General features: G+C 71.0%; 115 protein-coding genes (2 of these 115 only partly in view). 45 read left to right on the forward strand and 70 right to left on the reverse strand.

The features are described from left to right. The 3 genes in view from AC4BGC_RS13240 to AC4BGC_RS13250 are tightly spaced (at most 6 nt apart) and all read left to right on the forward strand, a layout consistent with a single transcriptional unit that may run on beyond the window. Window positions 1-3,466, forward strand: the 3' portion of a protein-coding gene (locus tag AC4BGC_RS13240) for a multifunctional oxoglutarate decarboxylase/oxoglutarate dehydrogenase thiamine pyrophosphate-binding subunit/dihydrolipoyllysine-residue succinyltransferase subunit (protein WP_490556203.1). 416 nt of this gene lie to the left of the window's left edge; only the last 3,466 of its 3,882 coding nucleotides appear in the window; the start codon falls outside the window, past its left edge; its stop codon occupies window positions 3,464-3,466. A gap of 6 nt (window positions 3,467-3,472) precedes the next feature. Next, window positions 3,473-3,652 carry a DUF6104 family protein gene (locus AC4BGC_RS13245; protein ID WP_490547953.1) on the forward strand — a complete coding sequence of 60 codons (180 nt, stop codon included), beginning with the start codon at window positions 3,473-3,475 and terminating at the stop codon, window positions 3,650-3,652. Window positions 3,653-3,656: 4 nt separating this feature from the next. Continuing rightward, window positions 3,657-4,394 (forward strand): AAA family ATPase, encoded by a 738-nt coding sequence (locus tag AC4BGC_RS13250; protein ID WP_490556204.1) that lies wholly within the window; start codon window positions 3,657-3,659, stop codon window positions 4,392-4,394. Here the strand turns inward: AC4BGC_RS13250 and AC4BGC_RS13255 are convergent, their stop codons facing one another. From AC4BGC_RS13255 to AC4BGC_RS13275, 5 genes are all read right to left on the reverse strand, one after another. After that, window positions 4,395-6,152: an IucA/IucC family protein gene (locus tag AC4BGC_RS13255; RefSeq protein WP_490556205.1), complete on the reverse strand. Its 1,758-nt coding sequence runs from the start codon at window positions 6,150-6,152 to the stop codon at window positions 4,395-4,397. Continuing rightward, a complete protein-coding gene (locus AC4BGC_RS13260; RefSeq protein WP_490556206.1) occupies window positions 6,149-6,724 on the reverse strand; it encodes a GNAT family N-acetyltransferase in 576 nt (191 codons plus the stop codon). Before AC4BGC_RS13260 ends, AC4BGC_RS13255 begins: the two co-directional genes overlap by 4 nt. Continuing rightward, complete coding sequence (locus AC4BGC_RS13265; protein ID WP_490556207.1) at window positions 6,721-8,031, reverse strand: lysine N(6)-hydroxylase/L-ornithine N(5)-oxygenase family protein; 1,311 nt, start codon at window positions 8,029-8,031, stop codon at window positions 6,721-6,723. Before AC4BGC_RS13265 ends, AC4BGC_RS13260 begins: the two co-directional genes overlap by 4 nt. Further along, window positions 8,031-9,527 carry a pyridoxal phosphate-dependent decarboxylase family protein gene (locus AC4BGC_RS13270; RefSeq protein ID WP_490556208.1) on the reverse strand — a complete coding sequence of 499 codons (1,497 nt, stop codon included), beginning with the start codon at window positions 9,525-9,527 and terminating at the stop codon, window positions 8,031-8,033. Before AC4BGC_RS13270 ends, AC4BGC_RS13265 begins: the two co-directional genes overlap by 1 nt. A gap of 80 nt (window positions 9,528-9,607) precedes the next feature. After that, window positions 9,608-9,796: a hypothetical protein gene (locus AC4BGC_RS13275; RefSeq protein WP_490547947.1), complete on the reverse strand. Its 189-nt coding sequence runs from the start codon at window positions 9,794-9,796 to the stop codon at window positions 9,608-9,610. 94 nt (window positions 9,797-9,890) lie between these two features. Here AC4BGC_RS13275 and AC4BGC_RS13280 point away from each other — a divergent pair, with 94 nt between their 5' ends. Both AC4BGC_RS13280 and AC4BGC_RS13285 read left to right on the forward strand, forming a co-directional pair. Beyond that, on the forward strand, window positions 9,891-10,859 hold the full coding sequence (locus AC4BGC_RS13280; protein WP_490556209.1) for a helix-turn-helix domain-containing protein: 969 nt from the start codon (window positions 9,891-9,893) through the stop codon (window positions 10,857-10,859). A 25-nt stretch (window positions 10,860-10,884) separates the two neighbouring features. Continuing rightward, window positions 10,885-11,490, forward strand: a complete 606-nt coding sequence (locus AC4BGC_RS13285; protein ID WP_490547944.1) for an acetoacetate decarboxylase family protein — start codon at window positions 10,885-10,887, stop codon at window positions 11,488-11,490. Here AC4BGC_RS13285 and AC4BGC_RS13290 read toward each other — a convergent pair. From AC4BGC_RS13290 to AC4BGC_RS13300, 3 genes are read right to left on the reverse strand one after another with little or no spacing between them, the layout of a single operon-like run. Further along, complete coding sequence (locus tag AC4BGC_RS13290; RefSeq protein WP_490547943.1) at window positions 11,472-11,765, reverse strand: hypothetical protein; 294 nt, start codon at window positions 11,763-11,765, stop codon at window positions 11,472-11,474. The two genes, AC4BGC_RS13285 and AC4BGC_RS13290, sit on opposite strands and share 19 nt — an antisense overlap. Before the next feature lie 25 nt (window positions 11,766-11,790). Further along, window positions 11,791-12,930, reverse strand: a complete 1,140-nt coding sequence (locus tag AC4BGC_RS13295; RefSeq protein ID WP_490556210.1) for a fatty acid desaturase family protein — start codon at window positions 12,928-12,930, stop codon at window positions 11,791-11,793. Between the two features lie 32 nt (window positions 12,931-12,962). Continuing rightward, a complete protein-coding gene (locus AC4BGC_RS13300; protein WP_490556211.1) occupies window positions 12,963-14,072 on the reverse strand; it encodes a ferredoxin reductase in 1,110 nt (369 codons plus the stop codon). A gap of 174 nt (window positions 14,073-14,246) precedes the next feature. Between AC4BGC_RS13300 and AC4BGC_RS13305 the strand changes: the two genes are divergently transcribed. Beyond that, window positions 14,247-14,882: a TetR family transcriptional regulator gene (locus tag AC4BGC_RS13305; protein ID WP_490556212.1), complete on the forward strand. Its 636-nt coding sequence runs from the start codon at window positions 14,247-14,249 to the stop codon at window positions 14,880-14,882. A gap of 27 nt (window positions 14,883-14,909) precedes the next feature. On the opposite strand, the gene AC4BGC_RS13310 is transcribed toward AC4BGC_RS13305, so the two are convergent. From AC4BGC_RS13310 to AC4BGC_RS13325, 4 genes are all read right to left on the reverse strand, one after another. Beyond that, a complete protein-coding gene (locus AC4BGC_RS13310) occupies window positions 14,910-15,587 on the reverse strand; it encodes an SDR family oxidoreductase (protein WP_490556213.1) in 678 nt (225 codons plus the stop codon). Beyond that, window positions 15,587-16,555 carry a zinc-binding dehydrogenase gene (locus tag AC4BGC_RS13315; protein ID WP_490547937.1) on the reverse strand — a complete coding sequence of 323 codons (969 nt, stop codon included), beginning with the start codon at window positions 16,553-16,555 and terminating at the stop codon, window positions 15,587-15,589. Before AC4BGC_RS13315 ends, AC4BGC_RS13310 begins: the two co-directional genes overlap by 1 nt. Before the next feature lie 23 nt (window positions 16,556-16,578). After that, window positions 16,579-17,775 carry an NAD(P)-dependent malic enzyme gene (locus AC4BGC_RS13320; protein WP_490556214.1) on the reverse strand — a complete coding sequence of 399 codons (1,197 nt, stop codon included), beginning with the start codon at window positions 17,773-17,775 and terminating at the stop codon, window positions 16,579-16,581. Window positions 17,776-17,892: 117 nt separating this feature from the next. Beyond that, window positions 17,893-18,264, reverse strand: coding sequence for a S24 family peptidase (locus AC4BGC_RS13325; RefSeq protein ID WP_490557185.1), 372 nt, complete (start codon window positions 18,262-18,264; stop codon window positions 17,893-17,895). A gap of 136 nt (window positions 18,265-18,400) precedes the next feature. On the opposite strand from AC4BGC_RS13325, the gene sodN reads away from it, so the two are divergent. From sodN to AC4BGC_RS13360, 7 genes are all read left to right on the forward strand, one after another. Then, window positions 18,401-18,805, forward strand: a complete 405-nt coding sequence (sodN, locus tag AC4BGC_RS13330; protein ID WP_490556215.1) for a superoxide dismutase, Ni — start codon at window positions 18,401-18,403, stop codon at window positions 18,803-18,805. A gap of 339 nt (window positions 18,806-19,144) precedes the next feature. Further along, on the forward strand, window positions 19,145-20,203 hold the full coding sequence (locus AC4BGC_RS13335; RefSeq protein ID WP_490556216.1) for a glycosyltransferase: 1,059 nt from the start codon (window positions 19,145-19,147) through the stop codon (window positions 20,201-20,203). Then, a complete protein-coding gene (locus AC4BGC_RS13340; protein WP_490556217.1) occupies window positions 20,200-21,279 on the forward strand; it encodes a glycosyltransferase in 1,080 nt (359 codons plus the stop codon). The genes AC4BGC_RS13335 and AC4BGC_RS13340 overlap by 4 nt, the downstream gene beginning before the upstream one ends. Continuing rightward, window positions 21,276-22,301, forward strand: a complete 1,026-nt coding sequence (locus tag AC4BGC_RS13345; protein ID WP_490556218.1) for a glycosyltransferase family protein — start codon at window positions 21,276-21,278, stop codon at window positions 22,299-22,301. The genes AC4BGC_RS13340 and AC4BGC_RS13345 overlap by 4 nt, the downstream gene beginning before the upstream one ends. Continuing rightward, window positions 22,298-23,284: a glycosyltransferase family 2 protein gene (locus tag AC4BGC_RS13350; protein WP_490556219.1), complete on the forward strand. Its 987-nt coding sequence runs from the start codon at window positions 22,298-22,300 to the stop codon at window positions 23,282-23,284. Before AC4BGC_RS13345 ends, AC4BGC_RS13350 begins: the two co-directional genes overlap by 4 nt. Further along, window positions 23,281-23,661 carry an ATP-binding protein gene (locus tag AC4BGC_RS13355; protein ID WP_490547929.1) on the forward strand — a complete coding sequence of 127 codons (381 nt, stop codon included), beginning with the start codon at window positions 23,281-23,283 and terminating at the stop codon, window positions 23,659-23,661. The genes AC4BGC_RS13350 and AC4BGC_RS13355 overlap by 4 nt, the downstream gene beginning before the upstream one ends. Before the next feature lie 2 nt (window positions 23,662-23,663). After that, window positions 23,664-24,521: an RNA polymerase sigma factor SigF gene (locus AC4BGC_RS13360; RefSeq protein WP_490547928.1), complete on the forward strand. Its 858-nt coding sequence runs from the start codon at window positions 23,664-23,666 to the stop codon at window positions 24,519-24,521. On the opposite strand, the gene AC4BGC_RS13365 is transcribed toward AC4BGC_RS13360, so the two are convergent. Further along, window positions 24,514-24,873 carry a hypothetical protein gene (locus AC4BGC_RS13365; RefSeq protein WP_490556220.1) on the reverse strand — a complete coding sequence of 120 codons (360 nt, stop codon included), beginning with the start codon at window positions 24,871-24,873 and terminating at the stop codon, window positions 24,514-24,516. The genes AC4BGC_RS13360 and AC4BGC_RS13365 overlap by 8 nt on opposite strands. A gap of 307 nt (window positions 24,874-25,180) precedes the next feature. Between AC4BGC_RS13365 and AC4BGC_RS13370 the strand changes: the two genes are divergently transcribed. Continuing rightward, on the forward strand, window positions 25,181-25,432 hold the full coding sequence (locus AC4BGC_RS13370) for a WhiB family transcriptional regulator (protein ID WP_027863177.1): 252 nt from the start codon (window positions 25,181-25,183) through the stop codon (window positions 25,430-25,432). Window positions 25,433-25,474: 42 nt separating this feature from the next. Here the strand turns inward: AC4BGC_RS13370 and AC4BGC_RS13375 are convergent, their stop codons facing one another. Next, complete coding sequence (locus AC4BGC_RS13375; RefSeq protein WP_490547926.1) at window positions 25,475-26,953, reverse strand: sensor histidine kinase; 1,479 nt, start codon at window positions 26,951-26,953, stop codon at window positions 25,475-25,477. Between the two features lie 67 nt (window positions 26,954-27,020). Here AC4BGC_RS13375 and AC4BGC_RS13380 point away from each other — a divergent pair, with 67 nt between their 5' ends. Further along, on the forward strand, window positions 27,021-28,724 hold the full coding sequence (locus tag AC4BGC_RS13380; protein WP_490556221.1) for an acetolactate synthase: 1,704 nt from the start codon (window positions 27,021-27,023) through the stop codon (window positions 28,722-28,724). Window positions 28,725-28,738: 14 nt separating this feature from the next. After that, entirely contained in the window at window positions 28,739-29,230 is a 492-nt protein-coding gene (locus AC4BGC_RS13385) for a GNAT family N-acetyltransferase (RefSeq protein WP_490556222.1), read from the forward strand. A gap of 6 nt (window positions 29,231-29,236) precedes the next feature. Here AC4BGC_RS13385 and AC4BGC_RS13390 read toward each other — a convergent pair whose 3' ends face one another. The 7 genes from AC4BGC_RS13390 to AC4BGC_RS13420 all read right to left on the reverse strand — a co-directional run bounded on the left by AC4BGC_RS13390 (window position 29,237) and on the right by AC4BGC_RS13420 (window position 32,842). Continuing rightward, window positions 29,237-29,641 carry a thioesterase family protein gene (locus AC4BGC_RS13390; protein WP_490556223.1) on the reverse strand — a complete coding sequence of 135 codons (405 nt, stop codon included), beginning with the start codon at window positions 29,639-29,641 and terminating at the stop codon, window positions 29,237-29,239. Continuing rightward, complete coding sequence (locus AC4BGC_RS13395) at window positions 29,638-30,126, reverse strand: DUF6882 domain-containing protein (protein ID WP_490547922.1); 489 nt, start codon at window positions 30,124-30,126, stop codon at window positions 29,638-29,640. The genes AC4BGC_RS13390 and AC4BGC_RS13395 overlap by 4 nt, the downstream gene beginning before the upstream one ends. 78 nt (window positions 30,127-30,204) lie before the next feature. Next, entirely contained in the window at window positions 30,205-30,279 is a 75-nt protein-coding gene (locus AC4BGC_RS13400) for a 50S ribosomal protein bL37 (RefSeq protein ID WP_371863162.1), read from the reverse strand. Window positions 30,280-30,379: 100 nt separating this feature from the next. Next, window positions 30,380-30,685 (reverse strand): mycothiol system anti-sigma-R factor, encoded by a 306-nt coding sequence (gene rsrA, locus AC4BGC_RS13405; RefSeq protein ID WP_490556224.1) that lies wholly within the window; start codon window positions 30,683-30,685, stop codon window positions 30,380-30,382. Then, on the reverse strand, window positions 30,682-31,338 hold the full coding sequence (locus AC4BGC_RS13410; RefSeq protein ID WP_490547920.1) for a sigma-70 family RNA polymerase sigma factor: 657 nt from the start codon (window positions 31,336-31,338) through the stop codon (window positions 30,682-30,684). The genes rsrA and AC4BGC_RS13410 overlap by 4 nt, the downstream gene beginning before the upstream one ends. A gap of 98 nt (window positions 31,339-31,436) precedes the next feature. Next, the gene (locus AC4BGC_RS13415; RefSeq protein WP_490556225.1) at window positions 31,437-32,081 is read right to left on the reverse strand and encodes an alpha/beta hydrolase family protein; all 645 of its coding nucleotides are present in this window, start codon (window positions 32,079-32,081) and stop codon (window positions 31,437-31,439) included. Further along, window positions 32,081-32,842: an SOS response-associated peptidase gene (locus AC4BGC_RS13420; RefSeq protein ID WP_490547918.1), complete on the reverse strand. Its 762-nt coding sequence runs from the start codon at window positions 32,840-32,842 to the stop codon at window positions 32,081-32,083. Before AC4BGC_RS13420 ends, AC4BGC_RS13415 begins: the two co-directional genes overlap by 1 nt. Window positions 32,843-32,945: 103 nt before the next feature. Between AC4BGC_RS13420 and AC4BGC_RS13425 the strand changes: the two genes are divergently transcribed. The 3 genes from AC4BGC_RS13425 to rsgA are packed head-to-tail and all read left to right on the forward strand — an operon-like array spanning window position 32,946 to window position 35,770. Next, entirely contained in the window at window positions 32,946-33,479 is a 534-nt protein-coding gene (locus tag AC4BGC_RS13425) for a DoxX family membrane protein (RefSeq protein ID WP_490547917.1), read from the forward strand. Window positions 33,480-33,488: 9 nt separating this feature from the next. Next, the gene (aroA, locus tag AC4BGC_RS13430) at window positions 33,489-34,781 is read left to right on the forward strand and encodes a 3-phosphoshikimate 1-carboxyvinyltransferase (protein WP_490556226.1); all 1,293 of its coding nucleotides are present in this window, start codon (window positions 33,489-33,491) and stop codon (window positions 34,779-34,781) included. Beyond that, a complete protein-coding gene (gene rsgA / locus AC4BGC_RS13435) occupies window positions 34,778-35,770 on the forward strand; it encodes a ribosome small subunit-dependent GTPase A (protein ID WP_490547915.1) in 993 nt (330 codons plus the stop codon). Before aroA ends, rsgA begins: the two co-directional genes overlap by 4 nt. 17 nt (window positions 35,771-35,787) lie before the next feature. Here rsgA and AC4BGC_RS13440 read toward each other — a convergent pair whose 3' ends face one another. Then, window positions 35,788-36,258 (reverse strand): DUF2231 domain-containing protein, encoded by a 471-nt coding sequence (locus AC4BGC_RS13440; protein WP_490556227.1) that lies wholly within the window; start codon window positions 36,256-36,258, stop codon window positions 35,788-35,790. A gap of 52 nt (window positions 36,259-36,310) precedes the next feature. Between AC4BGC_RS13440 and hisN the strand changes: the two genes are divergently transcribed. The 3 genes from hisN (at window position 36,311) to AC4BGC_RS13455 (ending at window position 38,127) form a co-directional block, all read left to right on the forward strand. Beyond that, window positions 36,311-37,180, forward strand: coding sequence for a histidinol-phosphatase (gene hisN, locus AC4BGC_RS13445; RefSeq protein ID WP_490547913.1), 870 nt, complete (start codon window positions 36,311-36,313; stop codon window positions 37,178-37,180). A gap of 61 nt (window positions 37,181-37,241) precedes the next feature. After that, window positions 37,242-37,697: a CBS domain-containing protein gene (locus AC4BGC_RS13450; protein ID WP_490556228.1), complete on the forward strand. Its 456-nt coding sequence runs from the start codon at window positions 37,242-37,244 to the stop codon at window positions 37,695-37,697. A gap of 55 nt (window positions 37,698-37,752) precedes the next feature. After that, window positions 37,753-38,127, forward strand: coding sequence for an FKBP-type peptidyl-prolyl cis-trans isomerase (locus AC4BGC_RS13455; RefSeq protein ID WP_490547907.1), 375 nt, complete (start codon window positions 37,753-37,755; stop codon window positions 38,125-38,127). 41 nt (window positions 38,128-38,168) lie between these two features. Here the strand turns inward: AC4BGC_RS13455 and AC4BGC_RS13460 are convergent, their stop codons facing one another. Together AC4BGC_RS13460 and AC4BGC_RS13465 are read right to left on the reverse strand one after the other, a co-directional pair. After that, window positions 38,169-38,396, reverse strand: coding sequence for an RNA-binding S4 domain-containing protein (locus tag AC4BGC_RS13460; RefSeq protein ID WP_490556229.1), 228 nt, complete (start codon window positions 38,394-38,396; stop codon window positions 38,169-38,171). Next, entirely contained in the window at window positions 38,396-39,655 is a 1,260-nt protein-coding gene (locus tag AC4BGC_RS13465) for a DUF445 domain-containing protein (RefSeq protein WP_490556230.1), read from the reverse strand. Before AC4BGC_RS13465 ends, AC4BGC_RS13460 begins: the two co-directional genes overlap by 1 nt. Before the next feature lie 57 nt (window positions 39,656-39,712). Between AC4BGC_RS13465 and AC4BGC_RS13470 the strand changes: the two genes are divergently transcribed. The 4 genes from AC4BGC_RS13470 to AC4BGC_RS13485 all read left to right on the forward strand — a co-directional run bounded on the left by AC4BGC_RS13470 (window position 39,713) and on the right by AC4BGC_RS13485 (window position 44,315). Continuing rightward, on the forward strand, window positions 39,713-41,377 hold the full coding sequence (locus AC4BGC_RS13470; protein WP_490556231.1) for an MXAN_6640 family putative metalloprotease: 1,665 nt from the start codon (window positions 39,713-39,715) through the stop codon (window positions 41,375-41,377). Between the two features lie 92 nt (window positions 41,378-41,469). Next, window positions 41,470-41,952 (forward strand): glutathione peroxidase, encoded by a 483-nt coding sequence (locus AC4BGC_RS13475; protein WP_490556232.1) that lies wholly within the window; start codon window positions 41,470-41,472, stop codon window positions 41,950-41,952. A gap of 91 nt (window positions 41,953-42,043) precedes the next feature. After that, on the forward strand, window positions 42,044-43,204 hold the full coding sequence (locus AC4BGC_RS13480) for an acyl-CoA dehydrogenase family protein (protein WP_490556233.1): 1,161 nt from the start codon (window positions 42,044-42,046) through the stop codon (window positions 43,202-43,204). 13 nt (window positions 43,205-43,217) lie between these two features. Next, window positions 43,218-44,315, forward strand: a complete 1,098-nt coding sequence (locus AC4BGC_RS13485; RefSeq protein ID WP_490556234.1) for an acyl-CoA dehydrogenase family protein — start codon at window positions 43,218-43,220, stop codon at window positions 44,313-44,315. A 13-nt stretch (window positions 44,316-44,328) separates the two neighbouring features. Here AC4BGC_RS13485 and AC4BGC_RS13490 read toward each other — a convergent pair whose 3' ends face one another. Continuing rightward, window positions 44,329-44,976: a TetR/AcrR family transcriptional regulator gene (locus tag AC4BGC_RS13490; protein ID WP_490556235.1), complete on the reverse strand. Its 648-nt coding sequence runs from the start codon at window positions 44,974-44,976 to the stop codon at window positions 44,329-44,331. A gap of 128 nt (window positions 44,977-45,104) precedes the next feature. On the opposite strand from AC4BGC_RS13490, the gene AC4BGC_RS13495 reads away from it, so the two are divergent. The 4 genes from AC4BGC_RS13495 to AC4BGC_RS13510 are packed head-to-tail and all read left to right on the forward strand — an operon-like array spanning window position 45,105 to window position 47,055. Then, window positions 45,105-45,548: a VOC family protein gene (locus AC4BGC_RS13495; RefSeq protein ID WP_490556236.1), complete on the forward strand. Its 444-nt coding sequence runs from the start codon at window positions 45,105-45,107 to the stop codon at window positions 45,546-45,548. Between the two features lies 1 nt (window position 45,549). Next, complete coding sequence (locus AC4BGC_RS13500; RefSeq protein WP_490547897.1) at window positions 45,550-46,038, forward strand: luciferase domain-containing protein; 489 nt, start codon at window positions 45,550-45,552, stop codon at window positions 46,036-46,038. A 5-nt stretch (window positions 46,039-46,043) separates the two neighbouring features. Beyond that, on the forward strand, window positions 46,044-46,235 hold the full coding sequence (locus AC4BGC_RS13505; protein ID WP_490556237.1) for a hypothetical protein: 192 nt from the start codon (window positions 46,044-46,046) through the stop codon (window positions 46,233-46,235). Window positions 46,236-46,251: 16 nt separating this feature from the next. Continuing rightward, window positions 46,252-47,055 carry an MBL fold metallo-hydrolase gene (locus AC4BGC_RS13510; protein WP_490556238.1) on the forward strand — a complete coding sequence of 268 codons (804 nt, stop codon included), beginning with the start codon at window positions 46,252-46,254 and terminating at the stop codon, window positions 47,053-47,055. Window positions 47,056-47,094: 39 nt separating this feature from the next. Here AC4BGC_RS13510 and AC4BGC_RS13515 read toward each other — a convergent pair whose 3' ends face one another. Then, entirely contained in the window at window positions 47,095-49,128 is a 2,034-nt protein-coding gene (locus AC4BGC_RS13515; protein WP_490556239.1) for a vWA domain-containing protein, read from the reverse strand. Continuing rightward, the gene (locus tag AC4BGC_RS13520) at window positions 49,121-50,512 is read right to left on the reverse strand and encodes a magnesium chelatase (RefSeq protein ID WP_490556240.1); all 1,392 of its coding nucleotides are present in this window, start codon (window positions 50,510-50,512) and stop codon (window positions 49,121-49,123) included. The genes AC4BGC_RS13515 and AC4BGC_RS13520 overlap by 8 nt, the downstream gene beginning before the upstream one ends. Window positions 50,513-50,754: 242 nt before the next feature. Here AC4BGC_RS13520 and AC4BGC_RS13525 point away from each other — a divergent pair, with 242 nt between their 5' ends. Continuing rightward, window positions 50,755-51,138 carry a YchJ family protein gene (locus tag AC4BGC_RS13525; protein ID WP_490556241.1) on the forward strand — a complete coding sequence of 128 codons (384 nt, stop codon included), beginning with the start codon at window positions 50,755-50,757 and terminating at the stop codon, window positions 51,136-51,138. 348 nt (window positions 51,139-51,486) lie between these two features. Here AC4BGC_RS13525 and AC4BGC_RS13530 read toward each other — a convergent pair whose 3' ends face one another. Beyond that, entirely contained in the window at window positions 51,487-52,692 is a 1,206-nt protein-coding gene (locus AC4BGC_RS13530; RefSeq protein ID WP_490556242.1) for a lipid-transfer protein, read from the reverse strand. After that, window positions 52,689-53,165, reverse strand: coding sequence for a Zn-ribbon domain-containing OB-fold protein (locus tag AC4BGC_RS13535; RefSeq protein WP_490556243.1), 477 nt, complete (start codon window positions 53,163-53,165; stop codon window positions 52,689-52,691). Before AC4BGC_RS13535 ends, AC4BGC_RS13530 begins: the two co-directional genes overlap by 4 nt. 108 nt (window positions 53,166-53,273) lie before the next feature. Between AC4BGC_RS13535 and AC4BGC_RS13540 the strand changes: the two genes are divergently transcribed. Further along, complete coding sequence (locus AC4BGC_RS13540) at window positions 53,274-54,104, forward strand: adenylate/guanylate cyclase domain-containing protein (RefSeq protein WP_490556244.1); 831 nt, start codon at window positions 53,274-53,276, stop codon at window positions 54,102-54,104. Between the two features lie 23 nt (window positions 54,105-54,127). Here the strand turns inward: AC4BGC_RS13540 and AC4BGC_RS13545 are convergent, their stop codons facing one another. Further along, window positions 54,128-54,658, reverse strand: coding sequence for a DUF4383 domain-containing protein (locus AC4BGC_RS13545; RefSeq protein WP_490556245.1), 531 nt, complete (start codon window positions 54,656-54,658; stop codon window positions 54,128-54,130). A 101-nt stretch (window positions 54,659-54,759) separates the two neighbouring features. Between AC4BGC_RS13545 and AC4BGC_RS13550 the strand changes: the two genes are divergently transcribed. Continuing rightward, window positions 54,760-55,134: an NYN domain-containing protein gene (locus tag AC4BGC_RS13550; RefSeq protein ID WP_490556246.1), complete on the forward strand. Its 375-nt coding sequence runs from the start codon at window positions 54,760-54,762 to the stop codon at window positions 55,132-55,134. Window positions 55,135-55,141: 7 nt separating this feature from the next. Here AC4BGC_RS13550 and AC4BGC_RS13555 read toward each other — a convergent pair whose 3' ends face one another. From AC4BGC_RS13555 to AC4BGC_RS13565, 3 genes are all read right to left on the reverse strand, one after another. Beyond that, window positions 55,142-55,738, reverse strand: coding sequence for a dual specificity protein phosphatase family protein (locus AC4BGC_RS13555; RefSeq protein WP_490556247.1), 597 nt, complete (start codon window positions 55,736-55,738; stop codon window positions 55,142-55,144). Window positions 55,739-55,785: 47 nt separating this feature from the next. After that, on the reverse strand, window positions 55,786-57,189 hold the full coding sequence (locus AC4BGC_RS13560) for an FAD-dependent oxidoreductase (protein WP_490547884.1): 1,404 nt from the start codon (window positions 57,187-57,189) through the stop codon (window positions 55,786-55,788). 91 nt (window positions 57,190-57,280) lie between these two features. Continuing rightward, entirely contained in the window at window positions 57,281-57,757 is a 477-nt protein-coding gene (locus AC4BGC_RS13565; RefSeq protein WP_490547883.1) for a hypothetical protein, read from the reverse strand. A gap of 180 nt (window positions 57,758-57,937) precedes the next feature. On the opposite strand from AC4BGC_RS13565, the gene AC4BGC_RS13570 reads away from it, so the two are divergent. Continuing rightward, entirely contained in the window at window positions 57,938-58,777 is an 840-nt protein-coding gene (locus AC4BGC_RS13570) for a glycoside hydrolase family 16 protein (protein ID WP_490556248.1), read from the forward strand. Here the strand turns inward: AC4BGC_RS13570 and AC4BGC_RS13575 are convergent, their stop codons facing one another. Genes AC4BGC_RS13575 through AC4BGC_RS13585 form a run of 3 tightly spaced genes read right to left on the reverse strand, consistent with a single transcriptional unit; the run spans window position 58,778 to window position 59,935 of the window. Further along, entirely contained in the window at window positions 58,778-59,203 is a 426-nt protein-coding gene (locus tag AC4BGC_RS13575; RefSeq protein WP_490556249.1) for a PaaI family thioesterase, read from the reverse strand. It lies immediately after the preceding gene. 8 nt (window positions 59,204-59,211) lie between these two features. Beyond that, a complete protein-coding gene (bfr, locus tag AC4BGC_RS13580; RefSeq protein WP_490547879.1) occupies window positions 59,212-59,736 on the reverse strand; it encodes a bacterioferritin in 525 nt (174 codons plus the stop codon). Then, window positions 59,687-59,935: a (2Fe-2S)-binding protein gene (locus tag AC4BGC_RS13585; RefSeq protein ID WP_490556250.1), complete on the reverse strand. Its 249-nt coding sequence runs from the start codon at window positions 59,933-59,935 to the stop codon at window positions 59,687-59,689. Before AC4BGC_RS13585 ends, bfr begins: the two co-directional genes overlap by 50 nt. A gap of 145 nt (window positions 59,936-60,080) precedes the next feature. Between AC4BGC_RS13585 and AC4BGC_RS13590 the strand changes: the two genes are divergently transcribed. The 4 genes from AC4BGC_RS13590 (at window position 60,081) to AC4BGC_RS13605 (ending at window position 62,641) form a co-directional block, all read left to right on the forward strand. Next, entirely contained in the window at window positions 60,081-60,620 is a 540-nt protein-coding gene (locus AC4BGC_RS13590; protein ID WP_490556251.1) for a TetR/AcrR family transcriptional regulator, read from the forward strand. Then, on the forward strand, window positions 60,620-60,970 hold the full coding sequence (locus tag AC4BGC_RS13595) for a DMT family transporter (RefSeq protein WP_490547876.1): 351 nt from the start codon (window positions 60,620-60,622) through the stop codon (window positions 60,968-60,970). The genes AC4BGC_RS13590 and AC4BGC_RS13595 overlap by 1 nt, the downstream gene beginning before the upstream one ends. Continuing rightward, on the forward strand, window positions 60,967-61,290 hold the full coding sequence (locus AC4BGC_RS13600) for a DMT family transporter (protein ID WP_490556252.1): 324 nt from the start codon (window positions 60,967-60,969) through the stop codon (window positions 61,288-61,290). Before AC4BGC_RS13595 ends, AC4BGC_RS13600 begins: the two co-directional genes overlap by 4 nt. Window positions 61,291-61,375: 85 nt before the next feature. Further along, the gene (locus AC4BGC_RS13605) at window positions 61,376-62,641 is read left to right on the forward strand and encodes an Nramp family divalent metal transporter (protein WP_490556253.1); all 1,266 of its coding nucleotides are present in this window, start codon (window positions 61,376-61,378) and stop codon (window positions 62,639-62,641) included. Window positions 62,642-63,292: 651 nt separating this feature from the next. Here AC4BGC_RS13605 and AC4BGC_RS13610 read toward each other — a convergent pair. The 6 genes from AC4BGC_RS13610 to AC4BGC_RS13635 all read right to left on the reverse strand — a co-directional run bounded on the left by AC4BGC_RS13610 (window position 63,293) and on the right by AC4BGC_RS13635 (window position 71,890). Further along, window positions 63,293-64,687, reverse strand: a complete 1,395-nt coding sequence (locus tag AC4BGC_RS13610; RefSeq protein WP_490556254.1) for a 13E12 repeat family protein — start codon at window positions 64,685-64,687, stop codon at window positions 63,293-63,295. A 527-nt stretch (window positions 64,688-65,214) separates the two neighbouring features. Beyond that, window positions 65,215-65,817: a LutC/YkgG family protein gene (locus AC4BGC_RS13615; protein WP_490556255.1), complete on the reverse strand. Its 603-nt coding sequence runs from the start codon at window positions 65,815-65,817 to the stop codon at window positions 65,215-65,217. Further along, complete coding sequence (locus AC4BGC_RS13620; RefSeq protein ID WP_490556256.1) at window positions 65,810-67,246, reverse strand: lactate utilization protein B; 1,437 nt, start codon at window positions 67,244-67,246, stop codon at window positions 65,810-65,812. The genes AC4BGC_RS13615 and AC4BGC_RS13620 overlap by 8 nt, the downstream gene beginning before the upstream one ends. Continuing rightward, entirely contained in the window at window positions 67,246-67,983 is a 738-nt protein-coding gene (locus AC4BGC_RS13625; RefSeq protein ID WP_490547870.1) for a (Fe-S)-binding protein, read from the reverse strand. The genes AC4BGC_RS13620 and AC4BGC_RS13625 overlap by 1 nt, the downstream gene beginning before the upstream one ends. 91 nt (window positions 67,984-68,074) lie before the next feature. Beyond that, window positions 68,075-71,278 carry a response regulator gene (locus AC4BGC_RS13630; protein WP_490556257.1) on the reverse strand — a complete coding sequence of 1,068 codons (3,204 nt, stop codon included), beginning with the start codon at window positions 71,276-71,278 and terminating at the stop codon, window positions 68,075-68,077. 111 nt (window positions 71,279-71,389) lie between these two features. Continuing rightward, a complete protein-coding gene (locus AC4BGC_RS13635) occupies window positions 71,390-71,890 on the reverse strand; it encodes a pyridoxamine 5'-phosphate oxidase family protein (RefSeq protein WP_490556258.1) in 501 nt (166 codons plus the stop codon). A 188-nt stretch (window positions 71,891-72,078) separates the two neighbouring features. Between AC4BGC_RS13635 and AC4BGC_RS13640 the strand changes: the two genes are divergently transcribed. The 3 genes from AC4BGC_RS13640 to AC4BGC_RS13650 all read left to right on the forward strand — a co-directional run bounded on the left by AC4BGC_RS13640 (window position 72,079) and on the right by AC4BGC_RS13650 (window position 74,443). Then, entirely contained in the window at window positions 72,079-72,942 is an 864-nt protein-coding gene (locus AC4BGC_RS13640; protein ID WP_490556259.1) for an aldo/keto reductase, read from the forward strand. Continuing rightward, window positions 72,942-73,913: an aldo/keto reductase gene (locus AC4BGC_RS13645; protein ID WP_490556260.1), complete on the forward strand. Its 972-nt coding sequence runs from the start codon at window positions 72,942-72,944 to the stop codon at window positions 73,911-73,913. The genes AC4BGC_RS13640 and AC4BGC_RS13645 overlap by 1 nt, the downstream gene beginning before the upstream one ends. Window positions 73,914-74,023: 110 nt before the next feature. Next, window positions 74,024-74,443 carry a BLUF domain-containing protein gene (locus AC4BGC_RS13650; RefSeq protein WP_490556261.1) on the forward strand — a complete coding sequence of 140 codons (420 nt, stop codon included), beginning with the start codon at window positions 74,024-74,026 and terminating at the stop codon, window positions 74,441-74,443. 109 nt (window positions 74,444-74,552) lie between these two features. On the opposite strand, the gene AC4BGC_RS13655 is transcribed toward AC4BGC_RS13650, so the two are convergent. The 6 genes from AC4BGC_RS13655 to AC4BGC_RS13680 all read right to left on the reverse strand — a co-directional run bounded on the left by AC4BGC_RS13655 (window position 74,553) and on the right by AC4BGC_RS13680 (window position 83,184). Beyond that, window positions 74,553-76,301 (reverse strand): L-lactate permease, encoded by a 1,749-nt coding sequence (locus tag AC4BGC_RS13655; protein WP_490556262.1) that lies wholly within the window; start codon window positions 76,299-76,301, stop codon window positions 74,553-74,555. 70 nt (window positions 76,302-76,371) lie between these two features. Next, window positions 76,372-77,772 (reverse strand): glycolate oxidase subunit GlcF, encoded by a 1,401-nt coding sequence (glcF, locus tag AC4BGC_RS13660; protein WP_490547863.1) that lies wholly within the window; start codon window positions 77,770-77,772, stop codon window positions 76,372-76,374. 1 nt (window position 77,773) lies between these two features. Continuing rightward, window positions 77,774-79,033, reverse strand: coding sequence for an FAD-binding oxidoreductase (locus AC4BGC_RS13665; protein WP_490556263.1), 1,260 nt, complete (start codon window positions 79,031-79,033; stop codon window positions 77,774-77,776). Beyond that, a complete protein-coding gene (locus AC4BGC_RS13670; protein ID WP_490556264.1) occupies window positions 79,033-80,556 on the reverse strand; it encodes an FAD-linked oxidase C-terminal domain-containing protein in 1,524 nt (507 codons plus the stop codon). Before AC4BGC_RS13670 ends, AC4BGC_RS13665 begins: the two co-directional genes overlap by 1 nt. Window positions 80,557-80,566: 10 nt before the next feature. Then, window positions 80,567-80,998, reverse strand: coding sequence for a GlcG/HbpS family heme-binding protein (locus AC4BGC_RS13675; RefSeq protein WP_490547860.1), 432 nt, complete (start codon window positions 80,996-80,998; stop codon window positions 80,567-80,569). After that, complete coding sequence (locus AC4BGC_RS13680) at window positions 80,995-83,184, reverse strand: malate synthase G (RefSeq protein ID WP_490556265.1); 2,190 nt, start codon at window positions 83,182-83,184, stop codon at window positions 80,995-80,997. The genes AC4BGC_RS13675 and AC4BGC_RS13680 overlap by 4 nt, the downstream gene beginning before the upstream one ends. A 136-nt stretch (window positions 83,185-83,320) precedes the next feature. Here AC4BGC_RS13680 and AC4BGC_RS13685 point away from each other — a divergent pair, with 136 nt between their 5' ends. Together AC4BGC_RS13685 and AC4BGC_RS13690 are read left to right on the forward strand one after the other, a co-directional pair. Beyond that, complete coding sequence (locus AC4BGC_RS13685) at window positions 83,321-84,127, forward strand: IclR family transcriptional regulator (protein ID WP_490556266.1); 807 nt, start codon at window positions 83,321-83,323, stop codon at window positions 84,125-84,127. A gap of 106 nt (window positions 84,128-84,233) precedes the next feature. After that, window positions 84,234-85,406 (forward strand): PAS domain-containing sensor histidine kinase, encoded by a 1,173-nt coding sequence (locus AC4BGC_RS13690; protein WP_490556267.1) that lies wholly within the window; start codon window positions 84,234-84,236, stop codon window positions 85,404-85,406. A gap of 8 nt (window positions 85,407-85,414) precedes the next feature. Here AC4BGC_RS13690 and AC4BGC_RS13695 read toward each other — a convergent pair whose 3' ends face one another. The 10 genes from AC4BGC_RS13695 to AC4BGC_RS13740 form a co-directional block, all read right to left on the reverse strand. Then, window positions 85,415-87,604 carry a DEAD/DEAH box helicase gene (locus AC4BGC_RS13695; RefSeq protein ID WP_490547855.1) on the reverse strand — a complete coding sequence of 730 codons (2,190 nt, stop codon included), beginning with the start codon at window positions 87,602-87,604 and terminating at the stop codon, window positions 85,415-85,417. A 251-nt stretch (window positions 87,605-87,855) separates the two neighbouring features. Further along, a complete protein-coding gene (locus AC4BGC_RS13700; RefSeq protein ID WP_490556268.1) occupies window positions 87,856-88,764 on the reverse strand; it encodes an SDR family NAD(P)-dependent oxidoreductase in 909 nt (302 codons plus the stop codon). 151 nt (window positions 88,765-88,915) lie between these two features. Then, on the reverse strand, window positions 88,916-89,284 hold the full coding sequence (mnhG, locus tag AC4BGC_RS13705; RefSeq protein ID WP_490556269.1) for a monovalent cation/H(+) antiporter subunit G: 369 nt from the start codon (window positions 89,282-89,284) through the stop codon (window positions 88,916-88,918). Then, window positions 89,281-89,559 (reverse strand): monovalent cation/H+ antiporter complex subunit F, encoded by a 279-nt coding sequence (locus AC4BGC_RS13710; protein WP_490547852.1) that lies wholly within the window; start codon window positions 89,557-89,559, stop codon window positions 89,281-89,283. The genes mnhG and AC4BGC_RS13710 overlap by 4 nt, the downstream gene beginning before the upstream one ends. After that, window positions 89,556-90,146, reverse strand: a complete 591-nt coding sequence (locus tag AC4BGC_RS13715; protein WP_490547851.1) for a Na+/H+ antiporter subunit E — start codon at window positions 90,144-90,146, stop codon at window positions 89,556-89,558. The genes AC4BGC_RS13710 and AC4BGC_RS13715 overlap by 4 nt, the downstream gene beginning before the upstream one ends. Beyond that, entirely contained in the window at window positions 90,143-91,837 is a 1,695-nt protein-coding gene (locus AC4BGC_RS13720) for a Na+/H+ antiporter subunit D (RefSeq protein ID WP_490556270.1), read from the reverse strand. Before AC4BGC_RS13720 ends, AC4BGC_RS13715 begins: the two co-directional genes overlap by 4 nt. Beyond that, window positions 91,834-92,265 carry a Na(+)/H(+) antiporter subunit C gene (locus tag AC4BGC_RS13725; protein WP_490547849.1) on the reverse strand — a complete coding sequence of 144 codons (432 nt, stop codon included), beginning with the start codon at window positions 92,263-92,265 and terminating at the stop codon, window positions 91,834-91,836. Before AC4BGC_RS13725 ends, AC4BGC_RS13720 begins: the two co-directional genes overlap by 4 nt. Then, window positions 92,262-95,144, reverse strand: a complete 2,883-nt coding sequence (locus AC4BGC_RS13730) for a Na+/H+ antiporter subunit A (RefSeq protein ID WP_490556271.1) — start codon at window positions 95,142-95,144, stop codon at window positions 92,262-92,264. Before AC4BGC_RS13730 ends, AC4BGC_RS13725 begins: the two co-directional genes overlap by 4 nt. Before the next feature lie 73 nt (window positions 95,145-95,217). Then, entirely contained in the window at window positions 95,218-95,826 is a 609-nt protein-coding gene (locus AC4BGC_RS13735) for a class I SAM-dependent methyltransferase (protein WP_490547847.1), read from the reverse strand. Window positions 95,827-95,836: 10 nt separating this feature from the next. Beyond that, a complete protein-coding gene (locus AC4BGC_RS13740; RefSeq protein ID WP_490556272.1) occupies window positions 95,837-96,313 on the reverse strand; it encodes a CAP domain-containing protein in 477 nt (158 codons plus the stop codon). Between the two features lie 191 nt (window positions 96,314-96,504). Between AC4BGC_RS13740 and AC4BGC_RS13745 the strand changes: the two genes are divergently transcribed. After that, a complete protein-coding gene (locus AC4BGC_RS13745; RefSeq protein WP_490556273.1) occupies window positions 96,505-97,278 on the forward strand; it encodes a DeoR/GlpR family DNA-binding transcription regulator in 774 nt (257 codons plus the stop codon). A 29-nt stretch (window positions 97,279-97,307) separates the two neighbouring features. Here AC4BGC_RS13745 and AC4BGC_RS13750 read toward each other — a convergent pair whose 3' ends face one another. The 10 genes from AC4BGC_RS13750 to AC4BGC_RS13795 form a co-directional block, all read right to left on the reverse strand. After that, window positions 97,308-97,448: a hypothetical protein gene (locus AC4BGC_RS13750; RefSeq protein ID WP_490556274.1), complete on the reverse strand. Its 141-nt coding sequence runs from the start codon at window positions 97,446-97,448 to the stop codon at window positions 97,308-97,310. Then, entirely contained in the window at window positions 97,445-97,921 is a 477-nt protein-coding gene (locus AC4BGC_RS13755; protein ID WP_490556275.1) for a DUF4396 domain-containing protein, read from the reverse strand. Before AC4BGC_RS13755 ends, AC4BGC_RS13750 begins: the two co-directional genes overlap by 4 nt. A 14-nt stretch (window positions 97,922-97,935) precedes the next feature. Further along, the gene (locus AC4BGC_RS13760; protein ID WP_490556276.1) at window positions 97,936-98,286 is read right to left on the reverse strand and encodes a metal-sensitive transcriptional regulator; all 351 of its coding nucleotides are present in this window, start codon (window positions 98,284-98,286) and stop codon (window positions 97,936-97,938) included. A 4-nt stretch (window positions 98,287-98,290) separates the two neighbouring features. Next, entirely contained in the window at window positions 98,291-100,588 is a 2,298-nt protein-coding gene (locus AC4BGC_RS13765) for a heavy metal translocating P-type ATPase (protein ID WP_490556277.1), read from the reverse strand. Window positions 100,589-100,622: 34 nt separating this feature from the next. After that, the gene (locus AC4BGC_RS13770; protein WP_490556278.1) at window positions 100,623-101,618 is read right to left on the reverse strand and encodes a DUF8832 domain-containing protein; all 996 of its coding nucleotides are present in this window, start codon (window positions 101,616-101,618) and stop codon (window positions 100,623-100,625) included. Beyond that, complete coding sequence (locus AC4BGC_RS13775) at window positions 101,615-101,827, reverse strand: heavy-metal-associated domain-containing protein (protein WP_490547839.1); 213 nt, start codon at window positions 101,825-101,827, stop codon at window positions 101,615-101,617. Before AC4BGC_RS13775 ends, AC4BGC_RS13770 begins: the two co-directional genes overlap by 4 nt. Window positions 101,828-101,933: 106 nt before the next feature. Continuing rightward, window positions 101,934-103,139, reverse strand: coding sequence for an acyl-CoA dehydrogenase family protein (locus tag AC4BGC_RS13780; RefSeq protein ID WP_490547838.1), 1,206 nt, complete (start codon window positions 103,137-103,139; stop codon window positions 101,934-101,936). Window positions 103,140-103,184: 45 nt separating this feature from the next. Then, window positions 103,185-104,225, reverse strand: a complete 1,041-nt coding sequence (locus AC4BGC_RS13785) for a phosphotransferase family protein (RefSeq protein WP_490556279.1) — start codon at window positions 104,223-104,225, stop codon at window positions 103,185-103,187. Then, window positions 104,222-105,403, reverse strand: a complete 1,182-nt coding sequence (locus tag AC4BGC_RS13790; RefSeq protein ID WP_490556280.1) for an acyl-CoA dehydrogenase family protein — start codon at window positions 105,401-105,403, stop codon at window positions 104,222-104,224. The genes AC4BGC_RS13785 and AC4BGC_RS13790 overlap by 4 nt, the downstream gene beginning before the upstream one ends. Window positions 105,404-105,425: 22 nt before the next feature. Further along, window positions 105,426-106,616 carry a thiolase family protein gene (locus tag AC4BGC_RS13795; protein ID WP_490556281.1) on the reverse strand — a complete coding sequence of 397 codons (1,191 nt, stop codon included), beginning with the start codon at window positions 106,614-106,616 and terminating at the stop codon, window positions 105,426-105,428. A gap of 94 nt (window positions 106,617-106,710) precedes the next feature. Between AC4BGC_RS13795 and AC4BGC_RS13800 the strand changes: the two genes are divergently transcribed. Then, window positions 106,711-107,481: an SDR family NAD(P)-dependent oxidoreductase gene (locus AC4BGC_RS13800; protein ID WP_490556282.1), complete on the forward strand. Its 771-nt coding sequence runs from the start codon at window positions 106,711-106,713 to the stop codon at window positions 107,479-107,481. On the opposite strand, the gene AC4BGC_RS13805 is transcribed toward AC4BGC_RS13800, so the two are convergent. Further along, window positions 107,478-108,395: a ketopantoate reductase family protein gene (locus AC4BGC_RS13805; RefSeq protein WP_490556283.1), complete on the reverse strand. Its 918-nt coding sequence runs from the start codon at window positions 108,393-108,395 to the stop codon at window positions 107,478-107,480. The two genes, AC4BGC_RS13800 and AC4BGC_RS13805, sit on opposite strands and share 4 nt — an antisense overlap. 9 nt (window positions 108,396-108,404) lie before the next feature. Next, window positions 108,405-109,167, reverse strand: the 3' portion of a protein-coding gene (locus AC4BGC_RS13810) for an enolase C-terminal domain-like protein (protein WP_490556284.1). Its footprint extends 404 nt past the window's final position; the window shows 763 of its 1,167 coding nt (coding positions 405-1,167); its start codon lies beyond the right edge, outside the window; it ends in the stop codon at window positions 108,405-108,407.

The following is a 109,167-nucleotide window of genomic DNA, read 5'->3' on the forward strand; positions in this document are numbered from 1 at the left end:
GAACAGCAGCAAGGGCGCCACCAAGAGCGCCGCCACCAGCAACGACAAGTCGCCCTCCAAGAGCACGGAGCAGGCTGAGTCCGAGGCGAAGGCCGAGCCGACGTACACCGTCCTGAAGGGCGCACCGGCACGCACCGTCGCGAACATGGACATGAGCCTCACGGTGCCCACGGCGACCAGCGTGCGCTCGGTCCCGGTCAAGCTGCTGTGGGACAACCGCATCGTGATCAACAACCACCTCGCCCGTGCTCGCGGCGGCAAGGTGTCCTTCACGCACCTGATCGGCTACGCCCTGGTGCGCGCACTCAAGACGATGCCCTCGATGAACGTCGGGTACGACGAGATCGACGGCAAGCCCAACCTGATCACCCCGGCCCACGTGAACCTCGGCCTGGCGATCGACATGAAGAAGGACGACGGTTCCCGCACGCTCCTGGTGCCCAGCATCAAGGCCGCGGAGAACATGGACTTCGCCCACTTCTGGACCGCCTACGAGGACATCGTCCGCAAGGCGCGCAACGGCAAGCTCCAGGTCTCCGACTTCCAGGGCACCACGATCAGCCTGACCAACCCCGGCACGATCGGCACCAACCACTCCGTGCCCCGGCTGATGAAGGGGCAGGGCGCGATCATCGGCGTCGGCTCCATGGAGTACCCGCCGGAGTTCCAGGGCGCCTCCGAGGAGACGCTCACCCGCAACGCGATCAGCAAGATCATGACGCTGACCTCGACCTACGACCACCGCGTGATCCAGGGCGCCCAGAGCGGCGACTTCCTGCGGATCGTGCACGGCCTGCTGCTCGGCGAGGATAACTTCTACGACGACATCTTCCGCTCGCTGCGGATCCCCTACGAGCCGATCCGCTGGTCGAAGGACATCTCGACCAACCACGACGACGAGATCAGCAAGCAGGCCCGGATCCTCGAGCTGATCCACGCCTACCGGGTGCGCGGGCACATGATGGCCGACACCGACCCGCTCGAGTACAAGCAGCGCAGCCACCCCGACCTCGAGGTGGAGACGCACGGGCTGACCCTGTGGGACCTCGACCGCGAGTTCGCCACCGGCTCCTTCGGCGGCGAGCGCCGGTTCATGAAGATGCGCTCCATCCTCGGCATCCTGCGTGACTCCTACTGCCGCACCGTCGGCATCGAGTACATGCACATCCAGGACCCCGAGCAGCGCCGCTGGATCCAGGAGCGCGTGGAGCAGCCGCACCAGAAGCCCCCGCGCGAGGAGCAGCTGCGGATCCTGCTCAAGCTCAACCAGGCCGAGGCGTTCGAGACCTTCCTGCAGACGAAGTTCGTCGGCCAGAAGCGGTTCAGCCTCGAGGGCGGCGAGACCACGATCCCGCTGATCGACGAGATCTGCGAGGCCGCGGCCGAGGCCGGGCTCGACGAGGTCACGATGGGCATGGCCCACCGCGGCCGCCTCAACGTGCTGGCCAACATCGTCGGCAAGAGCTACAGCCAGATCTTCCGCGAGTTCGAGGGCAACATCGACCCCCGCACAGTGCAGGGATCCGGCGACGTGAAGTACCACCTCGGCGCCGAGGGCGAGTTCCTCTCCGACAAGGGCGACAAGATCAAGGTCTCCGTCGCGGCGAACCCCTCGCACCTCGAGGCGGTCGACCCCGTGCTGGAGGGCATCGCCCGCGCCAAGCAGGACATGCTCAACCAGGGCGAGGCGTTCCCGGTGCTGCCGCTGCTGGTGCACGGCGACGCGGCCTTCGCCGGCCAGGGCGTGGTGGCGGAGACGCTGAACCTCTCCCAGCTGCGCGGCTACCGGACCGGCGGCACCATCCACGTGGTCGTCAACAACCAGGTCGGGTTCACCACCTCCCCCGCGGCGTCGCGCTCCTCGCTCTACAGCACCGACGTCGCCCGGATGGTGCAGGCACCGATCTTCCACGTGAACGGTGACGACCCCGAGGCGTGCATCCGCGTCGCCCGGCTCGCCTTCGAGTACCGCCAGGCGTTCAACAAGGACGTCGTGGTCGACCTGGTCTGCTACCGCCGCCGCGGTCACAACGAGGGCGACGACCCGTCGTACACCCAGCCGCTGATGTACGACCTGATCGAGCAGAAGCGTTCGGTGCGCAAGCTCTACACCGAGTCGCTGATCGGGCGTGGCGACATCACGCTGGAGGAGGCCGAGCAGGTCCTCAAGGACTACCAGCAGCAGCTCGAGCGCGTCTTCACCGAGGTCCGCGAGGCCACCGGCGCTCCCGAGAGCTGGACCACGGTCCCGGACTACCCGGAGAAGAGCCACGAGGAGTTCACGACCGCGATCTCCAAGGAGACCCTCAAGCGGATCTCCGACGCCTACGTGAGCGCTCCCGACGGCTTCACCGTGCACCCGAAGGTGCTCCCGCAGCTGCAGCGCCGTGCCGCGGCGATGACCAGCGGGCCCATCGACTGGGGCGCAGGCGAGATCCTCGCCCTCGGGTCGCTGCTGATGGACGGCCGGCCGGTGCGCCTCTCCGGCCAGGACTCGCGCCGCGGCACCTTCGCGAGCCGGTTCGCCACGATCATCGACCGCCACAACGCGAGCGAGTGGACCCCGCTGGCGAACCTCACCGAGGACCAGGCGAGCTTCTACGTCTACGACTCGCTGCTCTCCGAGTACGCCGCGCTCGGCTTCGAGTACGGCTACTCGGTCGCCCGTCCCGACGCCCTGGTGGCGTGGGAGGCGCAGTTCGGTGACTTCGTCAACGGCGCCCAGACGGTGATCGACGAGTTCATCACCGCGAGCAGCACCAAGTGGGGCCAGCAGTCCGGCGTGGTCCTGCTGCTGCCGCACGGCTACGAGGGCCAGGGACCCGACCACTCGTCGGCCCGCATCGAGCGGTTCCTGCAGATGGCCGCCGACGAGGCGTTCGTGGTCGCACAGCCCTCGACTCCGGCGAGCTACTTCCACCTGCTCCGCAGGCACGCTCTCGGCGACACCCACCGCCCGATGATCGTGTTCACGCCGAAGTCGATGCTGCGCCGCAAGGAGGCTGCCTCGCAGCCCGACGACTTCACCCAGGGCACCTTCCGCCCGCTGATCGGGGACGCCGTCACCGACCCCGAGAAGGTCGACACGCTGCTCCTGTGCAGCGGCCGGATCACCTGGGACCTGATGGTCGAGCGGGGCAAGCAGCAGGGCGACTCGCCCACGACCGCGATCGCTCGCGTGGAGCAGCTCTACCCGGAGCCGGTCTCGGAGCTGAAGGCCGAGGTCGAGCGCTACCCGAACCTCAAGGAGATCCGCTGGGTGCAGGACGAGCCCGCCAACATGGGCCCGTCGCCGCACTTCCGGCTCGGGATGTTCAACGAGCTCGACCACAAGGTCAAGGTCATCTCCCGGCCCGCGTCCAGCTCGCCCTCGGTGGGTCAGCACTCGCGGCACGTCGAGGAGCTCAAGGGCCTGATGAGCTCGGCGTTCGCACCGGTCGAGGGCTCGGCCGAGGCCAGCTACTAGGCCGCGATGTACTTCACCGACCGCGGGATCGAGGAGCTCACCAAGCGACGGGGCGGCGAGGAGGTGACCCTCGACTGGCTCGCAGAGCGGTTGCAGGAGTTCACCGACCTCAACCCCGACTTCGAGACCGCGGTCGAGCGGTTCGCCACCTGGCTGGCCCGGCTCGACGACCCCGAGGACGACTGACCCGGTGGGCGCCAGGCGCGCCCGCGGGTCCTTCGACTCGCGGCCGGTGCGCCGGTTCGTCCCCAACGGGACCGCGACCGGGCAGTGGCCGGTCGGCGTGGCCGCTGTCGACCAGGTGCTCCGCGAGGGCTTCGAGGTGACCCCCGGGGTCACCTTGCTGTACGGCGAGAACGGGGCCGGCAAGTCGACCCTGGTCGAGGCGTTCGCGATGACGTTCGGCCTCTCCAGCGAGGGCGGCACGCCGTACGCCCAGCACAGCACCCGCCCCTCGGAGTCGCCGCTGCACGAGTGGCTCTCGATGGAGCGCTCGGCCGGCGGCAGCAAGTGGGGGTTCTTCCTGCGCGCCGAGTCGATGCACGGGCTCTACACCTACCTCGAGGACCACGGCGGCGGGGACCTGCACGCGATGAGCCACGGCGAGTCGTTCCTGACGCTGCTCCGTACCCGGTTCGACTCCCCCGGCTTCTACTGCCTCGACGAGCCCGAGGCCGCGCTCTCGTTCAGCGGCCAGATGGCGCTGTTGGGCACGATGCACGACCTGGCGGCCGCAGGAGCACAGCTCGTCTGCGCGACCCACTCGCCGCTGCTCGCCTCCCTTCCCGGGGCGCGGCTGCTCGAGGTGGGCGACTGGGGCATCCGCGAGACGACGTACGACGACCTCGAGCTGGTCGCGCACTGGCGCGACTACCTCGCCGAGCCGGGGCGCTATCTGCGCCACGTGCTCGCGGCCCCGGACGACTGACTAGCTCCTCGCCGCGGGGTTCCGCAACATCCCCGCGTGGACCAGCGACTCCGCCGGTCCGGCGAGGTCGACCATCTCCAGGGTGTTGCGCAGCTGCAGCCGGTTCAGGCAGCTGTGCTGGAACTCCGGGCGCAGCAGGTCGTAGCGTGCCACCGCCTCGGCCAGCTCGGGGTGGTCGACGGCGTGCTGCTCGATGCACTCGCGGACGGCCGCCCAGAACGACTCCTGCGGGAGCACGCCGTCCTCGTCGAGGATCCCGGCGAGGTGGCGCAGGAACCCGTCGAAGACGTCGGTGAGGATCGGCAGCGGCAGCTGCTCGTCGGGGATCCGGTGGCGGATCCGCTCCACCTCCGGCGGGAGCGGCTGGTCGCCGAGCACGGCGACCTCCTCGCCGATGTCCTTCATCAGCATCCGCACCGGGACCCCGTCGCGCAGCACCATGATCAGGTTCTCGCCGTGCGGCATGAACGCGAGGTCGTGGCGCAGCAGGCAGTGCACCAGCGGTCGCAGGTGCACCCGCAGATAGGTCTCCACCCATTCCCGGGCCGTCATCGCGGAGCGCTCCACCAGGCACGCGGCGTACGACGTGCCCTCGGCGTCGCGGTGCAGCAGCGCCGCCATCGTGGCCAGCTGCTCCCCCGGCTCGAGCCGGGTCACCGGGCTCTCCCGCCACAACGCGGCGAGCATCTTCTGGTACGGCGAGGTCTCGTCGAGCTCGTGGAACACGTCGCCGGTGTAGCCGATCGCGGCCCGCTCGCGCAGGACGCCGAAGCCGCACCGGCGCAGCGTGTGGTCGGCGGTGACCACGCCGGCGACCCAGTCGTTGATCGCGGGCGTCGCGGTCATGTACTTCGGGGAGAGCCCGCGCATGAACCCCATGTTCTGGATCGACAGCGCCGTCTTCACGTAGTGGCGGTCGGGACGGGAGACGTTGAAGAACGTGCGGATCGACTGCTGCGCCCGGTAGTCGTCCGGGCCGGTCCCGAGGTGGACCAGGTCCTCGCGCGCCAGGTCGGGTGCGAAGGTGATCGCCACCTTGTTGGTCCACTGCCACGGGTGCACCGGCAGCCACCGGTAGTCGGCCGGGTCGAGACCACGCTCGCGCAACCGCTCGCGGAAGTGCTCGTGCACCTCCGGGTCGAGCTCGTCCTCGTAGAGGGCGGTCTCGTCGATCCCCTCCCCGAGGCTCAGCCGGCTGGCCGAGCGGCGGCAGGCCAGCCACACCAGCCGGAGCGCGCACCCGGCCTCGGGGGCCCAGCGGACGTAGTCGTCGATGCCGAACCCGATCCGGCCGTTGTTGGCGACGAAGCCGGGGTGCCCCTCGGTCATCGCGCCCTCCACGTCCTGGTAGCCGGCGTCGAGCAGCTCCGCGGAGGTGGTGGCGTGGTGCTCGAGCTTCCAGGCGGTCGAGGCGAGGGTGCTCGCGATCTCCTCCAGATAGGTCGGCAGCAGCGCCGGCGGGATGCCGAGCACGTCGGCGAACTCCACGACGAGCTCCTGGGCGTCGAGGGGGACGGCCGTCCCGTCGCGCTCCCGCGACAGCGAGGCGCGGTCGAGCAGCCAGTGCTCCAGGGCGAGCTCGCGCGCCGCGAACCGGTAGCGCACCCGACCGTCAGGTGCCTCGACGACGTAGTGCTCACCGTCGCGCACCGGCTCGATGATCCGCTCGTGGGCGAACTCCGCGATCGCCTTCGCGACCAGGTCCCGCTGCGCGCGCACGAGGTTCGCGGGGGTCAGGTGGGCGGTGGCCAGAGTCATCGCAGGAGCCCCCTCTCGAGATCGGAGTCCTGGAAGGACTCACGGGTGGCCACGGACAGTGCGGCGGTCTTGGTCTCCAGCTCGACGTAGCGCAGCACGGTGAACCCGGCCGCCTCGTTGAGGGCGGCGATGGCCCGGTTGCGTACGTCGGGCTCGACGACCACCCGCCGTACGGCGGGGTCGGCGAGGCAGAACCGCATCACGAACCGCATCACCGCGCGGGTGAACCCGTGCTCAGGCTCGTCGGTGGGCGCGACGAGCAGGTGCATGCCCACGTCGCCCTCCTCGATCTCCGGGAGGCCTGCCAGCGGGCTGCGGGTGGCGTCGTAGCGCTCGACCAGGAACTGCGGACGACCGTCCGCCAGGCCGAGGAACGCCTCGTGGTGCTCGCTGGCGAGGATCCCGGCGTACTCCGTGGCCACCTCCGCAGGCTCGGCGTCCTGCATCTCCCAGTAGACCGACCGGGGGTGGGTGACCCAGGCGTGCAGCAGCTCGGTGTCGCGCCCGACGTCCAGGGGCGCCACGCGCAGGTCCCAGCTCGACGGGCTCGCCGGGCTCGCCGGCGCGTTCATCGGGCCCCCTCCAGCACGCGCAGGTGGTCGGGCACCCCGAAGTGCTGGAACGCGATCCGCTTCTCCACGGGGTAGACCTCGCGCCCCAGCATCGCCGCCAGCACCGTGGAGTTGCGGTGCGCTCCCATCCCGAGGTCCGGGGCGACGAACCCGTGGGTGTGCTCCTCGGCGTTCTGGACGAAGATCTCCGATCCCGCCAGGTCCACGGCGAAGGTCGCCGACGCGGCGAACCGGCCACGGTCGTCCCACCGGATCCGGTCGCGGACCGGGTCGAGGAACGCGGGCACCTCGTTGGCGTAGCCGGTGGCCAGCACCAGGCCCTCGGTGCGCAGCGCGAAGTCCTGGCCGGACTCCTGGTGGTGCAGCTCGAGCCGGTACGCCGACCCCTGCGACCGGGCCGCCGTCAGCTCTGACCCGGTCACCATCGTGGTGTCCACGCCACCGGCGACGCGCTTCTCGTAGAGCCGGTCGAAGATCTGGTCGACGAGGTCGGAGCTGATCCCCTTGTAGAGCCCCTTCTGCTCGCGCAGGAGGTCCTCGCGGGTGGGCTCGGGCAACGCCTGGAAGTAGGCGGTGTACTCCGGGGAGGTCATCTCCAGGGTGAGCTTGGTGTACTCCATCGGGAAGAACCGAGGTGACCTCGTCAGCCAGTTCAGGCTCTGGCCCGGCTCCAGGGAGTCGAGGAGGTCGAGGTAGACCTCGGCGGCGCTCTGGCCGCTGCCGACGACGGTGACCGAGCCCAGCCGGCGCAAGGTGTCGCGGTGCGCGAGGTAGTCGGCTGTGTGCAGCGCCACCCGGTCGGTCTCCCCCGCCCGGGCCGATTCCTCCACGAGCCGGCTCGCGACGTCCGGGACGACCGGGCTGGTCCCGACACCGAGCACGAGCCGCCGTCCGGCGTACACCTCGCCCGCGGTGGTGTGCACCAGGTAGGACCGGCCGTCGTGGGTCACGGAGTCGACGTGCTGCCCGAAGCGCAGCGAGGTCAGCCGGTCCGCGGCCCAGCGGCAGTAGTCGTTGTACTCCCGGCGCAGCGGGTAGAACGACTCGCGGATGTAGAACGAGTAGAGCCGCCCGGTGTCCTTGAGGAAGTTCAGGAAGCTGTACGGCGAGGTGGGGTCGGCCATCGTGACGAGGTCGGCCAGGAACGGCACCTGCAGGGTGGCGTCGTCGAGCATCATCCCGGGGTGCCAGTCGAACTCCGGGCGCGCCTCCAGGAAGACCCCGTCGAGGTCGAGCGGCTCGGCCAGGCAGGCCAGGCCGAGGTTGAACGGCCCGATGCCGACGGCGACGAAGTCGTGGACGTGCATCACGCCACCTCCGAGCCGGGCAGCACCCGGGCGCCGATCGCGCAGATCTCGTCGAGGATCCCGGTGATGTCCGCGACCGTGGCCATCGGGTTGAGCAGGGTGAGCTTGAGCCAGGTGGTGCCGTCCACGCTGGTCGCGGCGACCATGCCGTTGCCGCGCCGGTAGAGCTCCTCACGGACCCGGCGGTTCAGCTCGCCGAGCTCCTCGGCCGGCACCTCGAGCGGGCGGTAGCGGAACACCAGCGTGCTCAGCAGCGGAGGCACGTCCACCTCGATCTCGGACATCTCCAAGGTCGCGCGGTGCACCCGCTGGGTGAGGTCGATCGCCTGGTCGAAGTAGTCGCCGATGGCGTCAGGTCCCATGATCCGCAGGGCCATCCAGAGCTTGAGGGCGTCGAAGCGCCGCGTCGTCTGCAGGCTCTTGTCGACCTGGTTGGGGTCGGTGGACCCGGCGGGGTTCAGGTAGTCGGCGTGGTGGGTCAGGTGCCCCAGGGTCCGGGCGTCGCGCACGATCACCGCGCTCGCCGAGACCGGCAGGAACCACGTCTTGTGGAAGTCGACGGTCACCGAGTCGGCGAGCTCGATCCCGTCGAGCAGGTGCCGCCGGCGCCGCGAGGCCAGCAGCCCGCCGCCGTACGCCGCGTCGACGTGGAACCACACCCCCGCGCGCTCGCAAGCTCCTGCGATGCGGCGCAGCGGGTCGATCGCCCCGAAGTCAGTGGTGCCGGCCGTCGCGACCACGGCCATCGGGACCAGGCCCTGCTCGACGCACTGGTCGAGCTGCGCCTCGAGGTCGTCCACACGCATCCGGTGCTGCTCGTCGCAGGCCACCTTCAGCACCGCGTCGGGGGCCAGGCCGAGGAGCCGGGCCGCCTTGTCGACGCTGAAGTGGCCGTCCTCGGAGGCGAGGATCCGCAGCCGGTCCGAGGTCACGTCCTGGCCATCCGGGCCGGCACCCGTTCCCAGGGCGGTGTCCCGGGCCAGCAGCAGCGCCTGCAGGTTCGACTGGGTGCCGCCGCTGGTGAAGATGCCGTCTGCGCGGGTACCCACCCGGGACCGGTCCGGGTACGCCGAGGTCGGCAGCCCGATGCGGGCCGCCGTCCAGTCCACCAGGCGCCGCTCTACCTGGGTGGCCCCGACGCTCTGGTCGAAGGTGTCCATCGAGGAGTTCACCGAGGAGACGAAGAGCTCGGCGAGGAGAGCCGGGATCACCACCGGGCAGTTCAGGTGCGCCGCGTAGGTCGGCTCGTGGAACCACACCGCGTCGTCGAGCCAGACTCGGGAGAGCTCCCCGAGCGTGGCTCCGAGGTCCTCGGCCGGGACGTCGAGATCGATGTCGGCCACGGGTGCGGCCGCCTGGGCCGGAGTCGTGCCGGCGCTGGGCCCGCGCACCCGGCCCAGCGTGTCGGCGAGGTGGTGGGCACCGGCCGTGATCGAGGTGAGGTACTCCTCGATGTTGTCGGGATGGAACACGTGCTGCAGGGTCGAGGTGCGCACCCAGGTCCTCCTGGCTTCCGAGAAGAGCGAGTTAGGTAAGCCTTACCTTACTGATCTCGGTCGCGGTGTCGACCCACGTCTCACGTCAGGTACGTACGCCGCATCACGTCCAGGTCGTGACGCAGCCGCGCGTAGTCGGCGTCCCGGAGGGCGTCCGCCCCGGGCGGCTGCCCCGGCAGGTCGCGTGCGTGGCGGTGGCTGCGCTCGAGGAGCAGCAAGGGGACCCCGAGGAGGAGCAGCAGGAGCGCGAGTGCGAGGAAAGTGGTCATGGCAGTGACTTTGCTCCCGCCGGAATCCCGCCAACAGTGGCAGGAAAGTCGTCCACCATCGGTTTCCTGCCACACTCCTGCCATACTCGAGGTCATGCCCCTTTCTCGCGTCGCCCTGGTCGTCCCGCCCGGGCCGATGATGTTCGAGCTCGGCGTGGTCACCGAGATCTTCGGTGTCGACCGGACCGACGACGGTGTCCCCCCGATCGACTTCCGCGCCTGCTCCGAGCACCCGGGCGCTCCGCTGCAGCTGAGCAACGGGATCACGATGACGACCCCGCACGGCCTCGAGGCCGCCGAGGACGCCGACCTGGTGATCGCGACCGCCTACGACCTCTCCGCGCCACTCTCCGAGCCGCTGCTGGAGGTCTTCCGCCGTGCCCACGCACGCGGCGCCTGGGTGCTCTCCGTCTGCTCCGGTGCCTTCCTGCTGGGTGCGGCCGGTCTCCTGGACGGCCGCTCCTGCACCACGCACTGGCGCCACGCGGCCGACCTCGCGCGACTCTTCCCCTCTGCCACGGTCGACCCCGACGTCTTGTTCGTCGAGGACGACCGGGTGATCACCAGTGCCGGCACCGCTGCCGGCATCGATGCCTGCCTGCACCACGTCAGGTGCGAGCTCGGCGCCGCGGTGGCGACCCGGATCGCCCGCCGGATGGTGGTGCCCCCACAGCGCGACGGAGGGCAGCGCCAGTACATCGACCTCCCGGTGCCCACCTGTGAGGCCGACAGCCTGGCTCCGCTGCTGACCTGGATGCGGGAGCACCTCGCCGAGGAACAGCCTGTCCGGGCGCTGGCCGCCAGGGCCGCGATGTCCGAGCGCACCTTCGCACGGCGGTTCACAGCCGAGACCGGCACCACACCGGGCAAGTGGCTGCTGGCCCAGCGGCTGCACCACGCGCGGACCCTGCTGGAGAGCAGCGACCTCCCCATCGAGACGGTCGCGCAGCGGTCCGGATTCGGATCGGCGGCGCTGCTGCGCCACCACTTCGGGACGGCCGTGGGCGTGGCCCCGGCCGAGTACCGGCGTACGTTCCGGGCACCGGACCTCCGCGTCGGCTAGAACAGGTTCCCCCTAGAGTCTGCGCATGACCTATCCCCCCGCGCCGTGGAACATGCACGGCCAGCTCTGGTTGTCCCTGTTCCGCGTCCGCAAGGACGACCACCCCGACCGCCGGCCCGGGGTGTACGGCGTCGCACTGGTCTCCTACGAGACGCCGAGCCCGCTGACCTACTCCGAGCTCCTCGTCGCCCATGTCGTCAGCGAGGCCGGCGGCCGACGCGTCAACATCACCGACATCTGGGTCGACTCGCCCGACTCCATGGAGGGCGGCCGGGCACTGTGGGCGATCCCGAAGGACCTGTGCGACTTCGAGCAGACCACCAGTGGGGGCCGGGTGCAGCGCACGTCGTGGAGCACCAGCCTCGAGGGCACCCCGATCGCCTCGGCGCGGTTCACCGACGTCTCCCGCAACGTCCCGCGGGTCCCGTTCAAGGGATCCACCTGGCAGCAGCGTGCCGCCGACGAGCCCGGCGCCGACCGAGAGGTCGTCGCGCACATCAAGGGCAGCGCCAAGGCGTTCCCCGCCCACGGCACCTGGGACTTCAACGCCGCGGGGCCGCTCGCCTGGCTGGCAGGCAAGCGACCCCTCGCGTCGGCGCGGATGAGCGACTTTCAGATGTCCTTCGGCTGACCCTCGCCCGCCACCCGGCCCGCCGGGCCGGCGGAGAGCTCCGGCTCGTCGGGAACGGCGCGGATGTGGTCTCGACCGGCCTTGCGGACCGAGTCGCGGATCTCGAAGATCTCGGTCGCGAACCCACCCACGGTCCGGGCGATGTCGCCGACGGCCCCGGTGATGATGGTCGCGACGCTGCCGACGGCCTGGCTCGCTGCGGTGACACCGTCCTGCAACGCGTCCTTGCGGATCTCCGCCTTGCTGAGCCTGTCGTTCATCGGTCGGTTCACCATGCCCGGAAGTCTCTCAGGTTCGCTCTCACGCGGCCATGTCCTGCGACACCTTGGTCCCGTGCTCGGGGGCGTTGTTGCGGGCCCCGGGCAGCGCGAACCTGCAGATCTTCTTCGCGACGCTGAACAGCTGCTTGCCCAGGGGCCCGGTGTTGTAGTCGAGCCCGTAGCGCTGGCAGATCTCCCTGACCTCCTCGGCGATCTCGGGGTAGCGGCGCGCCGGCAGGTCGGGGAAGAGGTGGTGCTCGATCTGGTGCGAGAGGTTCCCGGTCATGATGTGGAACAGCTTGCCGCCGGTGATGTTGGCCGACCCGAGCAGCTGGCGGTAGTACCAGTGGCCGCGGGACTCGTCCTCGCACTCCTCCTCGGTGAAGGTCGCCACCCCGGCCGGGAAGTGGCCGCAGAAGATGATGTTGAAGGCCCACACGTTGCGGACGAGGTTCGCGGTCGCGTTGCCGGCGAAGGTCAGCGGGAACAGCGGACCGGTCAGCGCCGGGAACAGCACGTAGTCCTTGAGCGCCTGGTTGCGGACCTTGCGCAGCAGGCCCGGGTAGAGCGGCTTGTTGTCCTCGAGGGAGCGCTTGCCCTTGACGATGTTCTCGACCTCGAGGTCGTGCATCGCCACGCCCCACTCGAAGAAGATCATCAGCAGCGTCGCGTAGACCGGGTTGCCCAGGTAGTACGGGTGCCACTTCTGGTCCTCGTCCATCCGCAGGATCCCGTAGCCGATGTCACGGTCCTTGCCGAGGATGTTGGTGAAGGTGTGGTGGATGTAGTTGTGCGAGTACTTCCACTGGTCGCGGGGGCAGACGTTGTCCCAGTCGTACATCCGCGAGTTCAGGCCCGGGTCGCCCATCCAGTCGTACTGGCCGTGCATCACGTTGTGCCCGATCTCCATGTTGTCCAGGATCTTGGACACGCTCAGGGCGGCGACGGCGAGCGGCCAGGCCGGAGGCAGGTACATCAGGGCGCGTCCGGCGACCTCGAGCTGGCGCTGCTTCTTGACGATGCCGCGGATGTAGTCCGCGTCCTCGTCGCCGAGCTGGCCGATGATCCGCTGCCGGATCGCGTCGATCTCGTCGCCGAACGCCTCGATCTGCTCGGGCGTCAGCTTGTTGTCGGTCTTCGTGGGCGCCTGCTTGGTGGGCGCCTCGGTGGTGATGGTCATGTCGAATCCTTTCGGTGGGTCTGGGGTGTCGATCAGAGATCGATGGAGCAGCTGCCGACGGGGGCGGAGACGCAGACGCGGATCTCCTCGTCGGGCAGGGAGGACTCCTCGCCGGTGAGGACGTTGCGCACGGTGCCCTCGCTCTTGCGGGCGACGCAGGAGAAGCAGATCCCCATCCGGCAGCCGTACTCCGGGCTCAGGCCCTGCTCCTCGGCCTGCTCGAGCAACGAGGCACCTGAGTTGGGGGCGGTCGTCCCGCTGCGGGAGAAGGAGACCTCGCCGTCGGCGGAGTCACCGTCGACGGGTTGGCCTGTCGAGATCTTGAAGAACTCGGTGCGCAGCCGCGGCGAGTCGCCGTACGCCTCGGCGACCAGCGACATCATCGGTGCCGGCCCGCACGCCCAGGTGTCGGTGTCGCGGAAGTTCGGCACCAGCCTGGCCAGCGACTCCGCGGTGAAGTTCTCGCCGTAGCGCGTGTGCACGTCGATCCCGTTGTCCTGCCAGGCGATCCGGTTCAGCTCCTCGGCGAAGATCTGGTCCTCGCGGGAGCGGGCGTAGTGCAGGAACGTGACCTTCTTGCGGTTCGCCCTGCCGTCGTACCCGTCGCGGAGCAGGGTGCGGATCTGCGACATCACCGGGGTGATGCCGGAGCCGCCCGAGATCATCAGCAGCTCGTTGTTCGTCGGGGTCGCCGGGCTCTCGGTCAGGGTGAACCGACCCTCGGCCTGGCTCAGGTGCACGATCTCGCCCGGCTGGGCCTCGCACACCAGGAACTTGCTGACCCGCTGCTGTCCCGGGCGGACCTCCTCGTGGGCCCGCACGGTGATCGAGAACTGCTCGCCGGGGTTGGACTCGGCCGAGGAGATCGAGAAGCACCGCGTCGTACGCCGGGCCCCGTTGATCTCCACGCCGACCTGGACGTACTGGCCGGCCCGGTGACCGCGCCAGGTGCTGGTCGGCTGCAGGGTGATCGTGGCGACGGGGTTCTCCCCGTCGGTCTCGCGCTCGATCGAGACGATCCGGGCGCGAACCTCCGTGGCCGCCCACATCGGGTTGATCTGCTCGAGGTAGCGGTCCACGCTGTGCGGCGAGGTCAGCGCTGCCAGCGCTCGTGAGCCGAGGATGCGTTCGGTGATCGTCATGTCGCACGCCTCCGTGGAAGGTAGTTTGAGTGAACATGTGTTCACTCAAAAGTCTGCGGGCTACGACGACGAGGGTCAAGACAAGCGGCGCGTGACGCCCAACACCCCGGGCAACTGCCGCCTGAGATGGAGCACGACCGTCCACCCGGCGAGAAGACCAGTAGGGTCGAAGGCATGGAGAGCGCCGTCCACGCCGAGTCGCGCGGGGAGCGCAAGGAGCGCACCCGGCGCGCGCTGCTGGACGCGACCCTCGAGCTGTGCGAGGACAGCAGCTTGGTGGCGCTGTCGCTGCGCCAGGTGAGCAAGGCAGTCGGCATCGTGCCGACCGCGTTCTACCGCCACTTCGACTCCATCGAGGACCTCGGGCTCGCCCTCGTCGAGGAGTCCTTCGGGTCCCTGCGCGAGATGCTGCGCGACACCCGCCGCAGCGACCCGAACTACCAGGACATCATCGACAGCTCGGTGGACCTGCTGGTCGAGCACGTGCACTCCCAGCACGACCACTTCGCGTTCATCTTCCGCGAGAAGGTCGCGGGTCCCCCCGCCGTCCGTGCCGCCATCCGGCACCAGATCGAGCTCGTCGAGCGGGAGCTCGCCGCCGACCTCGCCCGGCTGACGGACCCGGCCTTCTGGTCCACCGAGGACCTGCGGGTGCTGTCGAACCTGATCGTGAACTCGATGATCGGCACCGCCGAGGCCATCCTGAGCGCCCGCCCGGGCGCCGACGCGGTGATCGCCGAGCAGGCGCGCACGCAGCTGCGGATGCTGCTGGTGGGCGCCCTGCACTGGCGCTCGGACCAGCCCCGCTGACCCGGTCGGCCGATCAGGGGCGATCGATCAGGGGCCGGGGCTCACCGTGAGGTCGGGGATGGTGGCGTCGCGCGGGAGGTCGAGCACGTGCAGGACGACGTCCGCGACGGTCCCGGGCTGGACCCAGTCCTGGGCGGCGTACTCCTTGCCCTCCTGCTCGTGCACCTTGCGCTGCATCGGGGTGGCCGTGCGGCCGGGGTAGACGCTGGTCACCCGGACCCCGTTCTCGAGCTCCTCGGCCCGCAGCGAGTCGGCGAGCGCGCGCAGGCCGTGCTTGGAGGCCGCGTAGGCGGCCCACTGCGGGTTGGCGCGCAGGCCGGCCCCGGAGTTGAGGAAGACCACAGTCCCGCGACTGGCGCGCAGCGCGGGCAGGGCGAGCCGGGTGAGCACGGCGGGCGCGAGCAGGTTGACGTCGAGCTGGGCGCGCCACTGCGCGACGCTCAGCTCCTCGACCCGGCCGAGGTCCACGCCACCGGCCGCGTGCACCACCGAGTCCAGCTCCGCCGGCAGCGTGAGCCCCTCGATCGACTCCGGGTCGGCGAGGTCGGCGACGCCCACCGTCGCTCCCGGGTAGCGGTCGGCGAGCGCGTCGGCGCGCTCCTGCGAGCGGGCCACCAGGACGAGCGTGTCGCCGCGGTCCCGCAGGGCGTCGGCGATCACCTCACCGATGCCGGATCCGGCACCGGTGAGCAGGTGGGTGCTCATCAGCGGGTGAAAACGATCTTGCCGAAGACGTCGCCCTCCGCCATCGCAGCGAAGCCGTCCTTGGCCTTCTCCATCGGCAGGGTGCGGTCGATCAGCGGCCGGGCACCGCTGGAGTCCAGCAGGTTGACCAGGGAGGCGAGCTCGTCACTGGTGCCCATGGTGGAGCCGATCACGCGCAGCTGGAGGAAGAAGATCCGGGTGAGCTCGGCGTCGTCGAGCTTCGGGCCCGAGGTGGTCCCGGAGATGACGATCGCGCCGCCCGGGCGCAGGGCCCGGATGGAGTGCGACCAGGTGGCCTTGCCGACTGTCTCCATCACCGCGTCCACCTTCATCGGCAGCCGGGCACCGGACTCGAAGACCTCGTGGGCACCGAGCTCGAGGGCCTTGGCGCGCTTGCCCTCGTCACGGCTGGTCGCGAAGACGCGCAGCCCGCCGGCCCTGGCCAGGGTGATCAGGGCGGTGGCGACCCCGCCGCCGGCGCCCTGGACCAGCACGCTGTCGCCGGCCTTGAGGCCGCCCTGGGTGAAGAGCATCCGGTACGCCGTGAGCCACGCGGTCGGCAGGCAGGCCGCCTCCTCGAAGGAGAGCGACTCGGGCTTGGCGATCACGTTGCGCCGCGGCACCGCCACCAAGTCGCCGAAGGTGCCCGGGTGCCGCTCGCTGAGCAGCGACCGCTTCGGGTCGAGGGTCTGGTCACCGGTCCACGCCGGGTCGCTGATCACCGCGTGCACGACGACCTCGTTGCCGTCCTCGTCGAGACCGGCGGCGTCGCAGCCGAGGATCATCGGCAGCGCGTCCTCCTTCAGCCCGACCCCGCGCAACGACCACAGGTCGTGGTGGTTCAGCGAGGCCGCCTTGACGGTGACCGTGGTCCACCCGTCGGGCACCTCGGGCTCGGGTCGCTCCCCGAGGACGAGGCCGTCGAGCGGGTTGTCGGTGGAGAAGGACTCTGCGTAGACAGCGAACATGCACCGACCCTAGCGGCGAACACTCAGCGCTTGGCAACCCCGTCGCGCCGCGCAGCCTCCGCCACGGCCGCTGCAACGGCCGGTCCGACCCTGGGGTCGAAGGGCGAGGGGATGATCAGGTCCTCGCGGAGCTCGTCGGCGACGATCGCCGCCAGCGCGTCGGCTGCCGCCAGCTTCATCCCCTCGGTGATCGCGCGGGCCCGGGCGTCGAAGGCACCACGGAAGATCCCCGGGAACGCGAGCACGTTGTTGATCTGGTTCGGGAAGTCGGAGCGTCCCGTGGCCACGATCCGTGCGTGCCGGTGGGCCACCTCGGGGTGCACCTCCGGCATCGGGTTGGCGAGCCCGAAGATGATCGCGTCCGGCGCCATCGTCGCGACGATCTCCTCGGGCACCGTGCCGCCCGAGAGACCGATGTAGACGTCGGCACCGGCCATCACGTCGGCGAGCGAGCCGGTGCGGCCGGTGAGGTCGGCGGTGATCGCGGCGAGCGCGAGCTTGGAGTCGTTGAGCGGGCCGCGCGCCGAGGCGAGCACGCCGGACCGGTCCAGGACCGAGACGTCCTTGAGGCCCGCGGCGAGCAGGATCCGCGTCACGGCGACGCCCGCGGCGCCGGCCCCGGAGACGACGACCCGCGTGGTCTCCATCAGCCGGCCGGTCAGGCGCAGTGCGTTCTCCAGCGCGGCGAGCACCACGACCGCCGTACCGTGCTGGTCGTCGTGGAAGACGGGGATGTCGAGGCGCTGCTTGAGCCGCTCCTCGATCTCGAAGCACCGCGGTGCCGAGATGTCCTCGAGGTTGATCCCGCCGAAGCTCGGGGCGAGCCGGACCACGGTCTCCACGATCTCGTCCACGTCGACGGTGTCCAGGCAGATCGGCACGGCGTCGACGCCACCGAACTGCTTGAACAGCACGGCCTTGCCCTCCATCACCGGCATCGCGGCGCGCGGGCCGATGTCACCGAGACCCAGGACCGCGGTCCCGTCGGTGACCACGGCCACGGTGTTCGGGACCCAGGTGTAGTCGTCGGTGAGGCTGGGGTCGGCGGCGATCGCCTCGCACACCCGGGCCACGCCGGGGGTGTAGGCCAGCGAGAGGTCCTCGGGGCCGTTGAGGGCCACCCGGGAGGCGACCTCCATCTTGCCGCCGAGGTGCAGGGCGAAGACGGGGTCCTGGCGGCGGGCCTCGTCGAGATCAGAGCGGTGTTCGGGAGCAACCATGGACAGCATTCCTTGGGCGGAGGGGCGAATAGGGGTGGTGTGGGCTGGCCGGGGCGAGTCGACGCGGGCAGGTGTGAGGCCGCGGAATCGCAACGGTGCGCGGGGGTGTCCCGTCGGTCATCGTCCCACAGGTCCCGAAGGGTCTGCCAGACGCCCGGGCCGCGGCCACACCCGCAGCAGCACCATGGCGAGTACGCCGCCCTCGGGGATCGCACCCCCGGACCACGAGTCGCGTCCCTCCAGCGGGTTGTCACGGGTGACCCACCAGCCCTCGGGGGCCAGGTGGTCCAGACGCTTCACCGCGACGATCCCGTCGGCGAACCGGACCACCGCCAGCCGACCGGCGCTGGGGGCGGCCCCGTGCAGCACCAGCAACCGGTCCCTGTCGTGAACCGTGGGCGTCATCGACCGGCCCCGGACCACCGCAAGACCGAGCTGTCTGGGTGTGCGTGCATGAGGAGACCGGCCTCCGGGTAGGAACCGGTGCACGATCCTGCTCATCCGCATCGCGGTCACGTCTACCTCCCTCTGGAGCCGGACTCGCGGTCGGGAGTAGTGTCGCAGCCAGCCAGGCGCCGGAGTCCCAGCGCCGTCCTTGACACATCTGCGAGAGGAACCACCCCGGATGCTGATGAACAAGCTGTTCGCACCGACCATCGAGGTTTCCGCCCACTGCGATCTTCCGTGCGGTGTCTACGACCCGGCCCAGGCCCGCATCGAGGCCGAGTCGATCAAGGCGATCATCGCCAAGGTCGCGGACAACGACGACCCCGACTTCCGCACCCGCGCCATCCTGATCAAGGAGCAGCGCTCCGAGCTGGTCAAGCACCACCTGTGGGTGCTGTGGACCGACTACTTCAAGCCCCCGCACTTCGAGAAGTACCCCCAGCTCCACCAGCTCGTCAACGAGGCCACCAAGCTCGCCGGCGCCTCCGGCACCAAGGGTGAGCTCGACGCCGCCAAGGCCGACGAGCTGCTCGCCAAGATCGACGAGATCGCCGAGATCTTCTGGGCGACCAAGAAGGCCTGAACGAAGTGAAGGCCTTCCAGGTCTGAGGAAGGGCTGAGCCTGCGAAGCCCTGACGCGCGCTTCTTGCGCAACCCGGGCCAGGTCTGAGGAAGGGCTGAGCCTGCGAAGCCCTGACGCACGCTTCTGGCGCAACCCGAGCATGGTCTGAAACAAGGCACCACAGGACGCCGTCCCTCCGCACGTACGTCGCGGACCGGGGCGGCGTCGTGGTTCTCTGCGGGTGCTTGTCCCGACGGAGTGCGGGTACTCCCGCTCCATGAACGGCTCGCCCACCTCACCACCTGCATGACCGGGCTCGTCCGGGCCCCACGCTCCGAGTTCTCACCACCGTCCGAGAGGGTGACGACGGTGGCCTCGGTGCCGGCTGCCCACGTCTACGTCCGGCACATCGCCCCTGAGCACCCCGACGGTGTCGTCCGACTTCGTGACCCCGATCCGGACTGTCCCCAGCGATCCACCGAACAACGGTGGTGGCCGCCGGTGATGCTCTGTCCGAAGTGGATCTCGGCCCACGACTTCGACGTCTTCCACGTCCAGTTCGGCTTCGATGCCTGGTCACCGGAGTCCCTGCGCGATGTCGTCGACGCGGTGCACGCCAAGGGGCGTCCGTTCGTCTACACCGCCCACGACCTGCGCAACCCCCACCACGAGCAGCCGGGGCTGCACGACGCCCAGCTCGAGGTCCTGATCCGGCAGGCAGATGCGGTCCTGACGCTGACACCGGGAGCCGCTGCGGAGATCGAGCGTCGCTGGGGCCGCAACCCCGTCGTCCTCCCCCACCCGCACGTGGTCGAGCTCGAGACCATGGCGCGCGTCGCCCGGGCCGTCCCGGAGAAGCGTTCGACCTTCCGGGTGGGTCTGCACGTGAAGAGCCTGCGGGCGAGCATGGACCCGCTGGCGATCCTGCCGACGCTGGTGCGCACCGTGCGCGACCTCCCCGGCGCGGTCCTCCAGGTCAACGGGCACCGCGACGTCCTCGTGCCCGGCGGTGCCCGGGCCGACGCCGCCCTGACGGCGTACCTGCGCACGGCACAGGGCCGCGGTGAGCTCGAGCTGCACGTCCACGACTTCATGAGTGACGCGCAGCTGTGGGACTACCTCGATTCGCTCGACGTCTCGGTCCTGCCCTACCGGTTCGGGACCCACTCCGGCTGGCTGGAGGCGTGCCGGGACCTCGGCACCGCCGTGGTCGCTCCCACGTGCGGGTTCTTCGCCGAGCAGGGACCGGTGCACGGCTACCACCTCGACGAGGAGCGCTTCGACGAGCGCAGTCTGCGCCAGGCCCTGCACGACGCCTACGACCAGGGTCCGCCCCGGCCCGTCAGCGTCGGGGAACGCCGGCGTGAGCGCGAGCAGGTGGCGCAGGCGCACCGAGCCCTCTACCGGTCGTTGGCATGAGCCGGCGACTGCGCATCTGCGTGATCGCCTCCTCCCGGTTCCCGGTGCGGGAGCCGTTCATGGGAGGTCTCGAGGCGCACACCCACGCCCTGGCACGGGAGCTGCTCCGAGACGGACACCGGGTCAGCCTGTTCGCGGCTCCGGGCTCCGACCCCCGGCTCGGCGCGACGGAGCTGCCGCTGGCCCCGTTCTCGATGAGTCCGGCCGCACGCGCCGACGTGGGGACGACACCCCAGGCGTGGATGGAGGAGCACCACGTCTACCTGGACCTGATGCTGGGCCTCGCCCGCGGCCGCATCGGCCCGTTCGACATCGTGCACAACAACAGCCTGCACCACCTCCCCGTGGCGATGAGCGAGATCATCGACGTACCGGTGCTGACGACGCTGCACACCCCACCGATCCCCTGGTTGGAGTCCGCGCTCCGGTTCGCCGCCGCGGACAGCCGGTTCGTCGCGGTCAGCCGCTGCATGTCGCGGGCCTGGAGCCATGCAGTCGAGCTGGAGGTGATCCACAACGGCGTCGACACCGACTTCTGGCAGGCGGGTCCCGGTGGCGCCGGGATCGTGTGGTCCGGCCGGATCGTGCCCGAGAAGGCGCCCCACGAAGCGCTGGACGCTGCCGCCCTCGCCGGCCTTCCGATCGCCCTCGCGGGCCCCGTGCACGACCCCGCCTACTTCGACCGCGAGGTGGTCCCCCGGCTGCACGGGCGAGCGCGCTACCTGGGGCACCTCGACGCGACCCAGCTCCGAGACCTGCTGGCGTCGGCATCGGTCGCGGTCGTCACCCCGCACTGGGACGAGCCGTTCGGTCTCGTCGCCGCCGAGGCGATGTCGTGCGGCACCCCGGTCGCGGCCTACGACCGCGGCGCCCTCGCGGAGATCGTCGACCCGGAGACCGGTGTGCTCGTGGACGCGGGCGACGTCGAGGGGCTCGCCGCGGCGCTGGTCGATGCCTCGACACGTGACCGGCTCGTCGTACGCCGGCGGATCCACGAGCACTTCTCGCTGACCAGGATGGTCTCGGACTACGTGGCCACCTACCAGCGGATGGCAGGCCTGGCGGTGGCCGGATGATCGGCTACTACGTCCACCACCACGGCCGCGGACACCTCCACCGGGCACAGGCGCTGGCGCAGGCACTGGCGCGGACGACGGGCGAGACCACCACCGGCCTGAGCTCGCTCCCCCGACCGCCCGAGTGGTGCGGTCAATGGCTGGAGCTGCCTCGCGACGACACGGCGCGGCTTCCCGGGGACGTCACCGCAGGCGGCCAGCTGCACTGGGTCCCGTACGGCGACACCGGCCTGCGCGCGAGATCGGCGGCCATCTCGGGCTGGCTGGAGACCGCGCGGCCGCGGCTGGTCGTGGTGGACGTGTCTGTCGAGGCCACGATCCTGGTCCGCCTGCACGGGGTGCCGGTCGTCGCGGTGCTGCTCCCCGGGTTGCGCACCGACCCGGCGCACCTGCTGGGCTACCGAGTGGCGTCGGCGGTGGTGACGTTCTCCCCGCTGGCCGCGAACGAGCTGGTCCCGGGCCTCCCGGACGACATCGCGCGGCGCGTCACCAGCCTCGGGGCCGTCTCCCGGTTTCCTGTCGTCCGCCCGGCCGGTGGCTCCCGCGTCGGCCCCAGCCGCGTACTGGTGCTGCAGGGCCAGGGCGGCGGGCCGTCATTGGCAGCCGGCAGCGCGGAGACACTGCGTGCCCACGCCCCGGACTGGCGCTGGACCGTCATCGGTGGACCGGACAGCTGGGTGGAGGATCCGTCGGCGAGCTTGCGCGAGGCCGACGTCGTGGTGACCAACGCCGGTGAGAGCGCGCTCGCGGACGTCGCCGCCCATCGGCGTCCCGCCGTCGTGATCCCGGCGGCCCGCCCCTTCGGGGAGCAGGAGAGGACGGCGACCCTGCTCAGTCGCGGGGACTGGCCGGTCATCGTGGTGCCCCGGCTCCCCGAGACCGGTGCGGGGGACCTCCTGAAGCGGGCCGCCCGGCTCGACGGCGCCCGGTGGCAGCACTGGTGCGACGGGCTCGCCGCAGACCGCTTCGCGCGCGTGATCGCGGGCGACGAAGCCCTCTCCGGCTCGAGGTCGGTCCGATGAGCGGGGTCGCGGTGGTGACGATCGCTCACGGCCGGCACGCGCACCTCGCCCGTCAGCTGCGCTCCCTCGGGGCCGGGACCCACACCCCGGACCACGTGGTGGTGGCCATGGACGACCCCGTCCTCGAACGGGAGGCTGCCGACGCCGGAGCCCACGTGGTGGGCATGCACGCCGACCCCGAGGCGCTGCCCCTCGCCGCCGCCCGGAACCTCGGCGCCACGGCCGCCCTCGAGCGCGGGGCAGCGACGCTGGTCTTCCTCGACGTCGACTGCCTGGCCGGGGCGACCCTGGTCGCCGGCTACCACCGTGCGGTGAGCCGCTTCCCCGACACGATCTGGTCCGGTCCGGTGACCTACCTGCCCGCGGGGCTCACCGAGGACCAGCTGAGGCACCCCGAGGAGCACGACGCCCCGCATCCGGCTCGCCCCGCACCGGGAGCCGGCGAGCTCGTGCACGGCGCTGATCCGGACCTGTTCTGGTCCTTGTCCTTCGCCCTGCACCGGGACGCGTGGCTGCACGGTGGCGGGTTCTGCGAGGCCTACGTCGGCTACGGGGGCGAGGACACGGACTTCGCCCGCCAGGCGGAGCAGCGCGGGCTGCGGTTCGGGTGGACCGGCGACGCGCGTGCCTACCACCAGCACCACCGAACCCAGGAACCTCCGGTGCAGCACCTCCACGACATCGTGCGCAACGCCACCCTCTTCCACCAGCGCTGGGGCAGGTGGCCGATGCTCGGCTGGCTCCACGCCTTCGAGGAGCTCGGTCTCGTCGCCCGGACCGACCTCGGCTGGCAGCCACTGACCGGGCCGGGCGCCCACTCACACCAAGCGTCGAACCGGGCGTCGAACCGGGCGTCGAACCGGGCGTCGAACCGGGGGGCACAGGCTGCCCGGACAGCGGCATCCGTGGACCCTGCACACGGCGGGACCTTCGGCACTAGTCTGTGTGCCACTCAGCCCCCTTCCCCGAGGACAGCCACGTGAGCTCCAACCCCGACGTCGAACTGCGTCTCCCTGCCGAGAGCGCCTACGTCGCCGTGCTGCGCATGACGACAGCCGGCCTCGCTGCACGGCTCGACTTCACCCTCGACGACATCGAGGACCTGCGCATGGCGGTGGGAGAAGCCTGCGCCCTGGTCCTGGAGCACTCCGACCCCGAAGGCGACCTGCATGCCACCTTCGACCTCAGTGACGGGTCGATCCGCGTGGCGGTCTCCGCGGACACCCTGGAGGACGCCGACCCCGACCAGCACAGCTTCGGCTGGCAGGTCCTCAGCGCCCTGACCAGCGACGTACGGTCCAGCCGTCAGGGGCGGCTGCGCTGGGTCTCGTTCACGGTGCGCTCAAGCATCGCGGCCTGAACGTGTCCGACCCTGTATCCGACTCCACCGAGGAGTCGCCTCGCGAGCTGCTCGGCGGCTCCGGCCCTCGCCGTCGTACGCCGCTGACCGCTCGCCAGATCTCGACGCGCGAGCAGAGCCATGCCCTGTTCACCGAGCTCACGGATCCCGCCACCTCCGAGGAGCGCCGGCTGGTGTGCCGCGACGAGCTGGTCCGGCTGCACCTGCCGCTCGTGGACCACTGCGCCCGCAGGTTCATCAACCGTGGCGAACCGCTCGACGACCTGATCCAGGTCGGCACGATCGGGCTGATCAAGTCCGTGGACCGGTTCGACACTGCTCGCGGCGTGGAGTTCTCCACCTATGCCACGCCCACGATCCTCGGCGAGATCAAGCGCTACTTCCGCGACAAGGGCTGGGCGATCCGCGTCCCCCGGCGGTTGCAGGAGCTGCGGATGTCGATCGGGGCGATCACCGGCGAGATGGCCCAGGACCTCGGTCGCTCCCCCACGCCGCGTGAGATCGCCGACAAGCTGGAGATCACCGTGGAGGAGGTGATGGAGGGCCTCGAGTCCGCCAACGCCTACACCACGCTGTCCCTCGACGCCGGGGACAGCGACGACGAGGGGCAGGGCAACACCATGCTCGACACGCTGGGCAGCGAGGACGAGTCGCTCGCCCACGTGGAGCTCCGCGAGTCGATCAAGCCCCTGATCGAGCAGCTGCCGTCCCGCGAGAAGCGGATCCTGCTGCTGCGGTTCTTCCGGGGCATGACGCAGTCCCAGATCGCCGAGGAGATCGGCGTCTCACAGATGCACGTCTCGCGGCTGCTCAACCGCACCCTCGCGCAGCTGCGCACCTCGCTGAGCGAGGTCAGCTAGGCCCGTCGGAGGCCTCGAAGAGCGCCTCGATCGACCGCCGGTGGAGCAGCCCGCCGAGCGCGACGACGGCGAGCACCAGCAACCCGACCGCCACCCAGGTCGTGTCGCCGCCACGGAAGTTCCACGCGAGCCCGAGGCAGATGATCTGGGTCAGCATCACCGGCCCCCGCGCCCACGTCCGCACCCGGCTCAGCCCCCAGGCGCACCCGGCCAGTCCGGCCCCGAACACGAGGAACAGCAACGCGGTGGTCAGCCCCATCACGAGCCTGTCGCTGTCGAGGCTGAACAGCTCGGCCACGCCGAAACCGAAGGTCAGCAGGCCTTCGACCAGCGTGATTGCCGCGGCGGCCACAAGGGGCCCCGGAGTACCATGGAAGGGGTACGGCGACCTCGTCGAGGGATCTGGTTCAGACCCCTCGCCCCGAGGCCGGAGATGGGATTCACTCACGACCGAAAGCCTATTCCGTCGCTCTCTGTGACCAACCTGACGATCCGAAGGGCTTGTCATCGAGGCGCAGAGTTGCGACGATCATTTTGTTGCGTTTGCGGTAGACGATGCGCGCGCGCACCACAATCACCCTTTCCGTTCCCCCTCTCACCTTGGGGTCCGGCCCACATCGTGAAATCATTCACTAGCTAGAGTTCGGAGTTCCCCAATCATGGATTGGCGTCACCGCTCCGCGTGCCTCGACGAGGACCCGGAATTGTTCTTCCCGATCGGCAACACCGGTCCTGCGATCCTGCAGATCGAGGAGGCCAAGCAGGTGTGCCGCAGGTGCGACGTGCGCGAGCAGTGTCTCGCCTGGGCCCTCGAGGCCGGCCAGGACCACGGCGTGTGGGGCGGACTCAGCGAGGACGAGCGTCGCGCGCTGAAGCGGCGCAACGCCCGGGCCCGGGTCCGCACCGCCTGAGGCGGCCTCCCCTACCCCTACTCGGACGCACGGCAGTGGCGGTCAGCGCGGCTGGCCGGCAACGTTCGGCACCACGACCGCGACCCGCGTTCCGGGGCCGTCACCGCGCGCCCCGAGGGTGATCTCACCGCCGAGCTCGGCGACGAGCGTGCTCACGATGGACAGCCCCAGGCTCGAGGCCTTCTCGAGGTCGAAGCCGGTGGGCAGCCCCACGCCGTCGTCCTCGATGACCAGGCGCAGGCCGTCCCCGTCGCGGGCGCACGAGATCTCGATCAGCCCGCCGTGCTCGGCGTCGAAGGCGTGCTCGACCGCGTTCTGGATCAGCTCGGTGTAGACCATCGCCAGCGGCGTCGCGGCGTCCGAGCTGATCGCACCGAACGACCCGGTACGCCGCGTGCGGATCGGGACCCCCTGCGACCCGACGTCGGTCACCAGCCGGGTGAGCCGGTCCGTGACGTCATCGAAGTCGACAGTCTCGTCGAAGGCCTGGCTCAGGGTCTCGTGGACGACCGCGATCGCCCCGACCCGGCGTACCGCCTCCTCGAGCGCGACCCGCCCCTCGGGGATGCCGATGCGTCGCGCCTGCAGCCGGAGCAGCGCAGCCACCGTCTGCAGGTTGTTCTTCACGCGGTGGTGGATCTCGCGGATGGTCGCGTCCTTGGTGACCAGCTCCCGCTCGCGACGCCGCAGCTCGGTCACGTCGCGCAGCAGCACCAGCCCTCCGGTGTGCTCCCCCTCGGGACTGAGCGGGATCGCCCGGAGCACCACGGTGGCGAGCGCGCTCCCGAGCTCGGTGTCCCGGGGGATCCTCCCGCCGAGCACGGCACTGATCGTCTCCTCGTCCGCGCGCATGGCCGGAGGGATCAGCCCCCGGGTGACATCGGCGAGCGACTGGCCGCTGAGGTCACCGGTCAGGCCGAGCTTGCGGTAGACCGAGAGCGCGTTCGGGCTCGCGTAGGTCACCCTCCCGGTGGCGTCCACGCGGATGAAGCCGTCCCCGACGCGGGCGGTGTCGGCATGGTCCGAGCGCTCCCCGGGGAACGGGAAGCTGCCGCGGCTGATCATCTGCGAGAGCTCGCTGGCGGTCTGCAGGTAGGAGAGCTCCAGCCGGCTCGGCGTACGCACGCCCTGGAGGTTGGTGTTGCGCGCCACCACCGCGATCAGCCGGTCACCGCGCCGTACCGGGATCGCCTCGACCCGCACGGGCACGTCGTCGCGCCACTCCGGGTCGCCCTCGCGCGCGATCCGGCCGTCGCGCAGCGCCATGTCCAGCAGGGGCCGCTTGCCGGCCTCCATGAACGAGCCGACGATGTCGTCGACGAACGCGGTCGGCCCGGTGGTGGGGCGCATCTGGCCACCGGCCCAGTACCCCGACCCGTCGCGCGCCGGCAGCCACAGCACCAGGTCGGCGAAGCTCAGGTCGGCGACGATCTGCCAGTCCGCCAGCAGCAAAGAGAGCCACTCCACGTCCTCGGCGGAGAGGTCGGTGTGGACCCGGGCGAGCTCCTGGAGGGACGGCACCGGCTCAGCCTACGGATCCCGGCACAACTGCACGCTCGGCGGGCTACGGACCCGCTAACCTCGCGTCATGACGCAGGCACCTGAGCAGGACACCGACCCGCAGACCACCTCCGAGGCCGGGGGCGCCGTCGAGGCGCACTCGGGGCAGCACGCGGTCGCGGTCGCACGGGCACACGGTGTCGAGGCGATGTTCACCCTCTCGGGCGCCCACGTCTTCCCGATGTACGACGGAGCAGTGACCGCCGACCCGCAGATGCGGATCATCGACGTGCGCCACGAGCAGACGGCTGCGTTCGCCGCGGAGGCGACGGGCAAGCTGACCCGCAAGCCGGGGCTGGCCGTGCTGACCGCAGGGCCGGGCGTCACCAACGGGGTGAGCGCGATCGCGCAGGCCCAGTTCAACGGCTCCCCGCTCGTGGTGGTCGGCGGACGCGCTCCGGCCAACCGCTGGGGCATGGGCTCGCTGCAGGAGCTCGACCAGCCGCCGATCATGGCGCCGGTCTCGAAGCTCTCGCGCACGATCCACACCGCCGGCGAGGTGGCCGAGGGCATCCACGAGGCGTTCACCGTCGCGGGCTCCTCGCACCGGGGGCCGGTCTTCGTCGACATCCCGATGGACGAGTTCTTCAACTCGTCCACCTCCACCAGGCCGGCCGTCGGACCCCGTCGCGGCGCCGAGCCCGACGGCGACGTGATCTCCGACATCGCCGAGCTGCTGGGGCAGGCGCAGCGTCCCGTCCTGGTGATGGGTACCGACGTCTGGGCCGACGGCGGCGAGGAGGCCGCGCTGCGCCTGGTCGAGGAGACCGGCATCCCGGCGATCACCAACGGGATGGGCCGCGGGGTCATCCCCGGAGGGCACCCGCTGCTCGTCACCAAGGCCCGCGGCGTGGCGCTGGGCGGTGCCGACCTCGTCGTCGTCGCCGGCACGCCCCTGGACTTCCGCCTCGGGTACGGCGTCTTCGGCGGCAAGGAGGGAGCCGTGCCCGCGCGCGTCGTACACCTCGCCGACTCCCCCGGTCAGCTCTCCGCGCACGCCGACCTGGCCGCGCAGGCCTCCGGTGACATGACCCTGATCCTGGACGGCCTGCGGGAGGCCGTTGCGGGCCTGGTCCGGCGGCCCGACTGGGCCGCGTGGGTCGCCAAGCTGCAGGACACCGCGAAGGCTGCCGCCGCGCGCGACGCCGAGCTGCTCAGCGCCACCGCCGACCCGATCCACCCTGCCCGGATCTACGGTGAGCTCGTCCCCCGCCTGGCCGAGGACGCGATCGTCATCGGCGACGGCGGCGACTTCGTCTCCTTCGCCGGCAAGTTCGTCGAGCCCAAGCGCCCCGGTGGGTGGCTCGACCCGGGCCCCTACGGCTGCCTCGGCGCCGGCCTCGGCGCGGCCATCGCGGCGCGCCTGGCCCGGCCCTCCGCGCAGGTCGTGCTGCTGTACGGCGACGGCGCCGCGGGCATGTCCCTCATGGACGTGGACACCCTGGTCCGGCACAACCTCCCGGTCGTGATGATCTGCGGCAACAACTCGGCCTGGGGGCTGGAGAAGCAGCCGATGCAGATGCTCTACGGGTACGACGTGGCCGCCGACCTCGCGCCGGGAACCCGCTACGACGAGGTGGTCAAGGCGCTCGGTGGCGGTGGCGAGACCGTCACCGACCCCCGCGAGATCGGCCCGGCCATCGACCGCGCCTTCGCCGCGAACGTGCCCTACCTGGTCAACGTGATCACCGACGTGAACGCGGCCTACCCGCGCAACACGTTCGGCATCTGACGCCGGGCCCGGGCATGGAGATCCGCCGGGTGCTGGACGCGGAGCTCGAGGAGGTCGGCCGGCTCACCGCTCAGGTGTACCTCGACGACGGGTTCCTCACCGAGGGCGACGAGTACGTCCACGAGCTCCTCGACACGGCTCGCCGTGCCCGGGAGGCGGAGGTCTGGGTCGCCGTCGACGAGGGCGGGCTGCTCGGGTCGGTGACGTTCTGCCCGGTCGGGTCGGCGTACCGCGAGATCGGTCGCGGCGGCGAGGGCGAGTTCCGGATGCTCGCCGTCAGCCCCGCGGCACGCGGCCTCGGGGTCGGCCGGGCGCTGGTCGAGCTGTGCCTGGAACGCTCCCGCGCCCTGGGGTACACGGGTGTCCGGATGTCCACGATGGACAAGATGACCGCGGCCCACCGGGTCTACCAGCGGCTCGGCTTCACCCGGGTCCCGGAGGACGACTGGTCGCCCAGCCCCGGGGTGCTGCTGCTCGCCTACGAGCTCCCGCTGACGACGGACTGAGTCCCCTCAGCGAGGGTCGGGCGCGGGGACGCGCGACATGAACTTCTCCGCGTCGACCACCACCCGGGTCACCTCGCCGGAGCCGACGAGCCTGCCGCCCTGGCGCGCGGCCACCGTGAACCTGGCCAGCCGCCCGTCCACGTGCACCACGCTCGCCGTGATCTCGACCGTGCTGCCCACCGGCGACGGCGCCGTGTGCTCGAGCGTCACCCGGGTGCCGACGCTGGTCTGGCTCTCCTCCAGCGCCGGGGCGATCGCCGCACACGTGGCAGCCTCGCACCACGCGAGCAGCCGCGGGGTGCCCAGCACCGGCAGGCTGCCGGAGCCGACCGCTGCCGCGGTGTCGTCGTCGCCGACGGTGCGCTCCAGCGTCGCCGCGAGCCCGGCGGCGAGCGGCGCGGCGGCGCTCACGAGAGCGCCGGCTCGAAGGTGGAGACCCGGCCCCCGGACTCCTCGATGGTGACGGCCCCGAAGCTGATGTAGGTGGCCAGCTGCCCGTCGTAGGGGTGGTAGAGCCCGGTGCCGCCGGTGGCGGCGAACGCGAGCGCGATCAGGTCACGCACCTGCTCCTCGTCCAGCTTCAGCGGCGAGGAGCTCAGCGCCGGGACCTGGTGCTCGACCCCGAAGGTGCGCACCTCGACGGCCGTCGCTCGCAGGTGCTCGGCGATGGTCTCGTTGTCCCAGGCCCAGACGAAGCTGCTCACCTTGCTGTTCCAGGAGGCGAGGATCTGGGCGGGGGCGGAGACGACCCGGTCCTCGAAGGCCCACCTGATCGTGCCGGTGGCCTGGTCGAGGACCCAGCGCTGCGCCGTACCGAGGCCCCACCGCTCGGCGTGCGCCTGGGTGGTCAGGTCGATCAGTTCGCGGCCCCGCAGCAGGAGCGACTCGAGTTCCATGGAGACATCCAAACATCATTCGAGCCCCGGACCGTGGGTCCGGGGCTCGAATGGATGGTTACTGGGCCTGAGCCAGGCTCAGGCGTTGGGGCGCTTGCCGTGGTTCGCTGCCTTCTTCTTGCGAGCGCGGCGCTTGCGGCCTGTCTTGCCCATGAGGTCCTCCTACGTCGACGGCTCCGTGGAGTCTCCCTCGAAGCGAGACTCATCTTCTCATCGAGGCCGGGCAGAAGCGAAATCGGCGGTCTCGGCCCACTCAGTCCTGGGGGCTGATCCGGATCTGGACCTGCTTGATCGTGAGCTGCACCCGCTGGCGCAACGCCATTGGGGCGACCTCGGTGCAGGACCGGGCGACCAGGCTCTTGACCGTGCGCTCGAGGTCGTAGCGGGCCAGGCAGGGGCCGCACTCGTCGAGGTGGTGCTGGATCTCGGCGCACCCGGCGGCGTCCAGCTCGTTGTCGAGGAAGAAGAACACCCGCCCGAGGACCTCGGAGCAGTCCGCGTCGGGCAGCGGAGGGTTCGTCTCGGGTGCTCCGGCTCCCTCGGTGGGGCCGCCGCTCATCGTGAGCCCCCCTTCGATCCGCTCGGGAGCAGGTCGTGCTCGCGCACGTAGCCGGTGAGCATCTCGCGCAGCTGGCGCCGTCCGCGGTGGAGCCGGGACATCACGGTGCCGATCGGCGTCTCCATGATCTCGGCGATCTCCTTGTACGGGAAACCCTCGACGTCCGCGAGGTAGACCGCGAGCCGGAAGTCCTCGGGGAGTCGCTGCAGGGCGTCCTTGACGTCGGAGTCGGGGAGGTGCTCCAGCGCCTCCATCTCCGCGGACTTCAAGCCACGGGAGGAGTGCGACTCGGCGCGGGCCAGCTGCCAGTCCTCGACGTCCTCGGCCATCGACTGCTGCGGCTCGCGCTGCTTCTTGCGGTAGGTGTTGATGAACGTGTTCGTCAGGATGCGGTAGAGCCACGCCTTGAGGTTCGTGCCCGGCCGGAACTGGTGGAAGGACCCGTAGGCCTTGGCGAAGGTCTCCTGGACGAGGTCCTCGGCGTCGGCCGGGTTGCGGGTCATCCGCATGGCGGCGGAGTACAGCTGGTCCAGGAACGGCAGCGCGTCGCGCTCGAAGCGCGCCTGGCGGTCGACCTCGCTCTCGGTGGCGGGATCGATGTCAGCGGGGTCGACGTCGACGAGGCCCAGGGCCTCGATTTCAGAATCACTCATCGTTCCCCAGACTACCGGGGTCTGCTCATCGACAGGTCGGTCGAGTGTGTCGAGCACGGGCATCTCCTCCAGACGCAATCTCCACTCCCAACGCAGCGTCAGCCGTTTCGATTCCCCGCGACCTCACGCACCACCCACTCCAGAGTCGCCTCCAGAACGACGGCCAGCGCGTCGGCCTGGCTCACCGGGGCCGACTTCGGCACCTTCATCGAGTGGTCGGCAGCGGGTACGACGGCCAGGTCCACGCCCGCCGGGAACTCCGCCGGAGTGCCGAAGGGGTCCCGCTCCCCCTGCACGACCAGCACCGGGACCCTGGCGCCCTGGAGCTCCGGAATCCGTGACTTCTCCGGCTTGCCCGGAGGGTGGAGCGGGAACGAGAGCGCCAGCACCCCCCGCGCCCCGACGGTGCGCCCGATCCGGCACGCCGAGCGGGCACCGGCGCTGCGGCCACCCAGGACCAGCGGGCTGCGGGTGCGCATGCTGTTGAGCACGGCGCGGTAGCACTCGTCGATCGCGGGCGGTGGCGGTGCGAGCCGCTGGCCCGCCACCCGCCACGGCATCTCCACCAGGGTCACCGAGATGTCCTGCTGCGGGAGCGTGCGCGCCAGCCTGACCAGGTCGGGCGCGTCGATCCCCCCGCCCGCCCCGTGGGTGAGCACCACGGTGGCGATCGGCCGCTTGGCCCGGCGTACGACGAGCCGCGCCTCGCCCCGGGGAGTGGGCACCATCCGCTCGATCGGCATCAGCTCTCGCCTTCCAGTGGCAGCGGCACCACGAGCTCGGGACCGTTGTTCTTCACGTTCGAGACCAGTGGCGCGACCGGGAACGCCTCCAGCCTGCCGGGCGCGGCCGGCTCCAGCAGCCCGAGCAGGTCGCTCTTGTCGTGGTGGCGCGGGTCCAGCCACTCGTCGTACCGGTCGGGGGTCAGCATCAACGGCATCCGGTCGTGGATGTGGCCCAGCGAGTCCTCGGCGGCGGTGGTCAGCACGGTGCAGGTCCAGCGGAACCGGGTCGGGTCGTCGTCGGCCTTCGCAGGGTCGCGCCAGATCTCGTAGAGCCCGGCCATGGCGAGCACCCCGCCGTCCCGGGGCCGGATGAAGTACGGCTGCTTGCGCGGCTTGCCCGCCTTGGTCTTCTCCTCGGTGGGGTACCACTCGTAGTAGCCGTCCGCCGGCAGGATCGTGCGTCGCTTCTCGAACGCCCGGCGGTAGGCGGGCTTCTCCGCGACGGTCTCCATGCGGGCGTTGATCATCCGGTTCCCGACGGCCGGGTCCTTGGCCCAGAACGGGACCAGCCCCCAGGTGAGCACCCGCAGCTGCCGCTCGGGCACCGCCTCTGGGCCAGCACCCGCATCTCCGCTCGGAGGGCGCTCGACGACGGCGTACACCTCCTTGGTGGGGGCGACGTTGTAGTCGGGCTCGAGGTGCGGGAGGTCCGGGTTGCGGATCTCGAACTCCTCCACGAGGTCCTCGGGCTGCCTGCTCGAGGCGTAGCGACCACACATGCGGCCAAGGCTAGTGCCGCACGGGCAGCCGGGTCGCCGCGTCGGTGTCCGGAACCGGCAGCACCCTGGTTGAGCCGTCGGACATCGGGGTATTGGTGAAGCCATGACTGCCACTCGCCTGCTCGCCCGCCCCCTGCTCGCGTCCGTCTTCGTGGTCGGTGGCGTGGGCACGTTGAAGAACGCACCCGCCGTCGCCGCCAAGGCGAAGCCGGCCATCGACCGCTTCCGGCCGATGGTCGCGAAGGCTGCCCCGCAGCTGCCGATCCCCGAGGACAGCGTGACGCTGGTCCGGATCAACGCCGCCGCGCAGATCTTCGCCGCCGTGGCGCTCGCCCGTGGCCGGGCACCCCGCCTGTCCAGCACGGTCCTCGCTGCCTCGCTGCTGCCCACCACCGTCTTGGGACACCCGTTCTGGCAGGAGTCCGACCCGGTCGCGAAGGCGCACCAGCGCCAGGACTTCTTCAAGAACCTCTCCGTGCTCGGTGGGCTCTTCCTCGCCGCGGTCGACACCGAGGGCCGGCCGGGAATCGCCTGGCGCGCCCGGCACGGTGCGACCTCGGTACGCCGCGAGGCCAGGCACCTCGGCCGCGAGGCCAAGCTGCAGGCCAAGGTCGCAGCGAAGTCGATGGGCCAATAGCCTCGGTGCGTGCACCCAACCTCCAGTCCTGACCCGGCGCTGTGGCCGGCACCGGTCGCGCGCCACCCCCTGGACGCACGCGTCGAGCTGCCCGGATCCAAGTCGCTGACCAACCGCGCCCTGGTCCTGGCGGCGCTGTCGAACGGCCCCTCGGTGGTACGCCGGGCGCTGCGCTCGCGCGACACCGAGCTGATGGCGACCGCGCTCTCCACGCTCGGGTCGACCGTGGTGACCACCGACGACGACTGGCTCGTCTTCCCCGGACCGCTCCGAGGCGGGACGATCGACTGCGGCCTGGCGGGCACCGTGATGCGCTTCGTGCCCCCGGTGGCCGCCCTGGCCAAGGGGCAGGTGCACTTCGACGGCGACCCGCACGCGCGGACCCGCCCGATGGGCGGGGTGCTCGACGCCCTGCGCCAGCTCGGGGTGAACATCGACGACGAGGGCCGCGGGGTGCTGCCGTTCACCGTGAACGGCTCCGGGCGGGTCCGCGGCGGCTCGGTGACCATCGACGCCTCCTCCTCGAGCCAGTTCGTCTCGGCGCTGCTGCTCGCCGGGGCGGCGTACGCCGAGGGCGTGGTGGTGCGTCACGAGGGGCCACCGGTGCCCTCGTTGCCGCACATCGAGATGACGATCGAGAGCCTGCGTGAGCACGGCGTCGAGGTGGTCGTGGGCCACGACGACGGCGCGGACACGTGGACGGTGGCACCCGCCCGGATCCAGGCCGTGGACGTCACGATCGAGCCGGACCTGTCCAACGCCGCGCCGTTCCTGATGCTCGCGATGACCAGCGGCGGCCGGGTCCGGGTCCCGGGCTGGCCGCGCCGGACCACCCAGGCCGGTGACGCTCTGCGTGGCATCCTCGGCGAGATGGGGGCCGAGGTGACGCTCGACGACGACGGGCTGACCCTCGCCGCCGGCGAGACGCTCCTGGGGATCGACGCCGATCTGCACGACGTCGGCGAGCTCACCCCCGCGGTGGCTGCCCTGTGCGCCCTGGCCTCCACCCCGTCCCGGCTGCGGGGCGTCGCGCACATCAGGGGGCACGAGACCGACCGCATCTCCGCGCTGGCAGCCGAGCTCGGCGGCCTCGGGGCGGCGGTCACCGAGCACCCCGACGGACTGTCCTTCGAGCCCGCGACGCTGCACGGCGGCACCTTCCACACCTACGCCGACCACCGGATGGCGCACGCGGCGGTGGTGGTCGGGTCCGCGGTCGACGGCGTGCTCGTCGAGGACGTCGCCACCACCTCCAAGACGTTCCCCGGCTTCGCCGACGTGTGGGCAGGGCTGGTGCGATGACGACGGGCCGCTACGGCGAGCACGATCCCGAGAGCTACGAGCGCCCGCGGCGACACACCCGCCCCCGGACCAAGGACCGGCCGGCGTACGCCGACGCCGTCCCCGCGGTGGTGGTCACCGTGGACCGGGGCCGCTACACCTGCCGGCTCGGCGAGCACGAGCCCATCGTCACCGCGATGAAGTCCCGCGCGCTGGGCCCCAAGGCCGTGATCACCGGCGACCGCGTGCGCCTGGTCGGCGACACCTCCGGCGCGGACGGCTCCCTGGCGCGGATCGTGAGCGTGGACGAGCGCAAGACGGTGCTGCGTCGTACCGCCGACGACGACGACCCCGTCGAGCGGGTGATCGTCGCCAACGCCGACCAGCTCGTGATCGTGACCGCCCTCGCCGACCCCGAGCCGCGCCAGGGACTGATCGACCGCGCACTCGTGGCGGCGTACGACGCGAAGATGGATCCCCTGCTCTGCCTGACCAAGGCCGACCTCGCCGACCCGGAGCCGCTGCTGTCGAGCTACCGGCCGCTGGGGGTGCCCTACGTGGTGACCCAGCGCGGCGCCGACCTCACCGACATCGTCGACCGCCTCGCGGGCCGCACCAGCGTGCTGCTCGGGCACAGCGGGGTCGGCAAGTCCACGCTGGTCAACGCCCTCGTCCCGGACGCCTTCCGCGAGGTCGGCGTGGTCAACGCCGTCACCGGCCGCGGCCGGCACACCTCGGTCACCGCGCTGATGCTGGCGCTGCCCGGCGGAGGCTGGATCGTGGACACCCCCGGCATCCGCTCCTTCGGGCTCGCCCACGTGGAGCCCGACAAGCTGATCGAGGCGTTCCCGGACCTGCACGAGCTGACCCACACGTGCCCGCGCGGCTGCACGCACGGCGAGAACGAGCCCGAGTGCGGGCTGAGCGAGGCCACCGGCCCGGAGGCCGACCGGGTGAGCTCGTTCCGCAGGCTGCTCGCGAGCCGCGAGGCCGGCGACCAGCACTACTGAGCCCGGCCGAGCGCGGACTACTGCTGCCAGACCGCCTGGGCGCCCGCGTCCCCGGTGAGCACCACCAGCACGAGCGCCACCACCGAGACCAGGGGCAGCAGCACCATCAGCGGCTTCTCCAGCGCCGCGACCCTGCCCACCCGGTCCCTGCCCCCGCTGAGGCGGGTCACGTGCGGCAGGACCCAGAACGCCACCGCGACCACCGCCGCGAAGACCCACATCGCGATCATCAGGCGCTCGCCCCACTCCTCGTGGGTCTGCACGAGCGGCGACGCCCCCAGGCCCCGGTCCTCGGCGAGCTGCTCACCGGACCGGGTGGCGACGAACGCGGCCGCGGTCGCGACCAGCGTCAGCAGGAGTGCAGGCCAGCGGGCGATCCAGCGCAACCTCGGGACCGCCATCGCGGTCGAGGCCAGGGCTGCCAGGGGCACGAAGGCCACGACGGCATGGATGACGAGGGGGTGGAGCGGAAGGCCGTTGATCTCCATGAGGGAAAGGTTAACCCGACAACCATCTCTGCGGGGGCTTACTCTGTGCCTCATGCCGTCCGACTTCACCGACGACCTCCGGCTCGCCCATGTGCTCGCCGACGACGCCGACGCCACCTCCGAAGCGAGGTTCAAGGCGATGGACCTCCACGTGATGACCAAGCCCGACCTGACCCCGGTCACCGACGCCGACCGGTCGGTCGAGGAGGGAATCCGCCGCACCCTCTCGCGGGCCCGCTCCCGTGACGCCGTGCTCGGCGAGGAGACCGGGTCGACCGGCCACAGCCAGCGACGCTGGGTGGTCGACCCGATCGACGGCACCAAGAACTTCGTCCGCGGCGTACCCGTGTGGGCCACCCTGATCGCGCTGATGGTCGACGGCGAGGTCGTCGTCGGCCTGGTCTCGGCCCCGATGCTCAACCGGCGCTGGTGGGCGATGAAGGGCGGCGGCGCGTGGACCGGCAAGTCGCTGCTGCGCGCGACCCCCTGCCAGGTCTCCGACGTCTCCCGGGTCGAGGACGCGTCGCTGTCCTACTCCTCGCTCTCCGGCTGGGACGAGCGCGGACGCCTCGACGACTTCCTCTCGCTCTCCCGGCGCTGCTGGCGCACCCGGGCGTACGGCGACTTCTGGTCCTACATGCTCGTCGCCGAGGGGGCCGTGGACATCGCGACCGAGCCGCAGCTCGAGATCCACGACATGGCGGCCCTGGACATCATCGTGCGCGAGGCCGGCGGCTACTTCACCTCCCTCGACGGGGAGCCCGGCCCCACCGGAGGCAGCGCCCTGGCCACGAACGGCAAGCTGCACGACCAGGCCCTGGCCTTCCTGGGGTCGCTCCCCGACCAGGGGAACCCCCACCCCGGCGGGACCGTGCACGACCTCAGTTCACGCCGCAGCGAGCCCGCGGCTGACCGCGACTGAAATCTGTCCCTGTGCAACCAGGCCGAGGGACACTAGATTCACGAGCCTCTACCTCTCATCCGTGAGTGAATCGAAGGGCCTGGCCATGAAGATCAGCGACGTCATCCGCAGCAAGTCGAGCAGCGAGGTCGTCACGATCCGCCCGGACTCCAGCGTGCGCGACCTGTTGGCGCTGCTCGCCGAGCACAACATCGGCGCGGTGGTCGTCAGCAGTGAGGGCGCGGGCTTCGACGGCATCGTGAGCGAGCGTGACGTCGTCCGCAAGCTCGCCACCGACGAGGCGGTGCTCGACGCCCCGGTCAGCCAGATCATGACCACCACCGTCCGGACCTGCGAGCCCAGTCTCGAGGTCGACGAGCTGATGGCCCAGATGACCGAGCACCGGATCCGCCACGTGCCGGTCGTGGAGCACGGCGAGGTGGTCGCCGTGGTCAGCATCGGTGACGTCGTCAAGAGCCGGATCACCCAGCTGACCTTCGAGCGCGACCAGCTCGACAGCTACGTCCACCAGACCTGAGCGCTGGCGGCAACCACCCCCGTCAGCGCCCGGACGGGCGTGGCAGGCTGGGCTCATGAGTACACAGAAGCCAGAGATCGACCCGCCCGAGGGCCCCGCGCCCACTGAGCTCGAGATCACCGAGCTCGAGGAGGGCAGCGGCGCCGAGGCGACCAAGGGCAGCACCGTGTCCGTCCACTACGTCGGCGTCGCGCACTCCACCGGCGAGGAGTTCGACGCCTCCTACAACCGCGGGGCACCGCTCGACTTCCGGCTCGGCGTCGGCCAGGTCATCGCCGGCTGGGACCAGGGCGTGGAAGGCATGAAGGTCGGCGGGCGTCGTCGCCTCACCATTCCCCCGCACCTCGCCTACGGCGACCGCGGCGCGGGCGGCGTGATCAAGCCCGGCGAGTCCCTGATCTTCGTCGTCGACCTGATCGACGTGCGCTGACCTGAGCTGACCCCACGCTGGGCCCGACCCTGTGGTCGGGCTCAGCGTTCTTCTTGGGCGACCCGTGACGCGGTGCCGCCCAGGCCGACCACGTCGCCGGGGACGAGCTGACGACCGCGACGGGTCTCGACCTCGCCGTTGACGGTGACCGCGCCCTGGATCATCAGCTCCTTGGCGTCCGACCCGCTCTCGATCAGGTTCGCGAGCTTGAGGAACTGGCCCAGCCGGATCGACTGGTCCCTGATCGGTACGTCCTCGATCGATGTCATCAGAGCGCCAACGATACGGCGTGGATGATGACGCCGACGAGCCCGCCGACCACGGTCCCGTTGATCCGGATGAACTGCAGGTCCCGGCCGACGTGCAGCTCGATCTTGTCGGAGGCCTCCTTGCCGTCCCAGCGCTCGATGGTCTGGGTGATCACCGCGGTGAGCTCGTTGCCGTAGCGCCCGACCGCCCACACCACGAGGTTGGCCGCCCAGGTGTCCAGCTTGGCCCGCAGGGCGGCGTCCGTGCCGATCCGCTCGCCGAAGGCCACGAGCTCCTGGGTCGCACGCTGGCGCAGCGGCCCGTCCTCCTCCTCCAGGGCCTCGAGCAGTGCCTTGCGGAAGGCGCTCCACAGCGACATCGCGGTCTCGACCACCTGCGGCTGCCCGAGCACCCGGAGCTTGAGGTTCTCGGCCCGCTCCTGGGTGGCGGGGTCGGTGAGCAGGTCCTCGGCGAGCTGGGCCAGCAGGCTGTCCAGGGCGAGCCGGGCGTGGTGGTCGGGGTCGCGACGGATGTCGGCCAGCCAGCGCACGGCCTCGAGGTGCAGCCGCGTGGTGACGACATCGTTGAGCCGGTCCGGCGCCCACCAGGGAGCGCGCTCCCCGATCACGTCGGTGAAGGTCTCCTGGTTGTGCACCAGCCAGCGGTGCGCCTCCTCGAGGGCGAGGTCGACGAGTCCGTGATGGGCTCCGTCGCGGACGATCTCCTGGAGCAGCCCGCCGGCGACCGGTGAGATCGGCTCGGCCATGAAGCGCGGGATCACCACCTCGCGCACCACCGAGGCGACGTCCTCGTCGCGCATCCTGCGCAGCCCGAGCGCGGCGACCGTCGTCGCCTCGGCCACCACCCGCTGGGCGTTGGCGGGCTCGGTGAGCCAGGCACCGACGCGCGTGGTGATGTCGGCCGCCGCGAGGCGCTCGCGGATCACCGGCTCGTTGAGGAAGTTCTCGGCGAAGAACTCCTCGAGGCTCTTGCCGAACTCGTCCTTCTTGCGCGGCACCAGCGCCGTGTGCGGGATCGGCAGCCGCAGCGGGTGCCGGAACAGCGCGGTCACCGCGAACCAGTCGGCGATGGCCCCGACCATGCTCGCCTCGGCGCCCGCGTTGACGAACCCCCAGAAGCCGTCCTGGTCCAGGGTGAGCAGGTAGACCACGGCGGCGAAGACGAGCAGACCACCGGCCACTGCCTGCATCCGCCGAAGCCGGGTACGTCGGACCGCGTCCGCCTGCGAGTCGGTGCTCGCGAAGGAAGTTGTGCTCACTGCCAGAAACCTACCGATAGCCCGGGTACCTGGCCGTCGAACCCCTACACTTCGTGGGTGTATTGCACCTTTCGCGCAACCTTGGTGGTCCTGCTGGGCCTCGTGCTGGCCTGGTCGGTGACCCCGGTCGCGGGTGCGACCGCCGAGTCCCCCGCCCCCGTGGAGGCGTCGACGAGCCCGGCCGCAGCAGGCAGCGCGGCCGACTTCACTCGGGACGAGGCGGAGGACCTGCTGGCCAAGGCCGAGCGGCAGTTCGCCACCGACACCCGGCGCGTCCGGGCCGGCCGGCCGGTCGGGAACGGCGCCTCGACCGAGGTCACGATGACGCTGCGCGACCTGCACCTCGCCCGACCGCTCCTGCGCGGTGAGGAGAGGGAGGCCGCCGAGCGGCTGCTGGCACGTCCCTCCGACCCGGGCGGCGACTGGCTCGGGGGGCCGCCCGCGATCAGCTACCCGGCTCGTGGTCGCGCCCACTGGTGCCCGCCGGGCGGGGTCGCGTGCCTGCACTGGGTCACCACCGGCACCGACCGGGTGAACCCGACCGACGCCGACGCGGACGGCGTACCCAACTACGTGGAGACCGTCTACGCCACCGTGGCGCAGGTCTGGAAGCACCAGGTGGGGACGCTGCGGTTCCGCGCTCCCCGGGGCGACGACGGCAGTGCCGCGGACCTCGACAACCCCGACGCCCGGATCGACATCTATCTCGCCGACCTCGGCAACCGCGGGCTCTACGGCTACTGCGCCCCCGAGGGCAGCCCCGGCGCGCGCCAGACCTCGGGCTACTGCGTCCTCGACAACGACTTCTCCCGCGCCCAGTACGGCATCGCGCCGATCAACGCCCTCCGGGTCACCACCGCCCACGAGTTCTTCCACGTCATCCAGTTCGGGTACGACGTGAAGGAGGACATCTGGATGATGGAGGGCACCGCCGCCTGGATGGAGGACGAGGTCTACGACTCCATCAACGACAACTACCAGTTCCTCGGCCAGAGCCCGATCCGCAGCCCCGGCACCCCGCTGGACTACAGCGTCGGGATGAGCCGCTACGGCTCCTTCGTGTTCTTCAAGTACGCCGCCGAGCGGTTGCGCGACCGCAACGTGGTCCGGCAGTTCTGGGAGTACGCCGACGCGCCTCGCAACCGGTACTCCCTCCAGGCCATCCGGGCGGTGCTGAGCGCCCGCCGGGTCGCGTGGCCGGAGTTCTTCACCGTGTTCGGGAGCTGGAACACGCTGCCCGCACGCAGCTACGCCGAGCGGTCGGCGTACCCCACCCCGGCGTTCACGATGCTCAAGGTGCTCTCCACCCGCAAGAAGAACACCCGCACGACCGGGTGGCGCCGGGTGAGCCTGCCGCACCTGTCCAGCTCGGCGGTCGCGGTGCTCCCCCACGGCCGTCTGAAGCCGCGCAAGCGGCTGCTCGTCGAGGTGAACGCACCCGACACGGCGCGTGGCAGCACGGCGCTGGTCCAGCGACGGTTCCGCAACGGCACGGTCAGCCACACGATGATGCGGCTGAACCGCAGCGGCGACGGGCGGATGCTGCTCGGCTTCAACCGCCGCGCGCTCTCGGCCGTGGTGGTCGTGGTGAGCAACACCAGCACCCAGATGCGCGACTGCGGCAGCATCGGCGACGGGTACGGCGGGCCGGTGTACTCCTGCTTCGGCCGCGGAGTCCACGACCTCGGCCAGCGGTACGCCGTCCGGGCCAGGCTGAAGTAGCTCGCCGGGGTAGTTCGTCCACGGCGGAACAAACGGGCCATCCAACTGGCTGTGCCTGACGAACCACCCACCCGACGCAAGGAGCCCCCCACGTGCCGCGACTGACCGACTTCACCGCCAGGACGATCACCGGCGAGGAGCAGCCGCTGGAGGCCTACGCCGGCAAGGTGGCCCTCGTGGTGAACACCGCGTCCAAGTGTGGGTTCACCCCCCAGTTCGAGGGGCTGGAGAAGCTCCACGAGCAGTACGCCGACCAGGGACTCGTCGTCCTCGGCTTCCCGTGCAACCAGTTCGGCAACCAGGACCCCGGCGAGAACGAGGAGATCGGGGCGTTCTGCCAGAAGAACTACGGCGTCAGCTTCCCGATGTTCGAGAAGGTCGAGGTCAACGGCGACGAGGCGCACCCGCTCTACAAGTGGCTGCGCGAGGAGAAGAGCGGGCTGCTCGGCGAGAAGATCAAGTGGAACTTCACCAAGTTCCTCGTCGGCCGCGACGGCACCGTGATCAAGCGCTACGGCTCTACGACCAAGCCCGAGAAGATCGCCTCCGACATCGAGAAGGCGCTGAATTCCTGACCCGGCCCCCCGCGGTCCGAGCCCCATTTCCGGAGGTTGTACTGCGGGGTAGGTTGACCAGCACGTCCGCCACACCCCGACAGGAGCAGACATGCACCTTGCCCTGACCGAGGAGGAGTCCGCGTTCCGCGAGGAGATGCGCACCTTCTTCACCACCAAGATCCCCCAGGAGCTCCGGGACACGATCCGGGGAGGTGGACACGTCGGCAAGGACGGCATCGTCGAGGCCCAGCGGATCCTCAACGAGGCGGGCCTCGCCGTACCCAACTGGCCCGTGGAGTGGGGCGGCCGCGACTGGACGCCGCTGCAGCGCCACATCTGGCACGAGGAGATGCAGCTGGCCTGTGTCCCGCCGCCGCTGGCGTTCAACGCCAACATGGTCGGCCCGGTGATTGCGAACTTCGGCTCCCAGGAGCAGAAGGAGAAGTTCCTCCCCGCGACCGCCAACCTCGACATCTGGTGGTGCCAGGGCTTCTCCGAGCCCGAGGCCGGCTCCGACCTCGCCTCGCTGAAGACCCGCGCCGTCCGCGACGGCGACGACTGGGTGATCAACGGGCAGAAGGCCTGGACCACGCTGGGGCAGTACGCCGACTGGATCTTCGTGCTGTGCCGCACCGACCCCGAGGCCGAGCGCAAGCAGAAGGGCATCAGCTTCATCCTGTGCCCGATGGACGCCGAGGGCGTGACCCTGCGCCCGGTCCAGCTGATCGACGGCGGCTACGAGGTCAACGAGGTGTTCTTCGAGGACGTCCGCGTCCCGGCCGAGAACCTCGTCGGCGAGGAGAACGCCGGGTGGAGCTACGCCAAGTTCCTGCTCGGCAACGAGCGGGTGGGGGTCGCCCCCGTGGGGGCCACCAAGCGCGCCCTCGCCACCGTCAAGGAGACGGCCGTGCAGACGGGACAGATCGAGGACCCGCTCGTCGCCGCGCAGATCATCGAGCTCGAGAACGAGCTGCTCGCGCTCGAGCTGACCGCCCTGCGCGTGGTGGCGAACTCCGACGACGGCAAGCCGCACCCCGCCTCCTCGGTGCTCAAGCTCAAGGGCACCGAGCTCCAGCAGGCGGTCTCCGAGCTGACCATGGACCTCGGCGGCACCCTCGCGCTCGCCTCGGGAGCCGGCGAGGGTTCCGACGTACCCCCGTGGGCACGGCTCTCCGCCCCCACCTACCTCAACCTTCGCAAGGCCTCGATCTACGGCGGGTCCAACGAGATCCAGCGCCAGATCATCGCCGGCACGATCCTCGGCCTGTAGAGAGGGACTGAACATGGACTTCACACTCGATGGTGAGCAGACCGCCCTGCGCGACGCGGTACGCGGCCTGCTCAAGGGATACGACACCGAGCGCCGCCGCGAGGTCGTCGCCGAGGACCCGGGCTTCGACGAGAAGCTGTGGGCCCGACTGGCCGAGATGGGCGTCCTCGGACTGCCCTTCGCCGAGGACGACGGCGGCATGGGTGCCGGCCCCGCCGAGGTCTCGGTCGTCGCCGAGGAGCTCGGCCGCGTGATCGCACCCGAGCCGTTCGTCGAGGCGGTCGTGCTCGCCGGCGGGCTCGTGGCCGCCTACGGCAGCGACGAGCAGAAGCAGGAGATCCTCGGCGGCCTCGCCTCCGGCGAGCTCGTGCCGGCGTTCGCCTACTCCGACGCCACGGGCGGCGAGGGCGGCGTCAGCGTCGACGGCGACACCCTGACCGGGGCCAAGGAGCCGGTGCTCAACGGCGGCCGCGCCGACGTGCTGGTGGTCTTCGCCGAGGGGCAGCTGTTCCTCGTGGACGCCTCGGCGACCGAGCGGACGTCGTACGCGACCTTCGACGGCGGTCGTGCCGCGCGGGTCGTCTTCGACCAGACACCGGCGACCCCGCTGGGTGCCGGCGGCGAGGTGACCGACGGCGTCAAGGACGTGATCGCCCTCGCGACGGTGGCCTACTGCCACGAGTCGCTGGGCGCGATGGACACCGCGCTGCGCAAGACCACCGAGTACCTCACCCAGCGCAAGCAGTTCGGCGTCACGCTGAACCGCTTCCAGGCGCTCACGTTCCGCGCCGCCGACATGTACACCTCGCTCGAGCTGACCCGCAGCATCGTCACCTGGGCCACGATGGTCCTCTCCGACGAGTCGTCCACGGCGGAGCGCAAGCGCGAGGCCGCCTCCCGCGCCAAGCTCCAGGTCAGCCGCGCAGGGCGCCACCTCAGCCAGGAGGCGATCCAGCTCCACGGCGGCATCGCGATGACCGCGGAGTACTCCGTGGGCCACCTCGCCGCCCGGATCACCGCGATCGACCACCTCCTCGGCGACGGGCGTCAGCAGGTGCGCAACCTGTCGCGCCGGCTGACGTCGTACGGCGTGGTCGAACCACTCCCCTGACCCGGCGCGGGGATCATCCCGCCTCGTCGGGGAAGAACTGGCGAAGCAGGGTCTGCAGGACCCACTCCTCCCACTGCTGGGGCGACCACCCGTGCTCGAGGACGAGCAACGCGAACGTCTCCTCACTCTGCACCGCGTAGAGCACCCCGGCCGCGTCGGCGGGCGCGAGTTCGGGCGCGAAGCCCTTCTTCGACGCGATCGCCTGGGCCACCTGCGTGAAGCCGGCGTGCCGCTCGCGCTTGTTGTTGCTCAACAGCTCGGCCACCTCGGGCTCGGCGGCGGCGGCCCGGATCACGTTGTACAGCGGGGTGGAGCGCTGCATCACCGCGGAGGTGCCGTGCACGAACGCGGCCAACGCCGCAGGGCCGTCCGGGTTGGTCTGCGCCGAGACGAACCAGTCGCGGTCGAAGATGGGCACCGGCTCGTCGTCACCCACGATCGCGGTGTCGAAGGCTGCCTTGAGGATCTTCGTCTTGTTGCCGAAGGACAGGTAGAGCGTCTGCACGACGACGCCCGCCTCCTGGGCGACGGCCGCCATCGTCGTGGTCAGAAAGCCGTCGCGCAGGAACAACGTGGTGGCTGCGGCCACGATGCGCCGCCTGGTCGCGCGGGACTGCTCTGCCTTGCTGGTGCGGCTCTTCGTTCGAGATCCAGTGGCCACCTTTTTCACTCCTCCCCTTGACGGGCTCCTCCGACGTTACTAGATTCCCATTCTAGAACGTCATTACAGTATGGGAATCCAGTTGCGGATTCCTGCTCTGTACCCCCGCCGCCCAGAAGGAGCACATCGTGACGAACACCCAGGAGGTCCAGCCGCGGACCGCCCCCGCCCTCGCCGGCTACCACCACCTCGGCCTGACCGTGCGTGACATCGAGGCCAGTGAGGAGTGGTACTCCCGCACCCTCGGCTTCGTGCGCGCCTTCGTGGAGAAGCACGACAACGAGACCGGCTACGCCGTCGTGATGACCCGTCCCGGTTCTGGGTTCTTCATCGGGCTCGACCACCACGAGGACGCCGACCGGCAGCAGTTCGACGCACGACGGACGGGCCTGGACCACCTCGCGTTCACCATCTCGACGCGCGAGGAGATCGACGCGTGGGTGGCGCACCTCGACGAGCTCGGGGTGGACCACGAGCCGGTCACCGAGGCCTTCGAGCCGATGAGGTTCGCGCTGGTCATCCTGCGGGACCCCGACGGGATCCCGATCGAGCTGATCTGGTTCGGGGCCTGAGATGTCCTCGCTCCCGATCCGCGCGGGGGGCCGTCCGCGCACGAGCACCCGGACGCCACACCGGCAGGAGGACCAGCAGCCGCCGGACTCGTCGTACCTCGACGACGTGCTGACCGAGGCGTTGGCCTGGCCGGGCGTCCGGCCCGCGGACTCGGGGGTCTCCGTGGAGGGTGCGCGCGCGCTGGTGCTCGGCCCGGGCATCGAACCGGGGCCGCCGGAGGCGTTCATGGTCGCGCGGGAGTTCTGCCACGGCCACGCCCAGGGCGACTTCAGCCTCCACGCCACCCTGCCACGCGAGGTCGCCCTCGCGACCGAGCGCGCCGGCTGGGCCGAACCACACTTCCTGGCACTCACGGGCGACCTCCCGGCCACGGTCGTGATGCTCTACGCCCCGCGCGACGAGGCCGAGCGCGACGTGGTGCTCGACCTGGTGCGCACCTCCTACGAGTTCGCTCGGGCGAGCGTTCCTGCCACCGCGACGCGGGAGTGAGCACCATGCACTCCCTGAACCCCGACCTGATGCGCTTCGAGGACGCCCGGCGCAGGACCGACCTGTCCGGCGTACGCCGCAACCGCCCGTGGTTCCTGAGCCCGCGTCTGCACCCGGGCCGCCACCGGATCATCCGCCGGCGCCCTGGCTGTTCGCCCCGCACCTCCCCTGCCGCCCCTCTGTCCCCGCTCGCCTGACCGTGAAGGAAACGCCATGATCATCAACCGCATCGACCCCGAGGTGACCGTCCTGGCCGACCGCCAGGAGGTGCCGGGACTCGGCTTCGTCCCGGTCAACGCCTACGTGCTGCACGCCGAGGAGCCGGTCGTCGTCGACACCGGCCTCTCCTTGCCGGATCGCGACTTCGTCGCCGACCTCGAGCAGGTGATGGATCCCGCGGACGTCCGCTGGATCTGGCTCACCCACCCCGACACCGACCACACCGGCGGGCTGCACGCCTTGCTGGCGGCCGCCCCCCGGGCGAAGGTCGTCACCAACTTCATCGGGGTCGGCATCTTGTCGAACTCTGCCCCGCTGCCGCTGGACCGGGTCCACCTGCTCAATCCGGGCCAGAGCCTCGACGTCGGCGACCGCCGGCTGCGGGCCTTCCGGCCCGCCCTGTTCGACAACCCCGCCACCACCGGGTTCCTCGAGGACCGCTCGGGCAACTGCTTCGTCTCCGACTGCTTCGGGGCGCCGCTCGGGTCGGCCGAGGACGCGACGGCTCCGTCCGCGGACGGTCTCGCCGCAGCGGAGCTGCGCGACCGGCAGCTGCTCTGGGCCAGCGTGGACAGCCCCTGGGTGGAGCACGCCGTCGGTCCCGGATACCGCGACTCGGTGGAGGCGATGCGGGCCCTGGACGCCCGGCGGATCCTGAGCAGCCACCTTCCCCCGGTGCAGGACCAGCCCGACCGCCTCTTCGAGATGGCCATCGCGGCCCAGGGCATCAAGCCCTTCGTGGGCCCCGACCAGGCCGCGCTGGAGGCCATGCTCCAGTCGTTCGAGCCGGCAGGCTGACGCGAGGATCGCCTCCGTGTGTGGCCGGCCGGTTCACCGTCAGCCGCCGAACCAGGAACCCCGTCCGCCGTACCAGTCGCTGAGGTGCGGGGTCCCGGCGCTGCGTCCGCCCCGGCCACCGAGATAGCTGCCCACCACGGCGGCACCGAGGTCGTCGAGCTCCGGGGAGACGACCCGTCCCTCGACCCGGGCGGCGAGCTGGTCGATGAACCGGGCCAGGCCCGGGTCGTCGCCGAGGCGGAAGAACGTGACCTGCGCGCCGAGCCGGGAGGAGTTGTCCAGCTCGCGCACCGACCACGCCACGGTGCGCGGGTGCGGCGGGTAGGAGAACCACACCTCTCCATCGGGCTCGAGGTGGCTGGTCGGCTCGCCGTCGGTGACGATCAGCAGCACCGGCTGGGCATTGGGGTGCTTGCGGAAGTGTCGGTTCGCCAGCAGCAGCGCGTGGTGCAGGTTGGTCCCCTTGTCCCACATCGCGTCCAGCCCGGTGAGCTCGTCGATGTCCATCACGTGCGCCGCGCGGCCAAAGCCGATCAGCTGCAGGTGGTCGCCGCGGAACCTGCTGGTGATCAGCTGGTGCAGCGCGAGCGCCGTACGCTTCATCGGCACCCAGCGGTTGGCCATCGCCATCGAGAACGACGTGTCCACCAGCAGGGCGACCGCGGCTTGCGTGCGGGCCTCGGTCTCGTTGACCTCGATGTCGCGCACGTCGATGCGGACCCCGGAGCGGGCATCGCCACCCTCCCCCGCGGTGCGTACGACGGCGTTGGTGATCGTCCGGGTGACGTTCCACGGCTCGGTGTCCCCGAAGGTCCACTCGCGGCTCGCGCCGCTCATCTCCCCGGCCGCACCCGCATGGCGCATGTCGCGCTGGCCCTGCCGGCCCGACATCCGGTTGGCGACGTCCTTGAGCAGCGCCTTGCCGAGCTGGCGCATCGCCTTGGGCGAGAGCTTCAGCTGGCCGTCCGAGCCGCGCTTGAGGTACCCGGTCTCGTTGAGTGCCCGCTCCAGCTCCGCCAGCTTCTTGGCGTCCACCGAGGCCTCCTCGCCGAGCTGACGGGCCAGCTTGTCGAGGTCGACGTCGTCCATCCGGGCGCCTCCGTAGGACTGCGAGAGCTGCTCCCCGAGGTCGTCGAGCTCCGCGAGGTCCTGGAGTACACCGGTCCCGTCACCGAGTCCCAACCCCTCCTCGCCGCCGAACTCCTCCGAGCTGCCCCAGTCCTCACCGGGCCGCAGGGCCCGCAGGTTGTCGTCGAGCTGGGAGAGCCCCTGCATCAGCTCGGGGCTGCCGAAAGCCTCGCTGGCCAGGGCGTCGAGCTCGTCGCGCTGCTCCTGGGTCATCGAGTTGCGCATCCGCTGGGCGGCCGCTGCCCGCTGGGCGAGGGCGTCCATCAGCTCGTCGATGTTCTGCGGGTTCTCGGGGAAGTACTGCCCGTGCTTGTCCATGAAGTCGGCGAAGTCCTGCTCGGTGTCGACCCCCTGACGGTGCTTGTCCAGCAGGTCGTTGAGGTCGCCGATCATCTCCTGGATCGCGGCCTTGTCCTCCTCGGTCGCGTTCTCCAGGGCCTGCTTCATCCCCTTGAAGCGCTGGTCGAGCATCTCCCGGCCGAGCAGGTCTTTGATCTTCTCGTAGTTCTCGCGGGCCTGGGAGCTCTTCCAGTCGTAGTCGCCGAGCTCCTTGACCGCCGCCGCCGTGCTCGGCGGGAGGGCACCGAGCTGCAGCTCGCGGAAGTCACGATCGGCGTCGTCGAGGTCGACGTCGCGGGCGAGCTGCTTGCGCTCCTCGAGCACCGCCTGGTCCAGCAGCTCGCGGATCTCCTCCATGGTGCCGTCGAGGTTGTGCTTGGCCAGCAGCTCGCGCCGCTTGGCCGCCACCTGACGGGCCAGGTCGTCGAGACCCCGCTGGTCCTGCCCTCCGCGGCGGAGGAACTCCCGCATGGCGCGCTCCGGGGAGTACCCGGCCATCACGTCCTCGCCGATCGCGTCCAGCGCCTCGGCGAGGTCGACCGGGGGCGCGAGCGGGTCCGGGCCGCCTCCGTAGCGGCCGTAGCGGGAGCGCCGCCGCTCAGCCATAGACGGTCTCTCCGTCGGCGGACTCCTTGCTGACCTTCTGGGCCAGGTAGAGCCCCTCGAGAGCGAGCTCGATGGCGCTGGCCCGCTCGCCGTCGTTGGCGGCCTCGAGCCGTTCGCAGATCTCGTCGTACACCTCGGACTCGCCGAGCGCCGGCAGCCCGGTGAGGAAGTCGAGCGCGGTGACCTGCTCGCCGGTGGTGACGCTGGCGCCGGACTCCAGCGCCTGCACGAGCAGGCCGAGGTCCAGGCCCGCCAGGCGGGAGCGGACGGTCTCGGCGGTGGCCCGGCGCAGCAGGTGCTCGAGGATCTGGGCCTCGCGGCCCTCCTCGCCGGTCTCGAACTCCACCTTGCCGCCGAGTACGTCGACCGCGGTCTCGAGGTCGACGACGCGGGCGACCGCCTCGTTCTCCCCCTGGGCCGTGGCGCGGTGCAGAGCGGCGGCGGCGATCGTCTCGGCGCCGGCGATGGCGAACCGCGCCGAGACGCCGGAGCGCTGGTCGACGGCGCTCGACTCGCGCAGTGCACGGGTGAACCGCGCCAGGATCTCGACGAGGTGCGGGGGTACGTCGGCGACGAGGTTCGCCTCCTGGAGGATCACCGCGACCTCGTCGACGAGCTCGATCGGGTAGTGCGTGCGGATCTCGGCGCCGAAGCGGTCCTTGAGCGGGGTGATGATCCGGCCGCGGTTGGTGTAGTCCTCCGGGTTGGCGCTGGCCACCACGAGCGTGTCGAGGGGCAGCCGCAGCACGTAGCCGCGGATCTGGATGTCGCGCTCCTCCATCACGTTGAGCATCGCGACCTGGATCCGCTCGGCGAGGTCGGGGAGCTCGTTGATCGCGACGATCCCCCGGTGGGAGCGAGGGATCAGGCCGAAGTGGATCGTCTCGGGGTCGCCGAGGCTGCGGCCCTCCGCGACCTTCATCGGGTCCACGTCGCCGATCAGGTCCGCGACGCTGGTGTCGGGGGTGGCGAGCTTCTCGGCGTACCGCTCGTCGCGGTGGCGCCACGCCACCTGCAGGTGATCACCCTGCTCGAGGGCACGCCGCTTGCTGGCGTGGAGGATCGGGTCGTAGGGGTGCTCCCCCAGCTCGGAGCCGGCGATCACCGGCGTCCACTCGTCCAGGAGACCCACCATGGTGCGCAGCAGCCGGGTCTTCCCCTGGCCGCGCTCCCCGAGCAGTACGACGTCGTGCCCGGCGAGGATGGCTCGCTCGAGCTGGGGGATCACAGTGGTCTCGAAGCCGTGCAGCCCCGGCCACGGATCCCGTCCCGAGCGCAGCGCGTCGAGGAGGTTGTCGCGCAGCTCCTCGCGCAGCGACTTCTGCACGTGGCCGCTCTCGCGGAGCTCGCCGAGGGTGCTGATGGAAGGTGGTGTCGTCGTCACGTTCGCAACGCTACTCACCGTCGGAAACGCCCGTGTTTCGTCTCATCCCCCGTCCCCCCTTCCCGCCGAGACGTCCCATCTGAAAGCCCCCACCCCGCCGACACGTCACAACCGAAAGCCGGCAGTGCGCCGAGACGTCGCATCTGAAAGCCAGCAGCGCGCCGAGACGTCGCATCTGAAAGACGGGATCTCTTTCAGATGCGACGTCTCGGCGGATGGGGTGGGTCGGGGAGGATGGGGGGATGGGTGGTTTCGGGTGGTCTACGGATGCTTGTCCTTGCGGATCGCCCGCGCGGCCGGGGGCGTCGTACGACGAGTGCTGCGGGCCGTTGCACCGTGGGGAGCGGCAGGCCGACTCGCCGGAGGAGCTGATGCGGTCGCGGTTCTCGGCGTACGCCGTCGGCGACTCCGACTACGTCTGGCGCACCTGGCATCCACGGACCCGGCCCGAGCAGGTGACCCCCGACCCGGGCACCCGGTGGACCCGGCTCGAGATCGTCGAGGCCCACGACGACGTGGTGGAGTTCCGCGCGCACTATGAGCAGGCCGGCAAGCACGACGTCCTGCACGAGCGCAGCGTCTTCGAACAGCGGGCCGGGCGCTGGTTCTACGTCGACGCCATGTGAGAGACCCGGCACCCAGACGTGGGACCTGGGAGTCCGGCCTTTCAGTTGCGACGTCTCGGCGGGCGTTTGCGTGACCCGGGCTCAGCGGACCGCGCCGGCCAGCGCCGCCTCGGAGACGAGCCCGTGGCGGATCCGCTGCGGGTGGTCGCCCACCGAGAGACAGGCCAGCTTCTTCTTCGTCTCGAAGTCCAGCACGGCCACCGAGTCCGACTCGCTCAGCGAGACCCAGCAGGTGTTCCCGAGACCAGGGTGGCGGGCAGGGCGAGCAGGAGCGATAGGGCTGTACGGCGCATGCCCGGTCAACGACCGGAGAGACCGGGCGCGTCACGGCCACGTCACCTGCCGGGCTCAGCGGCTGAGCAGCACCGAGGAACCGTGGCCGAAGAGGCCCTGGTTGGCGGTGATGCCGACCTTCGCGTTCTCCACCTGGCGACCGGTGGCCTGCCCACGCAGCTGCCAGGTCACCTCGCACACCTGCGCCAGCGCCTGGGCCGGCACGGCCTCGCCGAAGCAGGCGAGCCCGCCGCTGGGGTTGACCGGGATCCGGCCGCCGATCGTGGTGTCGCCCGCGCGCAGCAGCTGCTCGGCCTCGCCCTGGCCGCACAGCCCGAGGTCCTCGATCCAGTCGAGCTCCAGCGCGGTGGAGAGGTCATAGACCTCGGCCAGGCTGACGTCCTCGGGCCCGATGCCCGCCTCCTCGTACGCCGCGGCGCCGATCGACTGCTTGAACGTCTGCGCAGGGGCGACCGCGGTCGACGGGTCGGTGGACAGCAGCGGCATGTCGATGACGGTCTGCGGGAAGGTCGGCGTGACCGTGGAGATCGCCCGCACCCGGACCGGTTCGCTGCCGCCCAGGCCGTGGCGCCGGGCGTAGTCCATCGAGGTGAGCACCACCGCGGCGGCACCGTCGGAGGTCGCGCAGATGTCCAGCAGGTGCAGCGGGTCCGAGACCACCGCGCTGCCCAGCACGTCCTCGACCGAGACCTCCTTGCGGTAGCGCGCGTTCGGGTTGTGCAGCCCGTGCCGGGCGTTCTTCACCTTGACCCCGGCGAAGTCGGCGGGGGTGGCGCCGTAGAGGTCCATCCGGCGGCGCGCGTAGAGCGCGAAGTAGCCGGGGTTCGTCATCCCGAGCAGCCGGAACCGCAGCCAGTCCGGGTCGTCCCAGCGCTCCCCCGCATTGGGCGCGAGGAAGCCCTTCGGCGTGGTGTCGGCCCCCACGACCAGGGCCACCTCGCACAGGCCCGCGAGGATGCGCGCGCGTGCGGTGTCGAGGGCCTGGGCGCCGGTGGCGCAGGCGGCGTACGACGTGGCGACGCGGGCGCCGTTCCAGCCCAGGGCCTGCGCGAACGTGGCGCCGGCGACGTAGCCGCCGTACCCGTTGCGCACGGTCTCGCCACCGACGACGAAGTCCACGTCCCGCCAGTCGACGCCGGAGTCCTTCAGGGCCTCGCGGGCGGCGTGCACGCCGTAGCTGACGAAGTTCTTCCCCCACTTGCCCCAGGGGTGCATCCCGACCCCGAGGACGGCGACGTCCTTGTCGTTGCCGGCGCTCACTGGTCGGCCTCCTCGCCCAGCTCGACCACTCGCCCCGAAGTCAGGGGGAGCCAGCGCCAGATGGTGCGCTCGCCGGTCTCGTCGGCGTAGAGGGTCTCGATCACCAGCTCCACCTCCGAGCCCACGTGGACGTCGGCGACGCCGTACCCCTCCGCGAGCTGGCCGAGGACCACGAAGCCCTCCGGCAGCTCGACCGCGGCGAGCGCGAACGGGACGTAGGGGTCGCTGGCCGGGACGTACGGCGGCGGCGGCTGGTACTGCGCGTCGGTGTAGGACCACACGGTCCCGCGACGGGAGAGCTCGGTGAGCTCGAACTGCTCGCCGTCGCACGCCGGGTTGCGGCAGAACCCCTCGGTGCGCGGGAAGAACACCGACCCGCAGGCGGTGCACCGCGAAGCGAGGAGCGCGGGCTCCGGGCCGGTGGTGAACCAGCCCTCGATCGCCGGTGTCGCCGTTGTCGCCGCCTCGGTCATCGACTCTCCTAGAACTAGAACAGGTTCTCATTCTGGCACACGGACGCCGCCGGTCCGGCCTGCGATCCTGCCTGCCGGAAAGCACCCGGTGTGTGCCAGTCTGTGCCCGTGCAAGCGGCCCACACGATCGCAGTCGTCTTCGGCCTGCTGCTGCTGGCCGCGCTGGCCGTGATCGGCGCGCTGGTCCAGCGACTGCGCCAGCAGGAGGAGCAGCTCCGCGAGCTGCGCCGGGAGCTGACCGCCCAGCAGGCTCCTCGGGGGCCGCGCGCGATCCAGGCCGCCGGCCAGGCCGTGCGCACCGTGGTGGAGACCGCGACCCGGGTGCGGGAGCAGGGCGTGCGCGGGATGCTGCTCAGCTCCATCGACGACCTGGCGGCATGGGCGGTGGAGGACCGCAACGAGATCGCGCGGATCGCCTCCCCCGACGGCACCGTGACGATGATGTTCTCCGACATCGAGAACTCCACCAGCCTGAACAGCGAGCTCGGGGACGACCAGTGGGTCAGGCTGCTGGGCGCTCACGACCGCCTGCTGAAGACCTATGTCGACCGCCACCGTGGCCACGTCGTGAAGAACCAGGGCGACGGCTACATGGTGGTGTTCCCCACCCCCGAGCTCGCGATCGCCGCCTCCGTGGGCATCCAGCGGGCCCTGAGCGCCAAGCGGCAGCGCAGTCGCCAGCTGCGGCGTACGCCGATCCGGGTGCGGATCGGCCTGCACACCGGGACCGCGATCGAGCGCGAGGGCGACTACTTCGGCCGTAACGTCGCGATGGCCGCCCGGGTCGCCGCGATGGCCGACGGCGGCGAGATCCTGGTGACCGAGGACATCGCGCAGGCGCTCGCCGACTCCCCGGACCACCGCTTCGTCGAGGACGACGTGGTGGAGCTCAAGGGACTGCCCGGCGAGCACCAGCTGTGGATGGTCGAGACGCCCTGAGAGACGCCCTGAGCGCCGAAGGGTCAGCGCGCGACCGGCTCCCCCGGTGCCATCGCGGCGCGGCGACCGATCAGGCCGAGCAGGACCATGGCGACACCCAGGACGAGGTGCAGCCAGTTGTCGGCGTTGTTGACCGGCACGAAGTTCGCGCTGCCGTCGTGGTCGATGACCACCCCGTAGAGCCACAGCACGAGGTAGACGACACCGCCGCCGATCAGGTAGTACGTCGCCCCGGCCATGGTGCGGGCGAGCGCGAGGCCGGCGACCCCGAAGAGCAGGTGCACGATGTTGTGCAGCACCGAGACCTGGAAGATCCCGAGCAGCTCGGCGCTGCTCTCGTGGCCGGCGAAGCTGAGCTGGTCGTAGTCGGTGGTGATGCCGGGGATGAAGCCGGCGATGCCGACCAGCAGGAACACCGCGCCCACGACGGTGGCCGCGAGGCGGACCATCCGCGCCTGGTCGCGCGCCACCCGGCGGCTGTTCTTCACCTCGGGAGTGCCCGGGTCGATGCTCGAGCTGGCGTCGTCGCGCTTGCCGGCGTCCTTCTCACTCACGAACGTGTCCTTTCCTCGCGGATGCTGGGGAAAGGAGTACCCCACCTCGGGGCCGGCACGCGTGGCCTGCCTCACACCGCGCGCCATGACAGGATCTGGGCGTGCTCCGGGTACTGGTCGTCGACGGCGCCAACGTCGTGGGATCGCGCCCCGACGGCTGGTGGCGCGACCGGGCGGGTGCCGCTGCCCGGCTGCACGGCCGGCTGGCGGTCGCCGACACGTCGTACGACGAGATCGTGCTGGTGCTCGAGGGCCAGGCCAAGGCCGGTGTCCCGCGGGGCCGCGACGGTCACCTGCGCACCGTGCACGCGGGCAAGGACGGCGACTCCACGATCATCATCGAGGCCCGCTCCGCACGGGAACGGGAGCACGACGTGGTCGTGATCACCGCCGACCGGGCGCTCTCGCAGCGGGTGGAGTCCCTCGGGGCCCGCACGATGAGCCCGACCTGGCTGCTCGCCGTCCTGGAGGCGTGACCCGGCGCTAGTAGCCCTGGCTGCGCCGAAGCCGGATCACTGCCTCGGGGTCGAGGTGGTTCTCCTCGCGCCAGCGGGCGAGCCGAGCACGGTCACGCTCCAGTGCCTCCGGAGGGCTGTCGAGGCGCTCGTGGTGCCAGCGCAACACGTCGTCGGCGTACGCGATCCAGGCGATCGGCCGGGCCGTGCGGATCGCGTCCAGCGCCTCGATCGGGTCCCAGCCCTGCGCCAGGAGCACTGCGTACCCCACCGAGGGTCCGCGGTTGATGCCCATGTGGCAGTGGGTCAGCACGACGCCGCCCTGCTCGATCGCCTCCAGCGCCCAGGACACCGCGTCCTCGAACCACTGGGTCGGCACCCGCTGGCCGGCGTCGTCCATCCCGTGGTGCAGGTAGGACATCGTGGGCGCGTGCTCGGCGACGTAGTCCTCGTCGCTCCACTCGATCCGGGCGTCGAGGACGTGGGTCACCCCCACCTCTACGAGCTCGCGCAGCTGCTCGGCGGCGAGGTCGGCGTCCTGGGTGTCCAGGTCGCCGCCCACGAGCAGCTCGGGCGTGACGAAGGCTGCGTTGGCCGTGGCGAGCGGGGGGTGTCGACGATCCATCGGAATCGAATCTAGTCCCTCGTCCCGACACTCCTCGGCGGAGCGCATCAGTCCTTGCTGGCGCGACGCTTGAGCGGCCTGGTCGCCGGGCCCTCCAGCACCGTTCCGTCGGGGGCGAACCGGGAACCGTGCAGCGGGCAGTCCCAGGAGCTCTCGGCGTCGTTCCAGTGCAGCAGGCCGCCGAGGTGGGTGCACACCCCGACCACCTCGCAGGAGCGCTCCTGCCGCACCGTCTCCACGACGGAGCCCGCCAGCGCGATCCCGACCTTGCCGTTGATGCTGATCGTGTTCAACACGCCGGAGAGCCGGGGGTTGCGCCGGTCGAAGGGCTTGGCCCACGACGGCTCGGAGCCCAGGATCCGCCCGGAGATGGCCCGCCCCGCTGCGACGCCGTTGGTCATCCCCCACTTGTCGAACCCGGTTGCCACCGAGATCCGCCCGCCGCCTCGGGGCAGGTGCCCCACGAACGGGATTCCGTCGACCGGCGAGTAGTCCTGCGCCGACCACTGGTGGGTCTCGACGGCGCCCGGGAAGTGCTCGGCCGTCCACTCCCGGAGCCGGTCCACGTGCTCGAGCTCGGAACGCGTGCGCCCCACGGAGTGGCCGCTCCCGCCGACCAGCAGCTTGGGCCCGTTCTCCCCGGGGGTGTCGCGGACCGAGCGGGAGTCCGACCCGGCGGAGAGGAACATCCCCTCCGGAGGCGCCGGCCAGTCGTAGGCGAGGGCGTAGGAGCGCTCCGGCTCGACCTTGGCGAAGAACAGGCCCCGATCCAGGATCGGGGTGCCGGTGGCCAGCACGACGTGGTCGGCGAGCAGCGTGGTGCCGTCGTCCAGGGTGAGCTCGGGCCGTCCGGTCAGCGTGACCGTCCGGACCCGGTGGCCCTGGTGCAGGGTGCCGCCGTGGTCACGCAGCTGGGCGACCAGGGCCGTGAGGAAGTCCATCGGGTCGAACTGGGCCTGCTCCTCCAGCACGGTGGCGCCGTGGAACGGGAAGGGCACGTCGAGCTCGTCGCGCCAGCGCACGTCGAGGCCCAGGAGCCGCGCCGCGTCGTACTCCTTGCGGACGGTGGAGACCTCGGACTGCTTCGCGGCGTAGGTGTAGGCGGCCCGTCGCTGGAAGGGCACTCCGTGGTCCTCGCAGAACCGCAGCAGCCACTCCTGGCCCTCCCGGTTCGCCTCCACGTAGGCGGAGGCCACCTCCTGGGACTGGTAGCGCAGCAGACCGGTGTACTTGGTGCCCTGGAGCAGCGAGACCTTCGCGGTGGTGTTGCCGGTGGCGACGGCGCCCACCTCCCGGGCCTCGACGACGGCCACCCGCCGCCCCGCGCGTGCCAGCAGCAGCGCGGTGGTGAGGCCGGTGATGCCCGCGCCCACGACGACGTCGTCGACGGGAGCGTCGGGCAGCGGGTCACTGGGAACGGTCTGGGCGTGCGCCAACCACAGGGAGGTCATGGGGCCTAGCGTGCCCAGCGACCCCGGGGTTCATTCCTGATGCGGCGAGCGTCACGCTGCCCGGACGGCGCCGGGGGCGTGCCGCGACGGGTCAGCGGTTGAACCGCACGTCCCGCTCGGCCGCGTAGAGATCGGCCTTGTTCTGGTAGTGCATGACGACGTCGCTGAAGACCTTCCAGTCGACGTCGCGGGCCCGGACCACGACCCACCGGTCCTGGTAGTTCGCGAAGGCGATCTCCCCGTCACTGACCCGGATGTCCACCGAGGGGTCCTCGAGGTCGAAGCTGTCGACGTGACCGTCACGGCGGATCGAGATCATCGAGCCCTCCACCGTGATCCGCTGCGGGATGTTGGCCTGCAGCATCGCCCAGACGATCACCAGGGAGACCACGGCCGCGGCCGTGACCAACATCGCCCAGACGTTGCGCTGCGTGATCGACAGCGTGGCACCGATGCACAGCGCCATCAGCGCGATGACGGCCAGCATGCGCATCACCCGTCGACCGGGGTCGGGTGCGACGAACACGTACTGCTTGGCCTGGGTCTTCGTGTCTTTCCTCGAGCCCATCGGACACCTCCTTCGCGACGATCCCCCCGGGCGAACCAAATGAGGCTCAACAGGGACATTTCAGAGACTGCCACGCGGAGCAGCGCTCCGTACGGGAATCCGGGAAACCTCGGGGGTCGGAAACCTTGCCTTTTTCGATTCTACCTCGAAACCGCACAAATCGGACCTACCGTTTCCGTCGTGACTGTTTCCCGCGCCCTCCGGTCCGCCATCACAGCGATCGGCGTGCTCGCCCTGGCGGCCACCGTCACGGCGTACGCCGGACCGGCGCCCGGACCGACAACGAGCGCGCCCGTCGCGGACGCCTGGGCCTCCGGCGAGGTCAGGCCGGCAGCTACGACCTACCCCACCAACGCGGCCAAGATCTTCCGCTGGGGCAAGGCGCAGTGGGTCGATGAGTTCATCGGCCCGCTCAAGCCGGTGTGGTCGGTGAACCAGAAGGCGCAGGTCCGCAACCAGAACGGGATGCTCACCCTGGACACGTTGGGCACCAGCGGCACCGTGACCGCGAAGCTCACGGGACGCTCACGTCAGTACGGCCGTTGGGAGGCACGCGTGCGCTCGCGGCAGTACGGAGCGAAGGCGACGCCGTACCGGGTCGCCTGGGAGCTGGTCCCCACCACCGGGGAGCGGTGCGGGGCCCGCAGCATCGTGCTCAGCGACTACGTGATCGGCACCAACGTGGCGACGGCGCACCTGCGCAACCTGCCGGACCTCGACTACAGCGTCTCGAAGAGCCTTCCGCTGAAGAACAAGTTCCACACCTACGCGGTCGAGGTCACCCCCGACCGCATCTCGTGGTTCGTCGACACCCGCGTGGTGATGACCGAGCGGCGGCCCGCAGCCCGCACGGGCGCGTCGTACGACGTGCGCTTCCGGCTGATCGCCACGCCCGGCAAGAAGATGAACCGCGGCCGGATGCAGATGGACTGGGTGCGCCACTACACGCTGGCGCGCAAGAACGCCCAGCCGATCACTGCGCCGCAGGCCAGGCTGGGGACCTACGCCGACGCCTGCTGACTACCCGGCGTCGGTGAGGTTCTGCAGCCGCACCTGACCGCGCGAGGCCAGCTTGCCGGTCTCGTCGATGGTCGTCTCGACCAGCCACACCTGCTGCGACCTGCCGCGGTGGATCGGAGTCGCGACGGAGGTGAACCCACCCTCGCTGATCGCGCGGTAGAAGTCGGTGTTGTTGTTGACGCCGACGACCCGCCCGCGCTCCCCGAGCCACACCGAGGCACCCATGCTCGCCAGCGTCTCCACGACGCTGCAGTGGGCACCGCCGTGCACGATCCCGTGCGGCTGGTGCAGGTGCGGACCGGCCTTCCAGGTCGCGATGACCTTGTCCCCGGTGAGCTCGACGAACTCGAGTCCGATGTAGTTGACGAACTCACCGGCGATCTCGGTGGCGTCCCCGGGCAGCATCACCTGGGGATCGGCGCTCACCTCGGTCACTACGCGGGCCCGGCGCCGCTGTCGATCTGCTGGGCGAGGTACTGCGCCGTACCGACCCGCTCCATCGCGTCGATCTGGCTCTCGAACCAGTCCGCGTGCCGCTCCTCGTCGAGCACCATCTGCTCGAAGACCGCCGCGGTGCCGTGGTCACCGAGGTCGTGGCACTCCTTGGCGGAGGCGTTGAACTGGGCGACGGCGGCGCGCTCGCTCTCGAGCGCGAGACGGAGCATCTCCTCGGGGGTCTCCCCCACCTGGATGTTGTTCAGCCGCTGCACGTTGGGGTGGCCGTCGAAGAGCAGGATGCGGTTGATGATGTCGTCCGCGTCCTTCATCTCGTCGATCGACAGGTCGTAGTAGACCTTGCCGAGACGAGGAAAGCCCCAGTTGTCGAGCATGCGTGCATGCAGGAAGTAGGTGTTGGTGACGGTGAGCTCGAAGGTGAGCGCGTCATTGAGCATTTCTACGACTCTGGGACTAGCTGGCTGCAACTTCGACCTCCATGGCGGGTGCGGATACACCCCCATGCTGGCACAGGACACGCTTGACGGAGAAAACACAGTTGCCGCACTGCTGACCCGCTCCGGTGGCCTTGCAGACCTGGGACACCGTGCGTGCGCCGGCCTCGATCGCCTCGGTGACGGCCCGCTCGCCGACCACGGCGCAGTGGCAGAAGATCACGGGTCGGCCTCCAGGAGGATCGGGAGAGTCAGGCGTCGGTGCCATAGGTAAGGCTTGCCTTAGTCTTGCACGGCCCTCGCGATAGTGGCTAGGGGATCTGCGGGATCGGTCCGGAAAGCGGACTCCCGGACTTACGTCGGGACCACCTCGCGAGGTAGTAACTTGACCGACCGGTTGGTAGAGTTACTGGGTGCGCCCGAGCAACCGCGATGCCATCGTCGAGGCCGCCCACCGCGTGGCGGCGCGGCAGGGCGGCGCCGACTACTCCTTCGAGTCCACGGCCGCGGAGGCCGGCCTGACCAAGGCCGGGGTGCTCTACCACTTCCCGGCGCGGGAGGACCTGGTGCTCGCGGTGGTGGAGTACGTCGCGCGCACCTGGGAAGAGGCGATGCTCGAGGCCCTCGGACGTCCGCTGGCCGGGTCCACCCCCGCCCAGCGGATCCGCGCGTACGTCGAGGTCGCGGCCGGCGACGACGTCTCCCGCGGCGACTTCGCGATCTACGCCGATGCGCTCTGCCGGCCACAGCACGTGGGCCCGTGGAACGAGGTGTTCTCCCGCTGGTTCGACCTCGAAGGCTGCACCCCCACCGAGCGCGCGCGGCTCTCCTGCGCGAGGTTCGCCGCCGACGGACTGTGGGTGGCCAAGGCCACCGAGACGATGCCGCCCGACCCCGAGGAGCACGCCGCCCTGGTGGCCCAGCTGCTCGCCCTGACCGAACCGGCCTCCTGATGAACAAGTGGATCCTGCTGCTGATCGCCATCCTCTCCGAGGTGGCCGGGACGCTGGCACTGCGCGCGGCACTGGACCAGCCGGCCTGGTTCGCGCTGGTCGCCGTCGGCTACCTGGTGGCCTTCTGGCTGCTGAGCAGGGTGCTCGTCGCCGGGATGCCCGTGGGAGTCGCCTACGGGATCTGGGCCGCCACCGGCGTCGCCCTGACCGCGGTGCTGGCCACCGTGCTGTTCTCCGACCCGTTCACCACCCCGATCGGCCTGGGCATCGTCCTGGTCGTGCTCGGCGTACTGCTCGTGGAGACCGGCTCGCGCGAGCACCCCTCCCCCGCCGCCGGAGACTCGCGATGACGTGGGTCTACCTGGTCTCGGCCATCCTGCTCGAGGTCGGCGGCACGCTCTCGCTGCGCCAGTCCGAGGGTCTGCGCAAGCGAGGGTGGGCCGCGGCGACGGTGGTCGGGTACGTGTCCGCGATCTGGCTGCTGTGGCTGACCCTCGACTCGGGGATGGCTGTCGGAGTGGCCTACGGGATCTGGGCCGCGACCGGCGTCGCCCTGACCGCCCTCGCCGGGCGCTTCCTGTTCAAGGACCCACTCACGCCGCGGATGCTCCTGGGGATCGTTGCGATCGCCGGCGGAGTCCTGCTGATCGAGCTCGGCGCGATGCACTGACCGTCCTGGATCGAGGCCGTTCCGCACCGCGCCGGTGATTGCTAGCGTGACGGGCACGTCTCGTCCCGGGCCCCGGAGGTCAGCGATGTCCGCGCGCGAACAGCAACAGCCCGACACCGAGCCGGAGCCGCGCTGGCGTCTCCTCGGGCCCGGCCTGGTGGTCGCGGCAACCGGCGTCGGCGCCGCGGACCTGGTCGCCACGCTCGTCGCCGGGAGCAAGTACGGCTACGCGCTGCTGTGGGCCGCCGTGCTCGGGTGCCTGTTGAAGGTCGTGCTCGTCGAGGGCGCCGGCAGGTTCAGCCTGGCCACCGGCAAGACGATCTACGAGGGTTGGACCAGCCTGGGCCGCTGGACGCACTTCTACTTCGGTCCCTACATCGTGATCTGGGGCGTCGTCTACGGCGCGGCCGCGATGGCCGGGACGGGCCTGGCGCTGGCGGCGCTGTTCCCGGTGCTCGGAGTGAAGGCCTGGGGCATCGCGTCGGGCGTGATCGGGCTCGTGCTCGTGTGGTCGGGTCGCTACGGGATCTTCGAGAAGGTCCTCGGCGCCATGGTGCTCCTGATGTTCGTCTCGATGGTGGGCGCGGCCGCGATCACGCTGCCCAACATCCCCGAGCTGCTCACCGGGCTGGTGCCGACCATCCCCGACGGCGCGATCCTCAACGTCCTCAGCGTCGCAGGAGGTGTCGGCGGGACGATCACGCTGGCGGCGTACGGCTACTGGCTGCGGGAGAAGGGCTGGATCACCCCGCGGCACATGCGCGTGATGCGGATCGACAACTCGGTGGCGTATCTGGTCACCGGACTGTTCGTCGTCGCCACCCTGATCGTGGGCGCCGAGCTGCTGTACTCCGCCAGGATCGCGGTCTCCACCGGCGACAAGGGCATGCTCGACCTCTCCAACGTGCTCGAGGACCGTTACGGCGCGGCCGCCGGGACGGTGTTCCTCGTCGGGTTCTGGGCGGCGGCGATGAGCTCGCTGGTCGGCGTCTGGAACGGCGTCAGCCTGATGTTCGCCGACTTCGTGGGTCACGTGCGCGGCCTCGGGCCCGACCACCCCGACAGCCGCGCCGGAGGCAAGTACTACAAGGCCTACGTCCTGTGGCTCACGGTGCCGCCGATCATCTTGATCTTCCTGGGCCAGCCCGTCTACCTGATCCTCGCCTACGGCGTCCTCGGTGCGTTCTTCATGCCGTTCCTGTCAGTGACGCTGCTCTGGATCCTCAACACCGACCGCGTCCCGGGCCAGTGGCGCAACAAGCTGCCCAGCAACATCGCCATGGTCCTGTGCACCCTCACCTTCGGAGCCCTCGCACTGAACGAGATCCGCAAGGCCCTGCTCCTGCTGTAGCCGCTGCCTTGCGTACGGCGGCGCAACCACTAGGTGGTCGAGCAGCGAGCGGAGCGAGCGGACAGTCGAGATCACGTCAGGTGGGCCGGGAGCCAGACGTACGACGGCAAGGCGGCCCCCACTCGGACGTCCGACGGCGCACACGACCCCACGGTGGTCGAGCAGCGAACGCAGTGAGCGGACAGCCGAGACCACACACGTGACCGGGGAGCCAGACGTACGACGGCACGAAGGCCCCCACTCGGACCTACGACGGCGCACATGACCCCATGGTGGTCGAGCAGCGAACGCAGTGAGCGGACAGTCGAGACCACGTCAGGTGGGCCGGAGCCAGACGTACGACGGCACGAAGGCCGGCACTCGGACGTACGACGGGGCACATGACCCCAAGGTGGTCGAGCAGCGAACGCAGTGAGCGGATAGTCGAGACCACACAGGCGACCCGGGAGCCAGACGTACGACGGCACGAGAGCGGCCACTCGGACCTACGACGGGGCACACGACCCCAAGGTGGTCGAGCAGCGAACGCAGTGAGCGGATAGTCGAGACCACTCAGGCGAGGCAGCAGGCAGACGCAAGCCGCGCAGAGGGCGGAGTCAGAAGAAGTGCGGTGGCGCGTCTGGCTGTGGCGGCGGTCGATCTCTACTGACATCAACCGTCCCGTGGTGGTCGCGCAGGAACTGGAGCCCGTGCGGGCTGGTCCACAAGAACGTCCCGGGCTCCAACGTCGTGTAGCCCCAAGTGGAGTGCGTCTTCAACCGATGATGCTTGCGGCACATCGGCGCGATGTTGCAACTGCAGGTGGTCCCGCCCCGGTCCATGAGGAACGCAGTGCTCGGAGTCGCACTTCCGCGCCGACCGGGTGCACCACGGGAACACGCAGGCGTGGTCGCGCAGCTGGGTCTGCTCAGCGAGCCGGTCCGGGACCTCGTAGGCGTTCACACCGATGTGGTCGTTGAGATCGATCACCGGCTTCACGGTCACCGCCGTGTCGGGGTTGGCGCACCAGGTGCGGACCTGCTCGGCGGTGACACCGGTGCGGGTGTTCTCGATCCGGGCGAGGTGGAGGCCGTCCTCGCCGCGGATGGCGGCGTCGGAGAGGTGGATGTAGAGGATCACTTGGCGGGGCTTGGGTCGCCGGGTGTCCTTGCCTTTCGTGGTCTCGACTATCCGCTCGCTTCGCTCGCTGCTCGACCGCCTAGTGGCTGAGTCCGCCTGAGTGGTCGACTCCTGCTCCGTGGCTGAGTCCCCCGCCCGAGCCGGGTCGCTCTCGGACACCAGGTCGAAAGCCAGCTGCCTGCGGGCGAGCTCACCGGCGGCCATCGCGCGGCGGACATCCAGGGACTCCGTAGCTCCGCACAGCGCCAACTGCTCGGCACCCTGGGCGAGGGCGGCGTCGAAGTCGAGGGCGTCGCCGAGGTCGAGCTCACCCTCCACGCGGGTGGTGCCGTTGAAGGAGACCTGGTCGTGGTGGAAGGTCACGTGGCGGCCGTCGGCCGACTTCTCGGCCCGCTCGACCGCGAGGTCGGGCATGAACCGGTCCACCGCTTCCGCAATCAGTCGTTCCAGGGCGGCGAAGCCGATCTTGTGCGCGAACGGCGCCACCTGGGCGTCCACGAACCTCGCCGCCTCCAGCGACAGCGCGAGGGTGGCTTCGGCGACGCGGCGGGCCCGCCAGACCGGGAGTGCTCCGGTCTGGATCCGCGCCCACAATCTGGGGAGGCGGTACTTCAGCTCCAGCCCGTGCGCGATCAGCGCCTTGCCGGCGTCGGTCGCCTTCCCGATCGCGGCGGCGAACTCCGCGATGGCGAACTCCGCCACCAGCGGAGCACCCGGCCCAGCCAACAGCAGGCCGGTCTCGCCGCCGCCGATCCAGGTGGCTGCTTCGTGGATCGACTCCGGCGGGTGTTGCTCAGCCCAGCGCACTGCGGCGGTCAGCACATCGGCCTCCGCACGGTCCGCATCGGCGCGCCGTTGCCGCGCGAACGACAGCACGTCGGAGGCCCTGTCGAGCTCCTCGATGCTGGTCGCGGCGGTTGCTGTCATGGATCAATCCAAGCACCGGGCACTGACAGTTTCGGGCGTGAATCCCCTTGTTTTACGGGGGATCAGGGAAATAGTTGGAGAACTTTTCGTCACGCTGCCCTGCGTTGGCGCGGACCTTTGCGGGGCTCAGGTCTGCTTGTCGGCTCGCCCGGTGTGGTCTCGACTATCCGCTCGTCTCGACTGACCACTCGCTGACGCTCGCTGCTCGACGCAAGGCTTCGCTCGCTGCTCGACCACCATGGGGGTCGCGGGCCACCGTCGTACGTCTGGGCGCCCTAGCCCGCGTACGTCTGCCTTCCCGGCTCGCCCGGTGTGGTCTCGACTATCCGCTCGCTCCGCTCGCTGCTCGACCACCTCGTGGGTCGCGGGCCCCCGTGCCTGGGTCGCGTGCCTCGGCGTACCCCGGGCCCACCACCCGGCGTGCTTCTGCCTCCCGACCCACCCAGCGTGGTCTCGACTGACCACTCGCTTCGCTCGCTGCTCGACCACCTTGGGTCGCGAGACCACCTCGGGCCGCGTGTCCCCGCTCAGCCTTCTACGACGATGACGTGGAGCTGGCGGGGGCCGTGGACGCCTTCTACTCGGTCGAGCTCGATGTCGCTGGTGGCCGAGGGGCCGCTGATCCAGGTGAGGGGGCGGGAGGGGTCAAGGAGGGCTACGGCGTCGGGGACGTCGGCGACGACCTGGTCTGCTCGGACGATGCAGACGTGGCGGTCGGGGACGAGGGTGATCGCGCGGCGGCCCTGGCCGGGGCCGTGGTCGAGGACGATGGTCCCGGTCTCGGCGATGCCGACCCGGGCCTCGGTGACGACCGCGTCGATCCTGTCGAGCTGAAGGGCGGTGAGCCCGGCGTCCACGGTGGCGCCGGGGACCTCGACTCCCAACCCCTCGGGTACGACGACCGAGCAACCCTCCACCGCCGCCAGGACCCGGTCGGTCAGCTCGGCGGCGGTGCAGCTCTCGACCACGGCGAGGTAGTCCGCGACCCGCTCCGCGAACAGCTCCACCGAGCCGTCGACCCGGGTCCGGGGAGGACGCTCGTACGGGACCGCCACCGCGGACGCCGTGGCCGCGCGGACCCGGCCCAGGATCTCGTCGCGAGCACTGCTGCCGCCAAAGGACTCACTCATCACGCCCTCCGTCCGTGCGTCGCCACCAGGCCCGGAACGACTCCGGCGGCCCCTTCGGCACGTCCCGCGCGCCGCTCCACGGGGCCACGATCGGGACCCTCCGGGCGAGGCCGGTGCCGAACCTGACGAAGCGCTCGGCGAAGCCCAGCCGCTTCGCGGACGCGAACGTCGCCGCGGCCCCCTTCATCGCCACCGCCTCCGGCTTCGGCGGCCGCTGGCCGCGGTGGGCGTCGACGACCTGGGCGCGCAGGTCGACCAGCACCGACGGGATGTCGATCTTGACCGGGCACACCTCGTAGCAGGCGCCGCACAGCGAGGAGGCATACGGCAGCGAGTCGACCTGGTCATTGGTTCCGGGGCCGCGCATCAGCGGGTTGAGGATCGCGCCGATCGGGCCCGGGTAGACCGAGCCGTAGGCGTGTCCCCCGACCCGCTCGTAGACCGGGCACACGTTCAGGCACGCCGAGCACCGGATGCACCGCAGCGCCTGGCGTCCCATCTCGTCGGCGAGCGCGCGGGTGCGGCCGTTGTCGACGAGTACGACGTGCACCTCCTGCGGGCCGTCGCCGGGGGTCACACCGCTCCACGTGGAGGTGTACGGGTTCATCCGCTCGCCGGTCGAGGAGCGCGGCAGCAGGCGCAGGAACACGTCGAGGTCGGCCCAGGTCGGCACCAGCTTCTCGATGCCCACCACCGAGACGAGCACCTCGGGCAGCGTCAGGCACATCCGGCCGTTGCCCTCGGACTCCACCACCACCAGCGTCCCGGTCTCGGCCACCGCGAAGTTCGCACCCGAGATCGCGACCTTGGCGCGCAGGAACTTCTCGCGCAGGTGCAGCCGCGCGGCCGCTGCCAGTTCCTTCGGCTCGTCGGTCAGGTCAGGGGGCGGGGGCCTCCCGACCGAGGCCATCTGGTCCAGGAAGATCTGCCGGATCTCCGCCCGGTTGCGGTGGATCGCGGGCACCAGGATGTGCGAGGGCAGGTCGTCGCCGAGCTGGACGATCAGCTCGGCCAGGTCGGTCTCCCAGGCCGCGATCCCCTCCGCGGCCAGCGCCTCGTTGAGGCCGATCTCCATGGTGGCCATCGACTTGACCTTGACCACTTCGTCGACGCCGTGCGACTTCGCGACCCCGGCGACGATCCGGCAGGCCTCGGCGGCGTCGCGGGCCCAGTGCACGACTGCTCCGTTGGCCGTCAGGGTGGCCTCGAGCTCGACGAGGTGGTCCTCGAGCTCAGCCAGGGTGGCGTCCTTGATCGCGGCACCTGCGGTACGCAGGTCCTCCCAGTCCGGGAGCTCGCCGACCACCCGGGCGCGCTTGCCCCGGATCGTGCTGGTGGCGTGCGCGAGGTTGTGCCGCAGCTGGGTGTCGGCGAGGGCGAGCTTCGCGGCCTCGGGGAAGACCGGCATCCCGACGAAGGTGGCAGTCATCAGTTCGTCCCCTCGGTCGCGGCCAGGACCTCGGCCAGGTGCATCGTCCGGACCCCGCCCCGCTGCCGCGAGAGCAGGCCACCGATGTGGGTCAGGCAGGAGTTGTCGCCGGCGACCAGCACCTCGGCCCTGGTCTCCCGCACGTGACGGGCCTTGTCCGACCCCATCGCCACGGAGGTGTCGGCGTTCTTCATCGCGAACGTGCCGCCGAAGCCGCAGCACTCCTCCGCCGCGGGCAGGTCCACCAGCCGCAGTCCGCGCACCTTCTCCAGAAGCATCCGCGGCCGGTCGCCGACGCCGAGCATCCGGAGCGAGTGGCACGTCGGGTGGTAGGTCACCGTGTGCGGGAACGCCGCGCCCACGTCGGTCACCCCGAGGAAGTCGACGAGGAACTCGCTGAGCTCGAAGACCCGGGGCGCCGTCTCGGTGACGGCCTCGACCAGCGCAGGATCCCCGGAGCGGCGCGCCACGATCTGGTGCTGGTGCCGAGCCGATCCCGCGCACGAGCCCGAGGGAGTGACGATGGCGTCGTACCCGGAGAACGCCTCCACGAAGGACCGCAGCGCGGGCACGGCCTCGTCGACGTACCCCGTGTTCACGAACGGCTGGCCGCAGCACGTCTGCGCCGTCGGGAACTCGACGTCGACGCCGAGCCGGCGCAGCAACGTCACCATCGCCTTGCCGGTGTCGGGGAACATCGCATCGTTGATGCAGGTCACCTGAAGCGCAACTCGCACGCCGCTCAACTCCGCTCGGGCCCGGGGTCGCCCGGTGAGCGGGCATCCGTCCCTTGCGACTGTACGTCGGACAGGGGGCCCCCGTCAGTGCTCAGACGGTGGCTGATTCCGGCGTGCTGCTGGCGATCTCCTCGGCCAGGAGCTGCAGCTGCCTGACGCCCTCGGTGGACTCCCGCTCCAGGGTGGCCAGATCGGCGGCCCCGGGCAGCTGCCCGTCGAGCGCGCGCTGCTCCAGGTCCGCGCAGCAGGCGGCCAACCGCTCCAGGCCGACGTTGCCCGCCCCGCCACGCAGGGCGTGCGCCACCCGGCTCACCTCCACCGGGTCCGCGGCCGACACTGCCGCCTTCAGCTCCTGGCGGGCGCCCTCTGCCCGGTCGCCGAAGCGGTCCACGATCTGGAGCAGGAGCGGGACGTCCGCGCTGCCGGAGTCGAGCAGGTCGGTGAGCCGTCCCTCGTCGAGCACGGGAAGGTCGGCCGGCTCGGGCCTCGGCGCCGCGGACCCACGTGGTGGCCGCACCGGCTGCTCGACGGGCTCCCCCACCCATCGCGACAGGGTTTCCTCCAGCACGGTCCGGTCCACCGGCTTGAGCAGGAAGTCGTCCATCCCCGCGCTGAGGCAGCGCTGCCGCTCGTCCTCGCCGGCCCCCGCGGTCATCGCGATCACCGGGATCCGCGGGCCGATCGACTGCATCGCGCGGATGGCGTGCGTGGCGTCGTACCCGTTCATCACCGGCATCTGGCAGTCCATCAGGATCGCGTCGAAGCCCCGCGGGTCCTCGGCGAACTCCGCGACCCCGGCGGCGCCGTTGTCGGCCAGCACCACCTCGTAGCCGATCCGCTGCAGCACACCCTCGGCCACCAGCTGGTTGACCGGGTTGTCCTCGACGACCAGGATCCGTCCGCGTCCGCGGACGACCGGTACGGGGGCGGGTGCCGGCCGGTCGTCCTCGGCGTCGAGGCGACCACCGAGGTGCGCGAGCGCGTTCAGCAGCTGGGCCGGCAGCACGGGCTTGCTCAGGAACCTGTCGATCCCGGCCTCGGCGAGGAAGTCCCCGTGGGGCTCCATCGCCGAGGACAGCAGGGCGAGCCGGGTCCCGTCGTGCCGGCTGTCCGCGCGCACCATCCGGGCCAGCTGCTCCCCGTCGACCCCGGGCATCATGTAGTCGAGCAGCACCACGTCGTGGGGCATGCCCCTGTTCGCGGCGGCGTCGAGCCGCACCATCGCGTCGTACGCCGACCCGGCGACCTCGACGTGGACGCCCCAGGAGGTCAGCTTCTCCTCGAGGATGAACCTGTTCGTCTGGTTGTCGTCGACCACGAGCACCCGCAGGTCCGCGACCGCGTTCTCGCGGACCGCATCGCGGCCGGGCCCGTCGTGCAGCGGCGACGCCAGCTCGACGTCGAACCAGAACGTGCTGCCCTCACCGGGCACGCTGTCCACGCCGATCTCGCCGCCCATCGCGGTGACGATCCGCTTGCTGATCGCCAGGCCGAGGCCGGTGCCGCCGTACTGGCGAGTGGTGGAGCTGTCGGCCTGGGTGAACGCCTCGAAGAGCCGGCTCTCCACCTCGGGGGCGATGCCCACGCCGGTGTCGTGGACCTCGACGCGCAGCCGCGTCCCGGACGTGCCGGGCTCGGCGGTCGCCCGGATCAGCACCTCGCCCACGGAGGTGAACTTGACCGCGTTCGAGGCCAGGTTGGTGATCACCTGGCCGAAGCGGACGGGATCGCCGCGGACCTGGTCGGGCACGTCGGCGGCGCTCGAGATCACCAGCTCGAGGTGCTTCTCGCGGGCCCGGTCGGCGACCAGGGCAGCGCTCTGCTCGATGACCACGCGGGGGTCGAAGTCGACCGCCTCGAGGTCGAGCCGCCCGGCCTCGATCTTGGAGAGGTCGAGGATGTCGTTGACGATCGCGAGCAGGGTGCGACCCGCCTGGTCCACGCCGTTGGCGAGGCGGCGCTGGTGCGGGTTGAGATCGGTGGAGCTGAGCAGCTCCCCGAGTCCGATCACACCGTTGAGCGGGGTGCGGATCTCGTGGCTCATCGTGGCCAGGAACTCCGACTTCGCCTTGGACGCACGCAGGGCCTGGTCGCGCGCTGCGGCGAGCTCGGCCGCGCCCCACTCCCGCTCGGCCACGTGTGCCAGCAGGCTCAGGATCTGGTCGAAGACGTCGAGGTCGGAGGCCGCCGGCAGAGTCGGCCCCCTGGTGTCGGAGACCAGCACGCACGCCAACCGGTTGCCGGCGATGACCGGCCCGCCGATGAGCACGTTCCCCTGTGGGCCGTGCCGTCGTACGACGCGCCGCGACCGCGCGACCTCGTCGGCGAGGTCGCGTGCGAAGACCCGATCGCGCTCGCTGGTCTGCTCCCAGTCGAGCTCGATGTGCGCGATCTCGCCGCTGCCGGGCCCGCGCGGGACCCCGACGACGACGGCGGGCCACTGGGCGTAGGGCCGCACGATCTCCTCGGCCGCGACCAGCACCTCCTGCAGGGTGCTGGCCTCGTTGGCGGCCCGGCCCATCACGCTGAGGAACGCCATCGCGTTCTCGATGGACTTGGTGGCGGTGATGTCCTGGACGGTGCCGTCGATGCGGACCACCCTCCCGGTGCGGTCGCGCGCGGCGATCCCCCGGCCGCGGACCCACACCGGCGCGGACCCTGCCTGGGGCAGGAACCGGTAGTCCACGACGCACGGAGCCTCGCTGTCCGGCCCGTCCAGCGGCCCCGCCTCCATCCAGCGGCGGACGGCGGTGGTCAGCGGCTCGAGGTCGTCGCGGTGCACGTGGTCGAGGAACGAGTCCACACCCGGCTCGAAGCCGGGATCGGCGCGATGGACCCGGAACGCCTCGTCGCACCACGTGATCCGGTGCGCCGCCAGGTCCCAGGTCCAGCTGCCGAGGCCCGCGATTCGTTGCGCCTCGGCGAACTGCACCGTCCTGCGCTCCAGGTCCCCGGCCGCAGCGCGGTCGCTGACCCGGTGCAGCCAGCCGTGGAACGCACCGGCGCCGTCGCGGACCGGCCGACTCGCGACACCGACCTCCACGGGACCGTCAGGACCACGCAGGGTGCACTCCACCTCGGCACCCTCCGCTCCAGCACCCGACGCCAGACGCTCGAGGTGGGCTCCGAAGGTGGCACCCGGGTCGCCCAGGACGTCGTACACCGAGCGGCCGAGCATCTGCTGGCGCTCGGTCCCGAGCATCCGGGCCATCGCCTCGTTGGCGAACGTGGTGCGTCCCTGCTCGTCGAGGACCCACAGCGCGTCCGGGCACGCGTCCAGGATCCAGTCGGACACCGATCCTGGGGACGCGGGCGCGCCGGAGCCGTCGGGGACCATGCCTCATAGTTCATCAGATACCGACAAACCGCTGGAAATCGCCCAGATAGTGATCGTCCCTGCGGCGGCTCAGTCCTGCGCGGGGGCGGTGCTCCCGCCCAGCGGCATCGGGTCGAGGCCGAGCTTGCGGTGGTCCCAGGAGCGCGTGCGGGTCACGTCGAAGCGCACTGCGACGCGCTTGTGCAGCATCGCCTCCACGAACGGCTTCAGGTCGTCGGTGTAGGGGCCGTGGTAGCGCTCCCAGACGCTGACGCCCACCTCCCACAGGGCCTCGGGGTCGTCGAGGACCTCCGCAGTCCCCTCGAACGAGACGCCCCGGAGGGTGTCGTAGGTGAGGCCGTCCTCGATCAGCACGGTCGCGCGGGGGTCGCGACGGAGGTTCACCGCCTTCTGCGCCTTGGACTTGGTCTCGAACCAGAGGACGTCGTCGATCACGGCGAACCACATCGCCACCACGTGGGGCTGTCCGCTGGCGCCGATCGTGGCGAGGTTCGCGGTGCGCCGTGAGGCGACGAACTCGCTGATCTCCTCGGGCGTCATCTCGATCTGGGAACGCTGGTTGATGCCCATGCACTACTCCAAGGGTGAAGAGGGGAGGCCCAAGGTACGACGTGGCGCCGCGCCCGCTCCCCCGGGCTCGCTGGGCAGACCGGTTCCGCGCCCGGCGACTGGCCCACGTCGGGACCAGGGGAACATCGCGCCGTGTCGATGACTTGGGACAGGGAGTGGAGAACACCCGACGACTCGAGGAGAACTGCGTGAGCCAGAACGTTGCAGCACCGTCCGGAACCTTCCAGCTCGGGGGTGACCTGCCCGTCGTACGCCTCGGCTACGGCACCATGCAGCTCCCCGGCAAGGGTGTGTGGGGACCGCCGCGCGACCACGACGAGGCGATCCGGGTGCTGCGCCGCGCGGTCGAGCTCGGGATCACCTTCTTCGACACCGCCGACTCCTACGGCCCCTACGTCGCCGAGGACCTGCTCCGCGAGGCGCTGCACCCCTACGCCGACGACGTCGTGATCGCGACCAAGGCAGGGCTGACCCGTCAGGGCCCCGACGTGTGGACCCCGCTCGGCAAGCCGGCGTACCTGCGCCAGGAGGTCGAGATGAGCCTGCGCCGTCTCGACGTCGAGCGGATCGACCTGTTCCAGCTGCACCGCATCGACGCGGACTACCCCGTGGCCGACCAGGTCGGTGAGCTCAAGGCGCTCCAGGACGAGGGCAAGATCCGGCACATCGGCCTCTCCGAGGTCGGCGTGGAGGAGCTGAAGGAGGCCCAGAAGACCGCTGAGATCGTCTCGGTGCAGAACCTCTACAACCTCGCCAAGCGCGACGCCGAGGAGCTGCTCGACCACTGCACCCGGGAGAACATCGGGTTCATCCCGTGGTTCCCGCTGGCCACCGGCGAGCTCTCCAAGGAGGACGGCCCGCTGGCCGACGCAGCGAAGGAGCACGACGCGACGCCGTCGCAGCTCGCGCTGGCCTGGCTGCTCAAGCGGTCGCCGGTGATGCTGCCGATCCCCGGCACCTCCAGCGTCGACCACCTCGAGTCCAACACCGCAGCCGCGGCCATCGACCTCAGCGACGAGGAGTTCGAGGCGATCGGCAAGGCCGCGGCCTGATGCGGTACTCGCGCCTGGGTCGCTCCGGCCTCGAGGTCTCGGCGGTCACGCTCGGCTGCATGAGCTGGGGCGACCCGGTGCGCGGCGGTCACTCATGGGTCAAGGACGAGGAGTTCGCGCGGCAGACGATCAAGGCCGCGCTCGAGTCCGGGATCAACTTCTTCGACACCGCCAACGTGTACTCCGCGGGCACGAGCGAGGAGTACACCGGCCGGGCGCTGTGGGAGTACGCCGCCCGCGAAGACGTCGTACTGGCCACGAAGGTGCACGGCCGGATGCGGCCGGGGCCCAACGGCGCCGGCCTGTCGCGCAAGGCGATCCTGCACGAGATCGACGCCAGCCTGACCCGGCTCGGCACCGACTACGTCGACCTCTACCAGATCCACCGCTGGGACCCCGGGACGCCGATCGAGGAGACGATGGAGGCGCTGCACGACGTCGTGAAGTCGGGCAGGGCCCGCTACCTCGGCGCCTCCTCGATGTACGCCTGGCAGTTCGCAAAGGCCCAGGAGGTCGCGCGGGCGAACGGGTGGACGCCGTTCGTCTCGATGCAGGACCACTACAACCTGATCTACCGCGAGGAGGAGCGGGAGATGCACCCGCTCTGCGTCGACCAGGGGGTCGGGGTGATCCCGTGGAGCCCGCTGGCACGCGGGCGGCTGACCCGGCCGTGGGATGCCTCCACCACGCGCGCGGAGACCGATGAGTTCGGCTCCTCCCTCTACCGCGACGAGGACGCCGCCATCGTCGCGAAGGTGCTCGAGGTCGCCGACCGGCGCGGGGTCTCCCCCGCCCAGGTGGCCCTGGCGTGGGTGCTGGCACAGCCGGCCGTGACCTCCCCGATCGTGGGCGTCACCCGGTCCGAGCACCTCGAGGACGCCGTCCGTGCGGTCGACCTGGAGCTGGACGACGACGAGCTCGAGGAGCTGTCCGTGGGCTACGTACCGCACGCGATCGCGGGACACCAGTAGGTCGTTCCAGCGTTTTCCGGTGCACCCTTTGTCCGGATAGGTAGGGTCGGCGGCCAGATCGGTGACCGCCTCCGCGGTCGCCGTACGGACACTCCCTCGGAGACGCTGAGTTGATCTCACTTACCTACCTGAGCACCGCCACCGCGCCGTACGACGACGACGCCCTCACCGACCTGCTGCTCACCTCGCGCACGAACAACCACGCCGCCGAGCTGACCGGCATGCTGCTCTACGCCGGCGGCCACTTCATCCAGACCCTGGAGGGGTCCGAGGACGTCGTGGACGCGACCTTCGCCCGCATCGAGCAGGACCCCCGGCACCGCGACGTGTTCATCGCGCTGCGCGAGGCGGTCCCCGAACGCACCTTCCCCGACTGGTCCATGGGCTTCGAGACCCTGAGCCCGGAGGAGGCCGCGGAACTGCCGGGGTTCAACGACTACCTCGACGGGAGGTCGATGTCGAAGGAGCAGGGCCGTGACCTCGGCCGCGCAGGCATCTTCCACCGGGTGTTCCGCGACCGGATGCGCTGAGCCGCCTTCCGGTTCCCCCAGGCCGTCGATCGGGTTGAGCGTCACCCGGGTCTTTCAGATGCGACGTGTCGGCGGGGTTGGGGTTTTCAGATGGGACGTCTCGGCGGGTCTACGGGACCATCCAGCTGAGGACTCCCGTTGACTGGAGCCAGACGATCACGCACATCAGGGCGAGGAGACCCAGGCTCCAGCCGATCACCTTGCGGAAGATGTCGCCCTCGCGGCCGGCCATCCCCACCGCCGCGGCCGCGATCGCGAGGTTCTGCGGGCTGACCATCTTGCCGAGCACGCCGCCGGAGGTGTTCGCGGCGGCCATCAGCACCGGGTCGAGTCCGGCCTCGGTCGCGGTCTGCACCTGCAGGGCACCGAAGAGCGCGTTGGCGGAGGTGTCCGAGCCGGTCACCGCGACGCCGATCCAGCCGAGGATCGGGGAGAGCAGCGCGAAGGCGCTTCCGGTCCCGGCGAGCCAGGCGCCCAGCGAGCCGGTCTGCCCGGACAGGTTCATCACGTAGGCCAGCGCGAGCACGGCCATCACCGTGATGATCGCCGACTTCAGCTCCACGTAGGTGCGCCCGTAGGTGCGCAGCCCCTCCGCGGGCGAGATCTTCAGGATCACCATCGTGATCAGCCCGGCGAGGATCATCAGCGTGCCCGCCGCGGGCAGCCAGTTGAACGCGAACGTGGTGGTCGCGACCGGCTCCCCCGCGGTGTTGAGCACCTCGAGGCCCGGCCACGCGAACGAGAACGTGAACGGCTTCTCGGCGAAGAACTCCTTGACCGCCGGGATGTTGATGATCGAGAAGATCGCGATGATCACGACGTACGGCGCGTAGGCCTTCGCGACCTCCGAGCCCGGGTCGGCGACCGGGCGCGTCGAGGTCGCCACCCCGGTCCCGTCCCCGGTCGAGCCGCCGGTCGAGCCGCCCGTCGGGGCGCCCGTGGAGCCGGACGACCCGCCGGCCGGGCCCAGGTCGCCGGCCGAGTCCTCACCGGTGCGCCCGTCCCGCTCCGCGTCGTCGGCGGCCATGTCGGCCGCGGTGAGCACGTGACCCGGCGTCCAGAACCGCAGCAGCCCGACCACGGCGGCAGCGGAGACCAGGGCGGCCAGGATGTCGGCGAGCGGGACCGAGATGTAGTTCGCGGCGACGAACTGGGCCAGCCCGAACGCAACTCCGGCCACGATCGCCGGCAGCCACATGCTGCGTACGCCGCGCCGGCCGTCGACCACGAACACCAGGACCAGCGGCACGACCACGGCGAGGATCGGGGTCTGCCGCCCGACCATCCCACCGAGCGTGTCGACGGTGAGGCGGGCGTCGTCACTGACCCCGGAGGTGACCGAGGCCAGCGTGACGATCGGGGTCGCGAGCGCGCCGAAGGCGACTGGCGCGGTGTTGGCGATCAGGGCCACGGCGGCGGCCTTGATCGGCTGGAACCCGAGGGCCATCAGCATCACCACGGTGATCGCCACGGGGGTGCCGAAACCGGCCAGCGCCTCGAGCAGGGCACCGAAGCAGAAGGCGATGATGATCGCCTGGATGCGCTGGTCGGGGCTCACCTTCTCGAAGGACCGGCGCAGCACGTCGAAGTGCCCCGAGGTGACGGTCAGGTTGTAGACCCAGATCGCGTTGATCACGATCCACAGGATCGGGAAGAACCCGAACGCCGCGCCCTCGCTCGCTGCGAGCAGCGACTGGCCGACCGGCATCCCGAAGAGCACGATCGCGACCAGCAGGGCCACCACGAGCGAGATCAGCCCGGCGATCCAGGCCTTGAGCCGAAGTCCGCCGAGCAGGACGAACAGGGTGACCAACGGGATGGCACCGCACAGCGCGCTGAGGGCGAGTGAGTCACCCACCGGTTGAAGGTCCTGCTGGAACATCGTGACTCCCTCATCGTGAACGGTCGGACGAAACGGTGGCTCGGGCTCAGGTGGGCAGCAACGACTCCGCGGCAGCACCCCGGATCGAGGCGTCGAGCACCTCGACGGTGTGCGCCATCCCCATGGGGGTGGTCCCCTGCTGGGCAGCGGACTTCTCGATCGCCGAGGTGACCTGCATCAGGCACCCGGGGTTGGCGGTCACCAGCAGCTGGGCCCCGGTCGCCACGATGTTCGCGGCCTTGCGGTCACCGAGCTCCTGGGCCGGTTCGGGGTTCATGATGTTGTAGACGCCTGCGGAGCCGCAGCACAGGTCCGCCTCCGCGATCTCGCGCAGCTCCAGCCCGGGGATCGCCTCGAGCAGCCGCCGCGGTTGCGCCCGGATGCCCTGGGCGTGGGCGAGGTGGCAGGCGTCGTGGTAGGCCACCGACATGGCGAGCGGGTGCCGCGGCGCCACCGTGCCGAGCTCGTCGAGGATCTCCGCGACGTCGCGGACCCGGTCGGAGAAGGCCCTGGCGCGGTCGGCGTACTCGGGGTCGTCCTGGAGCAGCCTGGTGTACTCCTTCATCGTGGAGCCGCAGCCGGCCGCGTTGACCACGACGTAGTCGACGCCGGAGTCCTCGAAGGAGTCGATCAGCGCCCGGGCGAACCTCTGCCCCTCGGGCTCGCGGCCGTTGTGCACCGACAGCGCACCGCAGCAGGCCTGCGAGGGCGGTACGACGATGTCGCAGCCCTCCGCCTGCAGCACCCGGGCCGTGGCCGCGTTGACGCCCGGGAAGAACGCGCCCTGGACGCACCCGGTGAGCAGGCCCACGACCGCGCGGCGCTCCCCCGTCGCGTGGATGTACGGCGGCAGCGGCAGCGGCTGGCCCAGGCGCGGGGCGAGCCGCTCCATCGCCGCGAGCTGCGGCGCGAACCGCTCCAGCAGGCCGGTACGCCGCATCGCCCGGTCGAGCCCGGTGCGCTGCACCAGCCGGAGCGGGCCGCGCAGCAGCTTGAGCCGCCTCGGGTGCGGGAACAGCGAGAAGATCAGTGCGCGCAGCGCCCGGTCCTTGGCCGACCGGTCGTGGTTGCGCTCGACCTGCGCGCGGGTCTGCTCGATCAAGGTGTCGTACTGGACGCCCGAGGGGCACGCCGTGACGCACGACATGCAGCCCAGGCAGGCGTCCCAGTGCTGCACCATGTCGTCGGTCATCGGCTCGCCCTCGAGCCCTTCCTTCATCAGGTAGATCCGGCCCCGCGGCGAGTCCATCTCCTCGCCCCACAGGACGTAGGTGGGGCAGGTCGGCAGGCAGAAGCCGCAGTGCACGCAGTCGCCGATCAGGGCGGCGTCGGGCGGATGGTGCTCGTCGAATGCGCCGCCGACGACCGGGGTCCCGAGGTCGATGATGCTGCCCATCTCGCCCAGCCCACCGGGCTCCTGCTTCTGGTCGGTGTGTTGCTCGGTCAACTCAGATCCCTCCCACGAACCGGCCCGGGGCGAGCCGGTGCTCCGGGTCGAACTGGTCCTTGACCCGGCGCATCAGCTCCAGCGCCGGCACCGGTCCCCACACGTCCACGGCCGCCTTCACCGCGGCGGGCGCGTCCACCACGACGGCACTGCCCCCGACGCGGGTGCACACCTCCCGCACCCGGTCGACCGCGCCCCGGACGTCGTCGAGGGGGGTCCCCGGCGCGATCGAGGCGTAGGCCACGCCTGCACCCGCGGACCCGCGCAGCGTCATCCCGGTGGCAGCCACCACCGTGAGCACCTCGGCGAGGCCGGAGAGGGCGAAGGTGAGCTTGAGCGCCGTGGCCCGGTCGTCCCCGGTGGCGCTCACGTCCCAGGGGTACGCCGCACCACCCGACGGGTCCTCCGGGGACTCGGTGGCTCCCGCGCCCAGCAGCGCGGTCACGGTCGACGCCCGGCCACGGACGCCTTCCTCGCGCCCCTCGAGCAGCACGTGCACCGCGCCTGCTCCCTGCGCCGTCCACTCGACCTCGATCGCCGCCGGGACGGCCTGCGAGCCGAGCACCGACTGCACCGCCAGCTGGGCGGCGCCCGGGTCGGCGACGGGGACGCTGACCCACTGCCGGGTGTCCGGAACCGGGTGCAGCCGGAACACCGCCTCGGTGATCACCGCGAGGGTGCCCAGAGAGCCGATCATCAGCTTGCCGATGTCGTAGCCCGCGACGTTCTTGACCACCCGGCCACCGGCCTTGGCGACGACCCCGTCGGCACGCACCACGGTGATGCCGATCAGCAGGTCGCGCGCGGTGCCGGTGGCGACCCGCCTGGGACCGCTGGTGTTCGCGGCCAGGGTGCCGCCGATGGTCGAGCCGGGCACCGTCTCGTCCAGGGCGAGGCACTGGCCGCCGGTCCCGACGACGTCCTGCACGTGGTCGAGCCGGGCACCGGCCTGCGTGACCGCGATCAGGTCGCCGGCCGCGTGGTCGAGGACCTGGTCGAGCGCACCGAGGTCGAGCAGGACCTCGGCGCCGGCCGGCGGGAGGCCCCAGGACAGCTTGGTCCCCCGTCCTCGCGGCACCACGGTGAGCCTGTGGCCCGCCGCGGCCCGGAGGACCTCGGCGACCTGGGCGGTGTCGGCCGGCCGGGCGACCAGCCCGGGCCGCACCCCGTCGACCGCGTCGCCCTCCCCCGGCTCGTGCACGTCGGCGCAGGCCGAGGCGATCGCCTCGTGCGCGTCGCGGCTCACGGTCTCGGTGTGCATCAGAAGACCTCCGCCACGCCGGCTTCCTGGAGGGGGTGGGCCCCCTTGTGCCGTCCGGGGACCTCGCCGCACAGCCGGGGCGTCGGGAACACCTTGCCGGGGTTGGAGATCGAGTCCGGGTCGAAGGCGCAGCGCACCAGCTGCATCGTGTCGAGGTCCTCGTCGTTGTACATCCGCGGCATGTACTTCGCCTTGTCCATCCCGACGCCGTGCTCGCCGGTGATCGAGCCACCGTGCTCGATGCACAGGTCGAGGATCGCGCCGCTCACCTTCTCGGCCGCCTCGCCGGCACCCTCGACGGTGTCGTCGAAGAGCACCAGCGGGTGCAGGTTGCCGTCGCCGGCATGGAAGACGTTCGCGACCCGGACCCCGGACTCCCCGGAGAGGTCGGCGATCGCCTTGAGCACCTCGGGCAGCGCCGTGCGCGGGATGACCCCGTCCTGGACGATGTAGTCGGGGCTGATCCGCCCCACCGCGGCGAAGGCCGACTTGCGGCCCTTCCAGATCAGCGCCCGTTGCGCGGGGTCGGTGGCGAGCCGCTGCTCGAAGGCGCCGTTCTCCTGGCACAGCCGCTCGACGTCGGCGTACTCCTGCTCGACCTCGACCTTGGCGCCGTCGAGCTCGATCACGAGCACAGCACCTGCCCCGGCCGGGTAGTTGCACTGCACCGCGGCCTCTGCGGCCTCGATCGCCAGTGCGTCCATCATCTCCACGGCGGCGGGGACGATGCCGGCCGCAATCATCGCCGAGGTGGCGGCGCCCGCCTGGTCGGTGGTCTCGAACCCGACCAGGATCGTGCGCACCTCCTCGGGCAGCCGCACCAGCCGCACGATGGTCGAGGTGACGATGCCCAGGGTGCCCTCCGAGCCGACGACGGCTCCGAGCAGGTCGTAGCCGGGGGCGTCGGGCGCGAGCCCACCCAGCGTCACGGTCTCCCCCTGGGGGGTGACGAAGTCGGCGCCGACGACGTGGTTGGTGGTGAAGCCGTACTTGAGGCAGTGGGCACCACCGGAGTTCTCCGCGACGTTCCCGCCGATGGAGCAGATCTGCTGGCTCGAGGGGTCCGGCGCGTAGTAGTAGCCGTGCGGTGTGGCGGCCCTGGTCACGTCGAGGTTGATCACCCCGGGCTCGACGACGGCCCGCTGGTCCTCGGGGCGTACGGCGGTGATCGCCCGCATCTGCGAGGTGACGACCAGGACGCCCTCCGCGTGCGGCAGGGCACCACCGGAGAGACCGGTGCCGGAGCCGCGGGCGACGTAGGGCACCCGGTGCTCGGCGCACGCCTTCACCACCTCGGCGAGCTGCCCGGCGTCCTGCGGGATGACCACCAGTGCCGGGGTCACCCGGTAGTGCGCGAGTCCGTCGCACTCGTAGGTGCGCAGCCGCGAGCGCTCGGAGATCACCGCTTGGTCCGGGAGCAGCCGGCGCGCCACCGCGGTGACGGCCGCGATCCCGGCGCTGCTGCCGGCGTCGGCTTTCGCGGGGCGGTCCCCTGCTGGTGCGGTCGTGTCCGTCGACGCCATGGCCGTCTCCTCAGTCGACCTGGGCGGTGAGCCCGGCGCTCTCGATGCCGGCCACGGCCGCGGCCTCGTCGTTGTCGGAGGTGTCGCCGGTGACGCCCACGGCACCCAGCAGGTCTCCGGCCTCGTTGCGGACCAGGACCCCACCGGGCACCGGCACCAGGGCCCCGCCCACGGCGGAGGTGACGGCGGCGATGAAGTAGGGCTGCTGCTCGGCGCGGCCCATCAGCGAGCGCGAGCCCATCCCCAGCGACAGGGCGCCGTGCGCCTTCCCGAAGCCGATCTCGAAGCGCTTGATCGACGCGCCGTCCTCGCGCTCCACGGCGACCACGTGGCCGCCCGCGTCGAGGACCACCACGGTCAGCGGCTTGAAGCCGGCGGAGTCCCCGTGGGCGCGGGCCCCGGCGATGATCGTGCGTGCGGCCTCCAGGTCCAACCCGCTCACTGGGCCGCTCCTTCGTGCTTCTTCTCGGCTCGGTATCGGTGCAGGATCGGCTCGGTGTAGCCGCTGGGCTGCTCCAGGCCCTCGAACACCAGGGCTCGCGCTGCGCGGAACGCGTAGCCGTCGAAGCCCGGCGCCATCGGGGTGTACGTCGGGTCCTCGGCGTTCTGCTCGTCGACGACCGCCGCCATCCGCTGCAGGGTCTCGTCGACCTGCTCGGCGGTGACCACGCCGTGGTGCAGCCAGTTCGCCACGTGCTGCGCGGAGATCCGGCAGGTGGCCCGGTCCTCCATCAACTTCTCCCCGGTGATGTCGGGGACCTTCGAGCAGCCCACGCCCGCATCCACCCAGCGCACGACGTAGCCGAGCAGGCTCTGCAGGTTGTTCTGGATCTCGTCCTGGCGGTCCTCGTCGGTCCAGTCGCCCGGGTCGCCGAGCGGGATCTGGAGCAGCTGGTCACGATCCCGGCGGCGCCCGCCCTCGAGCAGCTCCTGCTGCCGGGCGTGCACGTCGACCTGGTGGTAGTGCAGCGCGTGCACCGTCGCCGCAGTGGGCGAGGGCACCCAGGCACAGGTCGCCCCGGCCTTCGGGTGGCCGATCTTGGCCTCCAGCATGTCGGCGAGGCTGTCCGGCGCGGCCCACATGCCCTTGCCGATCTGGGCACGTCCGAGCAGACCGCACTCCAGCCCGATGTCGACGTTGAGGTCCTCGTAGGCCTGGATCCAGGTCTCGCCCTTCATGTCGTTCTTGCGGACCATCGGGCCGGCCTGCATCGAGGTGTGGATCTCGTCGCCGGTGCGGTCCAGGAAGCCGGTGTTGATGAATGCCACGCGTTCGCGGGCCTCGTTGATGCAGGCCTTGAGGTTGACCGAGGTACGGCGCTCCTCGTCCATGATCCCGACCTTGATCGTCAGCGGGGGCAGGCCGAGGAGCTCCTCGACACGGCCGAAGAGCTCGACCGCGAACGCGACCTCGTCGGGCCCGTGCATCTTCGGCTTCACGACGTACATCGAGCCGGTGCGCGAGTTGGCCAGCTCCGAGGTCCCACGCAGGTCGGACAGGCTGCCCAACGCGGTCATGATCGCGTCCAGGATGCCCTCGGGGACCTCGTTGCCGTCGCGGTCGAGCACCGCGTCGGTGGTCATCAGGTGGCCGACCTGCCGGATGAAGAGCAGCGAGCGGCCGCGCAGGGTGACCTCCTCGCCCGACGTCGTGGAGTAGGTCCGGTCGGGATTCATCGACCGGGTGAAGGTCTTGCCGTTCTTGGTGACCTCCTCGGCCAGGGTGCCCTCGTTGAGCTGCTTCCAGTTGCGGTAGCCGAGCACCTTGTCCTCGGCGTCCACCGCGGCGACCGAGTCCTCGAGGTCCATGATCGTGGAGACGGCGGACTCCAGCAGCAGGTCCTTGACGCCGGCGGAGTCGGTCGACCCGATGGCGTCCTCGGGGTCGACCTGGATCTCGACGTGGAGGTCGTGGTGGACGAGCAGCACCGCCTCCGGCGCGGTCCGGGAGCCGCGGAAGCCGACCAGCTGCGCGGGGTCGGCGAGCCGCACGACGTCACCCTTGAGGGTCACGGCGAGGCCGTCGTCGTCGACGGCGTACGACGTGGAGTGGGCGTGAGATCCCGAGGCCAGCGGGAAGTGCTCGTCGAGGAAGGCGCGACCCCGGGCGATCACCTCGTCGCCGCGGACCTTGTTGTAGTCCTTGCCCGGCGCGAGGTCCCCTTCCTGCGGGACCACGTCGGTGCCGTAGAGCGCGTCGTAGAGCGATCCCCACCGCGCGTTCACGGCATTGGTCGCGAAGCGCGCGTTGAGCAGCGGCACCACCAGCTGCGGGCCGGCGATCCGGGCGACCTCGTCGTCGACGTCGGCCGTGGTCGCCGAGACCTCGGCGGGCTCCTCGAGCAGGTAGCCGATCTCGCGCAGGTACGCGGTGTAGGCCTCCGTGCCTTGGGACTGGGCGTCGGGCGCACCCGGGTGCTCGCGGTGCCAGTCGTCGAGCAGCGACTGCAGCTCCTCGCGACGAGCCAGCAGCTCGCGGTTGCGAGGCGCCAGGTCGTCGATGATCGCGGCGACCCCGTCCCAGAACACGTTGGTCTCCAGGCCGGAGCCGGGCAGGGCCTCGTCCTCGACGAATTGGTGCAGGGGTGCGGCGACGCCGAGCCCACCGATCTGAACGCGCTGGACCATGAGACTCCCGATGCAGTCGATTTCGTATGGTGGAACCCGGTGTGGCGCCCCTCACAACCTCATCGACAGGACTGGCTCGTGTCAAGGGGCCTAGGATCCGGGTGGTTCCGAGATGCGGAATCCGAGCGGAGACGACATGCGCGACGAACCTGAGCGGGCCGGTGCCCGGCCCCCCGCGGGCGCCCCGGCGGCTGCCCGGCCCACCCGCGCCGGCGGGGTGCAGTCGCTCGAGCGCGCCTTCCGCGTGCTCGAGCTGGTCGCGGCGCACAGCGGCCCCGTCTCGCTGTCCAGGCTCGCGGCCGACTCCGGGCTCCCGCCGCCGACCCTGCACCGGCTGGCGCGCACGCTGGTCGACCTCGGCTACCTGCGCCAGGAGCCGTCGCGGCAGTACGCCCTGGGCCCCCGGCTGTTCCTGCTCGCCGAGGGCTCCTCCACGGCACTGTCGGCGCTCGTGCTGCCGCACCTTCGCCACCTGGTGGAGGAGATCGGTGAGACGGCCAACCTCGCCATGCTCGACGGGGACAAGGTCGCCTACCTCGCCCAGGTCCCCGGCCGGCACTCGATGCGGATGTTCACCGAGGTCGGCCGCCGCGTGGACCTGCACTGCACCGCCGTGGGGAAGGCCCTGCTCGCCGAGTCCGGCGAGCACGAGGTGGGAGCTCTCGTGGAGCGCGTCGGCCTCGCCCGGTTCACCCCGCACACAATCACCGAGCCCGCCGCGCTCCTGGCCGAGCTCGCCCGGGTGCGCGCACGCGGGTACGCCCTCGACGAGGGCGAGCAGGAGGTGGGCGTGCGCTGCGTCGCTGTCGTGGTGCCGGGAGGCACCCTGCGCCTGGCGCTGTCGGTGTCGGGTCCGGCGCCGCGGATGAGCGACGCCCTGATCCGCGAGGCCGTGCCCGTCCTGCACTCGACCGCACGGCGCCTCGCCGGTGATCTCGCCTGAGCCGGCGTCCCGTGGCGAGCCTCTCGCCGGTTAAGCGCATTATGTGCACCAACTCGGCGCTTCGTGAAACCATACCCGCATCAGCGGTCTCGGGAAGGCGCGGGCAGTGACCAGCAGGGCCCATCGAAGAACCTCAGGCGGACCCATCCACGACGGAAGCCGGCGTGCGTTCGCCGACAGCGTCGAGCGGCATCGCTCGCTGTTCGAGTACAACCCGCACGCCGCGTTCTCGGTCGACCTCCAGGGCTACTTCGTCGACGCCAACCCCGTGGCGCTGCGGCTGAGCGGCTACTCCCTCCCCGAGCTGCGGAAGCTCAGGTTCGACGCGCTGATCTGCCCCGAGCACGTGCAGCGCACCGTCGATGCGTTCCAGGACGCGGTCGACCGCATCCCGCAGCAGCTGCAGGCGAGCATGCTGCACCGCGAGGGGCACCGGATCGAGATGAGCCTCACGGCGATGCCGGTCGTGGTGAGCAACGAGGTCGTGGGGGTGCACGGCGTCGCGGAGGACATCACGGAGAGCAACGAGCTGCGCCGCGAGCTCGAGCGCACGCGCCGGCTGGCCGAGGAGGCGAGCGCCACCAAGTCCCTGTTCCTGGCGAACATGAGCCACGAGGTCCGGACCCCGCTGACCAGCCTGCTCGGCTCGGTGGAGGTCCTGATGGAGACCGAGCTGGACGAGGACCAGAGCGTCCTGGTGCAGCTGATCGACCGCTCCGGGGAGCGGCTGCTCCAGCTGGTCGGCGACCTCCTGGACTTCTCCCGGATGGAGGCGGGCACCTTCGCCCTGAACGAGACGGCCGTCGACGTCCGCGCGCTCGTGGAGGAGACCGCGACGTACGCCGCCAAGCTCGCCCACCGCCGCGGCCTCGACCTGGGCTGGCACGTCGCCGACGACGTCCCGCACCAGGTACAGGCGGACGCCCTCCGGCTGTCCCAGGTGATCTCGAACCTGCTGGAGAACGCGGTGAAGTTCACCGAGGTGGGGCGGGTGTCCCTCACCGTCGACGTCGTCCGCGATCCAGGCCCGGACCCACGGCTGCGGATACGGGTGGAGGACACCGGCATCGGGATCGGCGAGGACCAGCTGCCGACCCTGTTCCACCCCTTCACCCAGGCTGACCCGTCGACCACGCGCAAGTACGGCGGGGCCGGGCTCGGCCTGGCGATCTCCCAGGAGATCACCTCCCTGATGGGGGGCTCCCTCACCGTGGACAGCAAGGTCGGCGTGGGCAGCACGTTCAGCGCCACGGTGCCGCTGAGGCTCCTGCTGGACTGAGTCGGCCCTCAGCCGATGCGCTGGCCGGCGTCGGTCAGGTTCTCGCCCGAGAACGTGTCCTCGGTCGTCCCCGCCCGCTGGGTCAGCGCCTCGGTGAGGAGCACGACCAGGGCCTCGAGCTGCACGTCGGCGGAGGACGAGACCTCCTCGTCGGACCCGTCGAGAGCGCGCGCGGCGAGGCCGGCCTTGCTGTCGATGAGCTCGGCGATCTTGGTGTCGATGGTCTGCGCGGCGATGATCCGCCACGCGGTGACCGGCTGCTCCTGGCCGATGCGGTGGATCCGGTCGATGGCCTGGGTCTGCTCGGCGTCGGTCCAGGAGAGCTCGGCGAGGACGACGTTGGAGGCGACCTGCAGGTTGAGGCCGACGCCCGCCGCGGACAGCGAGCAGACCACGATCGCCACCTCGGGGTCCTCCTGGAAGGCGGCGATGTTCTTCTCGCGGGTCTTGGTGGTCTGGTCGCCACGGATCGAGGCGAACCGGATGCCCCGCTTGGCGAAGGTCTCCTCCGCCACGTCCATCACGTCCACGTGCTTGGCGAAGAACACGACCTTGCCGACGCTGTGCGCGAGCTGGGCGGCGTAGTCAGCCGCGAGGCCCGCCTTCGCCTGGCCGATGCGGCGCATCATGCTGAAGACGTTCTCGCCCGACTTCGTCGTGGTGGTGTCGTCACGCTCCCACCCGGCGACCCGGCGTACCAGCTCGTGGTCGATACCCTCGACCACGACACCGGAGGCGCGGGTCGCGAGAGCGCTGTCGTAGCGCGCCACCAGCCGGCGGGCGAGCTCACGCTCGGCCTCGCGGATGGACCGGCCCACGGCGTCGTCGAGCTCGACCGGGAGGTCGGCGACCCGGCGGGCCGGGATGTCGGCGGCGACGTCGACCTTGCGGCGACGGACGATGCCGAGGTCGATCACGCTCGTGCGTGCCGCCGGGTAGAACCCCGGATCGGCCGGGGTCAGCCCGGTCTCCTCCAGCGACTCCATCAGCGGCCCCAGCGGGGCCTTGTCGTCGATCCAGCCGAGGAACTGCCAGATCGCCCGGAAGTCCTCGATGTCGTTGATCAGCGGGGTTCCGGTCAGGGCCATCAGCAGCGGTTGGGCGATCCGTGCCCGGATGCGCTGGGAGAGCTGCAGCGCGTGCTGCGAGCGCTGCGAGCTCTTGTTCTTGATGAAGTGGGCCTCGTCAACGACCATGCCGCGGAACCCGAAGTCACCGAGCCAGCCGACGTGCCGGTCGAGCACCTCGTAGTTGACGACCACGATGTCCGCGAACCCGTCGATGGTGTGGCCGTCGCCGTGGATCACGGTGGCGCGGTGCCGCGGCGTCCACAGCTCGGCCTCGCGGGCCCAGTTGGTCTTGACCACGTTGGGCACCACCACGAGCAGCGGGTAGGCGTTCGCGGCCTGGGCGGCGAGCAGCGCCTGCGCCGTCTTGCCCAGGCCGGGCTCGTCGGCGAGCAGGAAGGTCCGGTGCCCCGCAGCCGCGGCCGCGACGACCTCGGCCTGGTGCCGCATCAGCTCCTGGCCCTGCGGCGTGCGCAGCGACGTGGGCTCGGGCAGCTTCATGCAGGACGAGGCGCCGCCGTACTCGAAGGCGCGGAACAGCGGACCGAGCAGCTCCCAGGTCGCGAGCTGGCGCGGGTGGGACTTGTTCTTGGCCGCGGCCGAGAAGTCGGGCGCGAGGAACGGGTTGGCGAGCTGGCGCGAGACCACCGACTGCGGCACCACGCGACGGGTGGTGGTGGCGGCGGGCTCGTCCTGCTGCTTGGGTGCGGCCTCCTCGGGGGGCGCCTCCACCCCGGCGCGCTTGAGGAGCTCGCGCTTGAGCGAGCGGGCGGCGTCGGAGACCTCGGAGTCCTCGGCGAGCAGCTGCAGCAGCGAGGTGTCGCGGGCAGCCGTCTTCGCCAGGATCGTCGCCACGCCGTCGAGGCGCTTGAGCTGGGCGTTGCGCTGGGCCTCGGTGAGGCTCTCGTCGGCCTTGAGCCGGGCACGCTCCTCGCGCACGAGCAGCGCCACCACCTGGAACTTGGTGCGGGCCGAGGACTGCACGGGACCACGCTGCGCGGCGGTCTCCACCTCGCGGACGGCCCGGGCCAGCACCGGGATGATGCCCTCTCCGTCGAGGTCACGGGCCCGGCGCTGGGCACGTGGAGCCGAACGGCGAGCGCCCGGTTGGCGCGTGCCTCGTCGAGCCACTTACTCCTCCTCGGGAGATACTCGGAACGCCGCTGGTCGCGGCGGGTGGGACAGTTCCCCTGGCTCCGAGACCAGGGGCCGGACCAGGAACGGAACGAGCCGGAGCGGCTGCGCCCCCTACGGGTGGTCCGACTGGGTGCGACTGGTGACGACGGGCCCCGCGGATCTGCGACAGATCAGGCAGCCGGCCGACGGCCCGCCAACATCGTGGAGCCCATGTCCATCAAGTGATGGCTGGTACGACACCAAGCCTACCGCTCCCGGTCACGTCCCGCAGCAGGAACACCCCGGGACGGGCCGCCGAGAACCTCCGGTCCAACGGGGCCGGCGGCACTGCCGGGGGCCCCGTCGAGGGCCCCGTCGGGGGATGGGAGGCGCTTGGCCATCGCCCTCTGGACCAGGCGGATCGCGGCACGCGGCGCCACCTTGATCGCCAGGCTCATCAGCCGGGCATCGGTGCCGACGTAGATGTGCAGCTTGTTCTTCTCGATGCCGGTCACCATGATCCTGGCGGCCTTGTCCGGGGTCGTCATCGGGACGTTCCCCGAGTCGGCGGAGTTCCCCGAGCCAGCTCCGGAGTGCTGCGAGATCGCTGTCGCGACCGCTCCGGGCATGATCAACGAGACCCGGACGTGCGAGTCGAGCAGCTCGGAGTACAGGCCCTCGGTGAGCAGCCGGACCGCCGCCTTGCCCGCGCCGTAGACCGTCTGCCCCGGGAACGGGAAGAACCCGCCCATGCTCGAGACGTTCGCGATGTGCGCCTCGGGCCGCTGCTGGAGGTGCGGCAGGAACGCCTTGACCATGTGCAGCGTGCCCATCAGGTTGACGTCGAGCACGCGCTGGATGGTCGGGTAGTCGAGCTCGTCCACCGTGACGAACGGCTGGATGATGCCGGCGTTGTTGACCAGCCCGTCCACCTGACCGTGCGCGGCGAGCACGGCCTCGGGCAGCGCCTCCACGGCAGCACGGTCGGTGATGTCCACGACGTGGGTGGACAGCCGCTCGCCGACCGCCGCCACGGTCACGGTCTCCTGGAGCCCGCTGCGGTCCATGTCGACGGCCGCCACCCGGGCACCACCCCACAGCAACTGCAGCACCAGCTCGCGCCCGATCCCGTTCCCAGCCCCCGTGACGACCCAGACCTTGGTGTCAATCTGCACGAGTGCCTCCGTCGTCGCCGCGATTTTCCCCGGGTGCGCGTCGGTGCGTGGGGACGTGCACCTCGGTGTGCACGGCTCTCGTCCAGTGAACCCCGCCAGTGCTGAGGTTCAAGTCCGTCGAGGTCAGGGGTCCCGGGTCAGGGGTCCCGGGTCAGGGGGCGCCGCGCGGCTCCTCGGATCCACGCTGCAGGTCGGGGAGCTCGTTGACGACGAGGTTCTCCTCGCGCACCTGCCCGGCGCGGAAGGAGGCCCGGCCGACCATGTGGTTGGCGACCGGCGAGGTCATCATCTGGAACAGGGCGACCAGCACCAGGATGCCGATGGCACCGGGGTCGCGCAGCCGGAAGCCGAGACCGATCAGGACCAGCACCAGGCCGAGCACCTGGGGCTTGGTGGCCGCGTGCATCCGGCTCAGCAGGTCCGGGAGCCTGAGCACGCCGATCCCGGCGATCAGCGAGAGCAGGGCGCCGAGCAGCATGCAGACCGCGGCGATGACGTCGGCGACCTGGACCCAGCTCATGGGCGGTCCTCGTCGATGTCGTCGCTGCCGGGCGTGAACCGGGCGATGCTCGCCGAGCCGACGAACCCGAGCAGCGTGAGCACCAGCAGGATCGGCAGGGTGGTGGTGTGCCGGTTGTGCGCAGCCTCCATGGCCAGCCCGCAGATGCCGACCGCGACGAACACGTCCAGCGCCACGGCCCGGTCGAGGATCGTCGGGCCGATGGTCATCCGGGCCACGGTGCACAGGGCGGCGAGCGTCAGCATCGCCGCGCAGATGATCAGTACGACGGTCATCGGGATCCTCCCGGGGTGGTGGGAACCTCGCGGTCGAGGTGCTCGATCCGCCCGCCCAGGGCGCGGACCACGCGGGCCTCCTGGGCGAGGACGCTCTGGCGGAACTTCTCCGCCCCCTCGTCGTCCCCGACGTCGAGCACGTGCAGGAACAACGTGTGCGTGGAGCGCCGCGCCTCCACGACCAGGCTGCCCGGGATCAGGCAGGTCATCTCCGCCACCACCACCAGGACGAAGTCCGACGGGGTCCGCAGGTTGACCTCGATCACCGCGTTGCGCAGCGTGCGTTGGGGTCGCAGCACCACCCAGGCCACCTGGATGCTGGAGATCACGACGTCCGCGGCGAAGCGGACCAGCAGCCGGACCAGCGGGATCGGGTGCACCCGGACGTCGAGGTGCAGCGGCGGCAGCGGGAACACGAAGCAGGCCACGACACTGACCAGGAAACCGCCGACCACGGTCTTCAGCGAGACCTCGCCCCACAGCGCCATCCAGACCACGGTGAGGACGACGAGCACCGGGAGCTGCAGCGACCGGTAGCGGGCCGGGCGCACCTGTCCGTCGCGGCGCGTCTTCAGCTGGGGGCTCACTGGCCGGCCTCGCTGAGCACCGACTCGAGGTAGGGGGTGCGCTGGACCAGGTCCTCGGCGGCCCGGTCGGTGAACCCGAACAGGGGTCCCGCGACGAAGGTGAACACGAGGCTGAACGCGACCAGCGCGGCCGTCGGCAGCACCATCCCCATCGGCAGCCGGTCGGGGAGCTCGCCGTCGCGCAGCAGCTGGTAGAGGTCGCGGTCCGGTGACTCCTCGTCGCGGACCCGCCGCGCCTCCTCGAGGTCGAACGTCGCGTACGCCGCGCCACCGACGTGGACGTGGCCACGGTGCCGGACCATCGACACGTTCGGGTGGTGCTGGTCGGCCTCCTCGCCGGGCACCGGGAGCGCATGCGCGGTCTCGTGCGCCTGCTCCGGCGTACGCCAGAATGCGATCGTCCAGGTCTTGGCCACGGCGTAGAGCGTGAGCAGGCTGGTGACCACGCCACCCACGACCAGGATGATCGCGAGCGGGGTGCCGACGTCGAGGCCGGCCTGGAGCAGACCGACCTTGCCCAGGAACCCGGACATCGGCGGGATCCCGGCGAGGTTCATCGCCGGGATGAAGAACAAGATGCCCACCAACGGCGCCAGCCGGGCCAGGCCCCCGAGCCTGAGCAGGGCTGTGCTGCCCGCACGGCGCTCGATCAGCCCCACCACCAGGAACAGCGCAGTCTGGATCGTGATGTGGTGCGCGACGTAGAACACCGCGCCGGAGATGCCGGCCTGCGTCGCCAGCCCGATCCCGAAGATCATGTAGCCGATGTGGCTGACCAGCGTGAACGAGAGCATCCGCTTGATGTCGGACTGGGCGACCGCGCCCAGGATCCCCACCACCATCGTGACCAGCGCGGCCCACATCAAGAGGTCCGTGAGCGGACTGTCGGGGAACAGCAGGGTCTGCACGCGCAGGATCGCGTAGACGCCCACCTTGGTGAGCAGGCCGGCGAACACCGCGGTCACCGGGGCCGGGGCGGTCGGGTAGCTGTCCGGCAGCCACAGCGAGAGCGGGAAGACGGCCGCCTTGACCGCGAACGTGGTCAGCAGGAGCAGCTGCAGGGTGAGGGCGACCGCGTCCGGCAGCTCGGCGATGCGCTGGGACACCTGGGCCAGGTTCAGGCTTCCGGTGGCCGCGTAGACCGCTGCGAGCGCGATCAGGAACAGCATCGAGGACAGCATGTTCACGACGACGTAGATCGTGCCCGCACGGATCCGAGTCTCGGTGCCGCCGAGGGTGAGCAGCACGTAGCTGGCGAAGAGCAGCATCTCGAAGCTGACGAACAGGTTGAACAGGTCGCCGGCCAGGAAGGCGTTCGAGACGCCGGCGACGAGGACCAGGAACGTCGGGTGGTAGATCGAGACCGGCGACTCGTTGTCGTCGGAGGTCATCCCCTGGCCGAGCGAGTAGCAGAGCACGGCCAGCGTCACGACCGACGAGACGAGCAGCATCAGCGAGGAGAGCCGGTCGGCGACCAGGCTGATGCCGAGCGGGGGCGTCCACGCCCCGAGCCAGGCGACCTGGGGGCCGTAGAGGTCGGCGCGCACCAGCAGCACCGCCGCGATCACGACCACCGAGGCGACCACCGAGACGCTCACCAGGCGCTGGGCCCGGGGACGGCGCGAGAGCATCAGGGCGGCACCGGCCCCGAAGAGGGACAGGATCACCGGCAGGGGGACCAGGAAGCTCATGCGCCCTCCTCCAGGATCTCGTCGTCCTCGCCGCCGGTGGCGAGGTCGTGGCTGTCGGAGGCCTCGTCGGCGGCCGCGAGGCGCCGGATCGAGGCGTCCTCGACGTCGTCCTGCACGTCGTCGTTGCCGTTGAGCTGCCAGCTCCGGTGCGCCATCGCCAGCAGGAACGCGGTGGTGCCGAGCGCGATCACGATCGCGGTGAGCACCAGCGCCTGCGGGAGGGGGTCGGACATCTCCCCCGGGTCGGCGCCCCCGACGATGGGCGCCTTGCCGGCCCGTCCGCCGGAGATCAGGAACAGCAGGTTCACACCGTTGCCCAGCACGAGCAGGCCGAGCAGGACCCGGGTCAGGCTGCGTTCGAGGACGAGGTAGACCCCGCACCCGATCAGGGTGGCTGCGGTGATGATCAGGGTCAGGTTGGTGCTCATCGGGCACCCTCCTTCTCGGCCGCGCGTTCCTCGCGGAGGATCTGCCGGTCGATGCGGGAGCCGAGGGCGCGCAGCAGGTCGAGGACCAGGCCCACCACGACGAGGTAGACCCCGATGTCGAAGAACATCGACGTCACGATGTGCAGGTCGCCGACCAGCGGGAGGTGCAGGTCGACCTGGGCGCTCTGCAGCACCGCTCCCCCGAAGGCGAGCGGGGCCAGCCCCGAGGCGGCTGCGATGAACAGCCCGGTGCCCATCAGGACGCCGGCGTCGATCGGGGCCGCCTCGTCGAGCTCGTAGCGGCCGCCTGCCAGGTAGCGGACCATCAGGGCCAGGCCGGTGACCATGCCGGCCGCGAACCCGCCGCCGGGGTTGTTGTGGCCGGCAAGGAGCAGGTAGATGCTGAACACGATGACGGCCGGGAACAGCAGCCGGGCCACCACCTCGAAGATGATCGAGCGGCGGTCCGGGGACAGCGTCCGCGGACCCGGCAGCCACACGCGCCTGCCCGGTCCGGTCGGCACCTTCTCCACCGACTCCGGCTGGGGGATGTCGTAGACGCGCCGGATCCCGGAGAGCCGGGTGTTGAGGAACAGCAGGCTGGCGACGCCGGTCGCGGCGGCCACGAGCACGGAGATCTCCCCCAGCGTGTCCCAGGCCCGGATGTCGACGAGGATGACGTTGACGATGTTCCCGCCGCCGCCGAACCGCACCGCTTCCTCGGGATAGGCCGTCGACACCGCGACCTCGGTGCGGGCCCCGGTGGTGACCAGCATGACCAGCGCGACCACGCCGCCCACGGCCGCGCCCAGCGCCACCCGGAAGTAGCGGCGCGGGGACAGCGGCCGGTCGGTGAAGTACGGCGGGAGCCGGCGCAGCACCAGCACGAAGATCACCAGGCTGGTCGTCTCGACGAGCACCTGGGTCAGCGCGAGGTCCGGGGCGCCGTGCAGGATGAACAGCATCCCGGTCCCGTAGCCGGTCACCCCGACGAGGATCACCCCCCGCAGGCGGCGCCGCGAACGCGTCGCGGAGAACGCGGCCAGGATGATCACGAGTCCCACCACGGCCTGGGCCGGGGAGTCCCACAGCACCACGTCGATGGGTCCGTCGAGGGCACCGAGGACCGCGATCCCCGGCAGGAGCAGCACCACCCCGAGGATCACCGCGAGGTACGCCGCCACGGAACCGCGCTGGGTGAAGCCGGTGATCTCCACGGCCGACCGGTCCACGGTGCGCATCACCAGCCGGTAGCCGTTCTCCGCCGCCCAGGAGGGTGAGAGGGCCGTCTGGATCAGCCCGAAGGTCTGCCGCCGCGCGAAGATGAACAGCCCCAGAAGCAGGGTCAGCGCCGAGAAGGCCAGCGGCAGCCCGAGGCCGTGCCACAGCGCCAGCTCGGCCTTGTGGACGCCGGCTGGGAACTGGTCCGTGTGCGGCTCGAAGACCTTGGTGAGCACCGGCCCGGCGAACCCCAGCGCCAGGGTGAGCGTCGACAGGACCACCGGGGCGAGGATGAAGCCGCCGGGCACCGCGGGGAAGGCGATCGGGGGCACGCCCGGCTTGGTGGCGAAGGTGCCCCACAGGAAACGGGCCGTGTAGGCCACGGTCAGCACCGACCCGAGGACCACCCCGATCAGCACCAGCCAGCCGGCCAGGGGCGTGATCCCCGGGCGGTCACCGGCCTCGGCGACGTCGAGCAGGGAGCCGAACGCGCTCTCCTTGGACACGAAGCCGAGCAGCGGCGGGAGTCCGGCCATCGAGGCACCCGCGACGCAGGTCGTCACGAACAGGAGCGGGGCCGACCGGCCGACCCCGGAGAGAACCCGGAGGTCGCGGGTCCCCGCCTGGTGGTCCACGATGCCGACCACGAGGAACAGGGTCGCCTTGAACAGCGCGTGGCCCAGGATCAGCGCCAGCCCGGCGAGGGCGGTGGCGCGCGTCCCGACGCTGAGGACGACCAGCATGAAGCCGAGCTGGCTCACGGTCCCGTAGGCGAGCAGCAGCTTCACGTCGTACTGCCGCAGGGCGCGCCACCCGCCGAGCAGCATGGTGGCGATGCCCAGGGTGAGCACGATCTCGTGCCATGCCGGGGTGCCCGCGAACGCCGGGGCCAGCAGCGCCACGAGGTATACGCCGGCCTTCACCATCGAGGCGGCGTGCAGGTAGGCGCTCACCGGGGTGGGCGCGGCCATGGCACCGGGAAGCCAGAAGTGGAACGGGACCAGCGCGGACTTGCTCAGGGCGCCCACGAGCAGCAGGGCGATCGCCACGGCGGTGGCCGTTCCGGCGGGCGGGTCGGCGAGGATCTCGCTGATCCGGTGGGTGCCTGCCTGCTGGCCGAGCATCAGCATCCCGACGAGCATCGCCAGCCCGCCCAGCGTGGTCACGATGAGCGCCTGCATGGCTGCGTTCCGGCTCGCCCGCTTGGCGGGGTCACTGCCGATGAGCAGGTAGGAGAAGACCGTGGTCAGCTCCCAGAACACGTAGAGGACCAGCAGGTCGTCGCACAGGACGAGGCCCAGCATGGAGCCGGCGAAGGCCACGAAGTTCCCCGAGAAGTTGCCCAGCCCGGGGTCGTCGTCGTCGAAGTACCAGGCGCAGTAGGCCAGCACCAGCGCCCCCACGCCCGTGACCACCACGGCCATCAGCCACTGCAGCGTGCCCATCCGGAAGGCGAGCTCGAGGCCCAGGCTCGGCACCCAGTCGAGGACCTGCACGGGCGCGTTCCCGTCCTGCACCCGTCCGGTCTGGGCCAGGGTCCAGCCGAGCCCGACGAGCGGCACCAGGGCCAGCACCAGGAAGGCACGCCGACCCAGCCTCCGCGCCACCCACGGGGACATCGCTGCGGCCACGAAGTGCGCAGCGACGATCGCGAGCAAGGAGGAGCCTCCGGACAACGAAGTTGGGGGGGGTGGGCCCCCATCCTATGGAACGTCTCCCACAGGTCGCGGGTCAGCCACCTGCCCGCAGGATCGCGACGAGGAAGTCGGAGTCCTCGCGCCACGGCCGGAGGTCCCAGGTGGCGAGCAGCAGGTCCGGTTCCAGCCCCGCCCCGCGTGCGTCATCGAGGAACTCCGAGAACTCGTAGCCGCGACCGGCGCCGAAGCCGATCACCACGGCACCGCCCTCGCGCACGTGCGCACGGAGCCGTCGCAGCACCTCTCGGCGCGTGCTCGGCGCCACGAACGCCATCACGTTCCCGGCGCTGACGATGGCGTCGAAGGGCTCCTCGATGCCGTGGCTCGCCAGGTCGAGCTCGGCCAGGTCCTCCACGATCCAGGTCGGCCCGGGATGGTCGGTGACGGCTGCCTCGACCAGCACCGGGTCGACGTCGACGCCGACCACGTCGTGCCCGGCTGCGGCCAGGGCGGCACCGACCCGGCCCGGGCCACAGCCCGCATCCAGGATCCGCGAACCGCGTGGCACCAGCGCGTCCACCAGCCGCGCCTCACCGGCCAGGTCCTCACCGGCGGCCGCCAGTGCGCGGAACCGCTCGACGTACCAGGACGAGTGCTCCGGGTCGGCCTCGACCTGCTTCATCCACACGCTCTTCTCGACCATGGCGGGGACGCTAGCGCCTGAAGTCCTGCACCACGTAGGTGAGGCCGGTGCGCACCGACCGGTAGCCCCCAACCCCGAGGTGGCGGTAGTGCTTGTTCAAGATGTTGGCGCGGTGCCCCTTGGAGCGCATCCACATCCGGACCACCTTGGCGGCGCTCATCGGCCGGCCCATCGCGATGTTCTCCCCCACGTAGCGCGTGCCGCAGGAACGGACCAGGGTCCGCCGCTGCTGGTGCCGGAACGTGTTCCGGGTCGCCATCACGCGGGCCCAGCGGTTCGCCGCCCGCTCCACGCAGGCCCCCGGGGTCAGCGGGCGTACGCCGTGCCGGGCACGGGCCCGGTTGACCAGCCGCAGCACCTCGCGGTCGAACGAGGCCGCGACCGGGCGGACCTGCGAGCGCGAGGCGGCGACCGCCGGCTGGGGGGCCACCAGCCCAACCCCGGCGACGGTCACAACCATGACGAGGAGCGCGCGAGCTGACGGCATCTGAGTCCTTGGAGGGGGAGGCTGGGGTGATCGGTGCTTGCGTGCCAGTGCATCACGGTGGACCCAACGCGACCTCGTCGCCCCGTTCGGGGCAGGCCGGGCGCATCCGATGCGTGGACACTCGTGTGGACACCTCGCGTGATCGGGCGGGTACGTTGCGCGCCGACTTCACCGGCCGAAGGGAACACCACGTGCTCGCCGCCGAACGGCACGCCCGCATAGTGGCCCTGTTGGAGTCCGAGCGCTACGTCAGCAGCGAGGCGCTCGCCGAGCTGCTCCAGGTTTCGCTGGAGACCGTTCGCCGCGACCTGTCCCAGCTGCACCACCGGGGTCGGCTGCTGCGGGTCCGGGGCGGCGCCAGCCACCTCCCCGGCCGGGGCGAGGGGGCGCCCGACCCGGCGCGCACGCTGCGCGCCAGCGAGCAGGAGACCGCGATGGCCGCCACGGCCGCCTCGCTGGTGGAGCCGGGGATGACGGTGATGATCGACGTCGGCACGAGCTGCGTCAGCGTGGCGCGCGCCCTGCCCGCGGACTTCCGTGGCCGGGTGGTGACCTGCTCGCTGCTGGTCGCGGCCGAGCTCGCCGAGCGCGCCGGCGTCGAGCTGCTCGTGGCGGGCGGCCGGGTCCGCTCCGGCGACCTGGCCGTCTCGAACGCGACGGCGGTCGGCTTCCTCCGCGACCTCCGCCCCGACCTGGCCTTCCTCGGGACCGGTGGGATCCACGCCGAGGCAGGCCTCACCGACCACTACGTCGACGAGGTCGCCACCCGGCGCGTGGTGCTGGAGACGGCCACCCGTGCCTACGTGCTGGCGGACAGCTCGAAGCAGGGCCTGGTGGCACCGGTCCGGGTCTGCGACCTCGGTGACGTCACCGGCCTGATCACCGACACGGTGCTCGACGAGCCCCTTCGGGCGGCGCTGGCCGGCGCCGGGGTGCAGGCGCTGACCAGCGATCCCCCTCGCTGAGCGGGACCACGGTCGTCGCCCTCCCCATCTCACCCGTCGTGGTGGCGCACGACGCTGGAGCCGTGGCTCGGGGTCGGCGGCTGTTCGTCCTCGAGCTCGGCGGCGATCGAGACCACCAGTCCGCCGAGCAGGAAGCCGACGACACCGGCAGCGAGGGTGTTGGTGTTCATGGAGCCTCCGTCCGCTCGTGCTCGTGCTGGTGCTGGTGCTGGTGCTGGTGGGTGAGCGCGTGGCCCCTGCCCTTGTCGATGAGGTGGCGGTTGACCGGGAACGCGGCCAGGAAGGCGACCGCGAGGGCGATCATCATGCCGACCCAGAACACCGGGTTGACCAGGCCCGCGTCCATGGCGCCGGGGATCAGGGCCATCACCAGGTTGTCGACGACCTCCATGGTGAGGATCGAGATCGTGTCGGCTGCGAGCACGAGGCGGAGAGCGGCCAGGAACCCCAGCCCCGCCTGCACCAGCGGAACCGTGGAGAGCGCGTAGCCGAACACGAAGGCGAGGCCGACGGCCAGCGCGATCGTCGTCGCTGTGCTGAGACCGAGGGCGATGCCGATCATCAGGCCCGCGATCTCCCCGATGGCACAGCCGGTGAGGCAGTGCAGGGTCGCGTTCGCCGCCATCGCGTTGCGTGCGTCCATCAGCTTCCTCCGGGTCAGGAACGCACCAGTCGCGCGATCGCGTCGGTCGCTTCCTTGAGCTTGGCCTCGGCGGCCGGGCCGCCCTCCACGGCCGCGTCCATCACGCAGTGCCGGAGGTGGTCCTCGAGCAGGCCGAGGGCCACCGACTCCAGGGCCTTGGTGAGCGCGCTGACCTGGGTCAGGATGTCGATGCAGTACTGCTCCTGCTCGACCATCCGGTGGATGCCGCGCGCCTGCCCCTCGATCCGCTTGAGCCGGGCGAGGTAGCGGGCCTTGTCCGAGATGTAGCCGTGGTGGGCGTGCGTGCCGGCGGCCTCGCTCCCCGCCTCAGGGTCGGCCAGCTGGCCGGGGTCGGTCAGGTCCATGTGGTCAGGCTCCTTCGGGTGCGGTGGTGGTGGCCTCGGAGTCCGCGGCCCGGCTCCTGAACGAGCGCAGCCGCAGGCTGTTGCCGACGACGAAGACGCTGGAGAAGGCCATCGCGGCGCCGGCCAGCATCGGGTTGAGCAGGCCCAGGGCCGCCAGCGGGATCGCGGCGACGTTGTAGCCGAAGGCCCAGAACAGGTTCCCCTTGATCGTCGCCAGGGTCCTGCGGGAGAGCCGGATGGCGTCCGCGGCGCTGCGCAGGTCTCCGCGCACCAGGGTGATGTCGGCGGCCTCGATGGCGACGTCGGTGCCCGTGCCCATCGCCATCCCGAGGTCGGCCTGGGCCAGGGCTGCGGCGTCATTGACCCCGTCCCCGACCATGGCGACGACCCGGCCCTGGTCCTGCAGGCCCGAGATCACGCTCACCTTGTCCTGGGGCAGCACCTCGGCGATGACCTGCTCGACACCGACCTCTGCGGCGATCTGCTCGGCCACGGCCCGGTTGTCGCCGGTGAGCAGGATCGGGGTCAGGCCCAGGTCCCGCAGCTGGGCGATGGCTTCCGCGCTCGTGGGCTTGACCCGGTCGGCCACGACCAGCACGCCTCGTGCGGCGCCGTCCCACGCGACGGCGACGGTCGTCCTGCCCTCCCGCTCCGCCTGGGCCTTCGCCGCGGCGAGGTCCTCGCCGAGGGGCTGGTCGGACTCGCGGAGCAGGGACTCCCGGCCCACCAGCACGGCGTGTCCCTCCACGCTGCCGCGTACGCCCCTCCCCTCGACGTTGGTGAACCCAACCGGGTCGGGCAACGGGCCGAGCTCGTCCGCGGCGGACAGGGCGATCGCCCGGGCGATCGGGTGCTCGGAGGCCGCCTCGAGTGCGCCGGCCAGTCGCAGCACCTCGTCCCGGGAGACCCCCGGTGCGGTGACGACGTCGACCAGCGTCATCGTCCCGGTGGTGACGGTGCCGGTCTTGTCGAGCACCACGGTGTCGATCCGGCGCGTCGACTCGAGCACCTCGGGCCCCTTGATCAGCACGCCGAGCTGGGCACCTCGGCCGGTGCCGACCAGGAGTGCGGTCGGCGTGGCCAGCCCGAGCGCACACGGGCAGGCGATGATGAGCACCGCCACTGCTGCGGTGAACGCGGCACTGAGCGGGAAACCGGCCCCGATCCAGGCCCCGAGCGTCGCCACGGCGATCCCGATCACCACCGGGACGAAGATCCCGGAGACGCGGTCGGCCAACCGCTGCACCTGCGCCTTGCCCGACTGGGCGCCCTCGACGAGCTTGGCCATCTGGGCGAGCTGGGTGTCGGCGCCCACACGGGTGGCGCGGACGACCAGCCTGCCGCCCGCGTTCACGGTGCCGCCGGTGACGGCATCGCCCTCACCGACCTCGACGGGCACCGACTCGCCGGTGAGCATGGAGGCATCGACCGCCGAGCTGCCGGAGGTGATCACCCCGTCGGTGGCGATCTTCTCCCCCGGGCGTACGACGAACTCGTCGCCGACCCCGAGCTCCGAGGTCGGGACGCGGACCTCCGCTCCCCCACGCAGCACGGTGACGTCCTTGGCGCCGAGCTCGAGGAGGGCACGCAGCGCCGCCCCTGCCCGCCGCTTGGACCGCTTCTCGAAGTACCGCCCGGCCAGCAGGAACATCGTGACGCCTGCGGCGACCTCGAGGTAGATGTTCGAAGCCCCGTCGGTGGGCTCCACGGTCAGCTGGAACGGGTGGGTCATCCCCGGCGTGCCCGCGGTGCCGAGGAACAGCGCGTACAGCGACCACAGCAGGGCCGAGAGGGTGCCGAGCGAGACCAGTGTGTCCATCGTGGCGGCACCATGGCGCAGGTTGGCCCAGGCGGCCTTGTGGAAGGGCCACGCGGCCCACAGCACCACCGGCGCGGCCAGCACCAGCGAGGCCCACTGCCAGTAGTCGAACTGCAGCGCCGGGACCATCGACATCGCGATCACCGGCACGGCGAGCACGACCGAGCCGATCAGGCGCTGCCGCAGCCGGACCAGCTCGGGGTCGGGCTGGTCCTCCGCGTCGGCCCCGTCAGGAGCCGGGGTCGCGGGGCGGGGCAGCTGTGCGGTGTAGCCGGCCTTGGCCACCTCGGCGATCAGCGTCTCCGGGTCCAGCCCCTCGGGGGCATGGACCTGGGCCTTCTCGGTCGCGTAGTTCACCGTCGCGCTCACGCCGTCGAGCTTGTTCAGCTTCTTCTCCACGCGCATCGCGCAGGAGGCACAGGTCATCCCGCCGATCTCGAGCTCGATCGTGGGGCCGGTCCCCTGGACAGGGGGTGCAGTCATGGTCTCCTCCTCCTCTCAGGGAGTGGATCGGTGGTCAGTGGCCGTGTCCACCGGAGTGGTCCTCGGTCCCGGGGGGCGTAGTCGCGGTGTCCCGGGTCGTCCCCGCGGTGTCGAGGACGAAGGGAGCGGTGTGGACCGAGCCGTCGACGCGGAAGTCGAGGTAGAGCAGGTAGCGGCCCGGGGTGGGCGCCTGCGCCACGAACTCCAGGTCCGGCCCGGACCGGGCACCGGCTGCGGGCTCCTCCCCCTCGGGGTGGACGTGGAGATAGGCCAGGTCACCCTCCCGGAGCGCGACCAGGTGCCCGAAGGCCCCGAGGTAGGGCTGCAGCGTGGTGACCGGCCTGCCGTCGCGGGACACCCGCAGGGTCAGCTCCGACCCGGTCCCGGGGACCAGGTCCCCGGTGAGGTCGACGGTGAACCCGTCGACCGAGGCCCGTCTCGTGGGCTCGGCCCGGACGGGGTCGAGCTCACCGGCGACCTCGAGGGTCCTTGTCAGCGTCACGGGAGCCGCACCCTTGCCGTCGGAGCCCTCGGGAACGAAGTCGGCGTACACCCGGTAGGTGCCCGCTGCCGTCCATCGCCACGGCAGCGACCAGGTGCCCTCGGCGTCCATGGTCGGGTGCACGTGGCGGAAGTGCGTCCCGTCGGTGCGTACGACGATCAGGTGGAGCCGCCGCTCGTGCGAGGTCTCGTAGCTCGTCACCGCGCGGCCCCGGTCGTCGAGGATCCGGAAGGACAGATCCTTGCGCTCCCCGAGACGGGTGGGGGCGGTCACCGGTCCGAGCAGGTAGCCGTCCCGCGCGATGCTCACGCCCTGCACCTGGCTCTCGGCCGCCGCCTCGCTGCGAGGCGTGGCCGCGTGCTCGGCGCCGTCGTGGCCCTCGGACTTCTCGTGCGACTTCTCGGCCGACTCGTCGGCCCAGCTCCGGACGGCACTCTGCGGGACGACGGCGTCCGCGGTCGTGTAGGCGGCGCCGAACACGACGGCCAGACCCGCGGCGTACACCCCCAGGCGCGTCCCGGCGTTCATCGCACGCGAACCGCCTCGTAGCCGGCCTCGTCGACCGCCGCGACCACGGCGTCGTCGTCGACCGGCGCGGAGGAGACGATCACCAGCTTGCCGGTCTCGGCGCTGACCTGGAGGTCCTGGACGCCGGGCACGGCAGTGACCTCCTCGCGGACCGCCGCCTCGCAGTGGCCGCACGTCATGCCGGTGACCTGGTACTCGGTGGTGTTCATCGGAGGGCTCCTGATCAGAGGGTGGGAAATCAGGCTTGCAGATCTCCCAACCCTATACCCCCTATGGGTATTCCCCCAGACAATCCACCGGGTCATCCACCGGGGCTCAGCCGGTGTAGGGGCGCTCCCGGCGCAGCTCCTCGCGTGCGATCGACCTGCGGTGCACCGCGTCGGGGCCGTCCACGATGCGCAGCACCCGCGCCCAGGCGTAGAAGTACGCCAGCGGGGTGTCGTCGCTGACCCCGGCCCCACCGAAGACCTCGATCGCCCGGTCGATCACCGCGGTCGCCATCGCCGGCGCGGCCACCTTGATCGCCGCGATCTCGGTGCGCGCGCCCCTGGCGCCGTGGTGGTCGATCAGCCACGCGGTCTTGTAGACCAGCAGCCGGGCCTGGTCGATGTCGATCCGCGACTGGGCGATCAGCTCCTGGACCACGCCCTGGTCGGCGAGCGGCTTCCCGAAGGCGACGCGGCTCTTGGCCCGCTCGACCATCAGGGCCAACGCCCGCTCGGCCATCCCGATGGCACGCATCGCGTGGTGGACGCGTCCGGGCCCGAGCCGGGCCTGGGCGATCTTGAACCCGTCGCCCTCCTCGGCCAGCAGGCTGCTCGCCGGGACCCGGACGTCGTCGAAGACGATCTCGGAGTGGCCGTGCTGGTCCTGGTAGCCGAAGATCGGCAGGTGCCGCTCGATGGTCAGGCCTGGGGTGTCCCGCGGGACCAGCACCATCGACTGCTGCCGGTGGGTGTCGGCGTCCGGGTCGCTCTTGCCCATCACGATGAAGACCTGGCACCGCTCGTCGGCGGACCCGGTGATCCACCACTTGCGGCCGTTGATGACGTAGTCGTCACCGTCGCGCTCGATCCGGGTCTCGATGTTCGTGGCGTCGGAGGACGCCACGTCCGGCTCGGTCATCGCGAACGCCGAGCGGATCTCTCCCGCGAGCAGCGGCTCCAGCCAGGTCCTCTTCTGCTCCTCGGTGCCGAACAGGTGCAGCGTCTCCATGTTGCCGGTGTCGGGTGCCTGGCAGTTGATCGCCTCGGGGGCGATCACCGGCGACCACCCGGAGACCTCCGCGACCGCGGCGTACTCCACGTTGGAGAGTCCCGAGAGCTGGGGAAGGAAGAGGTTCCACAGCCCGCGGTCGCGTGCCGAAGCCTTCAGGTCCTCCATCACCGGCGGGTGGGAGTGCTCGCCGTGCTCGCGCAACGAGGCCGCCCACACCGGCTCTGCCGGGAAGACCTCCTCGCGCATGAAGTCCCACATCTCGGCCACGGCCTCTTGCGCCTTCGGCGACAGCTCGAAGTCCACGTTGATCCCTACCTTCTTGTTCTCTGCGGTGTGTACGTCGTCAGTTCAGCCGATCGCGCGCAGCACGGCCAGCCCGTCGGCGGCGATCCGGCGCACTTCGGAGTCCAGGTTGCCGAACTCCTGCCCCGCCATCGACCCGGATGCGGTGCGCGCGGCGATGCCCTGGGCGATGATCGCGAACTTGAAGTGGGCGAACGCCGCGTAGTAGTCCAGGCCCTCCAGGGCGACCCCGGTCGCCGCGGCGTACCGGTGCGCCAGGTGCTCGCGGTCCGGGAACCCGGGCTGCTGGCTCGGCGCCGGGGTGAGCAGGGGGGCGGGCTCGCCGGGGTGCCGCCAGTAGAAGAGCAGCATCCCGAGGTCGGTGAGCGGGTCCCCGAGGGTCGACATCTCCCAGTCGAGCACGGCGGCGACCCGGGTCGGGTCGGCCGGGTCCATCAGGCAGTTGTCCAGCCGGAAGTCGCCGTGCACGATGCCGGCGCGCTGGTGCGCCGGGAGCTGCTCGCCGAGGAGCCGACCCAGCTCGTCGAGGTCGGGCAGGTCCTCGGTCTTCGAGGCGTCCCACTGACCGCGCCAGCGACGCAGCTGCCGGGCCAGGAAGCCGTCCGGGCGGCCGTAGTCACCCAGGCCCACCACCACGGGGTCCACCTGGTGGATCGCGACCAGGGCGTCGATCAGGGCGTCCGCCATCGCGACTCGGGAGGCGGCGTCGTCGGCGTACCCCGCCGGGAGCTCCTCGCGCAGCACCAACCCCTCGACGCGGTCCATCACGTAGAACGGGACCCCGAGCAGCGCGCCCTCGGTGTCCTCGTAGCGGATGCCGGGGACCGGCACCGCGGTCCCGGCCAGCGCGCGCTGCACCCGGGCCTCGCGGCCCATGTCGTGCGCGCTGGGCAGCAGGTCGCCCGTCGGCGGGCGGCGCAGCACGAGCTCACCGGCCGGGCTGCTCAGCCCGAAGGTCAGGTTGGACTTGCCGCCCGCGATCAGGGTCACCTGCGGGTCGCGCCAGCGGTCGTCGCCCAGGGCCTCGGCCAGCACCGCGCCGAGCTCGGCGGGCCGGACGAGGTCGGCGTACTGGTCGGCGCTCATCGCAGGCCCAGGACGTCGCGGGCCACGATGACCTTCATGATCTCGGTGGTGCCGCCGTAGATCGTGGTCACCCGGGTGTCCGCGAACGCCTTCGCGATCGGGTACTCCAGCATGTAGCCGTAGCCGCCGAACAGCTGCACGCACCGGTCGACGGTGCGCTTGTGCATCTCCGTGGACCACCACTTGGCCTTGGCCGCGTCCACGGCGGAGAGCTCGCCGCGGTTCAGCTTGAGCACCGCCTGGTCGACGTACTCCTGGGTGACCTCGAGCTCGGTGACCATCTCGGCGAGTGCGAACTCGGTGTTCTGGAAGGTGGCGACCGGCTTGCCGAAGGCCTGGCGCTCCAGCACGTACTCCAGCGTCCAGGCCAGTGCCGCCCGGGCACCGGCGCACGCAGCGACCGCGATGCCGATCCGTTCCAGCGGGAGGTGGCTCATCAGGTAGCCCAGGCCGGAGCCGACCTCGCCGAGGACGTTCTCGGCCGGCACGACCACGTCCTCGAAGACGAGCTCGGCGGTGTCCTGCGACTTCAGCCCGACCTTGTCCAGGTTGCGACCCCGGGTGAAGCCCTCCATCCCGCGCTCGACCACGAGCAGGCTGAACGCCCTGCTCCGCGCGGCGGGGTCCGGGTCGGTGCGCGCGACCACGACGACGAGGTCGGCGTTGATGCCGCTGGTGATGAAGGTCTTCGACCCGTTCAGCACCCAGTGGTCGCCCTCGCGGCGGGCGCTGGTGCGGATGCCCTGGAGGTCGGACCCGGTGCCCGGCTCGGTCATCGCGATCGCGCCGATGATCTCGCCCGAGCACATCCCCGGGACCCAGCGAGCCAGCTGCTCCTCGTTGGCGAGGTCGAAGACGTAGGGCAGCACGATGTCGGCGTGGCACGAGGTCCCCGAGAGGAAGGAGGTGGCGCCGGCGCGCGCACACTCCTCGATCATCGCGACCCGGAACGCGTAGTCGTCCAGGGAGTCGCCGCCGCCGTACGCCGACGGGGCGTTGATGCCGAGGTAGCCCAGCTCCCCCGCCTTGAGCCAGGGCTCGCGGGGGATGATCCCGGCCGCGTCCCACTCGTCTGCGTGGTCGGTCACACTGCGGGCGAGGAACTCGCGCACGCTGACCCGGAACGACTCGTGGTCGTCGTTGAACAGGGGGCGGGTGGCCCAGAGGTCCTGGCTCATGTCGGTTCTCCTGCCGGTGCGGTCAGAGCCGCTCGATGATCATGGCATTGGCGAGGCCGCCGGCCTCGCACATGGTCTGCAGCCCGTAGCGGCCGCCGGTCGCCTCGAGGTGGCCCAGCATCGTGGCCAGCAGCCGCGTCCCGGACGCGCCCAGGGCGTGCCCCAGCGCGATCGCGCCCCCGCGAGGGTTGAGCTTCTCCGGGTCCGCGCCCACCTCGGCGGCCCAGGCCAGCGGCACCGGCGCGAAGGCCTCGTTGACCTCGTAGGCGTCGAGGTCCTCGATGCCCAGGCCGGCCCGGGCGAGCACCTTCGCGGTGGCGGGGATCGGCGCGGTGAGCATCAGCCGCGGGTCGTCGCCGGCCACCGCGAAGCTGTGGAACCGGGCACGCGGCGTCAGGCCGAGGCGCAGCGCGACCTCCTCGGCCATGATCAGCGACGCCGACGCACCGTCGGTCAGCGGCGAGGAGTTGCCGGGGGTGATCCGCCACTCCAGCTGCGGGAAGCGCTCCTGCATCTCGGGGACCGCGAAGGCGGGCCGCAGCCCCGCGAGGCCTGCGGCGGTGGTGCCGGTGCGGATGGTCTCGTCGAGCCGCACCAGGTCGTCACCCACCCGGACCGGGACGATCTCGCGGTCGAAGCCACCGGCCGCCGCGGTCTCGGCGGCGAGGCGGTGCGAGCGGGCGGCGTACTCGTCGAGCTCGTCCCTGCCCAGGCCCCACTTCTCGGAGACCAGCTCGGCGCACACGCCCTGGTTGACCAGGCCCTCGGGATAGCGCTGCGCGACGGAGGGACCGTAGGCGTCCTGGTCCAGCGTCGAGCTGCCCATCGGCACCCGGCTCATCGACTCGACGCCCGCCGCGACCACGATGTCGTAGGCACCGGCGATCACGCCCTGCGCGGCGAAGTGCACGGCCTGCTGGCTGGAGCCGCACTGCCGGTCGACGGTGGTCCCCGGCACCGACTCGGGCCAGCCCGCGGCGAGCACGCCCTGGCGGGCGATGTTGACCGCCTGCTGCCCCACCTGCATCACGCAGCCGGCGATCACGTCGTCGACGAGCACCGGGTCGAGCTGGTTGCGCTCGGCCAGGGCACCGAGCACGGTCGCGAGCAGCTCGACCGGGTGCACCCCGCTGAGCGAGCCGCCCGGCTTGCCGCGCCCCGAGGGGGTGCGGACGACGTCGACGATGACTGCGGTGCGCCCGGAGGTGTGCACGCGATCCCACCTTTCATTGCATTTGATTTAGCGTTCGCTAAGGTAGCAGGCCGCGACGCCGACGGCACGGCCCACGACCACGTACTGGAGCGCCATGACGACCATCTCCCCCCTCGACTCGTTCCGCCTCGACGACAAGGTCGTGGTGATCACCGGAGCCAGCTCGGGGCTCGGCGTCGGCTTCGCCAAGGCGGTCGCCGCGGTCGGCGGGACGCTCGTCCTGGGGGCCCGCCGCACCGACCGGCTCGAGGAGGTCGCGGAGAAGCTGCGGGTCGACGGCGCGGAGGTGCTGGTCAGGACCACCGACGTGACCGAGCCCGACGACTGCCGGGCGCTCGTCGAAGCCGCGGTGACGGCCTACGGTCGCGTCGACGTGCTCGTGAACAACGCCGGGATCGGCGCCTCCGGGGCGGCGCTGCACGAACGCGAGGAGGTGTTCCGCCAGGTGATCGAGGTGAACCTCAACGGCGCCTACTGGATGGCCCGCGCGTGCGCTCCGCAGATGCCGCGCGGCTCCTCGATCGTCAACATCGCCAGCGTGCACGGGCTCGTTGGCTCCCGGTTCCCGCAGGCGCCGTACGCCGCGAGCAAGGCCGGCGTGATCGGGCTGACCCGCGACCTGGCCCAGCAGTGGTCGGCGCGACGCGGGATCCGGGTCAACGCGCTGTGCCCGGGGTACTTCGCCAGCGAGATGACCAGCGACGGCGAGGAGGCCCTGCGCACGATGGTCTCCGAGCACAGCCTGCTCGGCCGGTTCGGCGAGCAGCACGAGCTCGACGCCGCCCTGCTCTTCCTGGCCGGCAGCGGGTCCAGCTACGTCACCGGCACCACGCTGGTGGTCGACGGGGGCCTGGCCGCGATCTAGGAGAAGGTGCTCTCCCGCTGACGGACCAGGGCGGTGAGCGTGGCGTTGACCGGTGCCGTGCGGTCGACCTTCGCCGCCTCGCGGGGTACGGCGCCGTTGATGAACGCGATCTCGCTGACGCGGCCGGCCTCGTGGTCCAGCAGCGCCGACGGCTTCGCGGCCGGCATCTGGGCCCCGAAGTCACGCACGTGCTTGATGGGGTCGGTGACCGTGATCCCCACCCCCAGCGCCCGCGCGGTCTCCCAGGCCTCGACGGCGGCGTCCCGGCTGACCGGCCCCATCTGCTCGTCGTCCATCACCTCACCCACGGTCAGGCCGGTCAGCGCGCACGGGGCGCTGTAGGCGACGTTGCAGATCAGCTTCTCCCACTGCATGGCGGCGATGTCGGAGACCGCGGCGGCATCGAACCCGCCGGCGCGCCACGCCTCGGCGACGGTCTCCACCCTCCCCTGGTCCAGCGAGCCCGCCGACCCGAAGCGCATCGCCTTCATCGCGTTGTGGTGCACCCTGCCCGGTCCCCGGATCGAGGCCCCGAAGCCGGCCGCGATCCCCACCGCGAGCCGCTCGGCACCGACCGCGGCCTCGGCGAGGTCGGTGGACCCCAGGCCGTTCTGGATCGTGAGGACCACGGTCTCCTCACCCAGGAGCGGGCCCAGCCGCGCCGCGGCCGACCCGACGTCGGCGGCCTTGACCGCCAGCACGACGAGGTCCACCACCTCCTCGGGAACGCTCGTGTGCGCCGAGACCGGCACCCGGCGCTCCCCGTCGGGCCCCGAGAGCAGCAGCCCGTCGGCGTTCATCGCCGCGACGTGGTCGGCCCAGCGGTCCACGGCGAGCACCTCGTGCCCACCGAGCGCGAGCCGGGCGGCGTAGACCGACCCCATGGCGCCACAACCGACGACGGCGATCCTCATCCTGGCTCCTCAGCCGACCAGTGCGGTGATGTGCTCGGCGAGCCCGGCCTTGGCCTCGAGCCCGAAACCGGGGTCCTCCGCGGGACGGATCCGGCCGTCCTCGAGCCGGCAGCCGGCACTGTAGCCACCGAACGGCTCGAAGACACCCGGGTAGGCCTCGCAGCCACCGAGGCCGAGCGCCACCACGATGTGCAGGTTGATCAGGTGCCCGCCGTGCGGGAACGCGGCCCGGCGGTCGATGCCGTGGGCCTCCATCAGCTCGATCATCCGCACGTACTCGGTCAGGCCGTAGCTGAGCCCGGCATCCATCTGGAAGACGTCGCGGTCCGCGCGCACCCCACCGAACAGCAGCAGGTTCCGCAGGTCCGGCACCGAGAACAGGTTCTCCCCGGTCGCCAACGCACCGCCGTACTCCTCGCCCAGCCGGCGGTTGAGGTCGTAGTCCAGCGGATCGCCGGCCTCCTCGTACCACCGCAGCCCGTACCCCTCCAGGGCCCGCCCGTAGGCCACGGCCTCATCGAGGCCGAACCGGCCGTTCGCGTCCACCGCGACCGCCGAACCCGAACCCAGCACATCGATCGCCGCCTCGACCCGCTCCAGGTCCTCACCGATCGTGGCGCCGCCGATCTTGATCTTGGTCGCCGCGAACCCGGTGTCCCGGTAGCCGGCGAGCTCCGCGCGCAGCGCCACGGTGCCCTTGCCGGGCTGGTAGTAGCCACCGGCCGCATAGACCGGGACCCCGTCCGGCTCGGGCCTGCGGTCGTGCGCCCGC

Source organism: Nocardioides sp. Z38_18 (assembly GCF_058215695.1).

Excerpts from the sequence above, each read along its gene's own strand:
- AC4BGC_RS13245 (WP_490547953.1), top strand. The coding sequence starts at position 3,473 with ATGTACTTCACCGACCGCGGGATCGAGGAGCTCACCAAGCGACGGGGC.
- AC4BGC_RS13255 (WP_490556205.1), bottom strand. The coding sequence starts at position 6,152 with ATGACTCTGGCCACCGCCCACCTGACCCCCGCGAACCTCGTGCGCGCG.
- AC4BGC_RS13260 (WP_490556206.1), bottom strand. The coding sequence starts at position 6,724 with ATGAACGCGCCGGCGAGCCCGGCGAGCCCGTCGAGCTGGGACCTGCGC.
- AC4BGC_RS13265 (WP_490556207.1), bottom strand. The coding sequence starts at position 8,031 with ATGCACGTCCACGACTTCGTCGCCGTCGGCATCGGGCCGTTCAACCTC.
- AC4BGC_RS13275 (WP_490547947.1), bottom strand. The coding sequence starts at position 9,796 with ATGACCACTTTCCTCGCACTCGCGCTCCTGCTGCTCCTCCTCGGGGTC.
- AC4BGC_RS13280 (WP_490556209.1), top strand. The coding sequence starts at position 9,891 with ATGCCCCTTTCTCGCGTCGCCCTGGTCGTCCCGCCCGGGCCGATGATG.
- AC4BGC_RS13285 (WP_490547944.1), top strand. The coding sequence starts at position 10,885 with ATGACCTATCCCCCCGCGCCGTGGAACATGCACGGCCAGCTCTGGTTG.
- AC4BGC_RS13290 (WP_490547943.1), bottom strand. The coding sequence starts at position 11,765 with ATGGTGAACCGACCGATGAACGACAGGCTCAGCAAGGCGGAGATCCGC.
- AC4BGC_RS13295 (WP_490556210.1), bottom strand. The coding sequence starts at position 12,930 with ATGACCATCACCACCGAGGCGCCCACCAAGCAGGCGCCCACGAAGACC.
- AC4BGC_RS13300 (WP_490556211.1), bottom strand. The coding sequence starts at position 14,072 with ATGACGATCACCGAACGCATCCTCGGCTCACGAGCGCTGGCAGCGCTG.
- AC4BGC_RS13305 (WP_490556212.1), top strand. The coding sequence starts at position 14,247 with ATGGAGAGCGCCGTCCACGCCGAGTCGCGCGGGGAGCGCAAGGAGCGC.
- AC4BGC_RS13310 (WP_490556213.1), bottom strand. The coding sequence starts at position 15,587 with ATGAGCACCCACCTGCTCACCGGTGCCGGATCCGGCATCGGTGAGGTG.
- AC4BGC_RS13315 (WP_490547937.1), bottom strand. The coding sequence starts at position 16,555 with ATGTTCGCTGTCTACGCAGAGTCCTTCTCCACCGACAACCCGCTCGAC.
- AC4BGC_RS13320 (WP_490556214.1), bottom strand. The coding sequence starts at position 17,775 with ATGGTTGCTCCCGAACACCGCTCTGATCTCGACGAGGCCCGCCGCCAG.
- sodN (WP_490556215.1), top strand. The coding sequence starts at position 18,401 with ATGCTGATGAACAAGCTGTTCGCACCGACCATCGAGGTTTCCGCCCAC.
- AC4BGC_RS13340 (WP_490556217.1), top strand. The coding sequence starts at position 20,200 with ATGAGCCGGCGACTGCGCATCTGCGTGATCGCCTCCTCCCGGTTCCCG.
- AC4BGC_RS13345 (WP_490556218.1), top strand. The coding sequence starts at position 21,276 with ATGATCGGCTACTACGTCCACCACCACGGCCGCGGACACCTCCACCGG.
- AC4BGC_RS13350 (WP_490556219.1), top strand. The coding sequence starts at position 22,298 with ATGAGCGGGGTCGCGGTGGTGACGATCGCTCACGGCCGGCACGCGCAC.
- AC4BGC_RS13370 (WP_027863177.1), top strand. The coding sequence starts at position 25,181 with ATGGATTGGCGTCACCGCTCCGCGTGCCTCGACGAGGACCCGGAATTG.
- AC4BGC_RS13380 (WP_490556221.1), top strand. The coding sequence starts at position 27,021 with ATGACGCAGGCACCTGAGCAGGACACCGACCCGCAGACCACCTCCGAG.
- AC4BGC_RS13385 (WP_490556222.1), top strand. The coding sequence starts at position 28,739 with ATGGAGATCCGCCGGGTGCTGGACGCGGAGCTCGAGGAGGTCGGCCGG.
- AC4BGC_RS13395 (WP_490547922.1), bottom strand. The coding sequence starts at position 30,126 with ATGGAACTCGAGTCGCTCCTGCTGCGGGGCCGCGAACTGATCGACCTG.
- rsrA (WP_490556224.1), bottom strand. The coding sequence starts at position 30,685 with ATGAGCGGCGGCCCCACCGAGGGAGCCGGAGCACCCGAGACGAACCCT.
- AC4BGC_RS13410 (WP_490547920.1), bottom strand. The coding sequence starts at position 31,338 with ATGAGTGATTCTGAAATCGAGGCCCTGGGCCTCGTCGACGTCGACCCC.
- AC4BGC_RS13415 (WP_490556225.1), bottom strand. The coding sequence starts at position 32,081 with ATGCCGATCGAGCGGATGGTGCCCACTCCCCGGGGCGAGGCGCGGCTC.
- AC4BGC_RS13420 (WP_490547918.1), bottom strand. The coding sequence starts at position 32,842 with ATGTGTGGTCGCTACGCCTCGAGCAGGCAGCCCGAGGACCTCGTGGAG.
- AC4BGC_RS13425 (WP_490547917.1), top strand. The coding sequence starts at position 32,946 with ATGACTGCCACTCGCCTGCTCGCCCGCCCCCTGCTCGCGTCCGTCTTC.
- rsgA (WP_490547915.1), top strand. The coding sequence starts at position 34,778 with ATGACGACGGGCCGCTACGGCGAGCACGATCCCGAGAGCTACGAGCGC.
- AC4BGC_RS13440 (WP_490556227.1), bottom strand. The coding sequence starts at position 36,258 with ATGGAGATCAACGGCCTTCCGCTCCACCCCCTCGTCATCCATGCCGTC.
- hisN (WP_490547913.1), top strand. The coding sequence starts at position 36,311 with ATGCCGTCCGACTTCACCGACGACCTCCGGCTCGCCCATGTGCTCGCC.
- AC4BGC_RS13455 (WP_490547907.1), top strand. The coding sequence starts at position 37,753 with ATGAGTACACAGAAGCCAGAGATCGACCCGCCCGAGGGCCCCGCGCCC.
- AC4BGC_RS13460 (WP_490556229.1), bottom strand. The coding sequence starts at position 38,396 with ATGACATCGATCGAGGACGTACCGATCAGGGACCAGTCGATCCGGCTG.
- AC4BGC_RS13480 (WP_490556233.1), top strand. The coding sequence starts at position 42,044 with ATGCACCTTGCCCTGACCGAGGAGGAGTCCGCGTTCCGCGAGGAGATG.
- AC4BGC_RS13485 (WP_490556234.1), top strand. The coding sequence starts at position 43,218 with ATGGACTTCACACTCGATGGTGAGCAGACCGCCCTGCGCGACGCGGTA.
- AC4BGC_RS13500 (WP_490547897.1), top strand. The coding sequence starts at position 45,550 with ATGTCCTCGCTCCCGATCCGCGCGGGGGGCCGTCCGCGCACGAGCACC.
- AC4BGC_RS13505 (WP_490556237.1), top strand. The coding sequence starts at position 46,044 with ATGCACTCCCTGAACCCCGACCTGATGCGCTTCGAGGACGCCCGGCGC.
- AC4BGC_RS13510 (WP_490556238.1), top strand. The coding sequence starts at position 46,252 with ATGATCATCAACCGCATCGACCCCGAGGTGACCGTCCTGGCCGACCGC.
- AC4BGC_RS13515 (WP_490556239.1), bottom strand. The coding sequence starts at position 49,128 with ATGGCTGAGCGGCGGCGCTCCCGCTACGGCCGCTACGGAGGCGGCCCG.
- AC4BGC_RS13525 (WP_490556241.1), top strand. The coding sequence starts at position 50,755 with ATGGGTGGTTTCGGGTGGTCTACGGATGCTTGTCCTTGCGGATCGCCC.
- AC4BGC_RS13535 (WP_490556243.1), bottom strand. The coding sequence starts at position 53,165 with ATGACCGAGGCGGCGACAACGGCGACACCGGCGATCGAGGGCTGGTTC.
- AC4BGC_RS13555 (WP_490556247.1), bottom strand. The coding sequence starts at position 55,738 with ATGGATCGTCGACACCCCCCGCTCGCCACGGCCAACGCAGCCTTCGTC.
- AC4BGC_RS13560 (WP_490547884.1), bottom strand. The coding sequence starts at position 57,189 with ATGACCTCCCTGTGGTTGGCGCACGCCCAGACCGTTCCCAGTGACCCG.
- AC4BGC_RS13565 (WP_490547883.1), bottom strand. The coding sequence starts at position 57,757 with ATGGGCTCGAGGAAAGACACGAAGACCCAGGCCAAGCAGTACGTGTTC.
- bfr (WP_490547879.1), bottom strand. The coding sequence starts at position 59,736 with ATGGGGGTGTATCCGCACCCGCCATGGAGGTCGAAGTTGCAGCCAGCT.
- AC4BGC_RS13585 (WP_490556250.1), bottom strand. The coding sequence starts at position 59,935 with ATGGCACCGACGCCTGACTCTCCCGATCCTCCTGGAGGCCGACCCGTG.
- AC4BGC_RS13595 (WP_490547876.1), top strand. The coding sequence starts at position 60,620 with ATGAACAAGTGGATCCTGCTGCTGATCGCCATCCTCTCCGAGGTGGCC.
- AC4BGC_RS13600 (WP_490556252.1), top strand. The coding sequence starts at position 60,967 with ATGACGTGGGTCTACCTGGTCTCGGCCATCCTGCTCGAGGTCGGCGGC.
- AC4BGC_RS13605 (WP_490556253.1), top strand. The coding sequence starts at position 61,376 with ATGTCCGCGCGCGAACAGCAACAGCCCGACACCGAGCCGGAGCCGCGC.
- AC4BGC_RS13610 (WP_490556254.1), bottom strand. The coding sequence starts at position 64,687 with ATGACAGCAACCGCCGCGACCAGCATCGAGGAGCTCGACAGGGCCTCC.
- AC4BGC_RS13615 (WP_490556255.1), bottom strand. The coding sequence starts at position 65,817 with ATGAGTGAGTCCTTTGGCGGCAGCAGTGCTCGCGACGAGATCCTGGGC.
- AC4BGC_RS13620 (WP_490556256.1), bottom strand. The coding sequence starts at position 67,246 with ATGACTGCCACCTTCGTCGGGATGCCGGTCTTCCCCGAGGCCGCGAAG.
- AC4BGC_RS13635 (WP_490556258.1), bottom strand. The coding sequence starts at position 71,890 with ATGGGCATCAACCAGCGTTCCCAGATCGAGATGACGCCCGAGGAGATC.
- AC4BGC_RS13645 (WP_490556260.1), top strand. The coding sequence starts at position 72,942 with ATGCGGTACTCGCGCCTGGGTCGCTCCGGCCTCGAGGTCTCGGCGGTC.
- AC4BGC_RS13665 (WP_490556263.1), bottom strand. The coding sequence starts at position 79,033 with ATGCACACCGAGACCGTGAGCCGCGACGCGCACGAGGCGATCGCCTCG.
- AC4BGC_RS13670 (WP_490556264.1), bottom strand. The coding sequence starts at position 80,556 with ATGGCGTCGACGGACACGACCGCACCAGCAGGGGACCGCCCCGCGAAA.
- AC4BGC_RS13680 (WP_490556265.1), bottom strand. The coding sequence starts at position 83,184 with ATGGTCCAGCGCGTTCAGATCGGTGGGCTCGGCGTCGCCGCACCCCTG.
- AC4BGC_RS13685 (WP_490556266.1), top strand. The coding sequence starts at position 83,321 with ATGCGCGACGAACCTGAGCGGGCCGGTGCCCGGCCCCCCGCGGGCGCC.
- mnhG (WP_490556269.1), bottom strand. The coding sequence starts at position 89,284 with ATGAGCTGGGTCCAGGTCGCCGACGTCATCGCCGCGGTCTGCATGCTG.
- AC4BGC_RS13710 (WP_490547852.1), bottom strand. The coding sequence starts at position 89,559 with ATGACCGTCGTACTGATCATCTGCGCGGCGATGCTGACGCTCGCCGCC.
- AC4BGC_RS13720 (WP_490556270.1), bottom strand. The coding sequence starts at position 91,837 with ATGAGCTTCCTGGTCCCCCTGCCGGTGATCCTGTCCCTCTTCGGGGCC.
- AC4BGC_RS13725 (WP_490547849.1), bottom strand. The coding sequence starts at position 92,265 with ATGAGCACCAACCTGACCCTGATCATCACCGCAGCCACCCTGATCGGG.
- AC4BGC_RS13735 (WP_490547847.1), bottom strand. The coding sequence starts at position 95,826 with ATGGTCGAGAAGAGCGTGTGGATGAAGCAGGTCGAGGCCGACCCGGAG.
- AC4BGC_RS13740 (WP_490556272.1), bottom strand. The coding sequence starts at position 96,313 with ATGCCGTCAGCTCGCGCGCTCCTCGTCATGGTTGTGACCGTCGCCGGG.
- AC4BGC_RS13750 (WP_490556274.1), bottom strand. The coding sequence starts at position 97,448 with ATGAACACCAACACCCTCGCTGCCGGTGTCGTCGGCTTCCTGCTCGGC.
- AC4BGC_RS13755 (WP_490556275.1), bottom strand. The coding sequence starts at position 97,921 with ATGGACGCACGCAACGCGATGGCGGCGAACGCGACCCTGCACTGCCTC.
- AC4BGC_RS13760 (WP_490556276.1), bottom strand. The coding sequence starts at position 98,286 with ATGGACCTGACCGACCCCGGCCAGCTGGCCGACCCTGAGGCGGGGAGC.
- AC4BGC_RS13765 (WP_490556277.1), bottom strand. The coding sequence starts at position 100,588 with ATGACTGCACCCCCTGTCCAGGGGACCGGCCCCACGATCGAGCTCGAG.
- AC4BGC_RS13770 (WP_490556278.1), bottom strand. The coding sequence starts at position 101,618 with ATGAACGCCGGGACGCGCCTGGGGGTGTACGCCGCGGGTCTGGCCGTC.
- AC4BGC_RS13775 (WP_490547839.1), bottom strand. The coding sequence starts at position 101,827 with ATGAACACCACCGAGTACCAGGTCACCGGCATGACGTGCGGCCACTGC.
- AC4BGC_RS13785 (WP_490556279.1), bottom strand. The coding sequence starts at position 104,225 with ATGAGCGCCGACCAGTACGCCGACCTCGTCCGGCCCGCCGAGCTCGGC.
- AC4BGC_RS13790 (WP_490556280.1), bottom strand. The coding sequence starts at position 105,403 with ATGAGCCAGGACCTCTGGGCCACCCGCCCCCTGTTCAACGACGACCAC.
- AC4BGC_RS13800 (WP_490556282.1), top strand. The coding sequence starts at position 106,711 with ATGACGACCATCTCCCCCCTCGACTCGTTCCGCCTCGACGACAAGGTC.
- AC4BGC_RS13805 (WP_490556283.1), bottom strand. The coding sequence starts at position 108,395 with ATGAGGATCGCCGTCGTCGGTTGTGGCGCCATGGGGTCGGTCTACGCC.